This is a genomic window from Asticcacaulis excentricus (genome assembly GCF_003966695.1).
GTDB classification, from domain to species: domain Bacteria; phylum Pseudomonadota; class Alphaproteobacteria; order Caulobacterales; family Caulobacteraceae; genus Asticcacaulis; species Asticcacaulis excentricus_A.
Map to the genome: position 1 here is coordinate 338,209 of NZ_AP018827.1, position 112,866 is coordinate 451,074.

The 112,866-nt window shown below is 61.3% G+C and carries 109 protein-coding genes and 2 tRNA genes (2 of these 111 cut by a window edge); 55 read left to right on the plus strand and 56 right to left on the minus strand.

Translation table 11 applies throughout. The features are described 5' to 3' along the window. A protein-coding gene (locus EM6_RS01690) for an NAD-dependent deacylase (RefSeq protein WP_126419787.1) crosses the window boundary here: on the minus strand, positions 1 to 398 show its 5' portion. Its footprint begins 316 nt before the window's first position; 398 of the gene's 714 nt are visible here — the first part of the coding sequence; the start codon lies at positions 396 to 398; its stop codon lies off the left edge, out of view. Positions 399 to 402: 4 nt separating this feature from the next. Then, positions 403 to 2,103, minus strand: coding sequence for a gamma-glutamyltransferase (gene ggt, locus EM6_RS01695; protein WP_126419788.1), 1,701 nt, complete (start codon positions 2,101 to 2,103; stop codon positions 403 to 405). 307 nt (positions 2,104 to 2,410) lie between these two features. On the opposite strand from ggt, the gene EM6_RS01700 reads away from it, so the two are divergent. Both EM6_RS01700 and EM6_RS01705 read left to right on the plus strand, forming a co-directional pair. After that, positions 2,411 to 3,715, plus strand: a complete 1,305-nt coding sequence (locus EM6_RS01700) for a leucine-rich repeat-containing protein kinase family protein (protein WP_232037065.1) — start codon at positions 2,411 to 2,413, stop codon at positions 3,713 to 3,715. A gap of 166 nt (positions 3,716 to 3,881) precedes the next feature. Next, the gene (locus EM6_RS01705) at positions 3,882 to 5,567 is read left to right on the plus strand and encodes a methyl-accepting chemotaxis protein (protein ID WP_126419790.1); all 1,686 of its coding nucleotides are present in this window, start codon (positions 3,882 to 3,884) and stop codon (positions 5,565 to 5,567) included. A 117-nt stretch (positions 5,568 to 5,684) separates the two neighbouring features. On the opposite strand, the gene EM6_RS01710 is transcribed toward EM6_RS01705, so the two are convergent. After that, a tRNA-Arg gene (locus EM6_RS01710) sits at positions 5,685 to 5,761 on the minus strand. 197 nt (positions 5,762 to 5,958) lie between these two features. Between EM6_RS01710 and EM6_RS17635 the strand changes: the two genes are divergently transcribed. Beyond that, on the plus strand, positions 5,959 to 6,093 hold the full coding sequence (locus EM6_RS17635) for a hypothetical protein (protein WP_269471948.1): 135 nt from the start codon (positions 5,959 to 5,961) through the stop codon (positions 6,091 to 6,093). A 57-nt stretch (positions 6,094 to 6,150) separates the two neighbouring features. On the opposite strand, the gene EM6_RS01715 is transcribed toward EM6_RS17635, so the two are convergent. Beyond that, positions 6,151 to 7,449: an MFS transporter gene (locus tag EM6_RS01715; RefSeq protein ID WP_126419792.1), complete on the minus strand. Its 1,299-nt coding sequence runs from the start codon at positions 7,447 to 7,449 to the stop codon at positions 6,151 to 6,153. Positions 7,450 to 7,564: 115 nt separating this feature from the next. Here EM6_RS01715 and EM6_RS01720 point away from each other — a divergent pair, with 115 nt between their 5' ends. The 3 genes from EM6_RS01720 to EM6_RS01730 all read left to right on the plus strand — a co-directional run bounded on the left by EM6_RS01720 (position 7,565) and on the right by EM6_RS01730 (position 10,038). Continuing rightward, positions 7,565 to 8,842, plus strand: coding sequence for a Y-family DNA polymerase (locus EM6_RS01720; RefSeq protein WP_126419794.1), 1,278 nt, complete (start codon positions 7,565 to 7,567; stop codon positions 8,840 to 8,842). Positions 8,843 to 8,911: 69 nt separating this feature from the next. Beyond that, complete coding sequence (locus EM6_RS01725; RefSeq protein WP_126419796.1) at positions 8,912 to 9,178, plus strand: hypothetical protein; 267 nt, start codon at positions 8,912 to 8,914, stop codon at positions 9,176 to 9,178. A gap of 5 nt (positions 9,179 to 9,183) precedes the next feature. Continuing rightward, on the plus strand, positions 9,184 to 10,038 hold the full coding sequence (locus EM6_RS01730) for an SDR family NAD(P)-dependent oxidoreductase (protein WP_172961102.1): 855 nt from the start codon (positions 9,184 to 9,186) through the stop codon (positions 10,036 to 10,038). Here EM6_RS01730 and EM6_RS01735 read toward each other — a convergent pair. Together EM6_RS01735 and EM6_RS01740 are read right to left on the minus strand one after the other, a co-directional pair. Then, positions 10,021 to 11,763 carry a gamma-glutamyltransferase family protein gene (locus tag EM6_RS01735; protein ID WP_126419798.1) on the minus strand — a complete coding sequence of 581 codons (1,743 nt, stop codon included), beginning with the start codon at positions 11,761 to 11,763 and terminating at the stop codon, positions 10,021 to 10,023. The genes EM6_RS01730 and EM6_RS01735 overlap by 18 nt on opposite strands. Before the next feature lie 36 nt (positions 11,764 to 11,799). Further along, positions 11,800 to 12,558 carry an alpha/beta hydrolase gene (locus tag EM6_RS01740; protein ID WP_232037066.1) on the minus strand — a complete coding sequence of 253 codons (759 nt, stop codon included), beginning with the start codon at positions 12,556 to 12,558 and terminating at the stop codon, positions 11,800 to 11,802. Positions 12,559 to 12,643: 85 nt separating this feature from the next. Between EM6_RS01740 and EM6_RS01745 the strand changes: the two genes are divergently transcribed. The 4 genes from EM6_RS01745 to clpB all read left to right on the plus strand — a co-directional run bounded on the left by EM6_RS01745 (position 12,644) and on the right by clpB (position 17,582). Continuing rightward, positions 12,644 to 13,777, plus strand: a complete 1,134-nt coding sequence (locus tag EM6_RS01745) for a glycosyltransferase family 4 protein (protein ID WP_126422815.1) — start codon at positions 12,644 to 12,646, stop codon at positions 13,775 to 13,777. A 152-nt stretch (positions 13,778 to 13,929) separates the two neighbouring features. Further along, on the plus strand, positions 13,930 to 14,451 hold the full coding sequence (infC, locus tag EM6_RS01750) for a translation initiation factor IF-3 (protein WP_013479112.1): 522 nt from the start codon (positions 13,930 to 13,932) through the stop codon (positions 14,449 to 14,451). Between the two features lie 74 nt (positions 14,452 to 14,525). Beyond that, positions 14,526 to 14,873, plus strand: a complete 348-nt coding sequence (locus tag EM6_RS01755; RefSeq protein ID WP_126419801.1) for a cupin domain-containing protein — start codon at positions 14,526 to 14,528, stop codon at positions 14,871 to 14,873. 129 nt (positions 14,874 to 15,002) lie between these two features. Next, positions 15,003 to 17,582, plus strand: a complete 2,580-nt coding sequence (gene clpB, locus EM6_RS01760) for an ATP-dependent chaperone ClpB (protein WP_126419803.1) — start codon at positions 15,003 to 15,005, stop codon at positions 17,580 to 17,582. A 68-nt stretch (positions 17,583 to 17,650) separates the two neighbouring features. On the opposite strand, the gene EM6_RS01765 is transcribed toward clpB, so the two are convergent. Then, on the minus strand, positions 17,651 to 18,487 hold the full coding sequence (locus tag EM6_RS01765) for a tRNA1(Val) (adenine(37)-N6)-methyltransferase (protein WP_232037106.1): 837 nt from the start codon (positions 18,485 to 18,487) through the stop codon (positions 17,651 to 17,653). Positions 18,488 to 18,652: 165 nt separating this feature from the next. On the opposite strand from EM6_RS01765, the gene EM6_RS01770 reads away from it, so the two are divergent. Then, positions 18,653 to 19,684 (plus strand): polyprenyl synthetase family protein, encoded by a 1,032-nt coding sequence (locus EM6_RS01770; RefSeq protein WP_126419805.1) that lies wholly within the window; start codon positions 18,653 to 18,655, stop codon positions 19,682 to 19,684. 48 nt (positions 19,685 to 19,732) lie between these two features. On the opposite strand, the gene EM6_RS01775 is transcribed toward EM6_RS01770, so the two are convergent. Then, positions 19,733 to 20,494: an SDR family oxidoreductase gene (locus EM6_RS01775; RefSeq protein WP_126419807.1), complete on the minus strand. Its 762-nt coding sequence runs from the start codon at positions 20,492 to 20,494 to the stop codon at positions 19,733 to 19,735. A gap of 209 nt (positions 20,495 to 20,703) precedes the next feature. On the opposite strand from EM6_RS01775, the gene EM6_RS01780 reads away from it, so the two are divergent. Beyond that, on the plus strand, positions 20,704 to 21,177 hold the full coding sequence (locus EM6_RS01780; protein WP_126419809.1) for an NUDIX domain-containing protein: 474 nt from the start codon (positions 20,704 to 20,706) through the stop codon (positions 21,175 to 21,177). Here the strand turns inward: EM6_RS01780 and EM6_RS01785 are convergent. After that, entirely contained in the window at positions 21,110 to 22,309 is a 1,200-nt protein-coding gene (locus tag EM6_RS01785; protein ID WP_232037067.1) for an acyltransferase family protein, read from the minus strand. The genes EM6_RS01780 and EM6_RS01785 overlap by 68 nt on opposite strands. Before the next feature lie 157 nt (positions 22,310 to 22,466). Between EM6_RS01785 and uvrC the strand changes: the two genes are divergently transcribed. From uvrC to EM6_RS01805, 4 genes are all read left to right on the plus strand, one after another. Next, positions 22,467 to 24,383, plus strand: coding sequence for an excinuclease ABC subunit UvrC (gene uvrC, locus EM6_RS01790; RefSeq protein WP_126419813.1), 1,917 nt, complete (start codon positions 22,467 to 22,469; stop codon positions 24,381 to 24,383). 312 nt (positions 24,384 to 24,695) lie between these two features. Beyond that, the gene (locus EM6_RS01795) at positions 24,696 to 24,869 is read left to right on the plus strand and encodes a YezD family protein (RefSeq protein WP_126419815.1); all 174 of its coding nucleotides are present in this window, start codon (positions 24,696 to 24,698) and stop codon (positions 24,867 to 24,869) included. A gap of 88 nt (positions 24,870 to 24,957) precedes the next feature. Beyond that, positions 24,958 to 27,330 carry a TonB-dependent receptor gene (locus EM6_RS01800; protein ID WP_126419817.1) on the plus strand — a complete coding sequence of 791 codons (2,373 nt, stop codon included), beginning with the start codon at positions 24,958 to 24,960 and terminating at the stop codon, positions 27,328 to 27,330. A gap of 197 nt (positions 27,331 to 27,527) precedes the next feature. Then, positions 27,528 to 27,938: an EF-hand domain-containing protein gene (locus tag EM6_RS01805; RefSeq protein ID WP_126419819.1), complete on the plus strand. Its 411-nt coding sequence runs from the start codon at positions 27,528 to 27,530 to the stop codon at positions 27,936 to 27,938. A gap of 42 nt (positions 27,939 to 27,980) precedes the next feature. Here the strand turns inward: EM6_RS01805 and EM6_RS01810 are convergent, their stop codons facing one another. Further along, positions 27,981 to 28,292: a rhodanese-like domain-containing protein gene (locus EM6_RS01810; RefSeq protein ID WP_126419821.1), complete on the minus strand. Its 312-nt coding sequence runs from the start codon at positions 28,290 to 28,292 to the stop codon at positions 27,981 to 27,983. 214 nt (positions 28,293 to 28,506) lie between these two features. On the opposite strand from EM6_RS01810, the gene EM6_RS01815 reads away from it, so the two are divergent. The 7 genes from EM6_RS01815 (at position 28,507) to EM6_RS01845 (ending at position 35,549) form a co-directional block, all read left to right on the plus strand. After that, entirely contained in the window at positions 28,507 to 29,154 is a 648-nt protein-coding gene (locus tag EM6_RS01815; protein WP_126419823.1) for an OmpW/AlkL family protein, read from the plus strand. 398 nt (positions 29,155 to 29,552) lie between these two features. Beyond that, complete coding sequence (locus EM6_RS01820; RefSeq protein WP_126419826.1) at positions 29,553 to 31,937, plus strand: glycoside hydrolase family 3 N-terminal domain-containing protein; 2,385 nt, start codon at positions 29,553 to 29,555, stop codon at positions 31,935 to 31,937. Positions 31,938 to 32,096: 159 nt separating this feature from the next. Further along, on the plus strand, positions 32,097 to 32,333 hold the full coding sequence (locus tag EM6_RS01825) for a hypothetical protein (protein ID WP_126419828.1): 237 nt from the start codon (positions 32,097 to 32,099) through the stop codon (positions 32,331 to 32,333). A gap of 118 nt (positions 32,334 to 32,451) precedes the next feature. Further along, positions 32,452 to 32,637: a (2Fe-2S)-binding protein gene (locus EM6_RS01830; RefSeq protein WP_013479094.1), complete on the plus strand. Its 186-nt coding sequence runs from the start codon at positions 32,452 to 32,454 to the stop codon at positions 32,635 to 32,637. Positions 32,638 to 32,684: 47 nt separating this feature from the next. Beyond that, positions 32,685 to 33,170 (plus strand): bacterioferritin, encoded by a 486-nt coding sequence (gene bfr / locus EM6_RS01835; protein WP_126419830.1) that lies wholly within the window; start codon positions 32,685 to 32,687, stop codon positions 33,168 to 33,170. A gap of 127 nt (positions 33,171 to 33,297) precedes the next feature. Then, positions 33,298 to 34,182 carry a class I SAM-dependent methyltransferase gene (locus tag EM6_RS01840; RefSeq protein WP_232037068.1) on the plus strand — a complete coding sequence of 295 codons (885 nt, stop codon included), beginning with the start codon at positions 33,298 to 33,300 and terminating at the stop codon, positions 34,180 to 34,182. A 23-nt stretch (positions 34,183 to 34,205) separates the two neighbouring features. After that, positions 34,206 to 35,549 carry an alpha/beta hydrolase gene (locus EM6_RS01845; protein ID WP_126419832.1) on the plus strand — a complete coding sequence of 448 codons (1,344 nt, stop codon included), beginning with the start codon at positions 34,206 to 34,208 and terminating at the stop codon, positions 35,547 to 35,549. Here the strand turns inward: EM6_RS01845 and hisN are convergent, their stop codons facing one another. From hisN to ubiA, 8 genes are all read right to left on the minus strand, one after another. Beyond that, positions 35,550 to 36,377, minus strand: coding sequence for a histidinol-phosphatase (gene hisN, locus EM6_RS01850; RefSeq protein ID WP_126419834.1), 828 nt, complete (start codon positions 36,375 to 36,377; stop codon positions 35,550 to 35,552). It abuts the gene before it with no gap. Positions 36,378 to 36,450: 73 nt separating this feature from the next. Next, positions 36,451 to 36,843, minus strand: a complete 393-nt coding sequence (locus EM6_RS01855) for a helix-turn-helix domain-containing protein (RefSeq protein WP_085930442.1) — start codon at positions 36,841 to 36,843, stop codon at positions 36,451 to 36,453. Positions 36,844 to 36,924: 81 nt separating this feature from the next. Beyond that, on the minus strand, positions 36,925 to 39,789 hold the full coding sequence (locus EM6_RS01860) for a M16 family metallopeptidase (RefSeq protein WP_126419836.1): 2,865 nt from the start codon (positions 39,787 to 39,789) through the stop codon (positions 36,925 to 36,927). A 64-nt stretch (positions 39,790 to 39,853) separates the two neighbouring features. Next, positions 39,854 to 41,443 carry an ArnT family glycosyltransferase gene (locus tag EM6_RS01865; RefSeq protein ID WP_126419838.1) on the minus strand — a complete coding sequence of 530 codons (1,590 nt, stop codon included), beginning with the start codon at positions 41,441 to 41,443 and terminating at the stop codon, positions 39,854 to 39,856. Positions 41,444 to 41,503: 60 nt separating this feature from the next. Further along, positions 41,504 to 41,842, minus strand: coding sequence for a VOC family protein (locus EM6_RS01870; protein ID WP_126419840.1), 339 nt, complete (start codon positions 41,840 to 41,842; stop codon positions 41,504 to 41,506). Further along, the gene (locus EM6_RS01875) at positions 41,839 to 42,483 is read right to left on the minus strand and encodes a class I SAM-dependent methyltransferase (RefSeq protein WP_126419842.1); all 645 of its coding nucleotides are present in this window, start codon (positions 42,481 to 42,483) and stop codon (positions 41,839 to 41,841) included. The genes EM6_RS01870 and EM6_RS01875 overlap by 4 nt, the downstream gene beginning before the upstream one ends. Further along, positions 42,480 to 43,277 carry a DUF3298 and DUF4163 domain-containing protein gene (locus EM6_RS01880; protein WP_126419844.1) on the minus strand — a complete coding sequence of 266 codons (798 nt, stop codon included), beginning with the start codon at positions 43,275 to 43,277 and terminating at the stop codon, positions 42,480 to 42,482. Before EM6_RS01880 ends, EM6_RS01875 begins: the two co-directional genes overlap by 4 nt. A gap of 27 nt (positions 43,278 to 43,304) precedes the next feature. Next, complete coding sequence (gene ubiA, locus EM6_RS01885; protein WP_126419846.1) at positions 43,305 to 44,231, minus strand: 4-hydroxybenzoate octaprenyltransferase; 927 nt, start codon at positions 44,229 to 44,231, stop codon at positions 43,305 to 43,307. Between the two features lie 220 nt (positions 44,232 to 44,451). Between ubiA and EM6_RS01890 the strand changes: the two genes are divergently transcribed. The 3 genes from EM6_RS01890 to EM6_RS01900 are packed head-to-tail and all read left to right on the plus strand — an operon-like array spanning position 44,452 to position 46,195. Then, entirely contained in the window at positions 44,452 to 44,817 is a 366-nt protein-coding gene (locus EM6_RS01890; protein ID WP_126419848.1) for a PadR family transcriptional regulator, read from the plus strand. Positions 44,818 to 44,822: 5 nt separating this feature from the next. Further along, positions 44,823 to 45,389, plus strand: coding sequence for a DUF1700 domain-containing protein (locus EM6_RS01895; protein ID WP_126419849.1), 567 nt, complete (start codon positions 44,823 to 44,825; stop codon positions 45,387 to 45,389). Between the two features lie 17 nt (positions 45,390 to 45,406). After that, positions 45,407 to 46,195: a GIN domain-containing protein gene (locus tag EM6_RS01900; RefSeq protein ID WP_126419851.1), complete on the plus strand. Its 789-nt coding sequence runs from the start codon at positions 45,407 to 45,409 to the stop codon at positions 46,193 to 46,195. Between the two features lie 381 nt (positions 46,196 to 46,576). Here the strand turns inward: EM6_RS01900 and EM6_RS01905 are convergent, their stop codons facing one another. The 7 genes from EM6_RS01905 to EM6_RS01935 all read right to left on the minus strand — a co-directional run bounded on the left by EM6_RS01905 (position 46,577) and on the right by EM6_RS01935 (position 53,711). After that, entirely contained in the window at positions 46,577 to 47,623 is a 1,047-nt protein-coding gene (locus tag EM6_RS01905) for a hypothetical protein (protein WP_126419853.1), read from the minus strand. 149 nt (positions 47,624 to 47,772) lie between these two features. Further along, complete coding sequence (locus EM6_RS01910; protein WP_126419855.1) at positions 47,773 to 49,392, minus strand: secretion protein; 1,620 nt, start codon at positions 49,390 to 49,392, stop codon at positions 47,773 to 47,775. Positions 49,393 to 49,397: 5 nt separating this feature from the next. Continuing rightward, complete coding sequence (locus EM6_RS01915) at positions 49,398 to 50,039, minus strand: hypothetical protein (protein ID WP_126419857.1); 642 nt, start codon at positions 50,037 to 50,039, stop codon at positions 49,398 to 49,400. A 155-nt stretch (positions 50,040 to 50,194) separates the two neighbouring features. Continuing rightward, on the minus strand, positions 50,195 to 51,538 hold the full coding sequence (locus EM6_RS01920) for a tetratricopeptide repeat protein (protein ID WP_126419859.1): 1,344 nt from the start codon (positions 51,536 to 51,538) through the stop codon (positions 50,195 to 50,197). A gap of 153 nt (positions 51,539 to 51,691) precedes the next feature. Beyond that, the gene (locus EM6_RS01925; RefSeq protein WP_126419861.1) at positions 51,692 to 52,507 is read right to left on the minus strand and encodes an ion transporter; all 816 of its coding nucleotides are present in this window, start codon (positions 52,505 to 52,507) and stop codon (positions 51,692 to 51,694) included. Beyond that, on the minus strand, positions 52,504 to 53,484 hold the full coding sequence (locus tag EM6_RS01930; RefSeq protein ID WP_197723602.1) for a TerC family protein: 981 nt from the start codon (positions 53,482 to 53,484) through the stop codon (positions 52,504 to 52,506). Before EM6_RS01930 ends, EM6_RS01925 begins: the two co-directional genes overlap by 4 nt. After that, positions 53,484 to 53,711 (minus strand): zf-TFIIB domain-containing protein, encoded by a 228-nt coding sequence (locus tag EM6_RS01935; protein WP_126419865.1) that lies wholly within the window; start codon positions 53,709 to 53,711, stop codon positions 53,484 to 53,486. The genes EM6_RS01930 and EM6_RS01935 overlap by 1 nt, the downstream gene beginning before the upstream one ends. Before the next feature lie 253 nt (positions 53,712 to 53,964). Between EM6_RS01935 and EM6_RS01940 the strand changes: the two genes are divergently transcribed. From EM6_RS01940 to EM6_RS01970, 9 genes are all read left to right on the plus strand, one after another. Continuing rightward, positions 53,965 to 54,720 carry a Bax inhibitor-1/YccA family protein gene (locus EM6_RS01940; RefSeq protein WP_126419867.1) on the plus strand — a complete coding sequence of 252 codons (756 nt, stop codon included), beginning with the start codon at positions 53,965 to 53,967 and terminating at the stop codon, positions 54,718 to 54,720. A 15-nt stretch (positions 54,721 to 54,735) separates the two neighbouring features. Then, on the plus strand, positions 54,736 to 54,909 hold the full coding sequence (locus EM6_RS17270; protein WP_013478614.1) for a hypothetical protein: 174 nt from the start codon (positions 54,736 to 54,738) through the stop codon (positions 54,907 to 54,909). Positions 54,910 to 55,140: 231 nt separating this feature from the next. Next, positions 55,141 to 56,661, plus strand: a complete 1,521-nt coding sequence (locus EM6_RS01945) for a sensor histidine kinase (RefSeq protein WP_126419869.1) — start codon at positions 55,141 to 55,143, stop codon at positions 56,659 to 56,661. Beyond that, a complete protein-coding gene (locus EM6_RS01950) occupies positions 56,658 to 57,362 on the plus strand; it encodes a response regulator (RefSeq protein ID WP_126419871.1) in 705 nt (234 codons plus the stop codon). The genes EM6_RS01945 and EM6_RS01950 overlap by 4 nt, the downstream gene beginning before the upstream one ends. A 175-nt stretch (positions 57,363 to 57,537) precedes the next feature. After that, on the plus strand, positions 57,538 to 57,945 hold the full coding sequence (locus tag EM6_RS01955) for a hypothetical protein (protein ID WP_126419873.1): 408 nt from the start codon (positions 57,538 to 57,540) through the stop codon (positions 57,943 to 57,945). A 5-nt stretch (positions 57,946 to 57,950) separates the two neighbouring features. After that, positions 57,951 to 58,124: a hypothetical protein gene (locus EM6_RS17275; RefSeq protein WP_172961103.1), complete on the plus strand. Its 174-nt coding sequence runs from the start codon at positions 57,951 to 57,953 to the stop codon at positions 58,122 to 58,124. A 118-nt stretch (positions 58,125 to 58,242) separates the two neighbouring features. Continuing rightward, a tRNA-Leu gene (locus EM6_RS01960) sits at positions 58,243 to 58,327 on the plus strand. A 247-nt stretch (positions 58,328 to 58,574) separates the two neighbouring features. Further along, positions 58,575 to 59,999 (plus strand): magnesium transporter, encoded by a 1,425-nt coding sequence (gene mgtE / locus EM6_RS01965; RefSeq protein WP_410271583.1) that lies wholly within the window; start codon positions 58,575 to 58,577, stop codon positions 59,997 to 59,999. A gap of 178 nt (positions 60,000 to 60,177) precedes the next feature. Further along, positions 60,178 to 62,679 carry a lysozyme gene (locus EM6_RS01970; protein ID WP_126419878.1) on the plus strand — a complete coding sequence of 834 codons (2,502 nt, stop codon included), beginning with the start codon at positions 60,178 to 60,180 and terminating at the stop codon, positions 62,677 to 62,679. A gap of 94 nt (positions 62,680 to 62,773) precedes the next feature. Here EM6_RS01970 and EM6_RS01975 read toward each other — a convergent pair whose 3' ends face one another. The 6 genes from EM6_RS01975 to smc all read right to left on the minus strand — a co-directional run bounded on the left by EM6_RS01975 (position 62,774) and on the right by smc (position 69,171). Next, a complete protein-coding gene (locus EM6_RS01975) occupies positions 62,774 to 63,280 on the minus strand; it encodes an ATP F0F1 synthase subunit B (protein ID WP_126419880.1) in 507 nt (168 codons plus the stop codon). Positions 63,281 to 63,290: 10 nt separating this feature from the next. Then, positions 63,291 to 63,938, minus strand: coding sequence for a hypothetical protein (locus tag EM6_RS01980; RefSeq protein WP_126419882.1), 648 nt, complete (start codon positions 63,936 to 63,938; stop codon positions 63,291 to 63,293). Between the two features lie 123 nt (positions 63,939 to 64,061). Continuing rightward, on the minus strand, positions 64,062 to 64,289 hold the full coding sequence (locus EM6_RS01985) for a F0F1 ATP synthase subunit C (protein ID WP_126419884.1): 228 nt from the start codon (positions 64,287 to 64,289) through the stop codon (positions 64,062 to 64,064). A gap of 48 nt (positions 64,290 to 64,337) precedes the next feature. Continuing rightward, on the minus strand, positions 64,338 to 65,108 hold the full coding sequence (locus tag EM6_RS01990) for a F0F1 ATP synthase subunit A (RefSeq protein ID WP_126419886.1): 771 nt from the start codon (positions 65,106 to 65,108) through the stop codon (positions 64,338 to 64,340). 51 nt (positions 65,109 to 65,159) lie between these two features. Next, entirely contained in the window at positions 65,160 to 65,453 is a 294-nt protein-coding gene (locus tag EM6_RS01995) for an AtpZ/AtpI family protein (protein WP_126419888.1), read from the minus strand. Between the two features lie 253 nt (positions 65,454 to 65,706). Then, positions 65,707 to 69,171, minus strand: coding sequence for a chromosome segregation protein SMC (gene smc / locus EM6_RS02000; protein ID WP_126419889.1), 3,465 nt, complete (start codon positions 69,169 to 69,171; stop codon positions 65,707 to 65,709). Between the two features lie 184 nt (positions 69,172 to 69,355). Between smc and EM6_RS02005 the strand changes: the two genes are divergently transcribed. Beyond that, entirely contained in the window at positions 69,356 to 70,279 is a 924-nt protein-coding gene (locus EM6_RS02005; RefSeq protein WP_172961104.1) for a TraB/GumN family protein, read from the plus strand. Between the two features lie 6 nt (positions 70,280 to 70,285). Here EM6_RS02005 and EM6_RS02010 read toward each other — a convergent pair whose 3' ends face one another. The 3 genes from EM6_RS02010 to EM6_RS02020 form a co-directional block, all read right to left on the minus strand. Then, positions 70,286 to 70,981 (minus strand): thioredoxin domain-containing protein, encoded by a 696-nt coding sequence (locus tag EM6_RS02010; protein ID WP_126419892.1) that lies wholly within the window; start codon positions 70,979 to 70,981, stop codon positions 70,286 to 70,288. Between the two features lie 21 nt (positions 70,982 to 71,002). Next, on the minus strand, positions 71,003 to 71,638 hold the full coding sequence (locus EM6_RS02015; protein ID WP_126419894.1) for a DsbA family protein: 636 nt from the start codon (positions 71,636 to 71,638) through the stop codon (positions 71,003 to 71,005). 86 nt (positions 71,639 to 71,724) lie between these two features. After that, positions 71,725 to 72,285 carry a DUF721 domain-containing protein gene (locus EM6_RS02020; RefSeq protein ID WP_232037069.1) on the minus strand — a complete coding sequence of 187 codons (561 nt, stop codon included), beginning with the start codon at positions 72,283 to 72,285 and terminating at the stop codon, positions 71,725 to 71,727. On the opposite strand from EM6_RS02020, the gene mutY reads away from it, so the two are divergent. Further along, entirely contained in the window at positions 72,284 to 73,369 is a 1,086-nt protein-coding gene (gene mutY / locus EM6_RS02025; protein ID WP_126419896.1) for an A/G-specific adenine glycosylase, read from the plus strand. The two genes, EM6_RS02020 and mutY, sit on opposite strands and share 2 nt — an antisense overlap. Positions 73,370 to 73,438: 69 nt before the next feature. Here mutY and EM6_RS02030 read toward each other — a convergent pair whose 3' ends face one another. The 5 genes from EM6_RS02030 to EM6_RS02050 all read right to left on the minus strand — a co-directional run bounded on the left by EM6_RS02030 (position 73,439) and on the right by EM6_RS02050 (position 78,455). Next, on the minus strand, positions 73,439 to 74,857 hold the full coding sequence (locus EM6_RS02030; protein ID WP_126419898.1) for a hypothetical protein: 1,419 nt from the start codon (positions 74,855 to 74,857) through the stop codon (positions 73,439 to 73,441). A 198-nt stretch (positions 74,858 to 75,055) separates the two neighbouring features. After that, positions 75,056 to 76,171 carry a site-specific DNA-methyltransferase gene (locus EM6_RS02035; protein WP_126419899.1) on the minus strand — a complete coding sequence of 372 codons (1,116 nt, stop codon included), beginning with the start codon at positions 76,169 to 76,171 and terminating at the stop codon, positions 75,056 to 75,058. A 179-nt stretch (positions 76,172 to 76,350) separates the two neighbouring features. Continuing rightward, the gene (locus tag EM6_RS02040; protein ID WP_126419901.1) at positions 76,351 to 76,974 is read right to left on the minus strand and encodes a ribonuclease HII; all 624 of its coding nucleotides are present in this window, start codon (positions 76,972 to 76,974) and stop codon (positions 76,351 to 76,353) included. Positions 76,975 to 77,004: 30 nt separating this feature from the next. Then, on the minus strand, positions 77,005 to 77,574 hold the full coding sequence (locus EM6_RS02045) for a DUF805 domain-containing protein (protein WP_126419903.1): 570 nt from the start codon (positions 77,572 to 77,574) through the stop codon (positions 77,005 to 77,007). 71 nt (positions 77,575 to 77,645) lie between these two features. Further along, a complete protein-coding gene (locus EM6_RS02050; RefSeq protein ID WP_126419905.1) occupies positions 77,646 to 78,455 on the minus strand; it encodes a YgfZ/GcvT domain-containing protein in 810 nt (269 codons plus the stop codon). A gap of 39 nt (positions 78,456 to 78,494) precedes the next feature. On the opposite strand from EM6_RS02050, the gene EM6_RS02055 reads away from it, so the two are divergent. Next, the gene (locus EM6_RS02055; protein WP_126419907.1) at positions 78,495 to 79,484 is read left to right on the plus strand and encodes a glycosyltransferase family 9 protein; all 990 of its coding nucleotides are present in this window, start codon (positions 78,495 to 78,497) and stop codon (positions 79,482 to 79,484) included. A gap of 98 nt (positions 79,485 to 79,582) precedes the next feature. Further along, a complete protein-coding gene (locus tag EM6_RS02060; protein WP_126419908.1) occupies positions 79,583 to 80,908 on the plus strand; it encodes a dihydroorotase in 1,326 nt (441 codons plus the stop codon). A 193-nt stretch (positions 80,909 to 81,101) separates the two neighbouring features. On the opposite strand, the gene EM6_RS02065 is transcribed toward EM6_RS02060, so the two are convergent. Further along, entirely contained in the window at positions 81,102 to 82,487 is a 1,386-nt protein-coding gene (locus tag EM6_RS02065; protein WP_126419910.1) for a hypothetical protein, read from the minus strand. Positions 82,488 to 82,718: 231 nt separating this feature from the next. On the opposite strand from EM6_RS02065, the gene EM6_RS02070 reads away from it, so the two are divergent. The 6 genes from EM6_RS02070 (at position 82,719) to EM6_RS02095 (ending at position 86,973) form a co-directional block, all read left to right on the plus strand. Beyond that, the gene (locus EM6_RS02070; protein WP_126419911.1) at positions 82,719 to 83,447 is read left to right on the plus strand and encodes an enoyl-CoA hydratase-related protein; all 729 of its coding nucleotides are present in this window, start codon (positions 82,719 to 82,721) and stop codon (positions 83,445 to 83,447) included. 112 nt (positions 83,448 to 83,559) lie between these two features. After that, complete coding sequence (locus EM6_RS02075) at positions 83,560 to 84,093, plus strand: GNAT family N-acetyltransferase (RefSeq protein WP_232037070.1); 534 nt, start codon at positions 83,560 to 83,562, stop codon at positions 84,091 to 84,093. After that, positions 84,090 to 84,596: a DUF1285 domain-containing protein gene (locus tag EM6_RS02080; RefSeq protein WP_126419913.1), complete on the plus strand. Its 507-nt coding sequence runs from the start codon at positions 84,090 to 84,092 to the stop codon at positions 84,594 to 84,596. The genes EM6_RS02075 and EM6_RS02080 overlap by 4 nt, the downstream gene beginning before the upstream one ends. 35 nt (positions 84,597 to 84,631) lie before the next feature. After that, the gene (locus tag EM6_RS02085) at positions 84,632 to 85,861 is read left to right on the plus strand and encodes a CCA tRNA nucleotidyltransferase (protein ID WP_126419915.1); all 1,230 of its coding nucleotides are present in this window, start codon (positions 84,632 to 84,634) and stop codon (positions 85,859 to 85,861) included. A gap of 21 nt (positions 85,862 to 85,882) precedes the next feature. Next, positions 85,883 to 86,593 (plus strand): type 1 glutamine amidotransferase, encoded by a 711-nt coding sequence (locus tag EM6_RS02090; protein WP_126419917.1) that lies wholly within the window; start codon positions 85,883 to 85,885, stop codon positions 86,591 to 86,593. Further along, complete coding sequence (locus tag EM6_RS02095; protein ID WP_126419919.1) at positions 86,590 to 86,973, plus strand: hypothetical protein; 384 nt, start codon at positions 86,590 to 86,592, stop codon at positions 86,971 to 86,973. The genes EM6_RS02090 and EM6_RS02095 overlap by 4 nt, the downstream gene beginning before the upstream one ends. Before the next feature lie 29 nt (positions 86,974 to 87,002). On the opposite strand, the gene hemF is transcribed toward EM6_RS02095, so the two are convergent. Together hemF and EM6_RS02105 are read right to left on the minus strand one after the other, a co-directional pair. Further along, on the minus strand, positions 87,003 to 87,917 hold the full coding sequence (gene hemF, locus EM6_RS02100) for an oxygen-dependent coproporphyrinogen oxidase (RefSeq protein WP_126419921.1): 915 nt from the start codon (positions 87,915 to 87,917) through the stop codon (positions 87,003 to 87,005). Positions 87,918 to 87,926: 9 nt separating this feature from the next. After that, positions 87,927 to 88,406: a tRNA (cytidine(34)-2'-O)-methyltransferase gene (locus tag EM6_RS02105; protein WP_126419923.1), complete on the minus strand. Its 480-nt coding sequence runs from the start codon at positions 88,404 to 88,406 to the stop codon at positions 87,927 to 87,929. Between the two features lie 228 nt (positions 88,407 to 88,634). Here EM6_RS02105 and petA point away from each other — a divergent pair, with 228 nt between their 5' ends. The 5 genes from petA to EM6_RS02130 all read left to right on the plus strand — a co-directional run bounded on the left by petA (position 88,635) and on the right by EM6_RS02130 (position 92,740). Beyond that, entirely contained in the window at positions 88,635 to 89,174 is a 540-nt protein-coding gene (gene petA / locus EM6_RS02110) for a ubiquinol-cytochrome c reductase iron-sulfur subunit (protein WP_126419924.1), read from the plus strand. Positions 89,175 to 89,184: 10 nt separating this feature from the next. After that, entirely contained in the window at positions 89,185 to 90,480 is a 1,296-nt protein-coding gene (locus tag EM6_RS02115; RefSeq protein WP_126419926.1) for a cytochrome b, read from the plus strand. A 5-nt stretch (positions 90,481 to 90,485) separates the two neighbouring features. After that, positions 90,486 to 91,355 carry a cytochrome c1 gene (locus tag EM6_RS02120; RefSeq protein ID WP_126419928.1) on the plus strand — a complete coding sequence of 290 codons (870 nt, stop codon included), beginning with the start codon at positions 90,486 to 90,488 and terminating at the stop codon, positions 91,353 to 91,355. A 290-nt stretch (positions 91,356 to 91,645) separates the two neighbouring features. Next, positions 91,646 to 92,371 (plus strand): HD domain-containing protein, encoded by a 726-nt coding sequence (locus EM6_RS02125; RefSeq protein WP_126419930.1) that lies wholly within the window; start codon positions 91,646 to 91,648, stop codon positions 92,369 to 92,371. 9 nt (positions 92,372 to 92,380) lie between these two features. Next, the gene (locus tag EM6_RS02130) at positions 92,381 to 92,740 is read left to right on the plus strand and encodes a DUF2750 domain-containing protein (RefSeq protein WP_126419932.1); all 360 of its coding nucleotides are present in this window, start codon (positions 92,381 to 92,383) and stop codon (positions 92,738 to 92,740) included. Positions 92,741 to 92,761: 21 nt separating this feature from the next. On the opposite strand, the gene ychF is transcribed toward EM6_RS02130, so the two are convergent. After that, a complete protein-coding gene (gene ychF / locus EM6_RS02135) occupies positions 92,762 to 93,874 on the minus strand; it encodes a redox-regulated ATPase YchF (RefSeq protein WP_126419933.1) in 1,113 nt (370 codons plus the stop codon). A gap of 141 nt (positions 93,875 to 94,015) precedes the next feature. On the opposite strand from ychF, the gene EM6_RS02140 reads away from it, so the two are divergent. Then, a complete protein-coding gene (locus tag EM6_RS02140) occupies positions 94,016 to 95,587 on the plus strand; it encodes a serine hydrolase (protein WP_172961105.1) in 1,572 nt (523 codons plus the stop codon). A gap of 97 nt (positions 95,588 to 95,684) precedes the next feature. On the opposite strand, the gene EM6_RS02145 is transcribed toward EM6_RS02140, so the two are convergent. The 9 genes from EM6_RS02145 to lgt all read right to left on the minus strand — a co-directional run bounded on the left by EM6_RS02145 (position 95,685) and on the right by lgt (position 104,595). Then, a complete protein-coding gene (locus tag EM6_RS02145) occupies positions 95,685 to 96,974 on the minus strand; it encodes a glycosyltransferase (protein ID WP_126419937.1) in 1,290 nt (429 codons plus the stop codon). A gap of 18 nt (positions 96,975 to 96,992) precedes the next feature. Further along, a complete protein-coding gene (gene pth / locus EM6_RS02150) occupies positions 96,993 to 97,601 on the minus strand; it encodes an aminoacyl-tRNA hydrolase (RefSeq protein WP_126419939.1) in 609 nt (202 codons plus the stop codon). A gap of 189 nt (positions 97,602 to 97,790) precedes the next feature. Beyond that, positions 97,791 to 98,378 (minus strand): 50S ribosomal protein L25/general stress protein Ctc, encoded by a 588-nt coding sequence (locus EM6_RS02155; protein WP_126419941.1) that lies wholly within the window; start codon positions 98,376 to 98,378, stop codon positions 97,791 to 97,793. A 317-nt stretch (positions 98,379 to 98,695) separates the two neighbouring features. Next, positions 98,696 to 99,946, minus strand: a complete 1,251-nt coding sequence (locus tag EM6_RS02160; RefSeq protein WP_126419942.1) for a hypothetical protein — start codon at positions 99,944 to 99,946, stop codon at positions 98,696 to 98,698. Positions 99,947 to 100,346: 400 nt separating this feature from the next. Further along, the gene (locus EM6_RS02165) at positions 100,347 to 101,282 is read right to left on the minus strand and encodes a ribose-phosphate pyrophosphokinase (protein ID WP_126419944.1); all 936 of its coding nucleotides are present in this window, start codon (positions 101,280 to 101,282) and stop codon (positions 100,347 to 100,349) included. A 121-nt stretch (positions 101,283 to 101,403) separates the two neighbouring features. After that, positions 101,404 to 101,763: a nuclear transport factor 2 family protein gene (locus EM6_RS02170; protein ID WP_126419946.1), complete on the minus strand. Its 360-nt coding sequence runs from the start codon at positions 101,761 to 101,763 to the stop codon at positions 101,404 to 101,406. Further along, positions 101,760 to 102,536: a peptidoglycan editing factor PgeF gene (gene pgeF, locus EM6_RS02175; protein WP_126419948.1), complete on the minus strand. Its 777-nt coding sequence runs from the start codon at positions 102,534 to 102,536 to the stop codon at positions 101,760 to 101,762. The genes EM6_RS02170 and pgeF overlap by 4 nt, the downstream gene beginning before the upstream one ends. 102 nt (positions 102,537 to 102,638) lie before the next feature. Then, entirely contained in the window at positions 102,639 to 103,712 is a 1,074-nt protein-coding gene (locus EM6_RS02180) for a class I SAM-dependent methyltransferase (RefSeq protein WP_126419950.1), read from the minus strand. Beyond that, positions 103,699 to 104,595, minus strand: a complete 897-nt coding sequence (lgt, locus tag EM6_RS02185; RefSeq protein ID WP_126419952.1) for a prolipoprotein diacylglyceryl transferase — start codon at positions 104,593 to 104,595, stop codon at positions 103,699 to 103,701. Before lgt ends, EM6_RS02180 begins: the two co-directional genes overlap by 14 nt. A gap of 160 nt (positions 104,596 to 104,755) precedes the next feature. Here lgt and EM6_RS02190 point away from each other — a divergent pair, with 160 nt between their 5' ends. The 3 genes from EM6_RS02190 (at position 104,756) to proC (ending at position 106,507) form a co-directional block, all read left to right on the plus strand. Continuing rightward, positions 104,756 to 104,992 (plus strand): accessory factor UbiK family protein, encoded by a 237-nt coding sequence (locus EM6_RS02190; RefSeq protein ID WP_126419954.1) that lies wholly within the window; start codon positions 104,756 to 104,758, stop codon positions 104,990 to 104,992. 41 nt (positions 104,993 to 105,033) lie between these two features. Then, positions 105,034 to 105,567, plus strand: coding sequence for a YbjN domain-containing protein (locus EM6_RS02195; protein ID WP_126419956.1), 534 nt, complete (start codon positions 105,034 to 105,036; stop codon positions 105,565 to 105,567). A 139-nt stretch (positions 105,568 to 105,706) separates the two neighbouring features. Further along, positions 105,707 to 106,507 (plus strand): pyrroline-5-carboxylate reductase, encoded by an 801-nt coding sequence (gene proC / locus EM6_RS02200; RefSeq protein ID WP_126419958.1) that lies wholly within the window; start codon positions 105,707 to 105,709, stop codon positions 106,505 to 106,507. A gap of 113 nt (positions 106,508 to 106,620) precedes the next feature. On the opposite strand, the gene EM6_RS02205 is transcribed toward proC, so the two are convergent. Further along, positions 106,621 to 107,658, minus strand: a complete 1,038-nt coding sequence (locus EM6_RS02205) for a phytase (protein ID WP_232037071.1) — start codon at positions 107,656 to 107,658, stop codon at positions 106,621 to 106,623. A 313-nt stretch (positions 107,659 to 107,971) separates the two neighbouring features. On the opposite strand from EM6_RS02205, the gene EM6_RS02210 reads away from it, so the two are divergent. Next, complete coding sequence (locus EM6_RS02210) at positions 107,972 to 110,689, plus strand: TonB-dependent receptor (protein WP_126419962.1); 2,718 nt, start codon at positions 107,972 to 107,974, stop codon at positions 110,687 to 110,689. Between the two features lie 78 nt (positions 110,690 to 110,767). Here EM6_RS02210 and EM6_RS02215 read toward each other — a convergent pair whose 3' ends face one another. From EM6_RS02215 to EM6_RS02225, 3 genes are all read right to left on the minus strand, one after another. Next, positions 110,768 to 111,658 carry a DUF4349 domain-containing protein gene (locus tag EM6_RS02215; protein WP_172961106.1) on the minus strand — a complete coding sequence of 297 codons (891 nt, stop codon included), beginning with the start codon at positions 111,656 to 111,658 and terminating at the stop codon, positions 110,768 to 110,770. A 60-nt stretch (positions 111,659 to 111,718) separates the two neighbouring features. Beyond that, a complete protein-coding gene (locus tag EM6_RS02220; RefSeq protein ID WP_126419965.1) occupies positions 111,719 to 112,606 on the minus strand; it encodes a DUF4349 domain-containing protein in 888 nt (295 codons plus the stop codon). 205 nt (positions 112,607 to 112,811) lie between these two features. Next, positions 112,812 to 112,866: the final stretch of a MarR family winged helix-turn-helix transcriptional regulator gene (locus EM6_RS02225; RefSeq protein ID WP_126419967.1), read on the minus strand. 395 nt of this gene lie beyond the right edge of the window; only the last 55 of its 450 coding nucleotides appear in the window; its start codon lies beyond the right edge, outside the window — the gene reads right to left on this strand; its stop codon occupies positions 112,812 to 112,814.

Below are 112,866 nucleotides of genomic sequence, written 5' to 3' on the forward strand. Positions count from 1 at the left end.
CCGCTCCAGTCACACGTCTTGCCCGTTTCGACGCAGCGCGCCCGCAGCAGTTCACCGTGCATGTGGATCAGGCCAAAGCCCCGTTTCGGTGTGACGCCTCGGTGCGCCCGGTCGTGCAGGTCATCGACATTCTGCGTCACCAGAAGCACGTCGCCGTCATAGGCCGCCGAGAGCCGCGCCAAAGCCTGATGCGCCGCATTGGGAGCCACGTCCTTTAACTGCGCGCGGCGATGATTATAAAAGTCGTGGACCAACACCGGATTGGCTTCAAAGCCTTCGGGGGTGGCGACGGCTTCGACGCGGTGCCCGCACCACAGCCCGTCGGAGGCACGAAAGGTCGGCACGCCCGACTCTGCCGAAATGCCGGCACCGGTGAGGATGACGATTGAGGGCCGCACGGCCTTATTGCCCTTTCAGCACCACGCCTTCGCGGCGCGGATCGGCTCCGCCGTCGATGCCGCCGTTGCGGAACATGACGCCGTGCAGGCCGGAGTTTTCGCCCTGCACCTCCTGAATCGTATAGCCCATGTCTTTCAGCCCTTGCAGAACCTCCGGTTTGAGGCCCGCCTCGATGCGGATGGCCGTCGGGTTGGCCACGACGTTGGGCAGGGCGACGGCCTCCTGCACGCTGAGATTCCAGTCGAGCATCCCCACCAGCGCCTTGAGATTATAGGACAGGATGGACGAACCGCCGGGTGATCCGATCATGCCGATCAGGCGCTTGTCCTTATCGAAAATCAGCACCGGCGACATGGAGGAGCGCGGGCGCTTACCGCCTTCGACCGCATTGGCGACCTTCTGACCGGTCTTCGTCACCGGGGTGAAAGAGAAGTCGGTAAGTTGATTGTTCAGGAAAAACCCGCCGACCATACGACCCGTGCCGAAGAGGCTTTCGACCGTTGTGGTCATGGATACGGCATTGCCGTAGCGGTCACGGATGACGAAATGCGTGGTCCCGGCGGGCTCCTGCGTCGCGTCTTTCGCCCAGGCCACGGCGGTGGGCGGCGTGCCATAGGTGGGGGCGGGCGACGCCTTGCCGATGGTGATGGTGGCCGCACGGCTGCGCACATAGGCCGGGTCACGCAAGCCTTTTATCGGGACGCTGACGAAATCGCTGTCGGCCACATACTGATCGCGGTCGGCATACATCAGCCGCTCGGCCTCAATAATCACCTGCCAACCGCGCGCATCATTGACCCCGTAGTCGTTCATCGGGAAGGCTTCAACGATCTTCAGCGCCTGAAGCAGCGATACTCCCGACGAGGGCGGAGCCGGAACGCAGATAATATAAACCCGATAGGTGTCGCAGACCGGTGCCCCGGCCTTCGGGAAATACGTCTTGAAATCCAACGCTTGCAGATCGCCGGGCAGGGGGCCTTCGTGGGTTTTGGCGATCATGGCCTCGACCAGCGGCCCTTCGCGGAAGATGACCGCGCCCTTGTCGGCCAGGGTGCGCAGGGTCTGCGCATAGGCCGGGTTTTTCAGCACATCGCCGGTCTTTTTAATGCCACCCCTGCCGTCACCAAAATAGGCCTTCACGTCGGGCGTCTGGCTTTGCGGGAAGCGGCTGCTGGCCAGATAGTTCCCCAGACGCGGCGAAATGACAAAACCCTCCTCGGCCAGTTTTTTCGGCGTGTGGAACAGGTCCTTCCACGCCAGCTTGCCGTGCTGGGCATGAGCCATGTCGAGCATCAGCACCGCCCCCGGCACGCCGGTGGCGCGGCCCGACACCACCGCTTCGCCAAAGGGCAGGGGTGTCCCATCGGGCTTGAGGAACAGGGTGCCGTCGGCGGACTTCGGCGCGGTTTCGCGGCCATTATAGGCCGTGGTTTGACCCGTCTTATGGTCGTAATAGACCATGAAGGCCCCGCCGCCGAGGCCGGAGCTTTGCGGCTCGACCAGAGACAGGGTGGCCTGAACGGCGATGGCGGCATCGACCGCCGTGCCGCCGCGCTCCAGTATCTCCATGCCCGCCTTGGCTGCCAGCGGATTGGCCGCCGCCACAACCGGAGTGAAGCGCTCAGCAGGCCGGGGGGCAAAGGTGGCGCAACCGCTCAGACCAAAGGCCAGTGTGGCGGCGAGGACAAGGCGGCGTGACAGCATGGGGAGGCTTCCGCGAAATGAAACACACAGACCTGCACTATAGGAGGGCATTACCGCAGCCACCAGAGCTTTACAGACGCGCGCTCAATTTTTGCCTCTGATAGCGCGTGAAACAAAGGCAGCGAGTCAGCCTCAAAGATGCTTGAGCGGAATGATTTCTATTGGAATCATACCGCTCAAGCCGCCATTGAGGCGGCGGCCAAGGTGGCGGAGACCGCACCCGGCGAGGGGCTAAACAAAATCTAAATCATTATGTTTCTACCAGAAATCATAATGATTTAGGAGACCTCTCGGTTAGGGTTTCAGGATGACTTTTATGTACACGCTCGACGCTCTCCGTTCTGGCGCGCTTGCAGGCGCAAAACACGTAAGGCTCAGCGGGCTGACGGCCTTTCCCGAAGCGCTGTACGATCTGGCCGACACGCTGGAAGTGCTCGATCTGGGCGGCAGTCAGTTAACGCACCTGCCTGACGATTTTGCGCGTCTGAAACGCCTGAAAATCCTTTTCGGCTCGAACAATCCGTTTGAGACCTTGCCGCCGGTGCTGGGGCGTTGCGAGGCGCTGGAAATGGTCGGGTTTAAATCCTGCCGCATCCGTGAGGTGCCGTCCGAAGCCCTGCCGCCGCGCCTGCGCTGGCTCATCCTGACAGATAATCGCCTCGAAAGCCTGCCGCAGAGTCTGGGGGACTGCGTGGCTCTGCAAAAGCTGATGCTGGCCGGAAACCGGCTCACGGCTTTACCGGAAGCCATGCAAAACTGTCGCGCGCTCGAACTGGTGCGTCTGGCGGCCAATCAATTTGAAACCCTGCCGGTGTGGCTGAGCCAGTTGCCGCGCCTGTCCTGGCTGGCCTTGGCTGGCAATCCGTTCGCCGCGAGGGCTGAGGCGGCTCTTACCCATGTGCCGGTAGCGGACATCGCGTGGTCTGACCTGTCGCTGGGTGACGTGCTGGGCGAGGGGGCGTCGGGCACCACGCATCTGGCGCAATTGTCGGCTGGTGACCTCTCTCGCCCGGTCGCCGTCAAGATATTCAAGGGGGCCATGACCAGCGATGGCCTGCCCCAAAGCGAGATGGCCGCCTGTGTCGCCGCCGGGCGTCATGAGGGCCTGATACCCGTGTTGGGCAGGGTGCGCGGTCATCCGGACGGACGCGACGCGCTGGTGATGGAGCGCATTGATCCCGACTGGCGCGTGTTGGCGGGGCCGCCGAACTTTGAGACCTGCACGCGCGACGTCTATGCGGACGGGGTGCGATTTGATGTCGGAACGGCGTTAGGCATCGCTCAGCAGATCGCGAGCGCCGCCGCTCATCTGCACAGTCGGGGTATCCTGCACGGCGACCTTTACGCGCATAATATTCTCCATGACGGTCGCGGTCGTGCCTGTCTGGGGGATTTCGGCGCCGCGTCGGCCTATGACCCGGCGGACCGCACGCAGGCGGAGGCGCTTCAGCGTCTGGAGGTGCGCGCCTTCGGCTGCCTGCTGGACGAACTGACGCGGCTATGCGACGCACCTGAGGCCTTGAAACGCTTGACGGCGGCCTGTGTCGATGTGCCGCGAAACCGCCCTCTGTTCCCTGAAATTGTTGAAAGTCTGGCAGCGATTGCGGGCTGATCTAAGAGGGAGCCGGTCCTTTGAAATATGGTCGGCTTTCCAATTGATCGCATGAATTGAGTAGGCGTCTTTATGAGAAACGCTGCCACCTGTTACCACTTGTTAACCTTAATGGGTGACTCCTTGTAACGCTGTTTTATTAGCGTAACTATAACCGGGGTCACCAATGCTGAACAACTTATCCATGCAAATCAAGGTGATAGTGCTTCTGGCACTGATCGCCATCGTCGGTGTAGGGGCTGTGCTCTACACCGACGCCTCGCTGGGGGGCAATATTGACAAATACGACGAAGCCCTGACCGGGCCGGCGCCGGGTACGGTGGCGCTGGCGCGCTCCGGCCGTCACGCGGCGTGGACCTCGCGCTCGATCCTCAAGGCCGTTATCGCCTCTGACGCAGATAAATTGGAAAAGGCCCAGCACGATATCGAAGACGGTAAGACCAAGTTCAACGCCGAAATGGACAAGGCCGAAAAGTTCCTGCCCAGCAAGGTCTCCGAGTTCAAACCCCTGCGCGAAAAATACAATACGGTGATGAGCACGGCCTGCGCCGAGGTGGTCAGCCTGGCGCAAGCCGGTCAGAAAGACGCCGCGATCGCCTCTATGGATAATGGCTGTGGCCCTGAACTGCTGGAGGTCATGACCGGCGTTGCCGGAATCGTGGACCGCACGATTGAAGAGAATAACGCTCTGGCGGCCAGCCTTCAGAAAAGCGCCGATGATGCCGTGCGCAATGCCAATATCATCGGTCTTATCGGCCTGCTGGTGGCCGGCAGCTTCGCCGTATGGCTGACGCGCAGCGGCATTTCGGCCCCTGTGGTTCGCCTCGATGGCCTGATGGGGCAGATGGCCAAGGGCAAGCTCGACGTCGTTATCCCCGGACAGGAGCGTCGCGACGAGATCGGCTCGATGTCGCGCACCGCCGAAGCCTTCCGTCAGGGCCTGATGGAGGCTGAAACTCTGCGCGCCTCCGCCGAACAGCAAAAGGCCATAGCCGAGGCCGAACGCCGCACGGCCATGCTCAAGCTGGCTGATGATTTCGAAAAGTCGGTGGGCGGTATCGTGTCGCTGGTGTCCTCTGCGGCCACCGAGATGCAGGCCGCTGCCGCGCAACTGAGCGCCACGGCGCAGGAGGCTTCGGCGCAGTCGGTCGCCGTATCTGCCGCCGCTGAGGAGGCCGGGGCCAATGTGACCTCGGTGGCCGCTTCTACGGAGGAACTGGGGGCTTCGGTTGGTGAAATCGGCCGTCAGGTCGAAACCTCATCCTCGGTCGCTGCCAATGCTGTGCGGGAAGCCGAAGAAGCGCAGATCGTGGTCAGCGAACTGAACGAAACCGCTGCCTCTATCGGGGGCGTGGTCGATCTGATCGCCGGTCTGGCCAACCAGACCAACCTGCTGGCGCTCAACGCTACAATCGAGTCGGCCCGCGCCGGTGAAGCGGGTAAGGGCTTTGCGGTAGTGGCTGCTGAGGTTAAGGCGCTGGCCTCGCAAACCGCCAAGGCCACGACCGACATCTCCGAAAAGATCGCCAAGATTCAGGACGCCACCAACCGGGCGGCGACGACCATGCGCAACATCGCCGGGACGATCCAGAGCCTCAACCATTCCAGCACGGCCATCGCTTCGGCGGTCGAGCAACAGAGTGCGGCGACGCAGGAGATCATTCAGGCGGTTAATCAGGCCTCGGTCGGCACGCAGGAGGTCACCTCCAACATGTCCGGCGTCGCACAGGCTGCGGAACAGACCGGTGAGGCCGCCGTGCAGGTACAAAGCTCGTCCGCTGAACTGGCCACCCAGGCTGAACGCCTGCATCACGAGATGGACAAGTTCCTGCAAACGGTCCGCGCGGCCTGATTGCGGTCACACTGCCAACAGAGCAAGCCCCGTCAGAAATGGCGGGGCTTTGTTTTGTGGATTTGACAAATGCGCAAGAGAAAAGGCTCCCCGTGGGGAGCCTGTCTTTGAAACAAATGGCGCACTCGAAGAGATTCGAACTCCTGACCCTCAGATTCGTAGTCTGATGCTCTATCCAGCTGAGCTACGAGTGCGTGTCCATTTCGTGTTCCCGCCTCAGCGGCGAGGGCCGGACAATTAGTCTCTTGGAATTTTAAACGCAAGCGCTTTTAAAAAGTTTTCCCCTGATTTTGTGATTTTTTTGAAAAGAGCGGGTGTGTGCCTCTTTTCGAAACGCAGGCACGGCTCTTGCTGATCTCAGCGGGCCTTGACTCATTTCGGGACAATAACCGTGGCGATCAAACACAATTACGCCTTTCGGCGGGAGACCGCTGACAAGCCGCTCAAACCGTCTCTGGTGCGTCCGCTCGACATCATTGTGGGCCTGAGCATCGGTATGGCGCTGGCGGCGTTTCTGATTTTCTAAGCGCATTCCGAAAAGTGGGTACCGGTTTTCGGATCAAATGCGCGACCCGCTAAAAGCTTATCCGGCATTCAACCGGCGTTCGACCTGCGACACACGCAGGGCCAGCAGGGCGGCGGTAAAGCACATGAGAGCGCAGAACCACAGCGGGCCATCGGCCCCCATCTGACTGAACAGGAAGCCTGCCACCACCGGCCCGGCAATGCGCGCAATCGCCCCCGTCGATTGATTGAGGCCCAGCATGGCCCCCTGACGGTCGGTGGCCGTCGATTTTGAGATGATGGCCGAGATAGAGGCGAAGATGACCGCCTGCCCCAGAGCGGCCAGCATGACCAGCGGCGTAACCAGCCACGGGACCTGATTGATCCCCTGAAGGAAGAAGCCCATGCCGAACACCGTCAGGCCCAGCACCAGAATGCGCGCTTCGCCATAGCGGCGCACCAGCGGGCGGGTAAAGACCATCTGCATCAGGGCGGCGGTGACGCCGATAAACAGGAAGACCAGGCTGACTTCGCGCGGGCCCCAGTCGTAGCGCGCCTTAGCCCACAGGCCGAAGGTGGCCTCAAGCCCGGCCAGTGCGGCCATGTAGAACAAGGTCGAGAGGATCAGGCGGCTGATGATCGGATGGCGGCGGGCTTCGGCGAAGGTGGCGCGGAAATTTTGCGGAGCCGCATGGGTACGCACGCGGCTTTCGCGCACATAGAAGAGAATGCCCAGCGTCGCCACGGCGGAAAGGCCTGCGGCGAGGAACAGCGGCAGGCGGAATCCGGCGGCCCCGGCTTCTTCGTGAGCCAGAAACCCGCCCATGACCGGGCCGATCACGAATCCCAGCGAAAAGGCCGCGCCGATCAGGCTCATGCGGCCGGCCCGCTGATGCGGTTCGGACATGTCTGACACATAGGACTGGATGCACGACACATTGCCGGAGCCTATGCCGTTCAGGAAACGGATCGCGATGGCCCACCACACATTGGGCGCAAAGGCCAGCAGCACATAAAAGAGGATGTTGGAGGCGGTGGTGATCAGCAGAACCGGCTTGCGTCCCCACTTGTCCGACAGGCTGCCCCACAGGGGTTCGGCAAAAAACTGGCCCAGCGAATAGGCGGCAAACATCAGCGTCACCTGCCACGGCCCGGCATTCAACGTCTGAGCGAAAAAGGGCATCAGGGGCACCAGCAGGCCAAACCCGACGAGATTGATGAAGACGACAGCGAACATGACGCTGAGCGCGCCATTGTCCATGATGGCGCGTCTGAGCGTCGGCTTGCCGCCTTTTGTGTCGGGTGGGGTGGCGGTCTCGGCGTCGGGCCCTGAGACGGACGGTTCCGGTCGGGGCGGCTGGGGCTTCGTCACTGACATTGACCTTCTATAGGGCATTTGGGTGCAGGTGCGAAAGCCCCGCCTTTCGCCTTCGCACGGTTTTTGAAACAGGGGCGTCTTGACTCGCTCAATATGTTCTTGTTATGTTCTTTTTATGCAGGCGACGCAGACCAGACAGTGGGACGACGGGAGTGGGCTGAAATGGCTCTATCTCGACATGAACAGCTTCTTTGCCAGTTGCGAACAGCAGGCGCGGCCGCACATGCGCGGGCAGCCGGTAATCGTGGTGCCGGTGAAAAGCGATTATACCTGCGCCATCGCCGCCAGTCAGGAAGCCAAAAAGCTGGGGATCAAGACGGGGACTTCGGTCGCCGTGGCGCGGCAGCTCTGTCCCAACCTGCACGTCGTCGAAGCGCGTCCGGATGACTATGTACGGATTCATCATCGCATCCTTGAGGAGGTCGATCACGTCATCCCGGTCGAAAAGGTCTGTTCGATTGATGAGGTGGCCTGCCGCCTGATGGGGCCGGAGACGGTGGAGGCGGCGGCGCGCGCTTTGGGCCATCGTATCCAGAGACGCATCCTGTCCAATATCGGCGAGTGTCTGACGGCCTCGATCGGGCTGGCCCCCTCGCGGATGCTGGCCAAGACGGCGGCGGACATGCAAAAGCCGCTGGGGATGACGGTGCTGCGCCGCGATCAGTTGCCGGGGGCCTTGCTCGACATCGACATCGGCGATTTTCCCGGCATAGGTCCGGCGATGAAGGCGCGGCTGCATAAGGCCGGCATCAGCGATCCGCGTCAGCTCTGGCACCTCAGCGCCAGCCGGATGCGCCAGTTATGGGGCGGTATCGGCGGGGATCAGTTCTGGTACGCCCTGCACGGCATCGACCCGCCGGAGATCGAAACCGAGCGCGGCAGCATCAGCCATTCGCACGTTCTGGCGGCTGAGTTGCGCCCGGTGGACGCTGCGCGCGCCGTGGCCCGGCGACTGACGGCCAAGTGCGGGTCGCGGCTGCGGCGCATGGGCTATAAGTGCGGCGGCCTGCACCTGTCTATCCGCGGCACACAGGAGGGGCGGGCGCAGGCCGAGCGCCTGTTTATGGCCACGGCCGACAGTTTCCGTATGCTGGCGGCGGCGGATGCGTTGTGGGACGTCTGCGTGCGCACTCTCAACCAGACGCGCATCAAGAAGGTGTCGGTCACCTGTCTGCGCCTCATTCCCGCCGATACGGCTCCCGACCTGTTCGGCTACAGCCCGGCGGCGGCGGAAGACCCGCGTCATATGCGCCTGCTGGAGGCGATGGACGCCCTCAATCAGCGCTTCGGCAAGGATCGCATCAGCATCGGGCCAAAGCCCAAACTGCATGAGTTTGTAGGTGCCAAGATCGCCTTTAACCGGGTGCCTGAAACGCCAGAGTTCTGGGAGTGAGGTTGTGCGCTTACGCAGTGCAGCAATTTTGGGTTCTCAAACGCGCAAGGGAGGGGTATAGCTTAGGCCATGAATGACAAGGTCTTCTATACCAGCGCGGCCGTGGTCGCCCTTCTGATGATTGCGCTCAGCCTTGTCTGGCCGCAGGGGCTGGGGGCGCGCTCGCCGGCGCCATTCGGCCACGACATCGTGCTGCCCGATGTCGTGCGGGCTCAGCGTGAGAAGGCCGAGCGCGACGCCAAGCGCAAGGCCGAGCAGGCCGCTGAGCGTGCCGCCAAGGCACAGGCGGCCACTGAGGCCTCAGCCTCTTCGACCGCTTCGGCTTCGGCACAATAAAACCCATGACGCGCGTTCTGGTGTTCGGCTACGGCTTTATCGGCGCGGCCTTTGCCGATCTGTGCCGGGCGCGCGGCTACCGCGTGTCGGCTACGGCCCGTACGGCGGAAAAGCGAAAGTGGCTGGCCGGGCAGGGGATCGACGCCGTGGACCCACTGAGCCCGCAACTGAGCGATTTCGCGGCAGCCGCTGACCTTATCCTGATCACGCCCGCGCCGGATGACGCGGGCTGTCCGGCCTTTGCGGCGCTGGGGGCGGCCCTGCGGGATGTGCCGCGCAAATGGCTGGGCTATCTTTCGACCACCGGGGTCTATGGCGATCGGGGCGGCGGCTGGGCCTTTGAGGATCAGGCCCTCACGCCCCTGTCCACCGAAGGCCGCCGCCGCGTGCAGGCCGAAACCCAGTGGCAGTCCTTAAGCGGGCAGCACGATGTGGCGGTGTTTCGTCTGCCCGGCCTGTATGGCGTAGGACGCAGCGTCATCGAACGTCTGCGTGATGGGACGGCGCGACGCATCCACAAGCCGGGTCAGGTCTTTTCGCGCCTTTATGATACCGACTGCGCCGACGCCCTGATGCGTAGCGCCGAGCGTCGGCGCGCCGGGGCGGTCTATAATCTGTGCGACGATGAACCAGCCCCGGCAGATGCGGTGCTGGTGTGGGCGGCCCAGACCTTTGGTTTCGCGGTGCCACCCGAAATCCCGTTTGACGCACCGGATCTGAGCCCCGGCATGCGGCGCTTTTACGCCGAAAACAAGCGCGTTTCCAATGCCCTGGCCAAGGCCGAACTGGGCTGGCGACCGCAATTTCCGACCTATCGCGAAGGTCTCCGCGAAGTCGAGCGCTTAATAGGCCAGAGCTAGACCATCCTTACGCATTTCGGTCGCCGCCCCGTAGGCACGGCCCAAAGGATCGGCCTGCGTCACGATGGCCTGATAACCGCCATAATTGCCGGGCGACGGCTTGATCGACCAGCCAAGCTTTTCCAAACCAGCACGAGTTTCCGGCGGCACGCCGCTTTCCAGATTGAGCGTCCCGGTGCCTTGCGCCGCTTCGCCCGTGGGTTCCGAAGACCCCTCGTGGTGCCAGCGCGGCGCGTCGCCCGCCTCCTGTAAACCCAGACCGTAATCGATCAGGTTGACGAGAATCTGCGCCTGACCCTGCGGCTGCATATCGCCCCCCATGACGCCGAAGCTGAGCCACGGCTGACCGTCCTTGCAGGCAAAGCCGGGGATGATGGTGTGGAACGGTCGTTTGCCCGGCGCATAGACATTGGGCGAGCCGTCGCGCAGCGAGAACAGTTCGCCGCGGTCCTGAAGCATAAAGCCCAGACCGTCAGGAATCAGGCCTGACCCCATGCCGCGATAGTTTGACTGAATCCAGCTCACCATCATGCCGTTTTTGTCCGAGACGGTGAAGTAGGTGGTATCGCCGCGCGCCGGGGCCTCATACGGGACGATGCGCGGCAGGATGGCATCGGGACGGATTTTCGCCGCCTGTTCCTTCGCATAGGCTTTTGACAACAGGGCCTCGACCGGGATTTTCGAGAAGGCGGGATCGCCAAAGAATTTGGCCCGGTCCTCAAAGGCCAGACGCTTGGCCTCGATCTGGGTGTGCAGCGAGGCGGTGGTCTGAAACCCCATGCCTTTCAGATCAAACGTCTCCAGAATGTTCATCATCTGAAGCGTGGACAGGCCTTGCGTATTGGCCCCCAGCCCCAGCACCTCGACGCCGCGATAGGTGGTTTTCAGCGGTGTCGTGTCTTCACCGTGATGCGCCATCAGGTCTGATTTGCGCAGGTGCCCGCCGATGCGGCGGAAATAGGCGTCGATGGTGTCGGCGATCTGCCCCTCATAGAAGCTGCGCGCGCCGTTTTCGGCAATAGAGCGATAGGTGCGGCCAAGGTCCGGATTGCGGAAGATTTCGCCTTCGCGCGGGGTGCGCCCGTTCGGTGCGTAAACTTTCAGGAAGTTCTGCACCTCCTCAATGCCCGTGTCGGGGTTGGTAAAGCGCCGGTAGCTGGCGTTGAGATAAAAGGCGATGGTCTGGGCCACCGGCACACCGCGTTCACACAGGGCGATGGCCGGCGCCAGCACATCGGCGAATTTCAGCTTGCCATAGCGGGCGTGCATCTGCCCCCAGGTGTCCACCGCGCCGGGCACGGAGACCGAGACGCTGCCCCACGACGGGATGTGGCCGTTCTTCGCTTTTGAGCGGACATAGTCGAGGCTCATGCCCTTGGGCGAGCGGCCCGACCCGTTAAAGCCCACCACCGTCTTCTGCGCCGGGTCCCACAGCATCACGTAGGCATCCCCACCGATGCCGCAGGCAATGGGCTCAAGGAAGCCGAGCGCCGCATTGATGGCGATGGCGGCGTCGATGGCTGAGCCGCCCTGGCGCAGGATATCTATGCCAATCAGGCTGGCCAGCGGGTGTGCCGTGGCGGCGGCCCCTTGCGTGCCCCAGACGGTCGAACGCCCGGCGAATTTGGCGCCGGTGATGCGGTCGCCGCCGTGCAGCGGGTCCAGCGCCAGAGCCGGGCTGGCGGCGAGGGCGGGCAGGGCGGCAAAGAAGGATCGGCGGTGCATGGGCGAACTCCGGTTCGCCACATGTGGTATCAAATTTTACGGTTTGGCAAGGGGGCGCAGGGCACGCACCGTATCGATCAGCCGCCGCAGATCGGCCGGGCTGGACAGGCGGTGATCACCGCCCTTGATCAGTTCCAGCGTCACGTCTTTTGACGATATGTGCTTCGCCAGCCTCAGGCCGTGCGGCCACGGTACGACCTCGTCCTCAAGGCCGTGCAGGATACGCACCGGGCCGTCGAAGACGAGCGGCTGATCCAGCACCTTGTGGGCGCGTGCCTCATCGAAAAAGGCCTGCGACATGGGCACATCGTAATCGTAACCGCGCAGGTGGAAAAAGCCTGAGACCTCCAGCGCGCGCCGGTCTTCGGGCGATAGCGACGGCAGCATCAGTTCTGTGGCAAAATCGGGGGCGGGAGCGATCAGGACGGCGGCCTTCACCCGTTCAGGCCGGTCACGCATCAAAAGCGACGCCATCCAGCCGCCCATACTGGAGCCGATAACCAGCAGAGGCCCGGCGGTCAGGTGATCGACGACATCCCGCACATTCTGTCGCCACTGACCGATGCGGGCCTCTTCCCAGCGACCGGCGCTTTCGCCATGCGCCGCATAGTCAAAGCGCAGAAAATCCCAGCCTTCAGCTCGGGCTGTCTGCGCCAGCGCTTCGGCTTTTGAACCGGTCATGTCCGACTTGAAGCCGCCCAGCCACAGGACCGTTGGCCCAACGCCTCTGACGTGGCGGTAAGCGATCGTCTGGTTGAGAAACTGCGTGCTGTCTTGATTTGGCTCGGTGCTCATGCGCATAAGCCTTAATTGCCCGGAGCCTCTCGAACAAGCGCTTATGCCCCCAATATCCTCTCCTTTATCCTTCCCCTATACCGTGATCCAGGTCGTGCCAGAGCTGGATACCGGCGGCGTGGAACAGACCGTAGTGGATGTGGCGCGCGCGGTGATCGAGGCCGGGGGCCGCGCCATAGTGGTCTCGAAGGGTGGACGGCTTGAGGCCTATCTGAAGCAGATCGGCGCGGTGGTCGTGCTGCTGCCTGTGCATTCCAAAAACCCCTATGTGCAGTTCAAGAACTACTACGCGCTGCGGGCGCTGATCCGCAAAGAGAAGCCGGACATCGTGCACGTGCGTTCGCGCGCCCCGGCCCTGTCGGCCCTGCCCGCCGCGAAGGCCGAGGGGGTAAAGACCGTCACCACCTATCACGGCATCTATAAGGCCGGGTCGGCGCTCAAGCGCTGGTACAACGGGCGTATGACCACGGCGGACGTGGTAATCGCCAATTCTGATTATACTCGCGACCACGTGCTGCGCGAATACGACCTAAACCCGGCAAAGGTGGTCGCCGTGCCGCGCGGCGTGGACCTCAAAAAGTTTGATCCGGGGGCGGTGGATGAGGCGCGCAAGGATAAGCTGGCGCAAGCCTGGGGTGTTGACCGCAGCGATGGACGCACGCGCTTTCTGCTGGCCGGACGCCTGACGCGGTGGAAGGGGCAGACGCTCGTCATTGAGGCGCTTTGGGCCAAAAGGGATGAATTGGTCGATACGGCTAATGTCGAAGTCATTATGGCGGGAGACGATCAAGGACGTACTGAATATCGGCGAGAATTGGAAAATCTGATATCCCTTTATGCGCTTGAAGATACAGTAAAACTGGTCGGGCACTGTTCCGACATGCCCGCCGCCTACAGCCTGTGCGATTTCGCTCTGGCCCCGTCGCTGGAACCGGAGGCCTTCGGGCGCACGGCGGTCGAGCCGCAGGCCATGGGCCGTCCGGTGCTGGCGGCTAAGCATGGCGCCACAGCGGAAACGGTCGAAGACGCGGTGAGCGGCTGGCTGGTGACGTCCGGCGATGTCACGGCCTGGGCTGACGCCATGCGGGTGGCGGCCCTGACCTCCGCCCCGGCGCGCGCCGTCATGGGGGCTGCCGGTCGGGCGCGGGTGCATGAGCGTTTCAGCCTGGAAACCATGTGCGCGGCAACCCTTGATATCTACCGCTCTCTGCTTACATGAGGCGACGCGACAACGGGCTGAAAAATTAACCCCTTGTGCGCCATAAAGGGGATTGATCACCCCTAGGCCCTTCCTATAATTAGGCCCCGATCCCGGACAGGTGAGTCCGATCCGTTTAAACAGTCCATGGAGACATCCCTATTCGTCGCCCAATGCAAGCTCCGCCCGCGAAAGACGGCCCCCGTATCAATCAGGACATCAAGGTTCCGCGCGTCCTTTTGATCGACCAGAACGGTGAGAAACAGGGCATCATGCCAACTTCCGCCGCGCTCGAAGCCGCCGAGGAAGCTGGTCTTGATCTGGTCGAAGTCTCCCCGACCGCCGATCCCCCCGTCTGCAAAATTCTCGATTACGGCAAGTACCGCTTCCAGGAGCAGAAGAAGAAGGCCGAAGCCCGCAAGAAGCAGAAGGTCGTCGAAATCAAGGAAATCAAGCTTCGCCCCAATATCGACAAGCACGATTATGAGGTGAAGGCCAAGGCCATGACGCGCTTCTTCGAAGAAGGCGATAAGGTTAAGGTGACGCTGCGCTTCCGTGGCCGCGAAATGGCCCACCCGGAACTGGGCATGAAGCTGCTCAATCAGGTCAAGGCCGATTTCGAGGCGACCACCAAGGTGGAATATGAGCCCAAGATGGAAGGCCGCCAGATGATTATGATTCTGGCCCCGAAATAGGCTTTCGGCTTATTCGATGGAATTGAAACTGGCTCCGATGTTTAATCGGGGCCGGTTTTGCTTCTGAGGTGTGTATGTCCTTAATTCTGTTCGATCGCAACGCCCTGCCTGAGCCCGAAGCGGGCGCGCCAGCTCCGGAGCGTATCGTATCGGGTGATCCGCGCTTTCTGACGTGGAACCTCGACACCTCTGAGGATGAAAAGACATATGCCGGTTTCTGGCAGGCGACGCCGGGCGCGTGGCGCGTCGTCTATGACGAATGGGAATATTGTGAAATCCTCGAAGGCGTCTCGATCCTGCACGAGGACGGCAAGGCCCCGCTACGGCTGGAGGCCGGGACACGCTTCGTCATCCCGCCGGGCTTCACCGGCGTGTGGGAGGTGGTCGAGACCACGTTGAAGACCTATGTCATCCGGCTTTAGCTGCGACAATAATTCCCCTGTGAATCCCCCTTGTGTGGCGCGAAGATCACACCATATCGGAGAGCATGAGCGGTTGCTTCCGTCGAAGGGCCGATCACATCCATCCGCCTCTAAAGGGGAAGCCAGACGATGAATATCGAAAAATACTCTGAGAAAACTCAGAAGCTTATACAAAGCGCGCAGGCCATTGCCCAAAGCCGCAACCATCAGTATTTCACCCCGCTGCATCTGCTTAAGGCGCTGACCGAGGACCGCGAGTCCGTGGCGCGGCCTTTGATCGAGCGCGCAGGCGGACGCCCGGAAGCCTTTGTCGGTGCGGTCGATACGGCGCTGAACAAGCTGCCGTCCGTTACCGGTGGCACGCAGCAGCTTTACATGCACAATGATACCGCCAAGGCCTTCACCGAAGCGGAAAACGATGCCAACAAGGCGGGCGATGCCTTCGTCACCGCCGACCGCCTGTTGGTCGCTGCGCTGAACAACAGCGACGGGGCGGCCCTGCTCAAGGCGACCGGCACGTCGCTGGGGGCGTTGAAAGACGCGCAGAAAGAGTTTCGCAAGGGCAAGCCCGCCAACTCCGCCAATGCCGAGGCCGGGTTCGACGCGCTGAACAAATATGCGCGCGACCTCACGCAGGCCGCGCTGGATGGCAAGATCGACCCGGTCATCGGCCGCGACGAGGAAATTCGCCGCACCATTCAGGTGCTGGCCCGCCGCACCAAAAACAACCCCGTCCTGATCGGTGAGCCGGGCGTGGGTAAGACCGCCATTGTCGAAGGGCTGGCGCAACGCATCATTAATGGTGACGTGCCGGAGTCACTGAAAGACAAAAAACTGTTGTCGCTCGACATGGGCGCGCTGATCGCCGGGGCCAAGTACCGCGGTGAGTTCGAGGAGCGGCTGAAGGCGGTGCTCAACGAAGTCACGCAGGCCGAAGGTCAGATCGTCCTGTTTATCGACGAGATGCACACCCTAGTTGGTGCGGGCAAGTCAGACGGGGCGATGGATGCGTCGAACCTGCTGAAACCGGCTCTGGCGCGCGGTGAATTGCACTGCGTCGGTGCGACGACTCTCGATGAATACCAGAAGCACGTCGAAAAGGACCCGGCTCTGGCCCGGCGCTTTCAGCCGGTCTTTGTGCAGGAACCGACGGTCGAAGACACCATCTCGATCCTGCGCGGCCTGAAGGAAAAGTACGAGGTCCACCACGGCGTCAAGATTTCCGACAGCGCCATCGTGGCGGCGGCCACCCTGTCGAACCGCTACATTGCCGACCGCTTCCTGCCGGACAAGGCCATCGACCTGATCGACGAGGCCGGTTCGCGCGTGCGCATGGCCGTCGATTCCAAGCCGGAAGAACTGGATGAACTGGACCGCCGCATCGTCCAGCTCAAGATCGAGCGCGAGGCTTTGCAGAAGGAAAGCGATCAGGGCTCAAAAACACGCCTTGAAAAGCTCAATGAGGAGCTGGGTGATCTGGAGGGCAAGTCGGCGCAACTGACCGCCCGCTGGCAGTCGGAAAAGGACAAGGTCGGGGCCGCCTCACGCGCCCGCGAAGCGCTCGACCGCGCGCGTATTGAGCTTCAGTCGGCGCAGCGTTCGGGTGATTTGCAACGGGCGTCGGAAATCCTCTATGGCCAGATTCCGCAACTGGAAAAAAGGGTTTCCGAAGCCGAAACCAAGTCGGAAGAAGCGCCGCTGACGCCGGAGGTGGTCGATTCAGCGCAGATCGCTCAGGTGGTGTCGCGCTGGACCGGTATTCCGGTGGACAAGATGCTGGAAGGTGAGCGTGACAAGCTGCTGCGCATGGAGGATGAACTGCGCAAGCGCGTAGTCGGTCAGGACGAGGCCCTTGAGGCCGTATCCGATGCCGTGCGCCGGGCGCGGGCGGGGCTCAAAGACCCCAACCGTCCGATCGGCTCCTTCCTGTTTCTGGGGCCGACGGGGGTTGGCAAGACCGAGCTGAACAAGGCTTTGGCCGAGTTCCTGTTCGATGACGAGACCGCCATTACGCGCCTCGACATGTCCGAATATATGGAAAAGCACGCGGTTTCGCGCATGATCGGCGCGCCTCCGGGCTATGTCGGCTATGACGAGGGCGGGGCGCTGACCGAAGCCGTGCGGCGTCGGCCCTATCAGGTCGTGCTGTTTGACGAAGTCGAAAAGGCACATCCGGACGTATTCAATGTCCTGCTTCAGGTGCTGGACGACGGACGGCTGACGGACGGGCAGGGGCGTGTGGTCGATTTCCGCAACACCCTGATCGTCATGACCTCCAATCTGGGGTCGCAGTATCTCGTGAATATGACTGATGACGCGGATATCGAGCAGGTCCGCCCGCTTGTCATGGATGAGGTCAAACGCCACTTCCGGCCGGAATTCCTCAACCGCATCGACGAAACTATCCTCTTCCACCGACTCGGCCGGGCGCAGATGGGCAATATCGTGCGTATCCAGCTCAAGGGTCTGGAAAAGCTGCTGAAGGATCGTCAGATGACCCTCGCCATTGACGACGCAGCGCTCAACCATCTCGCCGAACTGGGCTACGAACCGGCCTATGGCGCTAGGCCTTTGAAGCGGGTGATCCAGAAGCAACTGGTCGATGCCATCGCCAAACGCATCCTTGTGGGTGAGTTCGCCGATGGCGACGTGATCAGCGTCAGCTTTGATGGCGATCATCTGGTGATCGGCAAACCGACGGTGAACTGAGCAGGGGCTCGCCCCTGCACCCGTTATTTGGAGCAGAAGGTCCCGCCGCGGTTCACGCGGTGGGGTCTTTACCACCCCAATTCCGCCTCGCCTCTCAGTATCGCTTCGACCTCTGGTGTGTGTTTGCGCTCGCCTTCGTCGTGCAGGATCAGCGGCGGCAGGAGGCGCAACGGGGCCTTGCCCAGCCGTTTGGCGCGCACCAGTACGCGCTTGGCCGCCTTATCGGCAAAGGGCTGGATCGGGCGGATGACGAACGACCCGCACTTGGGCAGGCCGCTTAAGATATCCCCCAGCCGGTCGGCGCGGTGGATGAACACAATCTCCCCGCCATCGACCACGGCGGCCTGCGCGAAGTCGAGCCACGCCTGAAGCCCGTCATCGGCGATCCACGCCGGGCGCTTTAACTCATGCGGGGCGCGCAGCGTTTCCGGGTCGTCGAAATAGGGCGGATTACTCAGGACAAGGTCAAATCGCGGCAGGTCGAAAGCGCGATACCCGGCACCAATATCGCCGTGAATCGCACGATGGTCACCGCCCGCTTGCACCAGATTGACCTCCGTCAGGGCAAAAGTCGCCGTGTCACGCTCGATACCCACGGCGCGCACCTGAGGGCAGCGCGCCGCCAGCGACAAAATGACGCCCCCCACACCGCAGCCTAACTCTAAAGCGCTTACGGCTACTTCGCTGCGCTCAGGCCCCAGATTTTTAAACTCTGAGAGCGGCGGAGGGTCGCCGGGGCCCGCTTGGGCCCTGTTGGAGGGCTGGGCTACGGAGGATGAGCGAGGCTTCTTTTCGTGAATGATACCCGCCGCGCCCGCCGCCAGCAGGGCGCCGTCCATACCGATTCGATAGCCCTTCGCCGGTTGCCACAGCCGCACCCGCCCCCCCAATAGGGTGGTGGGCATCGCATCGGCAGGGAGGGGTAAGGCGGTCTCTGGCAAGGGGTGTGTATCCGGGACTGTAGCAATTTTATCGGGATATAGCACAAACTCGCCGCGCGGGGCATGGACTAAGCCGTAAAGGAAGTTTAAGGGGTTTAACACTTTCCAAGTGTGCCGGAGTAGTGGGTTTTGGATACGGCCAATATCGAGAAAACGCACACATCCGCCCCCGCTGAGACGGCGGGTAAGGCGGATGTCGAGGCGCTGGTGCGTCTGTGCGCCGACGACATGGCGGCGGTCAACGCCATCATCACCGAGCGTATGCAAAGTGATGTCGCGGTGATTCCGGCCCTGGCCGAACACCTGATCAGCGCCGGCGGCAAACGTTTGCGTCCCTTGTTGTGCGTGGCGGCGGCGCGTCTGGCCGGGACGACGAATGTTCACCATCAGAAGCTGTCGGCGGCCGTCGAATTCATCCACACAGCGACCCTGCTGCACGACGACGTGGTCGATTCCAGCCAGTTGCGCCGGGGCAAGGTGGCGGCGCATCTGATTTGGGGCGCGCCGTCTTCGGTGCTGGTCGGGGATTTTCTGTTTGCGCGGGCGTTTGAGCTGATGGTCGAAACCGACTCGCTTCAGGCGCTGGGCATCCTGTCCAAGGCATCGGGGGTCATCGCCGAAGGCGAGGTCCTGCAACTGATGAAGGCCTATGACGTCAATCTGACCGAAGAGACCTATATCGACATCATCTCGGCCAAGACCGCAGCTCTGTTTGCCGCAGCGTCGGAAAGCGGTGCCGTGGCGGCGGGGGCGTCCCCGGCCCGTCAGCAGGCCTTGCGTGACTATGGTCTGAACCTCGGTCTGGCCTTTCAGATTCAGGACGATGCGCTCGACTACGGCGGCACGGCCCAGAGCCTTGGCAAGAATGCCGGTGACGACTTCGCCGAAGGTAAGGCGACCTTGCCATTGATTTTGGCCGTCAAGGCGACGCCGCAAGCGGCTGATTTCTGGCACCGCACGGTCTCGATGCGCGAGCAGACTGACGGCGATCTGGCGCAGGCTCAGGCCCTGATCGTCGAATCGGGGGCGATGGCCAAGACGATCGAGACGGCTCGCCATTATGCGCAAAAGGCCAAGGATGCGTTGAAAGGCTTTGAAGTCTCGGACTGGCGCACAGCACTGGAAGCGCTGGCCGATTACAGCGTCGAACGCACGAAGTAAGCACACACATTACACCTCCCTACCCATGTAGAGGAGGTGTAAGGAGAGCTACAACCCTTCCATATCCGGTGTCTTCCAGCCCAGATGCTGGCCCGAATCGACGCAGATCATCTGACCGGTCACAGAAGGGGCTTCGGCCAGAAACACCACGGTCTCGGCGATCTCTTCGGGCGTGACCCGCTTTTGCAGCAGGGTCGAGGCGGCCTCGGCCTCGAAATCGGCCTCGGTCTGGTGAATGGAGGGCAGGGTGGGGCCCGGCCCGACGGCATTGACGCGGATACGCGGGGCCAGTCCCTGCGCCAGAGTGCGCGTGGCGTGCCACAGCCCGGCCTTTGACAAACCGTAGGAGAAGAAGGGCGGGGAGGGTTTCAGCACCCGCTGGTCGATCAGATTGACGATAGCCGCCCCATCAGGCAGAGCGCCTTGCGCCGCAAACCCCTGCGCCAACAGGACGGGGGCCAGCAGATTGGTGTTCATGTGGGCGTGCCAGCGGTCCACCGTCAGCGTCCCGGCGCGGTCATCGAAAAAGACAGACGCATTGTTGATCAGCAGGCTGAGAGGGCCCAGAGCGGCCACGGCCGCGGGGATGAGCGCCTTGACGCTGTCGGCGTCCGACAGGTCGGCCTGAAGCGCTTCGGCCCGCACACCTGAGGCGCGCAGTTGCTCGACCAAACCCTGCGCATCGGCAGCGGAAGTGCCGTAATGGACGCCGATATCGTAGCCCCGTTTTGCCAGCGCGAAGGCTACGGCCCTGCCGATGCGTTTGGCCGCACCGGTGACCAGAGCGATTTTGGGAGCCGGTTTAGTCAATACGGCCAAAGTCGATATAGTTGACGATGAAATAGAAGGCGATGAAGCCCGCAAAAATGCCGATGGCCAGCATGTGAGATCTCCCGGTCAGTCCTGTTTTTATCTGATTAAGCGCCTCTTACGGCGAACTCAAGCCTTGTTGCGCGGCGCAGCGAGAAAAACCCGGCGCAAGGCTTGCGCACAGCGTTATTTATCTTATTTTTATGAACATGGAAGACTGGAAGCGCCTCGTCGAGCCGTACACCCGGCCGTTGTTCTTTGCTCATTCGCGCATGACGCGGGGCAAGACTCTGGGTGTGCGCGGCCTTGTGGTCGAGGATGAGCGTCGCGTTCTGCTGATCGAGCACACCTATCTCGAAGGTTGGTGGCTGCCCGGTGGCGGCGTCGATGCCTTTGAGGCGGCGGGCGACGCCGTGGTGCGCGAACTGCGCGAAGAGGCGGGGATTATTGCTCGGGAAACACCGCGCCTTCTGTCGATCCATTCCAATGAACGCTTCTTCCCCGGCGATCACGTGCTGCTCTATCGCATTGACCGCTTCGAGCGCGGCGAGCTGACCTCGCAAGGGGAAATCAAGAATGTCGATTTCTTCGATATTGATGCCCTGCCGGACAATATCAACGGCGGCTCTTTGCGGCGGATACAGGAAGCTCTGCAAGGTCTGCCGCCGGACCCGCTGTGGTAGGAGAAGGTTCAGCCGGCAGGTCACCGGCGACGGCGTGCAGCTCCGGTTTGCGGGCCGTCCAGCGGCTGATCAGGCGGCGCAGCCCGTCGCGTGAAGGCTTCTCAAAGCCGTAATGGGCCAGTGCGGACAGCACGACCGTGATGGCAATCGCTGCCATCAGCCAGTGGACGCGCTCCCCCGGCAGGCTCAGGTCAAATTTTGGCAGGGTGCGGAAGGTGCCAAACAGCACAACATCGTGGATCAGATAGATGGCATAGGACCACACGCCGATCAGATAGACCGGTCGCCACGACAACATTCTGGCCACCGGGCCTTCGTCGTCGGACAGGGCCATGATCAGGCCGGTAAACAGACCGACCAGAATGAGGTCCGACGGCCGCCACGCGATCAGCAGGAGCGACGCCACCAGAAACAGAACCGCCGCGCGTGCCGGCACTAAAGCGCGGAAACGATAGGCCACCATACCGATGAAGAAGCTCAACAGGCAGCGCAGCAGGGTGCCGCTGGCGTAGGAGGCGGCGATGTCCAGCGGGCCTGAGCGGCGAATCGTCTGCCCGAACCACAGAGGGCCATAGGCGACAAAGGCCAGCAGACCAGCGGCCAGCCCGGTCCACAGAAGTGCGCGTTGCCACGAACCTTTTAAGGCTGCAATCACCAGCAGCGGAAAAACCAGATAGGCCGCCCATTCGGTCGAAATCGACCACGACGGGCGGACAATGGAATTGGCCAGCCCCCAGGCCTGAGTCATGGTCAGATTGGGGAGAAGGCCGTGCCAGACGTCTTCGGCATAGTAGCGTGTGCCCAGAACGGTCGGGATCAGGGCGGCGGTGATCAGCGTCATCAGGGCAAACAGCGGCCAGACGCGCGCCACGCGCATCAGGATGAACTTGCGGAAGTTCGGCCACTGAAAACCTGTGTCGAACAGCTTGCCATAGGTCATGGCCATGACGAAGCCGGACAGGACGAAGAACAGATCGACCGAAATATAGCCATGCCGCACATAGTGCTGCCACGGATCGGGAAAGCGAAAATAGCCGGTGGCGTGATAAAGCACAACGAACAGGGCCGCGACGCCGCGCAAGCCCGTGAGGGCGCGGATTTCGGACGATCGGGCGGCGGGTGTGGCGGTCATGCGATCACGATTTTGTGTGCGGTGTCCCTCCATGACGCCATGCCCCGACGAAGGCAAGTCAATTCCTGTGGCGCACCTTTGCAATTGTGTCATTTAAGCGGGGAAGGTAGGTGCGGATGTTCTTGCCCCGTTCCGGCCCTTCGCCTATATCGGGAGCATGTCCGACCTGCCGACCGACGCCTTATCCGAAACCCTCCCGACCGATGCGCCCCTGACGGGGGCGGCTCTGATCCTGCGTGAAGCGCGGCTGGCGGAAGACAAGCCCGGCGTCTATCGCATGATCGGCGAAAACGACGAGGTGCTCTATGTGGGCAAGGCCAAGTCGTTGAAAAAGCGCATCCTTCAGTACGCGCAGGGGCGCGTCCATGCCCAGCGTATCGCGCGCATGGTCTATCTGACGCGATCCATGGTCATTGTGCGCACCCAGACCGAGGGCGAGGCCCTGCTGCTGGAGGCGCGCCTGATCAAGGCGCTGAAGCCGCGCTACAATGTGCTGCTGCGCGACGATAAGTCCTTTGCGGAGATTCTGGTGCGCAAGGATCACGCGGCAGCTCAGATCACCAAGCACCGTGGAGCCCACGCCATTCAGGGCGAATATTTCGGTCCCTTCGCCTCGACCCAGGCGGTGAACCGTACCCTCGATACGCTGCAACGCGCCTTCCTGCTGCGTACCTGCACCGACAGCGTCTATGCCTCGCGCACGCGGCCGTGCATGTTGCATCAGATTCGTCGCTGTTCGGCACCCTGCACTGGTGAGATCAGCCTTGAGGATTACGGCGCATTGGTGGGACAGGCCGAGGCCTTTTTGAAGGGGCGTTCGCGCGTCGTCATCGACGACCTGACCAAACGCATGATGAAGGCCTCCGACGATATGGACTTCGAGAAGGCGGCGCATCTGCGTGACCGCGTGCGAGCGCTCAACCACGTGTCCATGACGTCTTCCATCGGCATCGGTGAGGCCGAGGCGGACGTGTTTGCCGTGGTCAGCGAAGGCGGAGCGGCCTGCGTGCAGACCATCTTCTTCCGGGCGGGGCAGAACTGGGGCGACCGCGCCTACTTCCCGCGCGTGCCCGACAGCGGTGAAGAGACGGACAACGCTGAGGGCGAAATCCTCGATGCCTTTCTGGGGCAGTTCTATCAGGACCGCCCGGTGCCGAAGCTCATCCTTGTCTCGCACCCCCTGAGTGAACCGGACCTGATGATGGAAGCCCTGTCGCTGCGCGCCGGTCGTAAGGTCGATATCCATTGCCCGCGCCGGGGCGAAAAGGCCGACGCCGTGGCCCATGCCCTCAACAACGCCAAGGCGGCGCTGGGCCGGCGCATGGCCGAACAGTCGGCGCAGACGCGCCTGCTGAAAGGCGTGGCGGAGGTGTTTGAGCTGCCCGTCCCGCCCAACCGCATCGAGGTCTATGACAACTCTCACCTCGGTGGCACGCACGCGGTGGGGGGCATGGTGGTGGCTGGCCCCGAAGGCTTTATGAAGGGGCAGTATCGCAAATTTACCATTCGCGACCTTGATAAGGTGACCGCCGGTGACGACTACGCCATGATGCGCGAAGTGTTCCGCCGACGGTTTTTACGTCTGAAGAACCGTGCGGAAGATGCGACGGAAGAGGAGGGCTTTGGCCGTCCCGATCTGGTGCTGGTCGATGGCGGGCAGGGGCAACTGGAGGCCGTTCTGGACGTGATGCGCGAACTTGGCATGGAAGACATCCGCATTGTCGGCGTGGCCAAGGGGCCGGACCGCGACGCGGGTATGGAGCGCTTCTTCATGCCGGGACGTGCCCCCTTCATGATGGAGCCCAAATCGCCGGTCCTCTACTATCTTCAGCGCCTGCGCGACGAAGCGCACCGCTATGCCATCGGAGCCAACCGCCAGAAGCGCGACGCGGCGATTACCAAAAACCCGCTGGATGAGATCGAAGGCATCGGTCCCCGCAAAAAGCGCGCCCTGCTGGCCGCCTTCGGGTCGGGCCGTGAGGTGGGCAAGGCGCGTATCGAAGACCTGCGCAAGGTGGAGGGCATCAACGAGGCCCTAGCCCAGCGTATCTACGATTTTTTCCACGGCGCGTGATCTAATTAAAACTGAACCATTTTGATTTTGAATTAGAATGGCTAAAGTAGGGCGGCATTACGGCGCTCCTGCGTTTCGTGCTTTTAGCGGGCGTAGGGGCGTGTACTTACCGTGGCGATTTTGTGAAATTTAACAATAGGAATTTAATATCAATGCTTTAATTTGGCCCTTTCTGAGGTGATCGCTTCCGAAGCCTCCGGGTTGGTGGGCCGACACACAGGATGATTTCTAAACTCTGCCAGAATTCATTTGACGGAAACGGGCTTATAGACGACTTATTTGATAGTAATTAACGCCGCTGAGGAATACACCATGAGCCCTCTGCATCACCTGACCGCGCCGCGCGCCCTGTCCGAGGCGGAGCAGCACATCCTGAACGCCATCAGCCAGATCCGGTATGGATCGGTTGAAGTGGTCATCCATGACTCGCGTATCGTTCAGATCGAAAAGAGCGAAAAGGTCCGTTTCGAGACCCGCCGCGATTAGTTTTAGCGCATTTGCGCACACAAAAAAACACACGCGCCCTGACCGGACCGACCGGAAGCGACGCCTCTCACACACGAAGGTATCCTCCATGTCCCATTCTCGCTCCGCTTTGCGGGCGGGGAAGATTTCGCTCGCCCTTCTGGCTGGTGTCTCTTCGCTCGCCCTTGCCGCTCCTGTGTTTGCCGCTGATGCGCCTGCCGCCGATGACGCGGCCTCTGGCGATAACGCCATCACTGACGTCTATGTCACCGCCCGCCGTAAGAGCGAAAACCTGCAAAAGGTGCCGATCGCCGTCTCGGCTATCTCTGGTGAACAACTGGAATCCGCCGGCATATACAATGTCGAGACCCTGCAAAAGGTGCAGCCCAGCCTGCAATTCATCTCGTCCAACCCGCGCAATACGGCCACGACCATTCGCGGTCTGGGGTCGGGTATCGGCCTGACCAATGACGGGCTTGAACAGGGTGTCGGCATCTATGTCGATGAAGTCTTTTATGCCCGCCCCGGCTCGGCCGTTGTTGATCTGATCGACATTGAGCGCGTCGAAATCCTCCGTGGCCCGCAAGGCACCCTGTTTGGCAAGAACACGACGGCCGGTGCGCTCAACATCACCACCCGCGCCCCGATCTTCACGCCGGAAGGCCGCATCGAGGCCAGCGTCGGTGACTATGGCTTCCTGCAAACCAAGATCAGCCTGTCGGGCCCGCTCAGCGACACGGTGGCGGTGCGCGTCGCCTTTGGCGGCACCAGGCGCGATGGCCTGTTCAAGAACACCTATCTGAACGTCAAGCAGAACGATCTGAACAGTCAGGTCCTGCGCGCCCAACTGCTGTGGAAGCCATCGGATAAGCTCAATGTGCGTCTGTCCTACGACTTCGCCTATCAGGACCCGGAGGCCAATACCCAGACCTTCGTGCGCTATGGGGCGTCGCTGCGGGCCGCCAATCGTCAGTTCCCGGCCCTGGCTGCGGCGCTCAACTATGCACCGCCCTCGACCAACCCCTATGACCGTCTGGTCGATGTCAATTCGCCGCTGGAAGCCAAGCAGGTGATCAATGGCCTGTCGGGTACGGTCAACTGGGACCTGGGCGATGTCACCCTGACCTCGATCACAGCCTATCGCGACTGGGACTGGACGCCGCAGAACGACCGCGACTACACCTCTCTGTCGATCCGTACCAAGTCGAACAATCCTTCCGAACAGCAGCAAATCTCTCAGGAATTCCGACTGGCTTCGAACGGCGAACGCAAGGTCAACTGGGTGGTCGGGGCCTATGGCTTCAATCAGCGCGTCGAAACCAATGGCGTGGAACAGTGGGGCAAGGACGGCGCCTTCTGGCTGATCGGTACCAATGTGCCCTCCAACCTGATCGATGGCCTGACCTCCAGAACCCACGTGGTGACCAAGGTGCGCTCCTATGCCCTGTTTGGGCAACTGACCTGGAATGTGACGGATCGTTTCCGCATCACGCCGGGCCTGCGCTACACCTATGAGGAAAAGGACGGCAGCTTCCGCCAGATCGTTACCGGCGGGCTGGCGACGACGGTCGCGTCCCAGATCACGGCCAAGAACAATATCGCCCCGACCTATGCCTATACGGCCGATTATCAGGACGACAGCCCGTCGGGTCAGATCAACTTCGCCTATGACCTGACGCCCACCGTGCTGGGCTATGTCAACCTGTCGAAGGGCTATAAGTCGGGCGGTATCAATGCTGCCGGTGTGCCGGTCGATGCCAACTTCCAGCCCTTCACCGCCTCCATCGTCGTCAAGCCGGAAGAGGTGGAGACCATCGAAGCGGGCCTGAAGACGCAGTTCTGGGACAAGCGCGGCACGGTCAATGTCGCGATCTACAGCACGAACGTCAAAGACTATCAGGCGACCGTGGTGGACGGTAATCTGGGGGCCATTCGTCCTTATCTCGCCAATATCGAAAAGGTCGAGGTCCGCGGCGTCGAACTGGATGGCAAGTTCCGTGCGACGGATAACCTGCTGATCTATGGCTCGGTGAGCTATACCGACGGCAAGTACGCCTCGTTCAAGAACGGTCCGGCCCCTCTGGAGCTTCAGACCTCCAGTTCCTCGGTGGCCGACCTCAGCGGTAAGGATCTGCCCGGTGTGTCGAAGTGGGCGGGCTCGATCGGTTGGGAATATAACCATCCGGCGACCATCGGCAAGCTGAGCGGCGACGCCTATTTCAGCGGTGACGTCTCCTACCGCTCGGACTGGAACTCCGATCCGTCGGTGTCGAAATATACGGTCGTCGAAGCCTCGACCATCGCCAACTTCCGCGTCGGCTACCGCGCCAGCGGCGGCACAGAGGTCTTCCTGTGGGCCAAAAACGCTTTCAACGAAGAGTATCTTCAGTTCCTCAGCCTTCAGGCCGGGAACTCCGGTGCCATCTACGGCCAGCCCGGCGACCCGCGCAGCTTCGGCGTCACCGTGCGTAAAGCGTTTTAAATCTTGGGGTCCGGATCGCGCCACCTTTGCGGGTCACGCGATCCGGTTCGCTGGATGCAGCGTCATTGACACAGAGGCCCGTTAACCGCGCAAAATTGATCGAAATAAATAGACATTGATCAAAAATTCGATCACATTCGCGCGGCTGCCCCGCCGCTGGCGAGGAATGCAGCGCATAATTCAGACGGGGAAAACATATGATCAAACGTCCGCATTTTATCGTGTTTGCGTGCTCTGCGCTGTTGACGACCATGGTGATGGGCACGACCGTATCGGCTCAGGCCTTGCCTGACCATCTGGCCAAGATGGACAAGGATGGCGATGGCAAGCTGAGCCCCGAAGAATGGGTGCGTGACAAGCCGTCCCTGTTCAAACGCATCGACGCCAATGGCGACAAGGCCCTGAGCAAGGATGAGATCGAAAAATTTTACGTGGCCATAGCGCCGGCCGACGACCCCAAGACGATCAAGCGTATCGCTGATGTCTTGTCAGCAGATGCCAATGCGGACGGCAAGGTGACACTTGAGGAACTCACCGCCTATAATCTGGCGGGGTTCAAGAAGCGCGACAAAAACGCCGACGGGTTTATTACCGGCGCTGATCTGTAATTTTAAGGGGCCTTTTCCGACAAAATCGGAAAAGGCCTTGCTTTATGCCACAACCGGAAGGCCCGCGGCGATCCAGCCATTGATGCCGGGGGCCAGATGCGCGTCGGCAGTGAGACCGAACGCCTGCGCGGCTTCGATGGCGCGCAGCGACCGCACACCCCCGGCGCACATGAAGATGATCTCCTTGCCGTCCTGGGGCAGTTCGGCCGGATGAAAGGTGGACAGCGGCAGGTTGAGACTGCCGGGCACGCGCACGCGCTCATACTCATACACTTCGCGTACATCGATCAGGTGGATCGCACCGCTGTCGAGGGCGGCCTGAACTTCGGCGGGCGTAAGATTGCGAACGGACATGCGTGTGCCTTTAATGCGTTGCGGGTGTGAAGGTCATACAATCCCGGCACGATCGTCGCAATCGCCAAATATCCATAAAAAAAATGTGGTTATTTGTCGCGCGGCGTCTGGTCCCTGAGGCAGGCTGACGCGCGGCGGAATGCGCAGGTCACAGACGCGCGGCGGGCGGCTAAACCCACCTTCGAAGCGAAACGCACGAAGAGGAGTATTCGCCATGAAAATCGCTTATCTGATCGGTGCCAGCCTGCTGGTTATGGGCCTTGCCAACGGCGCTTCGGCGCAGGAGTTCAAGCCCAAGGCCAAGGGGCAGTTCATCGTCGCCACCCGCATCACCAGCGTCGCCCCGGACGAAAAGGGCGACATCAAGACAGCCGCCGGCGTCGATAGCGGTCTGGATGTCAAGGTTAAGGACGACACCATCCCCAGCCTCGGCTTCACCTATTTCTTCACTGACCATATCGCCGTTGAGGCTATTCTGGGCACGTCCAAGCACGAAGTGCGCGCCGTGGGCGGCACGACCGATGTGAAGGTGCATACGACGCACGTCCTGCCGCCGGTCATTGCGGCTCAGTATCACTTCAACCCCAAGGGCCGCGTCAGCCCCTATGTGGGTGCGGGCGTCAACGCCATGATCTTCTACAACAGCAAGGACTATAACGGCTTCAAGGTGAAGCTGGATGATGGTCTGGGCTATGCGCTTCAGGGTGGTGTCGATATCGCCCTGAAAGGCAACTGGTCGCTGAACGCCGACGTGAAAAAGGTATGGTTCAACACCGATGCCAAGATCAATGACGGCGCGCTGAAGTCCAAGGTCGATCTCGACCCGGTCGTCGCCTCGGTCGGTCTGGCCTACCGTTTTTAGAATCTGGGACGCGGGGCTCGGTCTCCTCGGAGCGCACCCCGTGCTCAGGTAGCGGCGGACAGCCTTGCGGGTTGTGCTGTCCGCCGTTATTTTTCGTATGCGTAATTTAAGAGGCGACGTCGTTCCCTGTGAATGGCGTCGTTTTTTTATGGGCCGCGTCGGAGGCGCCGGCTGCAATCGATACCGCGCGCAAACTATCTGGTAGCGCTATCATTACCCCCTTTCCAAGCCCCGGTATATCGGTTATGCAAGTCGTCAATAAAGAGCGGCCGGCGGGGCGGAATCCTTGTGCGACGCAATAAATATAGCCGTGGTGTGGAACGTGTGCGGTCACACAAAACGGTCAATCAGAAATGTGAAACGGGATGCGTCCCGTGACGACCACAGGGAGACAAGTCATGACCTTGCAACTGAACCGACGCCATTTTGCTGCCGGTGTGAGCGCTACCGCTCTGGCGGTTTCGGCCGCTTCGCACGCCGCGACGGACAAGCCGCTGTATAAGGACGCCTCGGCCCCGGTCGAAGCCCGCACCACGGACCTGCTCAAGCGCATGACGCTGGAGGAAAAGGTCGCCCAGATGATGTGCATCTGGCTGCAGAAGGGTAAGATCCAGACCGAAAAGGGCGACTTCGACCCCAAAAAGGCCAGCGAAGCCTTCCCCAACGGCCTGGGCATGATTGCGCGCCCAAGCGACCGCCGCGGTGTTGAGGTGAAACAAACCAATGCCGGTGCCGATGTCGGCGTCATCAACCGCAATCCGCTGGAAACCGCCACCTATGTCAATGCCGCTCAGAAGTGGGCCGTGGAAAAGACCCGTCTCGGCATCCCGATGTTCATGCACGAGGAAAGCCTGCACGGCTATGTGGCGCGTGACTCCACCTCCTTCCCGCAGGCCATTGGTCTGGCGTCGAGCTTCGATCCGCAACTGGTTGAGAAGGTGTTCTCCGTCTGCGCTAAGGAAATGCGCGCGCGCGGAGCCAATCTGGCGCTGGCACCGGTGGTCGATGTCTGCCGCGAACCGCGCTGGGGGCGTGTTGAAGAAACCTATGGCGAAGACACGCACCTGATGGGTGTGATGGGTAAGGCGGCGGTGCTGGGCTTCTCCGGTACGGACCGCAAGCTGGCCAAGGACAAGGTGTTTGCCACGCTCAAGCACATGACCGGCCACGGTCAGCCGGAAAACGGCACCAATGTCGGCCCGGCGCCGATTTCCGAGCGCACCCTGCGCGAAGTCTTCTTCCCGCCGTTTGAAAAGATCGTCAAGGAAACCCCCATCGCGGCGGTCATGCCGTCTTATAACGAAATCGATGGCGTGCCGTCGCACGCCAACAAGTGGCTGCTCGACACCGTATTGCGCGGTGAGTGGGGCTTCAAGGGCGTGCTGGTGTCCGACTATTTCGCCATCAAGGAAATGATCAGCCGTCACCATCTGGTGCCGGACATGACCGAGGCCGCCTATCGCGCCGTCAAGGCCGGGGTGGATATCGAGACGCCGGACGGCGAAGCCTATCCGAACCTGATCAAGCTGGTGCAATCCGGTCGCGTCTCGGAAGCCGAGATCGACGCCATCGTCCACCGTATTCTGGAGCTGAAATTCCTCGGTGGCCTGTTCGAAAACCCCTATGTCGATGCCAAGCAGGCCGACAAGCTGACGGCGACGCCCGATGCCATCGCTCTGGCCCGCGAAGCCGCTGTGCGTTCGGCGGTGCTACTGAAGAACAACGGCGTACTGCCGCTTGACGGCAAAAAGGTCGGCAAGCTGTTGCTGCTCGGCACGCACGCCAAGGACACGCCCATCGGCGGCTATTCGGAAGTCCCGCGTCACGTCGTCTCCATCCACGAAGGGCTGGAGAAAGAAGCCAGGGCGCAGGGCTTCACGCTGGAATATCGTGAGGCCATCCGTCTGACCGAAAAGCGCGACTGGGCGGCGGATGAGGTGAAGTTCGTCGATAAGGCGGTCAATGCGAAGCTAATCGCCGAGGCGGTTGAGGCAGCCAAATCTGCCGACACCATCGTCATGGTGCTGGGCGACAATGAGCAGACCTCGCGCGAAGCCTGGGCCGATAACCACCTCGGTGACCGCGAATCGCTGGACCTGATCGGACAGCAGAACGATCTGGCGGCCGCCATTTTTGCGCTGAAAAAACCGACCGTGGTCTTCCTGCTCAATGGCCGTCCGCTGTCGATCAACCTGCTTCAGGATAAGGCCGACGCCATTATCGAAGGCTGGTATCTGGGGCAGGAGACGGGCCACGCGGCCGCCGACCTGCTGTTCGGGCGCGCCAATCCGGGCGGCAAGCTGCCCATCACCTTCGCGCGTAGCGTCGGTCAGTTGCCGGTCTTCTATAACCACAAGCCGACGGCACGTCGCGGCTATCTGGATGGTGACGTCACGCCTCTCTATCCGTTCGGTTTCGGCCTCAGCTACACCACCTTCGACATCTCGGCCCCGCGCCTGTCGAAGGCTACCATTGCCGCCAGCGAAAGCCTGACCGTTTCGGTCGATGTGACCAATACGGGCAAGCTGAAGGGCGACGAAGTGGTGCAACTCTATATCCGCGACGACTATTCGTCGGTCACGCGCCCGATCAAGGAGCTTAAGGGCTTCAAGCGCGTGACCCTGGAACCGGGCGCGAAGACGACGGTAACGCTGGAGATCACCCCGGCCGATCTCGCCTTCTTCGACACCGATATGAAGCGCGTGGTCGAAGCCGGTACCTTCACCATCATGGTCGGGCCCAACAGCCGTGACCTGAAAACGACTACCCTGACCGTGGCGTGACGGTCGGGTCTGGCGGATGCCGCCCGGTTGCGGTATCCGCCATTTTCCTGTTTTGACCTGCGGCTTGATAGGGCCGGGGCCTTCTGCTAGAGCGGCTTTCGGATGAAGGTCGCTCTGACTGCTTTTAAGCAGACGAGCGGCGAATAATGGAGTTTCCTCTTGACCACCCTGACCGTCGCTGAAGCGCTCGAAAACGTCTACACCTCGCTGATCGACGACAATGCGCAACTGGACACGCATATTGCGGCGCTGAAGGCCGCTCTGGCGGCTGAGGGTCAAAAAGAGGCGGTCGTGGAGCCGTCGCGACTGGCGCAGAACAACCGCGCGGGTCGCAAGCTGATGCAGTCCTATTTCAAGAAGCGCGGTGTCACCGTGACCTTTAAGGAACAGGCCTAAGTTTTTGAGAAGCATTCGCGGGCCCCGCATTGCGAGTGACTTGCAATTGAATGTGAGTGATGCTATCTGAGACGCATTCTCAGATTTGGCTCGGTATGCCGGACTCACAGGTTCCCTCGTGTACGTTTGCAATTGTAACGCTATCCGCGAAAGAGACGCGCAAAAGGCCATTTTATCGGGGGCAACCACGGTAAAAGCCGTCTTCAACCATTGCCAGACCCGCCCGCAATGCGCCAAATGCGTCTGCGACATCCGGCAGATGATCGAAGACGTCAGCGCCACCGTGCGACTGGCGGCTGAATAGACGGCGCTTTCGGTCCTGCCGCCACCGTCAACCTCAGGAGTGCGGCCATGCAGGGCAACCCGGCGATTATCAAGCTTCTCAACACCGTCCTCACCAATGAGCTGACGGCCATCAACCAGTACTTTCTCCATTCGCGTATGCTGGAAAACTGGGGCCTGACGCATCTGGGCCGCATCGTCTACCAGGAATCCATCGAGGAGATGAAGCACGCTGATCTGCTGATCAAGCGCATCTTCTTTCTGGAGGGGCTGCCCAATCTTCAGGACCTGCACAAGCTGAAGATCGGTGAAACCATCACCGAGTGTCTGACCGCGGATCTGTCGGTGGAAACGCGCGGTCACGGCGTGCTGGTTGCCGGGATCAAGCAGTGCGAAGACGTACAGGACTACGTCAGCCGTGATCTGCTGCGTCAGATTTTGGCGGATACCGAACACCATATCGACTGGCTGGAAACGCAGATTGGTCTGATCCGTCTGATGGGTGAACCCAACTACCTGCAAAGCGCCATGAAGGAAATCGAAGGCGAAGCCTGATCAGCCCTTTGTCTCTTGTTGGGCTTTTGTCCTGCAAGAGGCTTCACAGGGCGGGGAAACCGCTTTAGGTTTTCTCAGACTGAAACGAGTTCATCCGGGTAGCCTATTGGCGCGTGACCATTCCAAAATGAGTTTCGACCGGCGCGGTATGATGCGTCTGGGGTTGGGTGCGTCGGCTCTGGCCGTCACGGGGCTTACCGCCTGTGGCCGCAAGAGCGAGTCCGCAGCGACCAATGGCGCGGCGCAGGAGGGCACTCTGCCGTGGGCCGTGGGGGGCAAGTGGCGCAACGACATCGACCGTCAACGGGACAAGTTCCGCCACCCCATTGAAACGCTGGAATTTTTCGAGATCAAACCGCGCGATACGGTCATCGATATGTGGCCCGGTGCTGGCTATATGACCGACATTCTGGCACCGTGGCTGGCGCGCGGCAAAGGACGCTATGTCGCCGCCCTGATCGAGAACGAGGCGACGGCCCCCGAAGCGGCCACCCTGACCGCCGAATATCGCCGCCGCTTTACCGCCGATCCCAAGCTCTATGGCGAACTGGGCTTTTCGGCCTTCGGGCCGCAGACCGGGGCGCTGGCCGATGCGGAAAGCGTCGATTCGGTTCTGTTCCTGCTGGTGCTGCACGACTGGATGGCGGCAGGCCTGGCCGAAAAGGCCTTCGCCGATGCCTTTGCGGCGCTCAAACCCGGCGGTCTGCTGGGCATTGAGCAGCATCGCGCCGATGTCGGCAATGCGCAGGACCCGGCAGCGACCAATGGCTATGTGCAGGAACCCTTCGTCAAGCAACTGGCGGCTGAGGCCGGTTTTGAGTTCCTTGAGGCGTCGGAAATCAACGCCAACCCCAAGGATAATAAGGCGCATCCGTTCGGTGTGTGGACCCTGCCGCCCTATCGTTTGACGGCCCCCAGAGGAGAGCCGCCAAATCCGGATTTTGATGGTACACTGTATGAATCCATCGGCGAAAGCGACCGGATGACGTTGAAATTCCGCAAGCCTGCCTGATAACCCTGTTTGAGACTGCACCCGTGACACGCATCGCTTCCCTGTCCACCGCGGCCCCGCTGATGGCGATACCGGAATACCGGCCGCCCGAAGGGGGCGTGGGTGAATGGTTTCGCGGAGCGGGGGGGCTGCGTCTGCGACTGGGCTTCTGGCATCCGAAGGGACCGGCGCGCGGCACCGTCTTCGTCAGCCCCGGTCGGGCCGAACCGATCGAGAAATATTACGAGGTCGTCGCCGATCTGCTGGAACGCCGTTTCTGCGTTGTCGTACACGACTGGCGCGGGCAGGGCCTGTCGGCGCGTTTGCTGCCGGATCGTCTGAAGGGGCACGCGCGTTCCGAAGACGAGTTTCTTGATGATTATCAACGCCTGCTCGACGGCTTTGAGGACCGGGCGCCCAAGCCGTGGGTGATGCTGGGCCATTCGATGGGGGCAGCGCTCAATCTGGCGACCCTGACGCGCGGTGAGGAGCGTTTCAGCGCCGCCGTCTTCATCAATCCGATGCTGCGCATCAAGACGGGCAAGCATTCCCTGTGGTCGGTGATGTTCCAGACCGACTGGAAGGTCAAACACGGTCAGGCCAGCGAGTACGTGCCGGAACTGTTTGACGATCCGTTTGAGCACACCTTCGAAGACGACGCCCTGACCCACGATGCGGCGCGCTATAATCTGTGGCGCGAGCAACTGTTTGCCTGCCCGCATCTGGCGGTGGGGACGCCGACCTGGGGCTGGCTTTTGTTTGCGCTGCGCATCGGGGACACCCTGCTCAAGGACAAGGGCAAGGTGCTGAAAAAGGTGCGCACGCCGGTGTCGGTGGTGATCTCCAGCGACGATAGCCTGATGATGAAGCAGCCGACCAAGGCCTTCGTCAAGAAACTGGCCAAGGGGCGCTGCGTCGAAATCGCCGGTGCCGATCATGAAATCCTGATGGAGATGGACGAATATCGCCGTGTCTTCTGGGCCGAGTTCGACGAGCAGATCAGCTTCAACCTGCCGGCGGAGGCCCTGCCGAGCGCGCCGGTCGAGTCATCCCTGGCGCAGGTGACGGTAGCCGAGATCGAGGTCAGCGAACCCGTCGTGCCCGCCGCTACCGAGGTGTTCGATTCGCACGTCCCTGCTGAGGCGGTGGAGACGGTGGTTGTCGCGGAGCCAGCGGAGACGGAAGTGCGTCCGGCAACGGGGCAGCCGATCTTCTTTTCTTATGAATTGAACGACATCCCCGTCTATGCGCCGCAACCGCCGCCGGAACGTCTGTCGGTGCCGGAAGGCCTGCGCGCGAAACGGGATGAGGTCGAGGTCGCGGACTGGGAAGAGACCCCAGCAGAAACCGCCGAAGGAACGTCAGCCGACGTTAGCGCCAAACCGTAATCAGTGCGCCTCGGCGGCCTTTGCGGCGGGGGACAGGAGGCCGACGGCGGCTTCAAGCACGGCGCGTGAACCGGCGGCCATGACCTGACCACCATAAGGACCAACGGGCGCACCCGCCCAGTCGGTCACCACGCCCCCGGCGTTTTCGATCACCGGAATGATGGCGTCGATGTCCCAGGCCTTGAGCCCGGTTTCCAGCGCACCGTCCATCGTGCCCTGCGCCACCATGGCAAAGGCATAGGCGTCGCAGCCATAGCGCATCAGCTTGGCCGCCTTACGCAGAGCGGTAAAGGCGGGGTCTTCGGCGTTCGAATACAGGTGTGGGTCGGTGGTGGCCAGCACGGCCTGACTCAGTGACGCGCAGTCGCGCACCCGCAGCGGCGTCGATCCCGAGGGGGTGATCAGGCGCGAACCGAGGGGCGAACCGAGGAAGATTTCCTTAAGGAAAGGCTGGGCGATGACGCCCATAATCGGGCGACCCTTGTGGCGCAGACCGATCAGGGTGGTCCACAGCGGCAGACCGGAGATAAAGGCGCGCGTGCCGTCGATGGGGTCCAGCACCCACACATAGTCGGCTTCGGCGCGCACCGTGCCGTATTCTTCGCCAATAATGCCGTGATCGGGATATTCGGCCTCGATCAGGGCGCGGATGGCGCGTTCGGCCCCCTTGTCGGCTTCGGTGACCGGGTCAAAGCCGCTTGAATGGCCGGGCTTGCTCACCTCACCCAGTTCGACGGAACGGAACAGCGGCAGGGCTACGCCCGCCGCTGCCTCCGCCAGACGAAGGATAAAGGCTTCCAGAGTTTCGAGTTCGGCTGAGGACGCCATAGACCACCTTGCGCAGATTCAATCGGTCGCATGTGTAGGCGTCCGCCGGGCGGAACTCAAGACGGAAGACGGATCAGGCCGCGGTTTCGGTTTCGGTGTTCAGCGACTTGGCCAGATCGAGCAGACGGCGGCGCGGACGCTCCGACAGGCGGTAATAGGCCTGAATGAGGTCCAGCGTTTCCTTGCGCGAAAACACCTCGATGCCTTCGTTCTGCACGGCGGCCACTTCGGTCGTGTTGTCTTCGAGGCCGTCGTAGAAATAGGTGACCGGGGTTTCCAGCGCCTTGGCGAGCTGGAACAGGCGGGCGGCGGAGATGCGGTTGGCCCCGCACTCATACTTCTGGATTTGCTGGAAGCGGATGCCGACGGCCAGGGCCAGTTGCTGCTGGGTCAGGCCCAGCAGGCGGCGGCGGCGGCGCAGTCGCTTGCCCAGGTGCAGGTCGATATCGTTAGCCATGTGAGTTATCCCTCGTTCTATCTGTAAGCGTGCCGTTCCGGGACGGTTCGCCTGTGAGGGTTCAAATGGCGTGCCAGCGTTATGGGCGCGTTACGAGGCTTTTGAGTCGCCTTTCGGCACAGGTAACACCACCGTCTTCAAGGCCTTTGCGGGATCGAGATAGCGTTTGGCGAGGTCCTGAAGGTCGGCGGGGGTGAGGTTGTTCAGCAGCGCCTGGCGTTTCAGCACATAGTCGCGCTGACCGGCATTGGTGTCGATGCCGGACAGGGCCGCCAGCCAGTAGCCGTTATTGCGATCCTCTTCGGCCATGCGGCGCAGCAGCGACTGACGCCCGCGCAGCAGTTCATCGTCGGTCACCGGCGCGCTTTTCAACCCGTCGATCAGGCTGAGGAAGCCGGTATAGAAGCTGCTTTCAGCCCCCGGATAGAGTTGCACCGTGGCCGACAGATAGCCGAAGCCTTTAAATCCTGTGGAGGGTACATGCCGCGCCAGTGGCACATAGGTGGTGCCGGTTTCGGCGCGCCCGGCCTCATAATGGCGCAGGCTCAGGACCTCAGCCAGCAGGTCGAGACCCAGACCGGTCTTCGGGTCGCTGTAGCGGTCAGTGGTGGGGAAGGCGATCATCATCAGTGCCTGTTCAGGGCTGCCCTGATGATAGAGGGTCTTGTAGAGGCTTGCGGTCGGGAAGCGGGCCGTCTCGCCGCCATCGGGGGCTGGGGTGTAGCGGGCGGGCAGGGGCGGCAGGACACCAAAGGTGGCATCCAGTGCCGGGCGCGCCTGTTCCGGCGTGATGTCGCCGACGATGACGATTTCCAGCGGCGTGTCGCGCAGCGAATTGCGGATCAGCGCGGCGATACGGTCATTGCTGAGGCTCAGCATGTCGGCCTGAGACAGCGGCGTCAGGCGGGCATCGCCATCATAGACCAAACGCGGCAGGTGCATGGCCATGACCCCGGACGGGTTCGTCGAGGCGAAGGTATAGTAGGCGGGCATGGAATGGCGCAGACGCTCCAGATAGGCCGGATCGAAGGCGGCATCGGAATAGAAGGCGCGCAGCAACTGCATTTCGCGCGCAAAATCGTGCGGCGTGCTTTGCCCCATCAGAACGGCCGCGTCTTCGGTCAGGCGATAGGCGAGGTCGAAATTCATGCCCGCCAGTGATTCTTCGATCTCGCTGGCCGACATGTTTTTCAGGCCACCCTGAAAAATATCGTAGAAGTTCAGAGCGAAGGCCGCATCCGGTGTTTTGGGTGACAAACGTTTCAACCCGCCCAGAGCGCGCACGCTGACCATCACCGACCCGGCTTGTAGCTTCGACGGCTTGATCGTCACCTTCACGCCGTTCGCATAGGTCAGGCGCGTCGTGCCCAGCGCCGCGTCCTGTTCGGTGCGGACCGGCGCGACCGGTGCGCCGAAATCGGCATAGGCCCAGACCTTGGCCGTTTCGGACGCCGGCGCGGCGACGGGCGCCTTTTCTAGCGCCGCATAGGTCTTTTCGAGGGCTGAGGCATCCAGCCCGGCCACCGGGGCGGGGCCGCTGACCGATATCAGCGGACCATCGCGCTGCATCAGGGCCTTCATGTAGCTGTTGACCGCTTCTCGCGACAGTTCGGGCTTGAGGTCCAGATAGAATTGCAGGTCCTGCGCCGGGGAATTGATCACGTAGCGGTCGTCTATGGACCCTGCGATCATGTCGGCGATCCACTCGTTCGAGCGCGTGGCGGCGCTATCGGCGCGCTGACGCAGCCCGGCTTCATAATCGGCGGCGGCACGCGCAAATTCAGCGTCGCTGAAGCCGTATTCGCCGACCTGCCGCGCCAAAGTCAGGGCCTCGTTAAGGGCCTTTTGCGTTTCACCGGGCTTGGGCATGACCATCAGGCTGAGGCTTTCGCCGGTGCGCTGAAAGGACTGACGGTTGAGACCTGCGCGGGCAAAGGCACTGTCCGGGCGGGCGGCGACGCGCTCCAGCCGGTTATCGAGCGCCGCCAGCGCCAGATGCTCACGCATCATATCACGCACCGCCTCGCGGTTCTGAAAGCGCGTTTCGGCGGGTTTGAGCCAGGCGATGTCAATGATCTCCGGCAGGCCGGGCTCAAAATAGGTCGTGCCGCGCGGCCCTTTGGGTGTGTAGGCGCCGGCATCGCGCACCGCGGGGACCGGAGTCCTGGCTTTCCACGCACCGAACGTCTTTTCGATACGCTTTTCCAGCGCGGCGGCGTCGATGTCGCCCACAATGATCAGGGTGGCGCGCTCAGGGCGGTAATAGGTGTCGTAGAAGCGGCGGACCTGTTCACGAGGCGTATAGAGTACGATGTCGCGCAGACCTTTTTGTGGTCGTTCCGGCAGGAGCTGACCGGCAAAGGCGGTGCGCAGCCACTCGTCATAGCGACGCTGCACCGGCTGATCGGTATTATTAAGTTGCGTGACCACCAGCGCGCGGTCGCGCTGATCGGCCGTTTCGGGGAAGGTCAAACCGAAGGCCATGTCCGACATCACATTGAAACCGGTATCCAGCGTCGCCCCATCATTGCGCGGCAGGGCGATCTGATAGCTGGTTTCGCCTTCCTCGGTCAGGGTCTGCTGACCCGCCCCCATCTGGATACCCTGACGCTCAAGCTGCCGGAACAGGTCGCCGTCGGGATAGTGGGTCGAGCCGGAAAAGGCCATGAAGGTGATGAGGTAGGAAATGCCACTTTCTTCGTCGGCTTCGTCCAGCGGCCCGGCCCCGATGCGCAGACGCATCACCACCTTGCCCGGCTGAGCGGCGTTGGGATAGAGGACATAGGTCATGCCGTTGGACAGGCGGCCAAAGCGCGCCTGCGGATCGACGGGCAGGTCGGAATAGAGATGGGCGAACTGTGCACCCGGCGCTCCGGCTTTCAGAGGCTCGGCCATCGCCGCGCCGCTCAGTCCAACCGCCAGCATTACGCTTAATGCCAAAGCCTTCAGTGTCATCCGTCGCTCCTCTATACGCGGATGACCTTATCAGGCTTTGGGGCCTTTTGAAGACGGTACGCGCTTAAGATGAGGGAGAAGGGGTCGGTTTTAGCCGGGGTTGGCAGGGCACCATTTTGAAAGGGACATTGCGCGCTTCGCAGGCGGCGCGAGTCAAGGGTTGATGGTAGGTCAGCGGGGCGATCCACATAAAGCCCGCTGCGGCCCCGATACAGACAACCCCCAGCACGTAGTCTTTATGCTTTTCGATCCAGGCAAAGCGGCTTTTCAGCACCTGATAAAGCAGGGGCAAAAGCATGAAGCTGAGCAGCAGGCCCGCAAAATAGTGGTAGATATACATGACCCGCTGCGTGCCAAGCCAGATGTGGATCAGCATAAACACGACCCACATGCCGACAATGGCGGCCGCCATATCCATATCGTGCGTATCAAGCCATGGCTTTTTCTGGAAGGCGCGCTGGGCCAGAAGCACCAGCGTGCCCAACAGCGCCAGCCCGCCCAGCGTCCAGTTGAACAGGTTGCCTGCCATCTGCACATAGCTGGTGCGGCCATTATGGGCGTCCCAGCGATAGGTGATGTTCTTGTGCATCAGCGGCCACAGGGCCGGATTGGACCCGTTCTTTTCCGTTTTGACAATGCCGGTGAAGTCATTGTTCATGAAGCGGAAATAGCCATTGGTGGCATCGTATAACACCTGCGGTGTCAGGGGGCCGCGCTGTTCAAGCCACGCCTTGTAAGGCTCGGTGATGAAGGGGGCGTCCTTACGCCCGGCATCGCTTTTGAAATCCGGTGCCACCGGGTTGAGCACGGTGTGCAGCACAAAGATCGACACCATGATGGCGGTAAAGCTGGCGGAAACGGCCACGGCCTTGGCGGCGATATGGCCGATCGTGCGGTCCATCGGCCAGCGGCTGCGCATCAGGTCGCGCAGGGCGGTAAAGGCCGGAAGCGCCAGCAGCACGATCGTATTGACCTTGACCATAAAGCTCAGGCCGATCAGCGCGCCGAACAGGGCGGCGTGCTTCCAACTGTCCTTTTGCGGGTCACAGAAGGCGCGCAACCACACCAGTATGCCCCCCAGCGCAAAGGTAATCTGGAACGGATCGAGATGCCCGGCGCGGAAATGCACAATCAGCGCGTTTTCAAACACGTAGAGCAGGCTGAATATGGCGGCGGAAAAGGCTTCGCGCGTTATGGTCAGGCAGATCAGATAGAACAGAACCGCCCCGGCCGCCCCGAACAGGCCCCCCATCAGGCGCACGCCGGTAAAGCTGTAGCCTTTGGGGATTTTGCGGGTGTCGGTCTTTTTGACCTCGGCCAGAAAACGGCTATCGGCCTTTTTGGCGTCTCCGACAAGGTCGCGGCCGACCTTCATCAGCATGAAGCCCAGAGGCGGGTGCGAGGCGTAGGAGGCAATATGGCCTTCGTAGCGTTCCAGCGCCGTGACGTAGTAGCTTTCGTCCCAGAAGGCACTGGGCGGATCATTGAGATCGCGCGCAAAGTTGAAGCAGGCCAGACAGAGGACGGCAAACCCCAGAAGCCAGCGCAGTACAGGTTCGCGCCCCAGAACCTGCATCAGCGAGTCGTCGCCCCATTTGCCGCGGCGGAGTTGCGTCCAGCGGGTTTTGACATCGGCAAGCAGGGTGTCGGTCATTTCAATACGCGCGAGTGGGGCCCCGGCCCTTATGGCAAGCCGGGGCAGGGGCGGCAACCCCTATTTGTCGCTCCATACGCCCAGTTCATTGCCCGACGGGTCGGTGAAATGAAAACGCCTGCCACCGGGGAAGCTGAAGATGTCCTGCGTCAGGTGCCCGCCTGCCGCCACGACCGTGTCGCGTGACGCTTCGAGATTTTCAGAATAGAGGATAACCAGAGGTTTGGCCGGCCCGTTATCGGCGTCGAAACCGCCGTCGAGACCGGCTTCGGACAGGGCGGCATAGGTTGGGCCGTAGTCAATGAAGCGCCAGCCAAAGGCTGTTTCATAAAAGGCTTTGGTTTCGGGCAGGGCGGTGGCCTGCCATTCGACGTAGTCGATCTTGTGATGTTCGCTCATATCAGGCTCCAGACGCTGGCGGGTTTCACCGCGCGGTCTTCGATTTGGGTGTCGGTGTGGATGTCGAAGGTCGCCAGGCGCGCCAGCCCTTCGCCGGGCAAGTAGCTGCGGTGCGGGTCGCCGACATAGACGGCGATACCCTGCGCCCGGCCCTTGCGCAGAAATGTCAGCATGGCGGCGGTCATCGACTTTTCGTAGCAGATGTCCCCAGCCAGAATAACATCGACGGCGGGAGGCGCTTCCGCCAGCCGGTCGGTCCCGTCATAGATGAGGTCCACGCCGTTCAGAGCCGCATTGAGCGCTACGGCGGCCCCGGCGAACGGGTCGATATCATTGGCGATGACCTGCGCCGCCCCCAGCTTCGCCGCCACTATGCCGACCAGCCCGGAGCCACAGGCCAGATCGAGTACCCGCTTGCCCTTGACGACGTGCGGGTTTTGCCTGAGCCACAGGCCAAGCGCCTGACCGCCGGCCCACGGAAAGGCCCAGAAGGGCGGGGCCAGACCGTTTTGCGCCAGTTCGGCTTCGGTCATCTCCCACAGGCTCGTCACCTCCGCCGCTTGGTAGAGGCTCAGATCGGGCAGGGAGGGGACCGGCAGAGGGGTGGTGTGGGCGCGGATAAACGCCGCCGGTTCGCTCATTGAGTGGCCGCGGGGGGCGGCACGGGTTCCCCTGCAAAATCCGCCGCATAGGCCGGACTGATCAGGCCGCGCAACACCGCCTGTGGCACGCGGATCTGATAGGCGCCTTCGGCATAGGGGCCGACCTCATAGGGCGCGAAGAGGGCCTCGATCGCGCCGATCTTGCCAGAGGTGGTCGAAGCCACCAACGCCAGATGGCTGTCGATCAGCTTGGGGCAGGTGAAGCCGGTGGCGGTCTGCGTCGTCGGGGTTTGATTGCGGCGCGACCGTTCGGCCTCGATCTGACGGCAAAGAAATGCGTCGGCCGCAGCGAGGTCGGCATTGGGCGCGAACAACAGGCGCGCGTCGATGGCCTGTTTGGCCGTCTTGTCCCACAGCACGCTCTGATAATTGGCGTTCGGGTGGGCGCCGCCGGTAAATTCCGACTGCTCGGCATAGAGCGAGGCCAGATGCTCGGACTGCGCCGGCAGGGTCCAGGTTATCGAACGGAAATAGGGCGGCGGTTCGGAACCCGCAGCGCTCAGTTCCTTGCGGTCCTTGGCCGCCTGATCGCCAAAGGCCTTAAGCTCGCTCTGGCCTTCGGAATACAGGCGATTGTGCAGGTCCGGGAAGGCTTTGATCGCTTCGGGGAAGGTCAGCTTGACCTCGGCATCCGGGGTCGTTTGCGCAAACTCAAGCGGTGCGGCGGCCACGGGCGGGGCGTCATCCTTATGCGCCTCGTCCTTGCGCGAGCACGACGCCAGAGTCAGCGCGCAAAACGCGACCGTGATCAGCAGGTGCGGTCTCATCCGCATGTCTAACTCCTTAAGGTCGCCCATTGATTAAACCGACCAGTGCCCGATCAGGATGGCTGCGACCCACAACAGGCCGGTTTCGCGATTCGCTTTGAACAGCTTCAGAAGACGCGCGTTGTCATCGATTCGCAAGGTGTTGACCTGCCAGAACAGGTGCAGACACACGGCCGCAAGCCCGGCATAGAGCGGCCAGCTCAGGCCGCCGAGTATGGCCCCTGTGCCGGTCAGGGCCACGGCGGCGGCGTAAAACAGTGAAACGCCGCTTTTGCCTTGGCTGCCTAAGGCGCGGGCCGAGGATTTGACCCCGATCATAGCGTCGTCCTCTATGTCCTGATAGGCGTAGATGGTGTCGTACCCCAGGGTCCAGAAGATCAGACCCGCATAGAAGATGACCGCGGCAAGGCTCAGAGTTCCGGTCATGGTGGCGACGCCCATCAGAAAGCCCCAATTGAAGGTCAGGCCCAGCCACGCCTGCGGCCACCAGGTGATGCGCTTCATAAAGGGATAGGCGGCGACCAGCCCCAAGGACGCTACCCCCAGCCAGATGGCGGTCGGGCTCAGTTGCAACAGGACAAGGAGGCTGATCAGCGAGCACAGGGCGACGAACAACAGGGCCTGTTTGGGGCTGATTTGCCCGGACGGGATGGGACGCAGGCGCGTGCGTTCGACCTGTGCATCGAAATCGCGGTCCACGAAGTCGTTATAGGCGCAGCCCGCCCCACGCATCAAAGCGGAGCCCAGCGCAAACAGGACCAGCCTATAGGCCACCTCCAGCGACCACGGATTCGCCGCCCCGAAAACCAGTCCCATCGCCCCCGGCAGGAACAGCAGCCAGATACCGATGGGCCGGTCGAAACGCCCGAGCCTCAGCCACGGGCGCAGGGGGGCAGGGGCATAGAGATCGACCCAGTTGGCTTTGGGGGCGTCGGGGAGGGCAAGGGGATCGTGAGTCATGGGCCCTCATTTGCGCCTTTCGCGGGCAGGTGTCGAGGCCCAAGGCGCGCGCCTGTTCGTTTCATCGCTAGGCACGAGGTTTGGCAAGCTACCTGTTGGTGATGGCTACTACATTACAAATGGTACATGTTTTAAAATGGTATCTTGCAATAAATAGTAGCTTGTCATATACACCTCTTCATCACGGGGCGCACACGGCTCCGTCGAAAGGAAACCGGAGATGGCTGAAACCATTGACATTCAACTGAAGAAAGGCGTGCTCGGCCTGTGCGTGCTGGCGCTTCTGGCCCGCAACGAGAGCTACGCCTATGAAATCGCTTCCACCCTGTCCGATGCGATCGGAATGGGCGAAGGCACCATCTATCCGCTGATGCGGCGGATGCAGAGCGACGGGCTGGTCGATACGCGACTGGTCGAATCCTCATCGGGACCGTCGCGCAAATATTACCGCCTGACCGAGGCCGGTCACGCGGCACTGGCGGCGCAGGCCGCTGAATGGCGCGGCTTTGCCCGCAGCGTCGATGCGCTGCTGGATGCCGCACCGCCTGAGCCGCAACCGGCTCCTACCGAAACGCAAGAGGGGTAAGGGACATGACCCGCAACGAATTTATCAATCGGCTTAAGCAAGGCCTGACGGGCCTGCCCGCCGCTTCCATCGCCGATGTGGTCGCCGACTACGAAGCCCATTTCACGGACGGCGTCGCCGCCGGTCGCAGCGAGGCCGAAGTGGCTGCTGCCCTGGGTGATCCGGCACGTCTGGCGCGCGAACTGCGGGCCGAAATCGGCCTGAAACAGTGGGAAGACACCAAGTCGCCCTCTTCGGCGGTCAGCGCGGTGTTTGCCGTTCTGGGGCTTGGGGCCATCGACATCCTGATCCTGCTGCCGCTGCTGATGGGCGTCATCGGCACCCTGTTTGGCTTCTTCATGAGCGCTATCGGTATCTTTATCGCCAGCGGCGTCGTCTTCGCGACCGGGGCCTTCTGGATGCCGGGCGGTGTGTTTGCCGCGCTTCTGGGCGGTGTCGGCGGGATGGCTCTGGCCGTTACCATTGCCGGCCTTACCGCTATCGTCAGCGTGTGGCTGGTCAACGGTCTCGTCTGGTACGCCCGTCTGCACTATCGCCTGCTGAAACCCGCGCTTGATGCGCAGAACGCCTGATCGGAGGAGGGAAGACCATGATGATCCGTAAACTTGCCATTATTTCCGGCTCCGCCTTCGTCCTGTCGGTCGCGTGCCTCGCCGGTGCCGCCGGTCTGGCCAGCCATGACATCGCCAAAAACGGCGGGGTGTGGACCCTGTCGGATGTGGGAGATGGAAACAATAACATCCACTTCATGAAGACCACCAAGGCCGATATCGCGCCCACCGTGACGCGCACCCTTGTGTGGAGCGGTAGTGAACAGCTCAAGATCGACGTCCCGGCTGAGGTGGTCTATACTCAGGGGGCCACGCCTTCGGTGACCGTCAACGGGCCTAAGGCCCTGACCGATCGGGTGCGCCTCGAAAACGGACGTCTCTATCTGGCCGATGGGCCGGATGTCGAAAAGGTGGTGCAGTTCCGCTTCGGGCCGGGCCATATCGAAGCCCACGCCAGTGACGAGCTGAAAATCGTCATCACGGCGCCTTCGGTGAAGGATTTCGAGATTTCCGGCGCTGGCGATCTCCGGGTCAGCGCCTACGACCAGCCGACGATTGATCTGCGTATCAGTGGCTCCGGCTCGGCCGAAGTGACGGGTAAGGCCAAGGCGCTGAAGCTCGACATCACCGGTGCGGGCGAAGCCGACCTGTCGGGTCTCAGCGTCGAAGACGCCGATGTCAGCATCTCCGGCTCAGGGGATGCCACCATCGCTCCGACCGGCAAGGTCAAGGTCGATGTGTCCGGATCGGGCAATGTCGATCTGCAAACCCGCCCGGCGCAACTCGATACCCGCATCAGCGGTGCGGGCAGCGTCGAGCAGGACTAAGCTGAGATAAGGCCTCTTCGCTTGCGCGGAGAGGCCTTTTGCTGATCACAGGAATCCGAAATGTGGCTGCGCCACCTTGGCCGCCGCCTCAATGGCGGCTTCAGCGGAATGATTTCAGTAGAAAACATTCCGCTCTCATTGATCAATTATAAAACAATCAGTTGCTAGAAAAACGGGCGGAGATCGACTGTACGACCCCCGCCCTTGGCTGATGCTCCGTTTTGGCGTTATCGGAGACTATTTAAAAAGAATGACTTATACCATGGGTCATTGGAAATGACTCTTGGTATTCCGTTCGAGAATTTCTCATGTTTCCAATACATATGAGACATTCTCGAGTTCACAACGGCCGGATGCGGTCAGCATCTTCGGCCGTTGGTATTATCGTGACTCGGTGACGAGCGTTCCGCGCAGCTTTTTGATGCGCGCTTCACCGGAGGCGCCGCCGATGTTCAGCGCAGTGAGGATGTATGTCCGGGTCTGCGCCGTCAGCGCGTAGGTCCCTGGTCGGGTAAATCGGGCGTTCAAACGGACATTTAACAGCTCACATTCCTCGTTGGCCACCCAGAGCGCAGGTGCAAAGGCCGTACACGACACACCATCGCCATCGCCCGGTTGTGACTCGCTGCCTACGATGCGGGCCGAGACACTGCTCGTGCTCGCGGCGGAGCCGAAAATACCTACGGCCTGCGCCCTGGCGGTCATGTCCACAGTCATGGTCGCGTCTACCGTTTCGTTCGACCGGATCCGAAACTCGTGAAGGTACTCGCCTTCGTTCTCGCAGCCGCCCGTGGAAATCGCGACGGCCTTATTGGTCATATAGCCGCCAGAGACGTTGATTTCACCGCCGGCGATCTGACCGCAGCCCACATCCTTACTGATTGTGTAGTCTTCCGTGACCAGATTTTTGACCTTACGTGACGGCGTCGGTGCGGGCAATGACTCGCTGGCCGGCGCGCTTTTGCGGCTGGCAGCCTGCATTTTCGGGGCGGCCACGATGCTGAGGTTGTCGGTCACCCGGAAGTCCATGTCCGGTGCGGCGACGGCCATTTCGCGGGCCATGGCGTTGAGATCGACATTGCTTTCGCGCAGGGCCGCCTGATAGGCCGCCTTGTTCTTGGCTTGATAGGCCTTCATCAGGCCCTCGCGCTTGTCTTCGTCGGATTCCTGCTGAATGACGCGCAGTTCAGCTTCCATGCTGGCTTTCAGGGCTTCCTTGCCACGGAAGGCCTGAAGCAGGCGCTGGTCCTGACGCTGGGCGATGAGCTTGAGTTGGCTTAACTGGGCCGGCTGAATCTTGGCAAGGGCGGTCGTGTTCAGTTCAGCACGTTTCAGGGCTGGCTGAGCGACGGCGGTGAGGGGGGACAGGGCGAGCGGCATCAGAGCCAGAGCCGCGCATACTGTCGTAGTCAGAGATGATTTACGCATAGATGTCTCCTTTTCAGGGTGAAATATCTGTTGTCTTTAGGTCGGGAAGATAAGTTTTAAGCTTTACTGGTACTGCAACGTGCACCGGAAAGGGCTCATCCATTCAGAGATTGCTCTTTGGATTCAGTCTCAACGATGCGGCGTTACTCTCAGGGCGCGATAAGCTCCCTCAGAATGTCTTCGTTGTCGTGCGGCAGGTTGGGCCACGACAGCGGCGCATCGGATTTGCGCGCCCGACTAAACAGGCGCGAACGCGACAGGGTTTCGGTGACGGTGTCGAGGTCGGAGCCGGGGGCGATGGTCTTGTCCCAAAGCGTCATCAGGCGTTCGACGTCGGTCGGCCGGCTCCATGGGCGGCTGTTGAATGCCTGAACTGGCGACGGCGTGACCAGCACCAGCACGGCGTCGCGGCGTTCATTGGTGACGCGGCGGTTGAAGCCGGACCCGATCAGCGGGGCGTCCCCCAGAATCGGGGTCTTGGTCACCGAAGAATCGCGCACGCTTTCAGACAGGCCCGACAGAATGAGCGTCGTGCCAAAGCGGACTTCGACCGTGGTCGAGACGGTTTGCCGCCACGTGTTGAGCGCCTCGTTGAACGTGCCCGCCGGTTCGCCGGACAGAAACGAGCGGGTCACCTCGATCTTCAGCCGCGTGCCTTGGGCGGTGATGTCCAGCGGCGTGACCTTGACCTGCGTGCCGATGTCGATGTTTTCGAGCTGCGAGAAATTGATCCCCTTCACCGCCACCTTGGTCGAGCGGCCCACGAAAAAGTCCGAAGGTTCTCCGCGATAGGCGGTCAGCATGGGGCGGGCGACCACCTGGTAGTACTGGCCAAAACGATTGAAAAGATTTAGATTATAGGTGAGCTGAGGCAGGGTGATGGTGTCGGTGATGGTGCGCGCCACGCCCGTGTCGCTGCCCGAATGCGTCTGCTGATCCTGACGGCCATACTGCAACTGAAGGCCATCCAGCAGGTTCAGGCCGATGGAGTCGCGCTGGGCATTTTGCGACAGGATAATGGCGACATCGACCGAGACCTGATCCGGTGAACCGGACCCATCGGGTGTGGGCACAGCCTCCGTATCCGCGTTCTGAGCGCGGGCCAGTTCCTGCATCCGCGTTCTGATGGCGGGGGCCCCCGCTGGGGCCAACAGGGCCAGTTGCTGATAGGCGATTTCGGCGGCCTGCGTCTGACCGGTCGCGGTATGGGCAAGGCTGAGCAAACGCAGCGCATGGGCTTTGAGGTCAGGGCTTGCCGCTAAACTGGCGGCACGACTGGCCGCTCTGGCGGACAGGTGCGGATCACCGGCCATGTAGGCACTGCTCGCCAGTCCCGTCAGGGCGCGCGCATCCTCCGGGCGCAGGATGACGGCCCGCGCATAGTAGGCCTGCGCCTGCCCGTAGCGTCCGCGATCGAACGCAGCCTTTCCGGCCAGTGCGGCCGCCCAGAAGCTGTCCTGCCCGCTACGCAGGGCCAGATCATAACCCGCCAGTGCCAGATCCAGATGCCCGGGGTCGCTGGACGCCGCAGACTGATAGGTCAGAGCCAGAAGCGTCTGAAGCGCCGGGTCAGATGGTGAGCGGGCGGCCGCATCGCCAAAGCCCTTGCGCGCTGTGGCAAGATCACCGTGGCGCAGGGCGTCCGCCGCATCAGCAGGCGTTACGATGTGTGCCACAGGCGACGGACTGACGGGAGCTGTAGCGCAGGCGCAGACGCTGCACATTAGCAGTGAGGTCAGGGTGGCGCGGAGAAGGGGCGTGGCTTTCATGCGTTTCAGGCCTCCAAAGCCCAGATGGCCCGTACCCCCGGCAGGGTGAGGGCGAGGAAATGACCCTGAGCATCGCGTTCAAACGCCCAGGCGGTGAAAAAGGGGTCGTCGGAAAAGGGCAGGCGCACGGTTTGCGTGTCTTCGACAAAGCAGGGGAGGTAGCGGCTGTTGTCCGGGGCCCTTAGCGCTTGCCGGATGACAGAGCGTTCGGCGGCTGAGCGCTGATCAAAGTCCGCAGGACAGGGATCGGGGGCCTGCGGCACCGGTGGCAAGGCGGCATAAAGGGCGTTGAACTCTGGCGCGCGCGCGGTGCCGCCTACAGGCCGGTCAATGCCGCCAGCCGCTGTGATCAGACGGTTGAAATTGACCGGGGCGATGGCCTTGCCGGATTGGGTGAGGCGCGACAGCTTGCGTTGGTAAAGCCCCCGGCGACGGGCATGGGCCTCGACCGGCGTGCCGTTGATGAGCAGGAGCAACACCTGCGTGCCGCCAAACTCCGCCAACTGGCAGATGGCGCTCTGGTGCGCGGCCATCAAAGCCTTGACGCTCGCCGAAGACGTGAACGCCGTCGCGGCTATGGTCAACGGCGCGGCCATCACCGTGGCGGCGGTCGATCCGAGTGCGGCTCTGCGCGTCCATAAACCCATCTGCATCCCCTTGGCCAGCGGTCAGGAGGCGATGAGCGCCTGTGCCGCTAAGATGAGGAAAGCATGAAGGTTTTTTGAAGTTTGGCCATGTCGCAACTTGTTGCACGACGTGAGAAAACGCCGCGCTCAGGTGTCGCAATCTGTTGCAGTGTGGGTCAGGCGGCGCGGCGGGCGCGCAGCGACTGGAGCAGGGTGTTGATTTCGGCGTCGTCGGGCCACAGCCGCGCGATGCGCGCACTGAGCCCCGCTTCGCCCCACGATTCCCCGCGCTCCGTGGCGGTTTTCAGGAATCTTAGGACGTCCGCCCGGTTTTGAGCCACAGAGGCCAGAAACACGGGCCAGACGTGTGTGCGGCGCGGGTTGGCGGCAACCTCCTCAAGCGCCTTTTTCATCAAAAGCGCCTGAACGGCCGGGGCGCCGGATTTCAGGGATGCGCGCAATTGCGCGGCATAGGCTTCGAGGTCGCTTTCATCCCGAAGGCGCGCAAATTCGCTGAAGTCCTGCACGTAACCGACATAATCGCCGTCCGCCAGCTTGATAAGACTTGTGCAATCAAACAACACCGGTGAGCTGGCATTCTGCTGCCTGAGTTGCCCAAAGGCCGCCTTGGCAGCGGCGTCATCGCCTGCGGCCCATTGCGCCCAGGCCAGATCGATCTGAATAGAAATGGAGCCGGGTTCAATCAGCCGGGCCGTATTCAGCTCTTTCAGCGCGGCGCTGTGTTGGCCGTTGTCTGACAGGACGTTTCCGTACCAGAAATGGGTCTGGGCTTCACCGGGCTTCAGCGACAGGGCGCGGCGGAAGGCATCCCCCGCCTTGGCCGGATCGTTTTCCCACCAGTAGGAAATAAAGCCAAGGGCCCGATGCGGAGAGGACAGGTTGGCATCGAGCTGTGAGGCCTTCAGAGCCGCGGCGCGGGCCTTGGTGAAGGCGTCTTCGTCGGTCATTTCGCCGAATTCACGCGAGAGCAGATAGGCGTCTGCCAGTCCCGCCCATGCAAGGGCCGAATCCGGCTGCTTCTCGATAAGGGTGGTAAACAGTGTGATCGCGCGCTTGAGGGATTGCGGTGTCCTCTGCGCCCAGGCGTCGCGCGCTTCGAGATAAAGAGAGGCCAGGGCGGGGTCAGCCGGCAGGCCTTGCGAGGCTGGTACGGGTTGCGGCCTTGGCCAGACATTACCCAAAGCAAAGATCAACGCCGTACCCATCAGGCTGATAACCGCCAGCCGACGCCAGTTGCGCTGCCAGAAGCCGGGTGCAGGGGCGGGTTGCGTATCGGGTTCTGCGTTGGTGTTTTCCGGGGTCTCTGCCGTCAGGTCCGTCTGATTGGCGGCCCATTTCTCCAACTCATCGACGAAGGCATAGACCGTTCCCGTCTTGCCGCCGGGCAGACGGCGCACGGGCAGACCACGGCTTTGGGCCCAGCGCATGACGGTCGTGCGGTCACGTCCGAAATGACCACCAATCGCCTTCCAGCCATCGAGCCGTCTGGATGACGCCATGCCCGTATACCCTCCCCAAGTCCTTGCCCGTTTGTTTTCTACCGTTTGGGGAATGGTGTGGCAACGCCAAACACGTGATATGGCAAAGTCTTGGTGTTAAGAGAAATCTGACAAACGTTCTCCGTGGAGCAGATTGTGTTTTACAGATTGGACCTACCGCTCGGGGCGCGTAAGTATCCAGGTGAGCGCTTCGATCTGTTCCTTCAGAGCGGCGACCTCCGTCGTCAGCTCGCCAATGGCTTCGGCTTCCGTGGCAGGGGGCGACGGCGTGCCTTTGTCCGCCTGAACCCGCTGCATGGCTTCCAGCATCACCCCGATAAACAGGTTCAGCACGGTAAAGGTCGCCACCAGAATGAAGACGATCATGAAGGGAATGGCGGCGGCATGGGTAGCCGCCAGACTGCGCGCCATGTCCGCCCAGCCTTCGAGCGTCATGATCTGAAACAGGCTGAACAGGGACGCATCCAGCGTGCCGAACCACTGCGGGTGCGTGGCCCCAAATAGCTGGCTGGCCATCACCGCTGAGACGTAATAGATGATCACCAGTATCGCGCCGATGGACCCGATACCGGGCAGTGCCGCCACTATGCCGCCGATGACGCGCCTCAGGCTGGGGAAAACGGAGATCAGACGCAAGACCCGCAGCACCCTGAGGGCGCGCAGAACACTGAAGGCGCCTGCGGCCGGAAGAAGAGACACGATGATGATGCTCGCATCAAACAGGTTCCACGGGTCACGAAAGAACCGCCAGCCCTGAGCAAACAGGCGCAGACCCAATTCCAGCACAAAGACGGACAGCAGGATCTGATCGATGGAGGACAGTAACGCGCCTGCCGAAGCCATGATCGCGGGATAGGTCTCCAGCCCCAGAACAATCGCGTTGAGAATAATCAGCGTGACGACTGTTGCGGTAAAGGCGGGGTGTTCGATGATCGTCAGGACCTGACGCCGTGCGGACCTGAACGTCATGGCCTGTGGCCTCCCGGTTTGTGGGTCTTGATAAGGGAAACAATCACACCGGCGGCAATCAGGCCCAGCGTCACCCCCAGCGAGATATTGGCAGGAAACTTCTCCAGGCCCATGGCATCGGCGATAAAGGTCTTCGAGCCAATGAAGATCAGCACGATGGCCAGAGCGGGTTTCAGATAGCGGAAGCGATGGATGATCGCCGCCAGCGCAAAGTACAGCGCGCGCAGTCCCAGAATGGCGAAGATATTGCTGGTGAAGACGATGAACGGGTCCAGCGTGATGGTGAAGATGGCCGGCACGCTATCGACCGCAAAGATCAGATCGACAAATTCGATCAGGGCCAGCGCGACCAGAAGCGGCGTGGCATAGGTGCGCCATTTGCCGGTTTTGGGATCAGGCTGACGGGTCAGGAACTTCTGCCCGTCAAGGCCGGCGCTGATCGGAAAGACGCGCCGCATAAGCTTCAGCAGCGGATTGTTGCCGATGTCCGGGTGCTTGTCGCCGACAAACAGCATCTTGATGCCGGTGAAAATCAGGAAGACGGCGAAGACATACAGCACCCAGCTGTATTGCGACACCAGCGTGGCTCCCAGCGCGATCATGATGCCGCGCAGGACTATAACGCCCAGTATCCCCCAGAACAGCACGCGATGCTGATAGAGGGGCGGGATGGCAAAATAGGTGAAGATCAGCGAGATAACGAAGACATTATCGAGCGCCAGTGTCTTTTCGACGATAAAGCCCGTCAGATATTCCTTACCGGCCTGATCGCCCAGCGACCACCACACCCAGCCCCCAAAGGCCAATGCGATGGCAATATAGAAGGCCGACATCCACAGGCTTTCGCGAATGCTGACCTCATGCGTCTTGCGATGCAGAACGCCGAGGTCGAAGGCCAGAAGCGCGATAACAATGCCGATGAAACCTGCCCACATCCACAGGGGCTTGTCCATCACCGGCGTGACAAGAAACTCCATCATACGGATCGATCCTGTTCATCAGAAAAGCGGGCGGTGTGGGGGCGCGCCGGACGCTGACGGGCATAGATGGGCATCAGTCCGTCGAGATTGAGCGCCACGATCTGGTTCATTTCGCCCTTATCGAGCCAGACGCCGCGGCATTGCGGGCATTTGTCGATCCGGACGGGTCCGTGAGTCTTTTCCTTGAGCGGTATCTGGCAGTCGGGACAGCAGCGCAGGGGCATGGGGTCGCCTGTTTGGAATGAATATCAACCTGTCATGTCTAGCGCGACCCTATGCTGCATTTCCGTTGGGAAGTCAGGCCGATGGCGCTGTTTTTCCGTGGCGTCATTTTTACGGCGCGTTTACAGCCCGGCGGCGCGAAAACAGCGAACTGAGGCCCCGTTCGATACAGCGCCTTGGCGTATCGGCACGCTAGGGTGAAGGGGCTCAGAACGAGAGCGAGCCTTTCAAGCGAACCCCTCAAAGGAGATGACAATGCAGCCCCGCGGCCACTCCCGCGACCTGTTCAATGGGAGCGGAGCCACCACCAGAACCCTGGCCATGGACGGCGATCTGCGCCGCTACATGATGGGCATATATAACCGTATGGGTCTGGCCTTGCTGATCTCAGGCGGTGTCGCCTTTCTGGCGGCGCAATCCCCCGGCTTCATCAATGCGGTTTACGTCATGTCGGGCGACCGCATCAGCGGCCTGACGGGCCTCGGATGGGGTCTGGCCTTTGCGCCCCTGGTGATGGCCATGGTGTTAGGCTTCGGCGTGATGCGCATGAGCCTCGCGACAGCGCAATTCAGCTTCTGGGTCTTTGCCGCCATTATGGGCCTGTCGCTGACCTCGATCGTGCTGGCCTACACCGGTGCCTCCATTGCGCAGGCCTTTCTGATCACGGCGATCACCTTCGGCCTGACCAGCTTCTGGGGCTACACCACCAAACAGGACCTGACGCGTTTCGGCGGGTTTCTCATGATGGCCGTTATCGGCCTGATCGTCGCCAGTCTGGTCAACCTGTTACTCCAGAGTTCGTGGCTGCAACTGGCCTTGTCGGCTCTCGGCGTGCTGATCTTCACCGCGCTGACGGCCTATGACACCCAACGCCTGAAGGGTCTCTATTACGACCTGTCCGATCAGGGGGAGACCCGCGGCAAGATCATGATCCTGGGGGCCCTGTCGCTCTACATCAACGTCATCAACATCTTCACCAGCCTGCTGCACCTTACCGGTGAGCGGCGATAACCGGGAGAGACGACCATGGACTACGATGATTTTTACTTCGACGAAACCGGCAATCCCTACCGCGAGCGCCGCTCCCGCCGGGCCGCCGAACGTGAAGAAGACATCCTGATCGACACTCTGAGTTTCCGCTCTTCGCGCCGCGAGGCCCGCAAGCGCACCGAGCGCATGAATAACAGATTGTTGCGGTAAAGGGATCGGTTCCCGCGCCATCGCCCCCCCCCCCCAGCGCAGGGAACCGTTTTCGCCCGGATCGGCTGAATAAAGTCGGATCACGGGCCGTCCAGCGGTAGGAGAGACCGCTGCGGGAAGCCGCCGGGCTGGTGCACCGGCGGCTTCCATTTTTTTGATGGAGCGCCTCTCACGGGTTTCGACCGAAAGTTCCGCTATCCTTTCGCCCCAAACGGATTTAGGCTCGGCCTCATGCGTCTGCCGCCCTTTCTGGATCCTCCTCCCTTGCCGGTGCTGCGCGGCCAGCGCGCCCTGTGGCAGGAAGCGCTGCTGAGCCTTGTCATGGTGTTTGCGGCCGCCTGCGTCAGTTATGTTCTGATGCAGTCCGGCTTTCCCTCGCCTGAAGCCTTGAGCATCCTGTTTGTCCTGCCCGTTCTGGCGGCGGCGATCTTCCTTGATCTGCGGCTGGCGCTGGTGACCGTGGCGCTCAGCGTCATCACCTACAATCTGGTCCTGCTGCCGCCCTTCTGGACTTTCGACCTGACCAACCCGCAGGCGGTGGCCAAGATCGTGGTGCTGCTCATCGTCACGCTTGTGGTAAGCGCCCTGACGACGCGCCTGCGCCGCATCACGGGCGAAAGTCAGGCGCGCGAAAACGTCCTGGGGGGACTTTATCAACTCAATCAGGACCTTGTCGGCAAAACCACAGTGGCGCAGGTGCAGGCGGCCAGCGAAACCTGCCTGAGCGCCCTGACCAGCGTGCCTTGCCAGATCTGGTATAAGGATGTGCCCGTTGATGACCCGCTGTTATCCGAAGCGGCGCAGGAAGGCGCGTCAGCCGGGGCCGGTCAGGTGCTGGCGCCGCACGACCCGCGCCTGATCCTGCCCCTGATCGACGGCGAAAAGACGCTGGGGGTGCTGGTCTTTACGCCGCAAGACCATGCGCCGTTTCCGGTCGAACTCTTCCCCCCAAGCCTGTTGCCGACCCTGGCTGCACAGGTCGCCAGTGCCCTCAGTCGCGCCGCTTTGGCCGAAGCGCACGAACAGCAGGCGCGTCAGGCCGACCGCGAGCGCTTCATGAGCGCCATGCTGTCTTCGCTGTCGCATGACTTCAAGACGCCGCTGGTCGGCATAGTCGGCGCGCTGGAAGCGCTGGAAGGCCGCGTGGATAGCGAGGCGCGGGACATCGTCGCGGATGGTCTGGCCGAAGCCCTGAGGCTGAACCGCTATGTGGTCAATCTGGTCGAAATCAGCCGGCTTGAGGCCGGTGTGCGACCACGCAGCGAGCCCTTGCATATCCGCGACGCCGTTTCCGGGGTTCTGCGTACTCTGCGCCCCCTGATCGGCCGCCAGAAGTTCCGCATTACGGTCGAAGCGGGGTTTCCGCTTCTCAACCTCAATGCCTCGCTGTTTGACCTTGTCCTGCTGAACCTGATTGAAAACGCCCTCAAATACGGCCCGCCCGAAGGCGAGATCACCATTGATGCCCGCGTCATTTCGGACGGTGTTGAAATTGATGTCGATGATGAGGGGGCAGGTATTCCGCCGCCTTTGCGAGAGCCGGTTTTCACCAAGTTTTATCGGGCCGTAGAGGGCGATCGCAAGATAGCCGGCACCGGGCTGGGGCTTTACATCTGCCGCGAGATCGTGGCCTCCTATGGCGGGCGTATCGAGGCCATAGATCCACCCGATGGCACAGGGGCCTGTATGCGCGTCTGGCTGCCGGAAGCGGCGACGCTGCGTCTGGCGACCCTTGAGGAGGAGATGGAATGAGCGGTTTGCAGCCCAAGGTACTGGTCATCGAAGACGATCCGCAGGTGCGCAAATTTTTGACCATCACCCTGACCTCTCACGACTATACGGTCATTCCGGCCGAGACAGGACGCGAAGGCATTCGTCTGGCGACCTCGGTCAAGCCGGACGCGGTGCTGCTGGACCTCGGTCTGCCCGATATCGACGGCACGGAGGTCATAGGCTCTATCCGCAGTTGGTCCAAAATGCCGATTCTGGTCGTGTCGGTGCGCGATCAGGAAGAGGAAAAGGTCAAGGCCTTTGATCTGGGGGCCAATGACTACGTCACCAAACCCTTTGGCACGGCGGAGTTGATGGCGCGCCTGCGGGCCTCTTTACGCGACTCCATCGTCGCATCCGTCGAAGATACGCGGGTCGAGGTCGGCGATCTCTGTATCGATCTGGCGGCGCACAAGGTGTCCGTCCGCGACACCCCCATCAAGCTGTCGCCCAAGGAGTTCGCCCTGCTGAAGGTTCTGGCCACCCACGCTGGAAAACTGCTCACCCACAAATACCTGATGCAGAAGGTATGGGGCGAGGCTCAGGCCGACGACAACCAGTATCTGCGCATCTATATCGCCCAGTTGCGTCAGAAGCTCGAAATCGACCCGGCGCGCGATCAGTTCATCGTCAATGAGCCCGGCATTGGCTACCGGCTGGAAACGCCTGCCAGATCGCACTGAACCTTTGAGCGGGTTCCGTTATCTCGGCGCGGGCATGGGCAGCGGTGATGTTAACAGGCTAAGGGCCGTATCCAAACGGTCACGCGCCCTATAAATTTACGGGTTGTCCAGTAAATCCGTTTAACTTTTCAAGGCTCGCCCTGTAAGCCGGGGAGATCAACCTGACCCTATAGCCATGATTACCTCTGTCTCTTCACCTTTTCATCATGAACTGCCCTACCTGACGGTTTGTGGTGCGGCGGTGATCGTCTTCGCGCTGGGGACGGTCGAGAAGGTGATGCGCCTGCGCAAGGCGACGCGGGGTACGGACGACTTTTTCGCGCGCTATGAGCGTCTGGGGTTGGGCATGGCCTTTCTGACCGAAGGTCTCGCCGTGGCGGCGATTATCACCGGATGGGCCCTGTTGCCGGCGGTTGTGGGGCTGGTTGGATATATTGTGGTTGTGGCGGCCTATAGTCTGAACGATGAGGGTGAGGACCGCGTTTCGCTGTTTTCGGTGGAGACGCTGCGGACGGATCTGGCGCTGGTCGGCTTGCTGGTCGTTCTGCTGACCATCGCCTATTCGCTGCGACTGGCGCATTGAAGCGCATGAATCTTCGGCAATCCCAGTCTGTGATCCTGCTGCACCGGCTGCGGCTGCGTGCGCGCCGCCTGAGGGACGTCAATCAAAAGGCCGGAAATGCGTCGGTTGCGCAGATTTACGCGAAGATTGACCGCTGGCTGGAAGGGCAGATGGCGCACGCCATGGCTGCGAAGCGATAGGCGATACGCCGCCGTGTGGATTGCCATGCACGCTTTTTTGGCAAAATCCGGGGATAATGCGCATTTGCCGCTTCACAAAGCCGCCAAGGCTTGCTAAGTGGCGCGCCTCCTGATGCGTGCGGTCGTGGCGGAATTGGTAGACGCGCAGCGTTGAGGTCGCTGTGCCGCAAGGCGTGGAAGTTCGAGTCTTCTCGACCGCACCATCCGGATCAAAAAAGGTTTTGAGGCGCAATCCTCAAGACCTTTTTTTGTGTCTGATTGCCGGCGAAACCGGTTGCAATCCCTAGGGATTCGGCCCAGTGTCTGGCTCCGTGAAAAGATGTATGCCCAAGGGGATATCGCGATGAACAGGGAGGGGGAGAGTTGTCACAAAAGCCCGAACCTGAACTCGATACCCTGGCGACGCCGCCCGATGAGTTACGCGGGTCGCTGAAGGCGCTGGCCGACGCCGTGGCGCGCGAAACGGCGGAGGCGGATGAACGTCCCGAACTGATCACGCCGGAACAGATCGAAGACTTCGCGCTTCAGGACGATTACGCCCTTAATCCGGAATATATTCAGCTCGTTATCGACGCTGCCGATCGCAATGACGGTCTGCGTCTGCGTGATCTTCTGGACGCCTTGCATCCGGCCGATGTCGCCGATCTGCTGGGCTTTCTGTCCGAAGATTACCGCGAACAGGTCATTCCGTGGATTCCGGCGGATGCCCTGCCGGAGGTGTTGCCGGAACTGGATGACGGTATCCGTGAGGAGATCGTCGAAAACCTGCGTCCGGTCGATCTGGCCGAAGTCCTTCAGGAACTAGATTCCGACGATGCGGCCGCCGTGTTCGAGGACATGGAGGCCGAGCAGCAGCAGGCGGTTCTGGCGGCCATGGACCCCGAAGACCGTGAGGCCATGGTCACCTCTCTGGCCTTCGAGGAAGAGACCGCCGGTCGCCTGATGCAGCGTGAAGTCGTGGCGGCGCCCGACTTCTGGAATGTCGGTGATGCCATTGATCATATGCGCGCGCACGGGGCGGACCTGCCGGAACTCTTCTTCGACGTCTATGTGATTTCGCCGACGCATAAGCCTATCGGCGCGCTGCCCGTGTCGCTGCTGATGCGCACGCCGCGCGAAGTCCGCCTGTCGGCCATTATGGAACCGATCACCGAGATCGAGGTCCATATGGATCAGGAAGAGGTGGCCTATATCTTTGAAAAATATCACCTGATTTCGGCCCCGGTCGTCGATCAGGGCGGGCGGCTGGTCGGTCAGATCACCGTCGACGACATCGTGAACATCATTCAGGAAGAAAACCGCGAAGACATCCTGGCTCTGGCCGGTGTGTCCGATGAGGAGGGGCGTGACTCCACGGTGTTTGAGGTGGTGCGTTCACGCCTGCCGTGGCTATGCGTCAACCTGTTGACGGCCTTCGTCGCCTCGTCATTGATCGGCATGTTCCAGAGCGAAATCGAAAAGCTGGTGGCGCTGGCCGTGCTGATGCCCATGGTGGCCTCTATCGGCGGCAATTCCGGCACTCAGGCCTTGACCGTCTCCGTGCGGGCCCTGTCGGCGCGGGAACTGACCACGGCCAACGCCTTACGCACGGTCTGGCGTGAGGTGCGGGTGGGGTGGTTCAATGGCGCGGTGATCGCCTGCATTCTGGGCTGTGTCGCCGGAACGGTGTGGCAGAACCCCATGCTGGGGGTAACCATCGCTCTGGCGGTGCTGATCAACCTCACCGCGGCGGCGTTGGCCGGGACGCTGGTGCCGCTCACCTTATCGAGGCTGGACCGTGATCCGGCGGTGGCGTCGCCCATTTTTGTGACCATGGTCACCGACTGCATCGGATTTTTTAGTTTCCTGGGGCTGGCGGCGATAATTCTGTTGTAAAAACGTAAGAGCCTATGGATAGCTACTCAGGCGGAATTAACCTTTTTTCTTAATCCTGTCGGGGGCGCAAGCGTCCGAATCGGTTGAAAAAATGGTTCGGGGGTGTTCGCAGCGGCGCGATGCTTGCTGGGCCCTTTACCTACCTGCGTAAGTGTACCGTTTTGGTTCAGGAAAAGTGATGAGAGCGCGCCACAAAATCTCCCGCGCCGGAGTCGAGCTGATCAAGAGTTTCGAAGGTCTGCGCCAGCAGGCTTCACAGTTGCCCGACGGGCGCTGGATGATCGGCTATGGCCATACCTTTTCTGCCCGCGAAGGGGCGCGCGTCACCGCCGAAGACGCCGACGCTCTGCTGCGCTTTGACCTTTTGCCGATCGTCGAGGCGGTCAATAATCTTGTCCACACGCCGCTGACGCAGAATCAGTTCGATGCGCTTGTGTCGTTCTGCTTCAACATCGGTATCGAGGCGTTTGGCCAATCGGACGTGCTGCGTCGCGTCAACGAAGGCCGCGTCACCGAAGCTGCGCAGGCGATGGACAACTGGACCAGCGCCGAATTCAACGGCCAAACCTATGTGCTGGCCCCGCTGATCCGCCGTCGTGCCTCCGAAAAGAGCCTGTTCCTGACCCCCGATATGGAGGGGATGGAGCTTGATCCGCAACTGATGACGCCGGGCATGGTCATCCGCCCCGCCGAAGCGCCGACGGCACCGCAACCCGCGCCCGCCGCACCGGCCCCCAAGCCCGTCATCACGCGCGTCGCCGATATCGCTGAAACACCGACGGCTCCAGCCCCGACGTCGCCGTCGATGGATGTTCAGGCCGCCTTGCTCAAGGCCGAGCAGGAGGCGCGGATTCAGGCCGAATTCCGTCGTCTGGAGCAGGTGCGCCTCGAAGAGACGCAGCGCCGGGAGGCTGAGCGCGCTGCCGCCGAGGAGGCCCGTCAGCGCGAAGCCGAACGCGCCGAAGACGCGCGTCGCGCTGAAGCGGCGCGTCAGGCCGAAGCCCGCCGTCTGGCCGACGAAGCGCGTGCCCGTGAAGACGAGCGCCTGCGCGAGGAAGCCCGTCGTCTGGAGGCCATTCGTCTGGCTGAAGAAACCCGCGTTCGTGAGGAAGCGCGCCTGCGCGAAGAGGCGCGGTTACGCGAAGAAGCGCGTCTGCGTGAGGAATTGCGTCAGCGCGAGGAAGCGCGTCTGCGCGAAGAGGCCAAGCTGCGTGAGGAAATCCGCCTGCGTGAAGAGGCGCGCTTCCGCGAAGACACCCTGCGTCAGGAGGCCATGCGTCAGGCCCAGGCTCTGGCGGCGGCCCGCGTCGCCGAAGAGGCCCGTCTGAGCGAACTGCGCCGTCTGGAGGACGCGCGCCTTGAGCAGCAACGGCTGGAACGCCAGCGGCTTGAGGAAGAGGCGCGCCTGCGTGAAGAGGCAGCGCGTCTGGAGCGCGAGCGTCTGGAACAGATGCGCCTCGAACAGGCCAGACTTGAGCAGGCCCGTTTGGAACAAGAACGTTTGGAGCGCGAACGCCTCGAGCGCGAGCGTCTGGAGCGTGAACGCGCCGAACGTGAGGCGCAGGCCAAACTTGAGCAAGCTCGTCTTGAACAAGACAGACTCGAACAAGAGCGACTGGAACAGGAACGCCTTGAGCGGGAGCGTCTGGAACGCGAACGTCTGGAGCGTGAACAGGCGGAAGCTGCTGCCCGCGCCGAACGTGAACGCGCGGCTGAGGCGCAGAAAAGCGCGGATCAAACCCCCAAGCCCACCGTCGATCCCGATGCTGAGGCGGTGCGTAAGGCGGAAGCGGCGGCGGCCCTGATGCGCCTCTATTCGCCGTATGCCACCATGGCCGGGCCTCTGGCCAAGCCGAAAGCGACACCTGCTACACCTTCGACACCTGCGCCGGCACCGGTTCAGGCCCCGCCGCACAATCCGCCGCCTGCGGTTGCCGCACCGACGTCTGCCCAGGTCGCGTTTGAGATATCTTCGCGCCGTGACCCGGAACCTGCGCCTGTTACAGCTCAGGAAGCGGAAGACGATGCAGAGGATGCGCCGCTGGTGATGCGGCTGCACAGCAAGGTTGAACCGGGTGTGCGTCCCAACCCGTCGCTGATTGCGCCGCCCACGGTTGTGGCGTCTCCGGTCAGTGTGCAAACCGATGCGGCCGCCGCTTCGGCTCCTGCTCCGGCTCCGGTAGCCCCGCAGCCTCAACTCGTGCCTGAGCCACCCAGAGAGACACCCAAAGAAACGCCGCTCCATTGGCGCGAGCAGTTGCAACACCCGGCAACGGGCGTGGCGACGGCTGCGGCGGCCGTGCAAAGCGACGCCCTGAGCTTCAATAGCCACGCGGCCCCGCAGACCTATGTCCATGCCGAAGAGGTGGTGGAAGACGACGAATGGCTGGACGAAGATGGCCGCATCGCGGTTTCGACCGAAGAGGCAGAGGCCAATGAGCGTAGCCTGTGGCAGATGATCGCCTCAACCCTGCAATGGATCTTCATTTCGGTGATCGGTCTGGCCGCACTCGGTGGCGCGGCGGGGGCCTATCAGAAGGCCATCAATCTCGAAATGACCGAACCAGGCAATGCCGACGTCTTCACCACCATGTCGATTACGCTGGCGGTCGTGGGTATTGTCTGCGTCTGTGTCTCGGTGTGGCTGATTTTCCGCCGTCTGGGTGGGTTAAAGGACTAAAGCCGCAGACGGCCTGATAGATTTGATCAAAGGGGAAACAGAAAAGGCCCTGCCGGTTTCGGCAGGGCCTTTATTTTTGCGTGATCGCCGTGTTTTACGACAGGCGGGCCGCCACCTGCGTGATGGCCTGATCGACCAGCGGATCGCTCTTCAGGCCGTCAACGCGGCTGATGAGGATGTTTTCCGCAATCTGCGTCGCCAGATCGGCGGCCGCGGCCTTGACCTCAGACGCGGCCTTGGCCTCGGCCTGAGCGATCTTGGCTTCGGCTTGCGCCTGACGGCGCTTGATCGACTCGTCGAGCTTCGTCTTGGCCTCGGCGGTGAGGCGCTGGGCCTCTTCCTCGGCAAAGGCGATCAGTTCCTTGGCCTTTTGCTCGGCCTCAAGGCGCTCGGCCTTGATCTGGTTGAGCAGGGCCTGCGCTTCCTGACGGATACGCACGGCCTCATCCAGTTCGGCGCGCACGGCATTGCCGGTGTCGGCCAGAGAGGCCCACAGCTTTTGCGGCACCTTCATGACGATCAAAAGCAGGAAGAAGCAACCCAGACCGATACGGACCCAGGTTTCCGGATTGGCCCAGAAGGACGGTTCAGCGTGTTCCATCGGGTGCTCCTCAGCTCTTCTTCAGGGCGGCGGTCAGGGCCGTCTTGGTCGGGGCCTTGCCCGTCAGCTTTTCGACCAGCGCCGACGCGGTGTCGGTGGCGATCTCGGTGACGTGGGCTAGGGCTTCGTCGCGCTTGGCGCGGATCGAGGCCTCGGCTTCGGCCAGAATGCCGTTCAGACGGGCGTCTTCCTTGGCCTGAGCCGCCGCCATTTCGGCCGTCGCTTTCGCCTTGGCATCGGCGGCCAGCTTGCGTGCAGCGGCATGAGCCGCCGCGGTTTCAGCGGCCGCGTCCTTGGCCTGAGCTTCGGCCTCGTCGCGGATGGCGCGGGCATTGGCCAGATCTTCGGCGATCGTCGCGCCGCGCGTGTCGATGACATTGCGCAGGCGAGGGGCGAACACCTTGGCGATCAGGATGAACAGGACGGTGAAGATAAGCAGAAGCCAGACAATTTGCCCTGCCCAGTTCTCGAACTTCATCTGCGGAAGCCCGCCGCCGTGCTCTGCATCACCGTGACCAACGGTTTCGGTATGCGCTGACGCATGGGCGACCGCGTTCGCTTCAGCCGGGGCTACCGGTTCAAGCGTGGCGACGGTCGTGATCGGCTCACCAGTAGCCGAGACGGTAGCTGACGACGCAATGTCGGTAGCAGCGGTCATTACTCACATCCTTTGAACCGTCCCTGATGGGCGGTTCTGTGTAGTGTCGGTCAAAACAGATGCGGACCAGACACGCTCTTTGGCGGCTGGTCCGCGATCAGGGCTAACCTGCGTGCGCTCCGATTAGGAAGCGTACAGGATCAGAACCGCGACAACGAACGCGAAGATGCCGAGGGCTTCGGTCAGGGCCATACCGATGAAGAGGTTGGTTTGTTGCGACTTGGCCGCCGACGGGTTGCGCAGAGCACCTTGGAAGAAGTTACCGAACAGGATACCCAGACCAACGCCTGCGCCGATCATGCCGAGCATGGCCAGACCCGCACCGATGTACTTGTAAGCAGTAGCGTCCATTGACTTTAGACTCCGATAGAGAAGGAAAGAAGAGATAGAAAGTTATGATTAGTGGTGATGCAGGTTCACCACGTCATTGAGATACACGCAAGCCAGAACTGCGAAGACGAAGGCTTGCAGATAGGCCACGAGAAATTCCAGTGTGGTTAGAGCCACTACTGACACCAGCGAAATCGCTGCGCCAGCGAGCGCCAAACCACCAGCCGCCACCATCCACACGACGAACTGAGCGAAAACTTTGAGCACGATGTGGCCGCCGACCATGTTTCCGAACAAACGCAGCGTCAGCGTGATCGGGCGCATCAGGAAGGATACAACTTCGATGATAACGATCATCGGCAGCAGCCACCAAGGCACACCTGAGGGTACGAATAACTTGAAAAAACCGAGACCGTTCTTGGCGAAGCCAACTACGATGACCGTACCAATGGTCAGAACTGCCAGCGTGAGCGTGACGGCTATCTGCGATGTAGCCGTGAAGTATGTGGTCATGCCGATCAGATTGCAGCTCAGTATGAACAGAAAGAGCGTGAACACAAACGGAAAGAATGCACGCCCCTCATGGCCGATAATCGACTCTGCAAGGTTGTCAACCAGACCAAAAAGGCTTTCAGCCATCACCTGAAAGCGACCCGGAATGATCGAGGCGCGTGCGGTGGTCAGGCCGAAGAATACGATCACGAGGCCCACACCGATAAGCATGGCCAACACCGAATTTGTGATCGAAAGGTCGATGGTTACCCCAGCAATCGTGACGGGCTCGATTTCCCAGACGGGCACGACCTGAAACTGGTGCAACGGATCGAATGGACCGGCCATAAGCCTCTACCTCATCAATTCAAATAGCGATGGGCCAGAGGCCCTGAAATTTCAGCGTTGTCCACTGCGGACGACGGCATATACCCCTGTAATTAGACCCACAATTGCACCTACTATCATACCGAAGGGGCGCGTATGCAGGTGTTCGTCACTGAGCCAGCCTAGTCCCAGTCCAATGAAAATTCCCCCGAGAAGTTCGCCCAGAGCCTGATAGCCCTTTCCGGCGCCCGCTTCGCTTTCGGCGTGGTCGGTCTCTTTGCGGCGCTTTTTCTGCTCAATGGCATTAAGCCGCCGTTCGAGGTCGTCCAGCTTCGACGAAGTCTCATGATCGGGGTCATTATTCATATTCGGACCTTTCGGAAGGACATTCGCACACAGACAAATATCCCCCTTCGGACGGCGCGGAACCTAATCGGACAGACCGCAAAGGTCAAGCAAGCCGATGACATAAAGTTGATCTAATTGCCCCGTGCAAACACTACAGGGCATCACTATTTGCGAAAGTTCGTTTCCCGTGCGGGGCTTTATCGCGGCAAACCCTTGTAACAATGGTTTGCAAGCCCCATTCCGGCGGGGCTTAAGACTTTGGTCGGTTGCCTCAGGCGACCAGCGCCTCGGCGGCCTTCAGATCGACGCTGACCAGTTGCGAGACGCCGCGTTCGGCCATGGTCACGCCAAACAGGCGATCCATGCGCGCCATGGTTACCGGATTGTGGGTGATGGCGATAAAGCGCGTCTGGGTGCGGGTGCGCATTTCATCAAGCAGCCGGCAATAGCGATCGACATTGGCGTCATCGAGCGGCGCATCCACTTCGTCCAGCACGCAAACCGGGGCTGGATTGGCCAGAAACACGCCAAAAATCAACGCCGTCGCCGTCAGGGCCTGCTCGCCGCCTGACATCAGGCTCATGGTCGAAAGGCGCTTGCCCGGCGGGCAGGCATAGATTTCCAGTCCGGCCTCCAGCGGATCGTCTGATTCGACCAGCCGCAACTCCGCCGAGCCGCCCCCAAACAGGGCGACAAACAGCGTCTTGAAGTGTTCATTGATCACGTCAAACGCCGCCAGCAGGCGTTCGCGGCCTTCGGCGTTCAGTTCGTCGATCCCGTCGCGCAGCTTGCCAATGGCTGTGGTCAGGTCGAGCCGTTCACGGCTGATGCCTTCCAGCCGCTCCTGATACTCGGTTGCCTCTTCTTCGGCGCGCAGATTGACCGCGCCCAGCAGATCACGCTCTTTCTCCAGCCCTGACAGCAGGGCTTCGGCCCCGGCCGCGTCCGATGGCGTGGCAATGGCCTCTTCTTTCAGGCGCTGGCCCAGCGCTTCCGGTGTGTCCTGCGTCTGATCGAGGATTTGCGCTTCGATTTCCGCCTTGCGTGCGGTGGCGGCTTCAAGCCGAGCCAGCGCCCCGGCGCGGTGTTCGCGCGCCTGCGCCGCCGTGTGTTCGCGCGCCTTTTCCTCGGCATCGGCCTCGCGTTTAGCGGTTTCGGCAAGAGCCAGCGCGTCGCGCGCCTCGGACAGGCGCTTTTCGGCGGCAGTGAGCGAATCGAGCAGGCTCAGGCGGCGGGTTTCAAACGTCGCGGGCGCGGCCTCGGCGATAGCCAGCGCCGCCAGAGTCATTTCCTGTTCGCGCGTCAGCTTTTCGACGCGGCTGCCCGATTCGCCGTGGCGTCGCGTCCAGTCGCTGAGGTCGCGGCTCAGATTGCGTTCGCGCGATTCGCGTTGCTGCCGGTTGCGCGCGTCTTCGTCCAGCGCCGACCGCGCCGCCAGCACGGCCTGACGCCGGCTATTGGCGAGATTGCGTGCTTCGACCAGTGCGTCGTTCAGGGCGTCCAGCGTTTCCGGCGTCGATTGCGCGTCAGCCAGCGCCTCATAGGCGGTCTTGGCCTCGCTCAGATCACCGCGCAAGCGTTTGATACTGCCATCCAGCGCCTCCATCCGCGTTTCGTACTGCGTCTGGCGGCGGCCCAGTTCATCGGCCTGCGCCGTCTTCGTGCGCAGATCGCGTTCCAGTTCCGGCAGGCGGGTGCGCGCCTGACGCAGACGGTCTTCGAAGCGGCGTTGCGCGTCGGCGGCGCTTTTCAGCGCGGTTTGCGCGGCCTCAAGCTCCGGCTTGAGCGCGTCAATTTCGGCCTCCAGCTCATCGAAGCGGGTGCGTTGGGCCAGACGCACAGCGGCAGGCTTCGGGGCCTTGGCGCGCACGATCAGCCCATCCCAACGCCACAGATCGCCTTCTTTCGACACCAGCCGCGCGCCCACGGGCAGGTGTGTCTGAAGGCGGTCGCCCTCGGCCTGATCGACCACGCCGATGGCTGAAAGGCGCAAGGACAGGGCGGGTGGGGCACTGACGTATTGCGTCAGCGGCGTGACCCCCAGCGTCGACAGATCGCTCAGCACGGCCTGCGAATCGAAATCCTCAGCCCAGAAGGCCAGCGCATCGAGTGCCCCGCGCTTCGACAGGCTGAGATTGAGATCGTCGCCCAGGGCCGCCGCCAGCGCCAGTTCATAGCCTTTTTCGGCGCGCACGGCGTCGAGAACCGGGCTTTTGCCCTTGGCGGTATTGGCGTTCAGAATCTGCGCCAGACCGCGCGATTCGGCCGTCAGCCGCCCCAGCCGGTCTTCGAGGTCGCGCGCACTTTTGCGTGCCTGCGCCTCGGCATTGACCACCGCCACCCGCTCGCCTTCCAGCGCTTCGGCCTCAGCACGCGCGGCGTCCAGCGTCTGTTGCGCGGTGTCGGCTGCCTGTCGCGCCGTCTCCAGCGCCGCGTGATCAAACACGCCCATCGCCTGTTTTTCGCGCTCGGCCTGATTGGTCTGGGCCAGCAGGCGCTCAAAGCGGGTCTGCGCCTCCTTCAGGCGCGTGGCCTCCAGCCTTTGCCGCTCGGTCAAGGCGGCCAGTTCGGCCGCCAGTTCCTCAATGCGCTGATCGGCCTCGACGCGCTCGCCTTCGGCCATCAGCACGGCGGCCTTCAGTTCCGGTTCGCGCGACGGGGCGTCTTTGATCTCATCGCGCACGCGCGCCAGCATTTCGGTCAGGCGTTCAATCTGGGCCTGACCGTCACACGCCAATTCCAGCTCGCGCGCATGGTCGGCCTGCTGACGGCGCAAATCGTTTTTCAGCCGCTCTATCTCGGCTTGCGCCTGCTGGGCTTCGAGGTCGAGGCGTTCTTTCTCGATGCTCAGACGGTGGTTGACGGTCGCCGCGATGGCTTCTTCTTCGCGCAGCGGCGGAATGGCTTCGGCGGCTTTCAGGGCCTGAACCTGTGCGGCGGCGGCTTCGCGAGTCGTCTCTTCGACGGCCTGCGACAGGGTGTGCATTTCGCCCGTCGTGGACTGAAACACAGCCAGCGCCTCCAGCCATCGGGCGTGCAGAATGGCCTTTTGCAAGGCGCGGATTTCGGCGGAAATCTTCTTGTACTTGTCGGCCTGCCGCGCCTCGCGCTTCAGTCGCGACAGGGCGCTGTCCAGTTCGCGCGAAATATCGTCCAGCCGCGCCAGATTGGCCTCGGCGGCGCGCAGACGCAGTTCGGCCTCATGACGGCGGGTGTGCAGGCCCGACACGCCCCCGGCTTCTTCGAGGACGCGGCGGCGGTTTTGCGGTTTTGCGGCGATCAGCTCGGAAATCTGCCCCTGACGCACCAGGGCCGGGGAGTTGGCGCCGGTCGAGGCATCGGCAAACAAAAGCTGCACATCGCGCGCACGCACCTCCTTGCCATTGACCTTGTAGGTCGAGCCCTGACCGCGATCAATGCGCCGGGCGATGTCGAGCACGGGCTGATCGGTGAAGGGCTGAGGGGCGAGGCGGGCCGAATTGTCGATGGTGAGCGTGACTTCGGCCCAGTTGCGCGCCGGGCGTTTGTCCGACCCGGCAAAGATCACGTCTTCCATGCCTGCGCCGCGCATGGCCTTGGCCGAGGTCGCCCCCATCACCCAGCGGAGCGCTTCCAGCAGGTTCGACTTGCCGCAGCCATTGGGGCCAACAATGCCCGTCAGTCCGGGTTCGATGCGAAATTCAGACGCATCGACGAAGGACTTGAAGCCGGAAAGTTTCAGCCGTTGGAATTGCAAGCAGGGACCAAAGGAATAGCGAATCAGACGAGACGCAAAGGTTAACGGGCTTTAACGCTTTTGCCTAAAGGCTTCTTATTAAAGCGAGGGTGGGGAGGCCCGCAAGGGGCGCAATCCCTCTCTCCCTTGCCCTATTTTCGCCCTTCCGCCAACCTACCACCGATAGATGCAAGGGATTGAGGGGATGATGAAGACGAAAATCCTGTTGACGCTGGCTTTTGTGGTTCTCGCTCCGATCACGGCGTGGGCACAAGACGATGCTATCTGGAGCACGACCGATGTCACGGTGGTCAAACGCCTGCCCGGACCCGCCCTGTGGAAGGTGGTGCGCGACGATAAGGTGGTTTGGATCATCGGCTCTGCCCAAATTGAGGGTAAGGCGGGTTGGGATAGCACGCGCATCGAGAACATACTGACCGGGGCCGAAACCCTGTACACGCCGCCGACGGCGAGCGGAGGCTTGTCACTTATTTTTCGTCTGATGAAGGACAAGGATTTACCGGGGCGCACGACGCTGAAAGACGTGCTGCCCGAGGCTGAATATACGCGGTTTCAGGCTACGGCCCGGCGTTATGGCATCAAAACGAACGATATAGAGAAGGACAAGCCGCTGTGGGCCGGGATGCGTCTGTCCATGAAGATCAACCAGAAATACGGCTATTCATCTTCGGCGGTGGTGGACCGCCTGAGCAAGGTGGCCAAAAAGAAGAAGGTGAAGGTGCGCGCGGTGGCCAGCTATGAAGCCAAGCCACTGCTGAACCAGATTGCAGCCATTGATGCCGAGGAAAGCCGTCGCTGTCTGACGATGACGCTCGATTCCCTCGATTACGATATTCCCAATGTGCCGATGGTCACCAAGGCCTGGGCCTCTGGCGATGTGGCGCGGCTCAAACCGATCTGGCGCAATGGCCCGAAGGGCGACTGCCTTCAGGGACTGGGCGCGGACCTGTCGGCGCGGGTCAGTGGCGACACGATCGCGGTGATCGAAAAGGCGATGAGCGGTTCGAAGCGGAGCGTGCTGATCCTGCCTATGGGTATGTTTATCAATGACGACCGGCTCGTGTCCGGCTTGCGGGCCCGCGGCTATCAGGTGCGCGAGCCCCTCTGAGCCGGTTTACTTCACGGCCTTGATGGCGGCTTCGATGGCGGCATAGTCGCTTTCGACGCGCTTGCCATTGACGAAGAAGGTCGGGGTGCCCTCGACGCCGTCCTTGGCCATATTGGTTTCCATGCGAGCGGAGATCGCCTTGAACAGGTCCTCGTTTTTCAGGCAGTTGTCGGCTTCGCTCTGGTTCAGGCCCGCCTTGGCCGCCAGCGAACGGAAGACCGGTTCGGCTTCACCCGTCTCGTAGATTTTCGACTGAGCGGCGAAGAAGCCGTCGATGATGGTGAAATAGGCCTTTGTGCCGCCCTTCTGACCCAGCCAGTTGGACTTATCCGCCGCGCAATGGCCCAGCATATAGACGCCGAAGGCCATCTGAGCCGGGTTGGTGGCGACTTCGCGATAGACGTACTTCACCTTGCCCGTCTTGATGTAGTTGCGCTCGAATTTGGGCCAGTTGGTGGTGTACCATTGGGCGCAGTGGGTGCAGGTGACCGAGCCATATTCGACCACGGTCACACGGGCATTGGCCGCGCCCTTGGTCATCTCTTTCAGAGGGGCGACCTTGGCTTTTCCCGTGCTCTGGGCGTCGGCGGCCACGCTGAACAGGGCGGTGGTGAGCACCGCCAGCAGAAAGACCGCCACGGCCTGCTGCCAGAAGGGCGCGCGGCGGGCACGATCATAAAGGCGACGAACAGTGGCGGTCATGATGGCAATTCTCTGAAAAAGTTACTTCTTGGCGGCAGGCGCTTTGTCGAGCGCTGCCGTGAAGGCTTCGACGCTGGTGTAGTCGCCTTCGAACTTCTGACCATTGATGATCAGGGTCGGCGTGCCGGTGATATTGTCGGCCTTGGCGTATTTTTCCATATTGGTCTGGATGCGTTCCAGACCCTTCGGATCGTTGACGCACTTGGCAAAGGCCTCGTCGGACAGGCCGGCCGAATTGGCCACGCGCTTGAGGATGCCCTTGGCGTCGCCCGTGGTGAACAGTTCCTGCTGCGAACGCATGATGGCGTCGATCACCTCGAAATACTTGTCCTTACCGGCGCAGCGCGCCACCAGAACGCCCGCCGCCGAGACGTCCGCCGGAGGGGTGAGGAATTCGCGGTAGATGTACTTCACCTTGCCGGTGTCGATATATTTGGCCTTCACCGTCGGGAAGACCTTTTCGTTGAAGGCGGCGCAGTGGGTGCAGGTCACCGAGGCGTATTCGACGAGGGTGATAGGGGCGTCGGCCTTACCCAGAACCATGTCGTCGGCTCCGGCATCCGTTTTGTTGCCACCACAGGCGGCGAGGGCGAATGTGCCGAAAGCAGCGGCGGCCATAAGCGCGCCGCGAACGAGGGTGTGACGGGTCAGGTGCATGGATCGGGCCCTTATGTGAGAATCTGGATCAGGCGTCTGTTGGCCTTATCCCGACTTCCTACGGCGAGAGCGTGGCCTTTGGCAAGTTACTTCCGTCGGGCACGGTCCTTGAGCAGCACCGAACGGCCCAGTCGCAGCAGTTCGCGCCGCAGCTTTTCATCCGCTACGGCCTTCACGCTTTCCTGCAAGGCCAGTTCTTCGGCGGCGCTCAGGGGCTTGGGGGCAGGAGGCGCCACCGGACGCGCGACCTTCTGCACCGGCCCCTGAATGAGGCGCAGGCGTTCGACCGTACCCGCCCCCAGGAACAGATTAACGCGATCGAGAATGACGCGGCTCTGATGCTGGATAACCGAGGCAAACGACCCTTCGACGCGCAGATCGAGCGTGCCGCCCGCCTTGGCGCCGGGACGGGCGCGGATGACCTTTATCGGCTCGGTCACGCGCGCCACCGTATCGCCGACAATCTCAGGCCAGCGGCTTTTGAGGCGACCGGCCCCGGTGTCGTAGGCTTCAAATCGCTCATTGAGCGCCTTCATCATCGGCGCTATCTGTCGGTTGACGGGCGGCGAAGGTTGCGGCGCGCGGCGCGTCCGCGTGGTCCGCAGGATGCGCACGGCTTCTTCATAGGACGGCAGGTCACGTTTCATGAGATTGAGTATAGAGCTTATGGGCGAGGATGTCTCGTCTGCGCGTCAGAGAGTGCTGGACTGGTATGACTGCAATGCGCGCGTTTTGCCGTGGCGCGAGGGGCCGGGGGCCGCGCTCAAGGCCGATCCGTACCGGGTGTGGATGTCGGAGGTGATGCTTCAGCAGACCACTGTGCCGCACGCCACGCCCTATTTTGAAAAATTCACCACCCTGTGGCCAAGCGTGAGTGCGCTGGCCGCCGCACCCGATGAGCGGGTGATGGCCGAATGGGCGGGACTGGGCTACTATTCGCGGGCGCGCAACCTGCTCAAATGCGCGCGGGCCGTGGTCAGCGAACATGGCGGCGTCTTTCCGGCGGATGAGGGGGCCTTGCTGAAGCTGCCGGGGTTCGGTCCCTACACGGCGGCAGCGGTGATAGCCTTTGCGTTTGGAAAGGCCGCCAATGTGGTCGATGGCAATATCGAGCGGGTGATGAGCCGCCTCTATGCCGTCAAAACACCTGTGCCGCAGGCGCGGCCTCTGTTGCGCGAACTGGCGGCGCGTTGGGTGCGCGAAGACCGCGCGCGCGACTGGCCGCAGGCGCTGATGGACCTGTCGGCCAGTGTCTGTCGTCCCAAATCGCCGTCCTGCCTGATCTGCCCGTTGCGTGAGGATTGCGCGGCTTTTGCCGAAGGCCAGCCGGAGGCCTATCCGCTGAAGGCGGCCAAGGCCCCGAAACCCGTGCGGCACGGCGTGGCCTTTCTGATCATGTCAGAAGACGGGTTTGTGGTCGAGCGTCGTCCGGACAAGGGCTTGCTGGGCGGGATGCTGGGCCTGCCGCATCTGGAGTGGCGTTCAGAGGTGTGGAGTGAGGGGGAAATCGTCTTCCCATCCGTCCACCACGGAAATGAGGCTTGGGAAAATCTCGGCACCTACGCGCACGTTTTTACGCACTTTGCCTTGAAGCAACAGGTCTGGCGGGTGGTGCTGAGCACAAAAGATATGACGGCGTTTTTGCGTCAGCACAATGCTTATCAGGGTTTGAGTTGGGGTGAGGCGAAATCGCTGCCGACTGCATTTGCAAAGGCGTTGAGGCCCAAATAAAAAATGCCCCGCCAGTGAAGGCGGGGCAAGGGGAGGGTTCACGAGGTACGCTTACTGAAACCGGAGTGGTTATCCCGCGGTGTTGCTGCCATTGCCGGCGATCGTGCACTTTTCAGGCACGCCGGGATTGGTGGCGGCGACATGGCAGGGCACGGCGGGATTGAGGGCCGTGCGGGCCTTGTTGAGGACGGCAATGTAGCCGCGCTTGTTGGTACAGGCGATTTCCAGCACCACCTGCCCATTGTTTTCAAAGGCGTAGCGGGCCTCGCCGATCACGCAGTCAGGCTTGATCGACTTATGATTGGTGCTGAGGGTTTGCAGGTATGCCTTGAGCTGATCACGGCTCATATAGGCGCACTCGGTCTTTTGCACGGCGGCCCCGAAGCAGTCGAAGGTTTCGAGCTTACCTTCTTTACCCGCATCGGGGATCAGGGCGATCAGCCCGGTCTTGGCTTCCGGGCATTTGAATTCGGCCAGGTCGCGGTTGGTGGCGGTGTCGCGGCCGATACGGCGGAAGTCTTCGATGGTGCAGGCAATACCGGCTGCGCTCAGGGCCTGCGCATAGGCGTCCTTGTATTTGGCCTTGGCCTCGTCCTGTTTGGCCTTACCCGCAGCGGCCAGAGCGGCGGCGTCGGTAAACTTGCAACCGCCGATATTGGCCGCCTTGTCGCAGCCGACCTTACCCTTGAACTGGGTGTCGAGATCGGTGACCAGCACGAAGCCCGGCTTACCTTCGCAGCCCACTTCGTAATACTCGGCGTCCTTGGTCGCGCCGATAAACCGCGCATTGTTCAGCGTGCAGTCCGGGGCATTCTTGCGCACCAGCGCGCCGACGGTTTGCGGCAACAACTCCGGCGTCGTCAGTTCGCATTTCAGAGCCGTGTCGGCGGTTTTCAGACAGTTGAGGAAGCCAACCGTCTGGTCGCTGGCCTTCCAGGTCGGCACTGTGAAGATGCCACCCGCCGTATTTTTACAGCCAATTTCATAGGTTTCGCTGTTTTTCGCGGCGTCGGCACGGATAAAGCGCGCCCCTGCGATCTGACAGGCCGGGATCTTCGACTTGGCAGTGTCGGTCAGCCAGTAATGGGCCGCGCGGTTGCCGCGTAACTTGCACACCGGGCTGCCGGGTGCGGCCTTGGCAATAGCTGCGGCCTGAAGGCAGCCCATCGGATCGCCAAACGGCGCCTTTTTGGCCATGTAAAGAAGATAACCCCGCTGGTCCTTACAGGCGACTTCAAAGCTTTCGATGGCGACTTTCTTGCCATCGACCGTGGCTTCGGCGGCCGCGGGAACCGTGGCTTCGGTCACTTCGCAGGGCAGGCCAAAGGTCTGCACCAGCTTGCTGACGGTCTTGACGTTTTCAGCGGCGGCTTCGGCGGCCAGCATTTCTTTGCGGCTTTGCTGCGCACTGGCCGATGAGGCGATCAGCCCCAGACCGGTAAAGATAGTCAAGGCCACCGCCCAGCGGCGAAGAGTGTGCGTAATCATCCTGACGTTCCCGTGGTTACGGCTTTGCGCCGTTTATTTGTCAGATGATTAAGCGCGCAGATTATTTCAAAATCAAGCGGAAACGATCAATATTGCGATTTTAGTCGTAAAGTAGACAAAACCCGGCCTTTCGACCGGGCTTTGTTGTTCATTGAAAATGGACGATGCCGCCTGCCGCGGTACGTTCCGGGTGCAGGGTCAATGACCCTGCTGCCGGATGCGGGCGCGCAGATCGTCGATGGGTTTGAACCCGGCATCGGTCTTGAAGCGCCAGTAGGTCCAGCCATTGCAGGAGGGCGCCTGTTCCAGCATGGCCCCGACCTTATGGATCGAGCCGGTCAGTTCGCCGTGCACCAGTGAGCCGTCGGCGCGGACGCGGGCGGTGCGCTGACCCTTGGGGCAGTAGAGGGTGTCGCCGGGTTGCAGCAGGCCGGCCTCGACCAGCGCGCCGAAGGGGACGCGCGGTTCTGCCTTTTTGGAGCCCATGGTGGCGAGGTCGGACTCATTGGCACGCTGCACGCGGGCGATGCGTTCACGCGCGTGTCTGGCATAGGTTTCATCGCGCTCGATGCCGATGAAGTGGCGGCCCAGACGCTTGGCCGCCGCGCCAGTGGTGCCGGTGCCAAAGAAGGGATCAAGCACCACATGGCCGGGCTTGGAGCAGGCCAGCAGGACGCGATAGAGCAGGCTTTCGGGCTTCTGAGTCGGATGGACCTTGTTGCCGTCCGCGTCCTTCAGGCGTTCTTCACCGGTGCACAGCGGTATGGCCCAGTCCGAGCGCATCTGCGTATCTTCGTTGAAGGCCTTGAGGGCGTCATAGTTAAACGTATAGCGTTTCTGGCCCTTGGCCTTGGTGGCCCAGATCAGGGTTTCGTGGGCATTGGTGAAGCGTGTGCCCTTGAAATTGGGCATGGGATTGGCCTTGCGCCAGATGACATCATTCATCACCCAGAAGCCCAGGTCCTGAAGCGCGACGCCGAGACGGAAGACGTTGTGATAGGAGCCGATGACCCAGATGGCCCCGTCATCCTTAAGCACGCGCTGGCATTCGCGCATCCATTCGCGGGTGAAGCGGTCATAGGCTTCGAAGCTGGCGAACTGATCCCACTCATCGTCCACCGCATCGACTTTGGAATTGTCCGGGCGGTGCAGGTCACCGCCGAGTTGAAGGTTGTAGGGCGGATCGGCGAAGACCAGATCAACGGACTTGTCCGGCAGGGATTTCAGGATGTCCACGCACTCACCGACATGGATGGTGTCCAACTCCAGCGCGGTGCGCTGCATGATGGCTTTTTGCGGCATGTGGCGTGTCATGGCTTAACCCCGGATCGTGGCGGCCCGCTTCTGTGGGCCGGTAAGAAAAGACAGGTTAGAATCCTGTGGGGTTAATAAAAAGTTACAACTTGACTCGCGGCGAATCGGGCGAGTCTCATTTGACTCAATTTTCTGGGGGTGAGTCTTTTGGGACTCAGTTTTGGATTCGTTTTGTTCTCTCAGGCGTCCACAACGGCCGTTTCAGACGCGGCAGACAGAACCGAGCGTACCGTGGCCCAACTCAGGCGATGGATGGGCGAGGGGCCGTGCAGGCGGATGGCGGCTATGTGGGCTTCGGCCTGATAGCCCTTGTGCGATTTGAAGCCATAGGCGGGATAGAGGGCATCCATCTCGATCATGATGCGGTCGCGCGCCGTCTTGGCGAGGATCGAAGCGGCCGCGATGGACAGGGATTTGTCGTCGCCCTTGACCACCGCCGTGGAAGATATGGCCAGCGGCGGGCAGCGATTGCCGTCGATCAGGGCATGGATGGGCTGCGGGCGGAGGGCTTCGACGGCTTGCGTCATGCCCATCATCGTCGCCTGAAGGATGTTGTGGCAGTCGATATCGGCGGCAGAAATCTCGATTACCGACCACGCCAGAGCGGCCGCCTTGATGTCTGGCTCCAGCGCGAAGCGCTGTTTTTCGCTGAGCTTTTTGGAGTCGGCTATGCCGGGTGGAATGCGCGCCGGATCAAGGATAACGGCGGCCACGCATAAGGGCCCGGCGCAGGGGCCGCGTCCGGCCTCATCGACCCCACAGACCAGACCGTCAAACTGAGACTCAAAAGTGAAATCGGGCATGGATGGCTCCATACCCGATTCCGCTGAGGCTTAGAAGGTGGCGGCCACGCTTTCGGTAACGCCCCGCCCCTTGGGGTCCGGGCCAAAGCGGTTGGCGTTGGGTGTGCCATCCTGCACATGGAACCACAGGGTCACCAGACTGGCCAGCCAGGTGGGCAGCAGCACATAGAGCGCGATGGGGGCCATGGCGCTGTAAACAGCCATATTGGCCTGCGCGTCGCCCGATTCGAGGCTTGAAGGATCAAGGTTCTGGAAGTTCTGCCCCATCTGGGCCACGGCATCCGCAGCAAACACAAGGGTGAGGATCAGCGACACGATCATGACTGCCGGGTAGAACAGAATCCACAGGCCGGTACGGTTGGTATCGTGGAAGCGGCGTACACCCACGGCGATGGAGGGGATGAGAACACCCAGTCCGAAAATCAGGGCCACACCGGCGGCAAGGCCTGCGACCAGCCCGCCCGTCATCTGCACGATGTTCAGGAAGAGGCTGACCACAACCTGAAACAGATAAAACAACCAGTATTCCGAACGACGGGCGCGGCCCTGAAAATCGAAATAGCGCTTCAGCGGTTGAAACATCAGATCGAAACTGAACATGGGCGTCCCTTTGGCCGTGAGTGGTGTTTGACGATAACCGCAGCCGAACGGACTGGCAAATGAAACCCGTGTCAGGTTTCAGACGCATTGAGGTGCGGGGTCAACCAGTCGGGGACGGCGAGGGTGACCGTGTCGTTTTCGCAGGTCAGATCACCGTCCAGCCGGTCGAGCCGCATCAGGGCCAGCGACTTGCCATTGGCGGAGGCCAGAATCTCCCCGGCGCGACGCTCGCCCAACAGGACTTCGCTGCCGAAAGCGAAGGCACCGGTATGGCTCAGGGGGATCAGGCGGTTCTTGATCGTACCGCGCCGCTTCATGCGTGACGTCGTTTCCTGACCGACAAAGCAGCCTTTTTTGAAGTCGATGGCCTTGATCAGGTCCATATTGATGTCGATGGGGTAGAGATAGTCTTTGGGGAAGTCGAGCCCCGGTTCGGCCACGCCCTGCGTCAAACGAAACTCCGTGTAGGTCGTGAGGTCTCCCGTCGCCTCAAACGTCCCGTAGGCGCGATAAAGCCCCGGTGCGCGGGGGTCGGGCAATCCCTCAGACAGGGAGGCATAAACCTGCGCCTCGGGTTTGGACAGGGTGACTTTCGCCCGCAGCTTGAACATATTCAGACGGGTGAACAGTTCGTCGCGCACTCGCGCATCGACATCTATCCATACGGTATCCGAATCCCGTGGACAGATGAACACATCGGTGCTCAGCTTGCCTTGCGGGGTCAGGAACGCGCCATAATATAAGGGTTTGTTCTCTCCGGCGGCGACGGCGTCGAAGATGGTTTCCACGTCAATGGTTGTCTGGCCATTGAGGAACTTTCCCCAATCGGGGCCGCTCAGGGCGATCAGGGCACGGTGCGGCAGGGCAATAAGGTCGGTCATGTTTGCTGTGAGCCATAGATTCGGGATAGGGTATGTAGCATGAGCCGTTCGTTTCCGATCCTGATCGTCGCGCTTGAGGAACCGAAAAGGGCTCTGGCTCTAGGTGGGGTTCTGGCGCGCCTGCTGCAAGAAGTGCCGAACGCGGCCGTGACCCTGATCACGCGCAGCGACAGTGCCGCCCTGTTTGCCGATTTCAGCCATATCGAGGCGATCATCCCTTTTGATGGCGAGGTCGTGTCGGTGGCCGGTCTGAAACTGTGGTGGCAACTGCGGCAGCGCCAATGGGGCCTGCTGCTCGATACAGGGCCGACCCTGTGGTCGCGTTTTCTTAATGCAAAGACCCGTGCCATAGCGCCGGATCACCACACAGACGAACACCCGGTGATCACCGCGTCGCGCCTGCTCAGGCTCGAAAAGCCCGAACTGCCGTGGCTGCATGTGGCCGAAGCGCGGGCCGTGGGGGCGGAATTTTTTCTCGATGACACACCCGGTGAGGAGGGGCCTTTGCTGGCCATCGCCCCTGGTGCGCGCTGGCAGGGGGCGCAGTGGCCGGCGGAGCGCTTTTCGGTGCTGGCGACGCGCCTGATGAACGAAGACGGCCCGCTGAAAGGGGCGCGTCTGCTGATACTGGGGCACGAAAGCGACCGCGAAGCCGCAACGGCCCTGCGCATGGCCGCCCCCAAGGCCCGTGTGATTGAACTGACGGGTAAGCTCGACCCGCTGACCGCCTATGCCTGCCTGCGTCAGGCCGATGTGTTTATTGGCAATGATGATATCTGGCTGCATCTGGCGGCGGCCGCCAATGTCCTGAGTTTCGGGCTCTACGGCCCCTCAGATGATCGGGTTGAGGCCCCGCTGGGCCATAATGTGCATATTCTGCGCACGCCGCGGCATTTTGAAGAAATTCGCGCTCAGGACCCGAATCTCGATCAGGCGCTGTGTCATATGCTCGACCTCAGCGTCAACCGGGTGTATGAGGCCGTTCAGACCACATTGACGGTATCTCACCAGGCTCCCCGTCTCCCCTGAGGGAGAGGGCTGGGGTTAAGGTGGGGCCGTTGTTTCCCCCTCATCCGGCCTTTCAGGCCACCTTCGCCCGCAAGGGAGAAGGGAAACGGAGACGCCTCATGCCGACCTATGATCTGATCATCCGCAACGCTGACATCATCAACCACGCCGGGCGCGGGCAGGGCGATATCGGCATCACCGCCGGTAAGTTCGTGGCCTTTGGCGACCTGTCTCAGGCTTCGGCAGGCGAAGTGTTCGACGCCACAGGCCTTCTGGCCATGCCGGGCGTCATCGACACGCAGGTGCACTTCCGCGAGCCGGGACTGGAGTGGAAGGAGGACCTCGAAACCGGTTCTCAGGCTGCGGTCATGGGCGGGGTCGTGGCCGTGTTCGAAATGCCGAACACCAATCCCAACACCACCGATCCGGTGACCTTTGAGGACAAGCTGAAGCGCGCGCATCACCGTATGCACTGCGACCACGCCTTCTATGTCGGCGGCACGCACGAAAACGCCGCCCATCTGGGCGAGCTTGAGCGCATGAAGGGCTGCTGCGGTGTCAAGGTCTTCATGGGGGCTTCGACCGGCACCTTGCTGATCGCCGATGACGAGGGCGTGGCCAAGGTGCTGGCCAGCGTCAACCGCCGCGCCACCTTCCATTCCGAGGACGAATACCGTCTGGCCGAGCGCCGCGCCCTAGCCCGCGAAGGCGACTGGACCAGCCATGACTTCGTGCGGGATGCCCAGTCGGCCATTCAGTCCACCCACCGTCTGGTGCGTCTGGCGCGTGAAGCGGGCAAGCGTATTCACGTCCTGCACGTCACCACCGCCGAAGAGATCGAGTTCCTGTCGCACAATAAGGACATAGCCACGGTCGAGATCACGCCGCAGCACCTGACGCTGGTGGCGCCCGAAGCCTATCAGCGCCTGAAAGGTTATGCCCAGATGAACCCGCCGATTCGCGATCAATACCACGTCGACGGCCTGTGGCGCGGCATCAGCGACGGCGTCGCCGACGTGCTGGGCTCTGACCACGCGCCGCACACTATCGAAGAGAAGCAAAAGCCCTATCCGGCCTCGCCGTCGGGTATGCCCGGCGTGCAGACCCTGTTGCCGGTTATGCTGACGCATGTCGCCAATGGCAAGCTGTCGCTGGAGCGGCTGGTGGACCTGACCTCGGCCGGGGCGCAGCGTGTCTTCGGCGTGGCAGGCAAGGGACGGATGGCCGAAGGCTATGATGCCGACGTGACGCTGGTCGATCTGAACCACAAGCGGGTCATCACCCACGATCAGATGCGGTCGCGCTGTGGCTGGACGCCGTTTGATGGCTTCGAAGCCCACGGCTGGCCCAAGGCCACCATCATCCGCGGCAAGGTGGTCATGCGTGATGACGAGATCGTCCGGCCGTCGCAGGGGGAAGCCTGCCGCTTCATGGAGATATTGTAGTTTAAGCCACGAAAAACACGAAAAGCCAGATGGGTATGGCTTTGCCCGAAGGGCCAGCTTTTTTGCTATCCTATGGTGGCCAATGCGCGCCGAATATCCATCTCAATATTTTCGTGATTTTTCGGGGCCAATATTCAAAAAAAAGCCCCGCCGAGTGATCGGCGGGGCTTTTCGTTGGGCGTTAAAACACCGATCAGTCGTTGGAACCACCCGCCGGTGGCACGTAGGTGCCGTTGCCGGGGATTTCACACTGGATCGGGTATTTGCGGCTCTTGGCGATGTTACAGGAGACGACTTCATCGAACCCCGTGCGGGCCTTCACCACGGCACCCACATAGCCACGCTTGTTGGTGCAGGCGATTTCGACCAGAGCGGCGTCATCGTCGCCACGGCCCAGATAGGTAACCTGCTGAACGTCGCAATCCTTCTTGGCCGCCTTGATCAGGACGTCCAGATGCTTGTCCAGCGTGGCGCGCGGCACGAAACCGCATTCCTTACGGCGTGAGATCATGGTGAAGCAGTCCATGGCTTCGAACTTGGCCGTCGAGCCGGTGTTCGGGACAAAGGCCGCCAGACCAAACTTCTGCTCAGGGCATTTGAATTCGATCAGATCGCGCTTGGTGGCGGTTTCCGTGCCGATCAGGTTGTATTCAGCGACGGTGCAGGTGATACCCGCCGCCTTCAGCTTTTCACCATAGGCGGTGCGCGTTTCGGCGGTCAGGCTGGCGGCGTCCGTGTATTGGCAGGGGCCAAGCGTACCGGCGCGGTCACAGCCGACACTGGCGATGTACTTCATCGTCGTCGTCGTCTGCAAAACGAAGCCGGGCTTGCCGGCGCAGCCGATTTCATAGAAGTCCTGACCTTCGCTGTTGACGCGACCGATCCAGCGGGCTTTTTCCACTGTGCACGACGGCTGCGCTTGTTTGACGGGCGCTTGCAGGGACTGCATGGCCTGCGCCTCAGTGGTGTACTGACAGGCTGAGTTGCCCTTGGTCATCAGACAGCTGGAAAAGCTCAGCTTGGCGCTGGTGGCTGTAAAGGGCACGTCCATCACGAAGCCGGGGCGACCGTCGCAGGCCACTTCGTAGCGGTCAAAGCCATGGTCCGTGACCGCGCCCATCCAGCGGGCATTGCTAACGGTACAGGCCTGGTCATATTGCTGCGCCAGAGGCGTCATCCACGCATAGTGCTTTTCGTTGGCCGGCAAAATGCACTTGGACTGCTTGTTGTTGGCAGCGTTTTGCGAAAAGGCTTGGGTACAGTTGAACTTATCGACCTTGTTCGTCGTGGTGTCCTTGCTGAGCAGGTAGCCCCCTCCGGCCTTACAGGACACTTCGGTGACCTGAAGCTTGACCGGTTTGCCATCGGCTCCTTTGCTGCTGGACTCGCCGACATAATAGGCATCCGCCGGTTCACAGGGCACGCCCGCCGCCTGGATCAGGGCCGGGGCATCCGCCACGCCCTTGGCGCGTTGCTTATCGTTGAGCTTGACCGCTTCGGCAGCCGAGGCCGCGCTGCACCCCAGCGCGAGGGCGGCTACGGCCATAGCCGCGCCTCTGAGGAAGGTGGAAAGAGACATCGGTTGCGTTTTCCTTGAATGCGAACCTGTGAATGAGACGACGGCCGGATTTTAGCGGCTCTTTATAACAGGATTGTCTCTACAGGATGTGGCGGCTTGAAGGCAATGCCGGGAACGCGCGGCAAATGGCACTCGGCATAAAAAAACGCTCCGATTTTGAGGCTTGCCTGACCCAGCGGCAGACGTGCCATATAGAGGTGGGATTATAACACAATAAGGGAACGAAACGGCATGTCGGTAAAGGTGACAGACGCGGCGGGCATCAGGCGCATCAGGCTCGATCGGGCCGCCAAGAAAAACGCTCTCGATCACCCGATGTACACCACGCTGTCCGAGGCGATCGAGACTTCCCCGGGCGTTGCCCTGCTCGAAGCCGAGGGCGCTGACTTTTGCGCCGGTAATGACATTGTCGATTTCATTTCACTGGCCTCGCACGAGGGCGCAGTCGAAGCCCTGCCGGTCTTTCGTTTCCTCAAAGCCCTGACCTATGCGCGGATGCCGATTGTGGCGGCGGTGCAGGGGCAGGCCGTGGGGGTGGGGACGACCCTGCTGCTGCATTGCGATCAGGTGCTATTGTCCGAAGACGCGCGCCTCAGCCTGCCGTTCCTCAAGCTGGGCCTGACACCCGAAGGCGGTTCCAGCCTACTGCTGACCCAGCGAATCGGCCATGCGCGGGCCTTTGAGTGGCTTAGCTCCGGGCGGGTCATCCCGGCGGCCGAAGCGCTGAGCACCGGTGTCGCCAATCGCGTGGTGGCCCGTGAGGCTTTGGAACCGGAATCTCTGAGCGTTGCTGAAAAACTGGCCGCCCTGCCTCTGGAGGCGCTCATTCAGGCCAAGGCCCTTATGCGTCAGCCTGACGTCATCTGGGACCAGATCGTGCGCGAGGGTGATATTTTTCTGGCGCGTCTGAGGAGTCCGGAAGCGGCGGCGGCCTTTGCGGCGTTTCTCAAAAAAGGCTGAGTTGTAACAATCGCCTAACCTTGTTTATTTGACGGGGCATGGGTTTAGGACTAAAGGGTGCGACCGTTTTTGCCGCATTGTGGCATGTGTTGCATATAAGTCAGGTCTGGCCGTGGATAGCTATGCCTTTGATCGTCTGATTTCCGTGGAGGCGCTGGCTGAGCGTGAGGCCGCTGATGCGCTGGTCAACCGCGTGTTCGGACCCGGCCGCTACGCCAAGACGGCGGAACGCCTGCGCGAAGGCAATCAGCCCATCCCCGGCCTGTCGTTCGTTATGCACCGGATCGAACAGGGCGGGCGCAGCGAAACCGCCATTATCGGTTCGGTGCGTCTGTGGCCGGTCAAGGTGCGCGATGACAATCAGGCGCTCAAAGGCGACATGGCCTTTCTGGGGCCGATCGCCGTTGACGAAGATCACCAAAGCCTGGGTATCGGACGTGCCCTGATCCGTACCGCTATCAAGGCGGCCTTTGACGCGGGCGTGACCGCCATTCTGCTGGTCGGTACGCCGGCCTATTTTCAGAGCTTTGGCTTTGCGAAAGCCGAGGGGCTGAGCCTGCCGGGGCCGGTCGATTTGCGCCGCCTGATGGTCCTCTATAACCCCGCCTATAAGGGCGAACCTCTGATGGGTGCGGTGGACAAATGAACGGCTGGCTGACCGAAGCCGCGCGTTTTCCTGATAAAGACTATCCTGTTGAGTCGTGGCAGCCGTCCCTGTGCGGGGCCATGGATATTCTCATCCGCCGCGATGGCGTCTGGCTGCACGAAGGCCGGCCTATTGCCCGCCCGGCGCTCGTGCGGCTGTTTTCAAAACTGCTGCGCCGTGACGCAGACGGCTATGTGCTGGTCACGCCCGTTGAGAAGCTGACCATCCGGGTTGAGGATTTGCCGTTTCGCATTGTCGATTTCGAAGGCAGGGTCTTCCGCAGCGATCAGGACGACCCGCTGCCCCTGTCGGACGCGCATCCACTGGTCATTGAGGTGCAGGGCGAAGAGTGGCAGCCGCGGATGCGGGTGCGCGGCGATTTGTGGGGGCGCCTGACGCGCGCCTGCGCGGCCCGTCTGTTCGAGACGGCGGAGTTGGACGGCGATAGTGTACGGCTGGAGCTGGACGGACAGAGATTTGAAATCCCGGTGGTTTCAGCATAGGTTCCGGAGTCTGTAACAGAAATAAGGCTGTCCTGGTGCCTATCGCGCTTCCTCTGGAAATGACCGCGCCAGCGGTTCAGCAGGTCTTTGCCGCGCTCGAAGCGGCAGGGGGGGCAGCCTGTGTGCGTTTTGTCGGCGGCTGTGTGCGTGACGTGGTCATGGGCCGCACGCCGGGCGATCTCGATCTTTCGACGCAACTGACGCCGGACGCCACCGAGGCGGCGCTGTCGGCGGCGGGTATCCGCCATGTGCCGACCGGCAAGGCCTTTGGCACCATTACCGCAGTGATCGAGGGCCGGCTGTTCGAAATCACCTCCCTGCGCGAAGACGTCGAAACCGATGGCCGCCGCGCCGTAGTCAGCTATACGACGGACTGGAGCCGTGACGCGCAACGCCGTGATTTCTACCTCAACGCCCTCTATGCCGATATTCGCGGCGAGGTGTTCGATCCGACGGGGCAGGGGCTTGACGACGTGCAGGCCGGGCGGGTGCGCCTTATCGGAGACGCTGAGACAAGACTTCGCGAAGACTATCTGAGAATATTGCGTTTTTTCCGTTTTAGCGCCAGTCATGGGCGGGGCTTGGATGAGGCGTCCTTGAGCGCCTGCGTGGCCTTGCGGGAAGGGATAGACAGCCTGTCGGGTGAGCGTATCCAGCAGGAATTGTTCAAGTTGCTCGCTATTGCTGACCCGGTAAATGTCGTACAGCGCATGATCGAAACCGGGGTCATGGCGTACGTTGTGCCGGGTGCCCCCGTGAATCCCGAGCGCGTGGCGGCAGGTTTCCCCCTGACCTCAGACGTTATTCAACGATTGATTATACTGATCGGAGGCCACGGATGGGCTGAGGCGCTTGCCGCCTTAACCCAGCGTCTGCGCCTGTCCAATCGCGTAGCCAACCGTCTGAGCGCGGCCGCTGCCGCCTATGCGGAGGCCGATGTCAGGGCGTCACTGGCGGCTCTGAGGCGCGGGCTCTATCGCCATGGCCCGCAGGCGCTGAGCGATGCGCTTGTGCTGCGGGGGGCCGAAGCGCGGGTGAGTCCAGAGACGTGGCAAGCCCTCGATCAGAACCTCAAACAGATCGACGTGCCGGTTTTTCCGCTGAAGTCTGCCCGCCTGATCTCTGCCGGCCTCGCGCCCGGCCCGGAACTGGGGCAAACGCTGCGCCGTATTGAGGCCAACTGGATCGCACACGATTTCTCACCAATCGTGATTGAGGACGCCATTGACGCCATAGCCAAACAGGCAAACATAAGAGGCCAGTAAAACCCCGTTGCTGTTTGCCTTATGTCCTACGTTGCTATCCTTGAAACCGGTGTGCCGCCTGAAAATCTCAGCGAAACATACGGCACCTATGCCGACATGTTTCGCACGCATCTGGCCGCGCCGGAGCGCCAGTTTCGCGTGTTCCGCACCATGGAAGGCGAATTGCCGGGACCCGATGACAAACTCGCCGGCGTGGTGATCACCGGCTCGCCCGCCGGGGTCTATGAAGATCATGCGTGGATTTCGGACCTCATCGGCTGGCTTAGGGGGCTGGATGCGCAGGTGCCGGTGGTCGGAATTTGCTTCGGTCATCAGGTGATGGCGCAGGCCTGGGGCGGCCACGTTGAAAAATCAGATAAGGGCTGGGGCGTCGGCCTGCACGAATATACCATCCATGACAATATCTTATGGCGCGAACTGGCCACAACAGACCTGTCGTCGATCCGGGTCGCGGTCAGCCATCAGGATCAGGTGGTCAGAAAGCCCGACACGGCGGTGGTGCTGGCCGGGTCGGACTTCACGCCCTATGGCGCGCTGGCCTATACCGACCGCAAGGCGATTTCGTTCCAGTGCCATCCGGAATTTTGTGAAAACTTCGCCGGTGATCTGTGGATGAGCCGCCGCGGCTGGCGCATTTCCGAGCATCTGGTCGATCAGGCGATGGACAGCCTCAAGGCCGGTACGACGCGCGACCATGTGCTGGCAGCGATTTCCCGGTTTCTGGCGGCGTGAAACCATATTTTGAAGCCTGTGCAGCTCTGCAAGACATTTATCTGGAAGACAGCTATGTCTTGGGAATTGCTGAGCAGGACCCCGATCTGATCTTCCTGCTGGATGCGGTCCTGACCGAAAACCATCCGGCCTATCAGGTGCCGCCTTCTGAAATATACTACTGCTTCAAGCGTTTAGCCCTTAGATTTGAAAATGTTTCGCATGTAGATTGGAAGGCTTTGCGCTTGAAAAATGCCCTCTCTACGGATGCCGATGGTGAAGTCGATTACGGTAATATCGACACGCTTCTTTTAACAGGCAACAGGGCTCATATCGAAGGCTGTTGGGGACAGGTTGAACTTACCTTTTCCCGGATTACGGTCGATTATCTGGAGCCGTAAGACTTTTCAGTCGTTTGCCATTGAGCCAATTACGGCCACTTTACCGCCGGTGGCATGGACGACAGGATGGACTCCACATTGCCGCCGGTTTTCAGGCCGAACAGCGTCCCGCGATCATAGAGCAGGTTGAATTCGACATAGCGGCCGCGCTGTATCAACTGTTGATCGCGCTCCTCTTCTGTCCATGTCTGTTCTAAACGTTCGTGCACGAGCCGCGGATAGATATCGAGAAACGTCTCGCCCACTGCACGGGTGAAGGCAAAATCGGCCTCATGATCGCCGGTGTTGAGGTGGTCATAGAAGATACCGCCAATGCCGCGCGGTTCGTTGCGGTGAGGCAGGAAGAAGTATTCATCACACCACTTTTTGAAACGCGCATAATAGTCCGGCGCGAAATGATCGCAGGTCGCTTCGAAGGCCGCGTGGAAGGCTTTGGTCTGCGGGGCGTCTTCGCGACGATCAGCGGCCAGAAGCGGCGTCAGGTCGGCGCCGCCGCCGAACCAGCTCTGCGTCGTGGTGATAAAGCGCGTATTCATATGCACCGCCGGGACGTGCGGGTTCCACATGTGCGCGATCAGGCTGATGCCGGTGGCGAAAAAGCGCGGGTCTTCGGCGGCCCCCGGTATGGTTTTGGCGAAGTCCGGGCTGAAGGTGCCGTGCACGGTTGAGATGTGCACGCCGACCTTTTCGAACAGCCGCCCGTGCATCATCGACATTTCGCCGCCACCACCATCGCCGTGTTCTGAGTCAGAGCGTGTCCAGGGCTTACGCACAAAGCGGCCGGGCGTCGGTCCGTACAACGTCTCAGGGGCCGCGTCCTCCAGCGCCTCAAACGCGGCGCAGATGCGGTCGCGCAAGGCGCGGAACCAGACGGCGGCGGCCTGCTGGCGCGTGCTCAGGGTATCGGCTGAAAGCGGGGCGGAGAGGGGGGCGGTGGCGGTCATGATGGTCTTTTAGGCTATTGGCGGGGTTGGGGCAAACCCTTGCGTCTGGCGAAGCGCCTCGCCCAGCGCCATGGCGGCAGCATTGATGACATTGATCGAGCGCATACCGGGTCGCATGGGGATCAGCAGACGGGCATCGGCGGCGTTGTGAACGTCGTCCGGCACACCCGCGCTTTCACGCCCCATCAGCAGGATGTCGTGCGGCCCAAACTGAAAGTTATGATAGGGCTCCGCTCCCTTTGTGGTGAAGAGGACAAGACGGGCCGCCTGCGGCCAATCGTCGCGCCCGTTCAGGAAGGCCGCCCACGAATCATGCCGCGTCACATCGGCCTGACCGCCATAGTCCATGGCCGCGCGACGGATGGCGCGGTCGCTGAGGGGGAAGCCGCAGGGTTCGATGACGTCCAGTGCGACATCAAGGCACGCGCATAAACGTAACGCACTGCCTAGATTCTGTGGAATATCCGGTTGAAAAAGGGCCAGACGCATTTTATGCCATATTTTGGACAGAGGATTTTTTCGGCGCGCAAATGCCGCTATAGACGGAAAGACCTCTGACAGGTAAGAGGAGCTATCTGCGTCTTGTCGGGGAAAACCACCGGCGGGGTCGCAGGTCAATAAGAATTATGGCCGCCCTGTGGCGGCGAGCATTGAGGTAAGCGTCCCGCCCGTTCAGGTCGGGTCGGCGCATTGAGCGCAAGACGAAGAGGTGTCAAGGTGAGCGAACCTGCTACGGATCATGGCGGTCATGGGGACCCGAACCGCCGCGATTTCATTTACATAGCCGCGGGTGCGGCCGCCGTAGGCGCAGTGGCGATGGTTATTCCGCCGCTGGTCGATCAGATGAACCCCGCGGCAGACACCCTGGCTCTGGCTTCGACGGAATTCGACCTGTCTAAGGTACAGGAAGGTATGCAGGTGGTGATCAAGTGGCGCGGTAAGCCCTTGTTCGTTCGCTATCGCACGCCCAAGGAAATCAAAGAAGCGCAGGACGTCAAGCTGTCGGATCTCAAGGATCCGCAGGTTGACGCCGACCGCGTGAAAAAAGGGAAGGAACAGTATCTGATCCTCGTGGGCTCGTGCACGCACCTGGGGTGTGTGCCGACGTTCGGGGCTGGCGATTACGGCGGGTGGTTCTGCCCCTGCCACGGTTCGCACTATGATACATCGGGTCGTATCCGTAAGGGGCCGGCACCGCTGAATCTGGCCGTGCCGGACTTCCAGTTCCTGTCCGACACCAAAGTGAAGATCGGTTAAGAGGGGCATCATGAGCGACCATCCGTCAACCTATGAGCCGAAGACCGGCGTCGAGAAGTGGCTCGACCAGCGACTGCCGATCGTTCGACTCGCCTATGATTCGTTTGTCGATTATCCGACGCCGCGCAACCTGAACTACTGGTGGACTTTCGGCGGCATCCTGTCCGTTTGTCTGATGATCCAGATCGTGACCGGCATCATTCTGGCCATGCACTACACGGCGCATATCGATCTGGCCTTCAATTCCGTTGAGCGCATCATGCGCGACGTGAATTACGGCTGGCTGATCCGTTATGTGCACGCCAACGGCGCGTCGATGTTCTTCTTCGCCGTCTTCGTTCACATGTTCCGCGGTCTTTACTACGGGTCGTACAAGGCCCCGCGCGAAGTCCTGTGGATTTTGGGCTGCCTGATCTTCTTCCTGATGATCGCCACGGCCTTTATGGGCTACGTCCTCCCTTGGGGGCAGATGTCCTTCCACGGCGCCGTCGTTATCACCAACCTGATCGGTTCGATCCCCGTCATCGGCGGCCCGATCCTCACCTGGCTGCAAGGCGGCTTCGCGGTGGATCAGGCGACGCTCAACCGCTTCTTCTCGCTGCATTATCTGCTGCCCTTCGTGATCGCCGGTGTGGTTATCCTGCACATCTGGGCGCTGCACGTCGTCGGTCAAAACAACCCGGCGGGCGTCGATATCAAGTCGAAGGAAGACACCGTGCCCTTCACGCCGTATGCGACGGTGAAGGACGGTCTGGGGATCATCTTCTTCCTGATCCTGTTCTCGATCTTCGTCTTCTTCATGCCGAACGCCCTGGGCCACGCCGATAACTACATCCCGGCCAACCCGCTGGTGACCCCGGCGCACATCGTGCCGGAATGGTATCTGCTGCCCTTCTACGCCATCCTGCGCGCCATCCCGGATAAGTTCGGCGGCGTGATCGCGATGTTCGGTGCCATTGCCGTGCTGTTCGTCCTGCCGTGGCTTGACACGTCGAAGGTGCGTTCCATGCGTTACCGCCCGGTGATGCGCTGGTTCTTCGTCATCTTCGTCGTGGTCTGCCTTGGCCTCGGCTGGTGCGGGGCTCAGCTTCCGGACGCCCCTGTGGTGCCGGGTCTGCCCAGCTTTACCCTGTTCGACGGTGAGTTTAATTCTTACCTGTGGCTGACGCGCGCCCTGACGCTCTACTACTTCGCCTTCTTCCTGCTCATCATGCCCTGGGTCGGCCTGAAGGAAGATCCGTTGCCGGTTCCGGCATCCATCAGCGAGGCCATCCTCGCCGAACACGCGAAGAAGAAGGGGGCTTAGGTCACATGTCCGCTATCATGACAAAAGGTCTTAAGGCTCTGGGACTGGCCGCCATCACCGCCACCCTAGCCCTGTCGGCACCGGCCTTTGCGGCCGGTGGGGCCAAGCATCCGCACGCGCCCAAGGAAGGCTTCAGCTTCGAAGGGCCGTTCGGCACCTTCGATCAGGGCCAGCTCCAGCGCGGCTATAAGGTGTTCCGCGAAGTCTGCTCCAACTGCCACTCGGCGACCCTGATGTCGTTCCGTAACCTCGGTCAGAAGGGCGGCCCCTTCTACGATCCGAAGTACAAGAACCCGAACGACAACCCGATCGTCAAGCAGATCGCCTCAGAGTTCGAAGTGCCGGATGTTGACACAGACACAGGTGACGCCATCACCCGTCCGGCGACACCGTCCGATCACTTCCCGGCCAAGTTCGCCAACACCTATGCCGCAGCGGCGTCTAATGGTGGGGCTATCCCGCCCGATCTGTCGGTGATCACCAAGGCGCGCCACGGCGGTGCCCGTTACGTCTATTCGCTGCTGACGGGATACGTTGGGACTCCGAAGGGGCTGACCGTAAATGAGGGGCAGCACTACAACCCCTATATGGCAGGTGATCTGCACAGCGCCTGGAAGGGGGATCCAAAGCATGTTCCTCCCGGTGGCGTGCTGGCCATGGCTCCGCCGCTGAAGGACGATCTGGTCACCTATGACGATGGCACCAAGGCCACGACGCATCAGATGGCTGCCGACGTCGCGGCCTTCTTGGAATGGGCCGGTGACCCGCACGCCACGCTTCGCAAGAAGACCGGTGTGGGCGTGCTGATCTATCTGCTGCTGTTCGCCGGTGTGACCTATGCGGCGTACCGCAAGCTCTGGCACGGCAAACACTAATCGCCAGCCTGGCTCTACGGCGAGGGGCTGCGAAGCCCCGTCTTTCAAGCTTCCGGTGCTCACGTACTGGTGTACGCTGCGCTCCGGGTCTTGAAAGTCAGGTCTTCTTGCCGCCTCGCAGCGAGCCATGCAAGACGATTAGTCGCGCATTTTCAAAGCCCTCGGTTCGCCGGGGGCTTTTTCTGTTGGGGGATTCAAAAAGTGATCGCTCATCCGGTGTAAAAGGGCACATCCCTTCGTGATCACGTGCTACAGATCAGGCCGAGGCAGGGGACAGTATCGAGTCGTCCATGGATTGTCAGACCCAACCCGTTTCCAAAGGCACCAGCCGGTTTCCTGATGCGCAGGCCCTGCAAAAGATGATGGCCGCCCGTCTGGCACCGTCCTTTGCGCCGCATGAAGCTCTGGCCGAGGCCTTGCTGCCGCACGTTCTGGGCAGCAGTGACGACGGTTCGCACGACGTGTCGCACCTCCAGCGTGTGTTCAAGGTCGCCATGACCCTCTGTGCCGCCGAAAATGGTGAGGCCGAAATCGTGGCGGCGGCGGTCCTGCTGCACGATTGCGTTCAGGTCGAGAAAAATTCCCCCCTGCGCGCCGAAGCCTCGCGCCTGTCTGCGGAAAAAGCGAGCGACATACTGGCGGCGATGGGCTGGGAACCCGCGCGCAGAAAGGCCGCTGCTCACGCCATACTGACCCATTCGTTCAGTGCCAATGTCGCGCCGGAAACGCTGGAAGCGAAGATCGTGCAGGACGCCGACCGTCTGGACGCCATCGGCTTTGTCGGCATCGCACGCTGTTTCTACACGGCCGGGCGCATGAACAGCGCCCTCTACGACCCGTTCGACCCAAAGGCCGAAGAACGCGAACTGGATGACCTCAGCTTCGCGCTGGACCACTTTGAAACCAAGCTGTTCAAGCTGAAATCCGGTTTTCAGACCGCCGCCGGCCGCGATATGGCCGATCTACGCCACGCCCGCATGAAGGCGTTTATAGAATATCTTCACGAAGAAATATAGCAAACGACTATGAGCGTATCCGCAGCTCAAATGACCGCTTTCTTCAACGAAGTTATAACTTCGCAAGTGGTTTGGACGATCTGTGATGAACAGGGGTTTCCGGCACCAATGACCTCAGCCGGGCAAAGAAGCATGCCTTTTTGGTCTCAACAGAGCCGCGCTCAGCGTATAATAGAGACAGTGTCAGCCTATCAGGGTTTTGCTGTCTACCGGTTATCATTGCAGGTATTTGTGGAAAAATGGCTGCCGGGTCTGAAAGCAGATGATACCCTGGTAGGCATTAACTGGTCTGGGATAGCAGCCACTGGTTATGATCTAACACCTGACGAGGTTATGGCTCGTATGGAAAGTAAGCAAATAAAAGGCTGACCATAAGGCCAGCCTTCAGGATTAAACATTGAACCGGAAGTTCATCACATCGCCGTCCTTGACGATGTATTCCTTGCCTTCTTGACGGAACTTGCCGTTTTCCTTGGCACCCGCTTCACCGTTGAACTTCACAAAGTCCTCATAGGCGATGGTTTCGGCGCGGATGAAGCCCTTTTCAAAGTCCGTATGGATGACGCCGGCGGCCTGCGGCGCGGTATCGCCAACATGGATGGTCCAGGCGCGCGCTTCCTTGGGGCCGACGGTGAAGTAGGATTGCAGGCCCAGCAGGGCGTAGGCTTCGCGGATCAGGCGGTTGAGGCCCGGTTCTTCGAGGCCAAGCGTTTCCAGAAACTCCTGACGCTCATCGGCATCGAGCAGCGCGATTTCCGATTCGATCTGCGCCGAAATGACCACCGACTTGGCGTGATCGGCGGCGGCGCGCTTCGAGACGATCTCCGACAGGTCGTTGCCGGTCGAAGCCGAGGCCTCATCGACGTTACAGACATACAGAGCGGGCTTTGAGGTCAGCAGTTGCAGCATCTCCCACGCCTTGGTGTCTTCCTTGCTGATCTTGCCTTTCTCATAGGCGACGCGGGCCGGGCGGCCATCGCGCAGTTCGGCCAGAGCGGCATGGATCAGAGATACGGTGAGGGCCGCGTCCTTGTCGCCGCCCGACTTGGCGCGCTTTTCAAGCTGCGGCAGGCGCTTTTCCAGCGATTCCAGATCGGCGATCATCAACTCGGTTTCGATTATTTCCAGATCAGCCAGCGGGTCAATGCGGCCTTCGACGTGGGTGATGTCCGTATCGACGAAGCAGCGCGCCACAAAGGCAATGGCGTCGCAGTCGCGGATATTGGCAAGGAACTGGTTGCCGAGCCCTTCGCCCTTCGACGCGCCGCGCACCAGACCGGCAATATCGACGAAGTTGATGCGGGCGGGGATGATTTCCTTCGAGCCGACGATCTTGGCCAGCACCTCAAGGCGCGGCTCCGGCACGGCCACTTCGCCGGTGTTCGGCTCGATGGTGCAGAAGGGGTAGTTGGCAGCCTGGGCCGAGGCGGTCTGGGTCAGGGCGTTGAACAGGGTGGACTTGCCGACATTGGGCAGACCGACGATTGCGACTTTCAGGGCCATGGGATTCCAAGCGGAGAAGAGAGAAATTGGCCCGCTGCCTAACGCATTTTCCCCGGCAAGGCCAGTGCTTTAAAGACAGAGGTGCTTGCGTAATCGAAATGACGCGGAGTAGGCTGTGGTATCTATTGCAAGGATATGACTATGTTGCGCACCGACCGCCGTTCGTTCCTCACCCTGACTGCGGGCCTTGCCGCGGCGACGGCCCTGCCTGCCGTTGCGCAAACCTCGGACACGGCGCAGATTGACGCTATTGTCGAAGCCTTTATGGAGAAGTTGGCCTTGCCGGGCGTGGCTGTCGCCGTCATCCGGCCCGGTCAGCCCGACTATGTGAAGGGCTATGGCGTCCGCACCCTGGGCAAGCCGGACAAGGTCGATGTGCATACGCAGTTCGGCGTCGCGTCGAACACCAAGGCCTTTACGGCGGCGGCTCTGGCCCTGCTGGTCGAAGAGAAAAAGGTCGAATGGGACGCGCCGGTCGTGCGCTATATCCCCGAATTTAAAATGTACGACTCGGCCCTGACACCGCTGGTGACGGTGCGGGACCTGCTGTCGCACCGGGCCGGTCTGGGGCTGGGGCAGGGCGATCTGATGCTGTTCCCGGCGTCAGACCACACGCGGGAGGATCAGCTCAAGGGGGTACAGTTTCTCAAGCCGCAATACCCCTTCCGTTCGGGCTATGCCTATAACAATGTCATGTTCACCATCGCCGGTCTGGTCATCGAGCGGGTGTCGGGTCAGACCTATGAGCGCTTTGTGACCGAGCGTCTGCTGACGCCCTTGGGCATGGCCGATACGGTGCTGGGTTGGCCCAATGTGACCGGGAGCAATGTGGCGGGGCGGCACGCGCGCCTGACCGGACCGCTGCGCGGCATGGGGGATTATAAGGTGGTGCTGCCGGAAGAGACCCTGTCCTTTTCACCGGCGGCGGGGCTGGTCACCAGCGTGACGGGCATATTGCCGTGGCTGCATACCCAACTGAAAAAGGGCGTGATGCCAAATGGTCAACGGCTGTTTTCCGAGGCCTCGTCGCGCGAAATGTGGAAGCCCAACACGATGGTCGGGGCCGGGATGGGGCCGACGTCAGAGATGCCGACGGCAGCGCTGTTCCGTACCTATGGTCTGGGCTGGTTCATTCAGGATTATCGCGGCCTGCGTCTGGTGTCGCACTCTGGCGGGCTGGTCGGGCAGGTGACGCAGCAGGCCCTGTTGCCGGAAAAGGGCATAGCGGTCGCCGTCTATACCAATGTCGAAGATGGGGCGAGCGGGCAGATTCGCAACGCCATTCTCGACCTGCTGATCGGGGCGCCGACCTATGACTGGCTGAAGGCGGCCGTTGAAGGCACGGCCAAGGCGGCGGATAAGGCGCTGGCCGATGCGCCTAAGGCGCAGCCGGGCGGCCCGTCCCTGCCGCTGTCGGCCTATGCCGGCACCTATCGCGATGCCTGGTATGGCGATGTGACGGTGGCGGTGAGCGGCAAGGGCAAGACGGCGCGCCTGACGCTGGATTTCACCCGCACGCCGCGCCTGAAAGGACCGCTGGAGGTGTTTGGACCGGACGTTTTTCGAACACGCTTCCCGGTCGGCTGGGGCGAGGACGCCGTGGTGACGTTCGAAGTCAAGGACGGCAAGGTTGCGGGTATGAAGCTGGTGGCCTATTCGCCGCTGGCGGATTTCAGCTTCGACTATCAGGACCTTGATCTGCGGAAGATATGAGCAGGTGGGTGACACGTCATTGACTTAAAAACCCCCACCACCGCATCTCAGCTTCGCTTCCTACGGTCCCCCTCCCCAACAAGTTGGGGAGGTATAATTAAACCGTCACCGGCAGGCTTTGCATCAGGCGCTCGGCGGCGCGTTCGGCGCCGTCTTCCTGCGCCACGATGGAGGAGGCGGCTTGGGCCTTATGGGTAAAGGCAAGGTCAGACAGCAGACGGTCGAGCAGACGAATGGCTGAATGCTTATGCCAGCGGTCGAAGGTGATCGACAGGCCAGCCCCCAGACGCTCGATACGGCGGCCATTGTCGAACTGATCGCCGAAAACTGGCGTGACCAGTTGTGGCCGCCCGGCGCGCAGGGCCTGAGCGGTGGAGCCGATGCCGCCGTGGTGGATATTGACGCGGGCGCGCGGCATCAGCAGCGAGTGCGGCGCATAGGGGACGCAGAGAATATCCGGTCCGAAGTCGTCATTGAGCAGCGGGCTTTGGCCGCCGACCAGCAGCACCGCGCGCTGACGCAGTGCCTTCGCCGCCTTGACCGCGGTACGGTAGAAGTCTTCGCCGTCATAGACGGCGGTAGAGCCCAGACTGAAAGCCAGTGGCGCCTGACCGGCGGACAGGAAGGCCTCCAACTGCGGAGGCAGTTCGCTGCGGCGGCCGTCTTCGGAATCGAAGAAGGGGAAGCCGACGATCTCGGTATGCGGCGGGAAGTCCGGGGCCACGTCGCCGATCAGGGGTGAATAGAGGCCCAGCGTCATCTGATCCGACTGCACGCCGCCCAGGCTGATTTCCATATTGACGCCGTACTTGGCATAGATGGCACGGATGGGGGCGAGGCAGCCCGACAGCTTTTTTTCACCGATCCAGAAGATGGCGCGGTTATATTGCCGGCCCAACTCGGTGCGTGGCGACAGCACCAGAGGCGCGTCTTTCAGCTTGGGCGGATCATAGGCCGACAGCATAACAGCCGGTTGTAAGGCGACGGTGGAGAAGGGGCGGCCTTCGAGACGTGCCGCCAGATGCGCCGTATAGGCATAGGAGGAGGAGACGACCAGATCGGCCTGCCGCACAATGGGGCGCAGCTCAGACAGGCCCTGCTCGATATAGGGGGCCACGAGGTGCTTCAGCATGAAGCCGTGGTCCTGCGAGAAGTGGCGGATGATCTGCGCGGCGTCGATACCCAGATTCTGGCGATAGGTTTCCATGCTGGGGCCGCAGGCGAGGAATTTCAGCCCGGCGGCCTCGACCTTACCCTCATAGTCGGGGTGAGAGGCCAAGACGACGCTGACCCCACGGCGTTTCAGCGCAAGGCCCAACGCCATGAAGGGATGCAGATCCCCCAGCGAACCAAAGGTCGTCAGAACGATTTGAGGCGCGGTCGGCATCGTCTAACCTTCTAAGTCCTACTGAACGACTTTTTTAGGATCGAATTTCGGAGCCGGGCTCAAACGCATCACTTCGGTCATGTATTTTTCACTTTCCCCCAAGATCGCCAGAGGTAGCGCCGTGACGCAGGCGTCACACAAACGCTCAACCCAGTCCTCGGCCTTGTAGAAGTCCGACAAGACCCAGCTATGTACCAGTTCCTTTTGTCCGGGGTGCCCGATCCCCATGCGCCCGCGCACAAAGTTCGGCCCCAGATGTCCCATAATGGAGCGTAAACCATTATGGCCCGCATGGCCACCGCCCATTTTCAGCCGGAAACGCCCCGGAGCCAGATCCAGTTCATCATGAAATACAAGGATATGGTCGGGCTTGATCTTGTAGAAGGTCGCCGCTTCCAGAACGGCATTGCCGGACAGGTTCATGAAGGTTTGCGGCTTCATGGCCAGTATTTTCGCCGGGCCCTTGGGCGTATCGACGGTCCCTTCGGCGACTTCGGACTGAAATTTTTTGCGCACCGGGCCGAAGTTAGCCCTATCGATCAGGCGATCAATAAACATGAAGCCGATATTGTGCCGGTTCTTCGCATATTGCGTACCTGGATTGCCAAGACCAACGACAAGAAACAAGGCGGGCTCCGATCAGCTCAAATCGATTCCGTACTCAATGAACGGTGATCTAATCAAAAAAATGGCAGAACGAACATGCCGAAATGCACAGACCCGGAGCGGATTTGTCGGGTTGCACACAGAAATAAGCCCTGTCCTTGGGGTAAGGACAGGGCTTTATCCTATTCCGTGTAAAAGCCGTTATCAGGCTTAGGCGGAAGCTTCTTCGCTCTTTTCAGCGGCTGAGGCGGTGATCGAGGCGATCACGACGTCCTTGGCCGGAACGGCGGTGACGTCTGACGGCAAGCTCAGATCGCCAACGTGGACCGAAGCGCCGATGTCGAGGCCCGACAGGTCAACCACAACGTCTTCCGGGATGTGACCGGCCGGAACCTGAATTTCCAGTTCGTGGAAGGCCACGGTCAGGGCGCCGCCCTTTTTCAGGCCCGGCGAGGCTTCGTGGTTCTTGAAGTGAACCGGCACGTTGATCTTGATGGTCTGGGTTTCATCGACGCGATACAGGTCGAAGTGAACCGGCACATCGGTGACCGGATGGAAGTCGATCGCCTTGGCGATGACCTTCTGGGTCTCTTCGCCGTACTTCAGCGTGACGAGGTGACCGGCCAGCTTGCCCGTATAGAGCGCCTTGCGGAATTCATTGAGCTTCACGGCGATAGCCACCGGAGCTTTGTCACCACCGTACAGGATGCCCGGAACCTTGCCTTCATTGCGGGTGGCGCGGGCGCCGCCGGTGCCGGTGCGCTCACGGATTTCAACGTCTAGTACGATATCGGCCATTAGCCTGTTCCTCAAACAAAATGCGCCGCGTCAGTTTCAATGCCCGCCCTCTGAAACCTCCGTAAGGGAGGCGCGGGCAACACAATGGACACGGCGTGGGGAAACCCCGAAAATCTCAAGAGGGCGCGTAGATACACGCTAACGTCCCAATACGCAACGGGTCAGAAAGCGGAAAAATCGGCTTTTTCCCGCTCAAGGCCGGGTTTTTCAGACGACAAGCCTCATAAAGCCGAAAATCCCACACGGGCGTAGAGGTAAGCCCTTGGGGGATTTTCAATATATCAGCAGATGGTACAGGGGGGCTTCCCCCTGTCCGGTCAGGACGACTTCTTCTTGGCCGGTGTGGTGGTCTTTTTAGTCGACGTCTTCTTGGTAGACGGCTTCTTGACCGGTTCCGGCTTGATGTACGGCTTAGCGTTGGCGTACCTCAACTCTTCGGTGCCGTCGGCCCGCAGCTTGACCTCACGGTCAGGGGACAGGTTGAGCGCGTTCGAAGACAGTTCGCCGATGCAGTTGCCCGTATCCATCATGATGTGCTGACCGACGCAGAACACATCATCGAAGTGGAAGCGCGACGCCGCCAGACACTGATTGAGGTTCAGCTTTGATTCGCCAAGGCAGCGCGGCGATTGCTGCTCGTTCAGCAGGGCCACGACGGCGGCTTCGTTGGGGCCGGTTCCTTCACCCAAGATCGAGATGGCAGCGATGGCCAGCGCCCGATTTACGCCATAGGTATAGGGCGCGTTGAACAGGGCTTCCTGATCGAAGGACACCGGGGCCGTGCCGGTCGTGCTGAGCGGCTGAGCCGGGCTGCTGGTCGCTGCGGTGGCATTGTAGGCGGCGGCATCGGCGGTCGCCGTGCCCGTGCTGGCGCGCGTGGTCAGGCCCTTACCGGTGAGGGCGGCTGTTAGCAGTCGGGCGCTTTCGTCGCTCGCCACGCCGCGGCCGGTCGAAGACGACAGCTTGGTGGCGGCCAGACGGCCCGCCGGATCGCTGAGGACGCCCTTGGACCACGCCTGTTTCTGAATCGAATAGGCGGCCTGCTTCATCGCCGTCCCCTTGGCGTAGAGCATTTCACCGTCCGAAGACAGGGCCAGAATAACGCGACGGGCTGCGATATTGGCACCGGGGATGCCCGCAGCATAGGCCGGGTTGCTGAACAGCTTGTTCACCAGTTCCTGACGCGCGGCGTCGTCGGAGGCATAGGCGCGCAGTTGCGAGCGGAAGGCCGGCTCCTGCATGGCGACGATGGCGGCATAGGCGATAGCCCCACGCGCCAGTTGTTTCGGCTCATAGGAAGCGCCCTGGCTCAGCTTGGCCTGCACCATGGAGGCGTCGTTGAAATCTGGGCTCATGCCGCGTGCCTGTTCGACGTAGGTCACATAGACCGAGGCGGCATCCGAAATGGCAGGCGCCAGCGACACGGGCGGGCCAGCGGGCGCGGGCGGCGGCGGGGGAGGTGCGGGCGGTGGCGCGTCGGTCTGACAGGCGGCCAGGCTGAGGGCCATAATCGACGCGGTGACGGCCAAGAAGAGCGGCCTGCGGCCGGTTCCGGTCGTGAATTTCATACTAAACTCCCCAATACGGATGCCCGGAACGGCGGGCAATATACGAGACGTCGGTTGACGGGGCGCAAACCCCAGGGCGCAGACAAACAGAAGGGCGCGCGGACAAACGTCCGCATCTGTTTCTTATGTCAGATACTCTGAGCGGGCCGCAGTTCCCACCGGACGGCGAGGGCATGATACCGGCAAAACGGCCGACCACAAGGCTGTCAGGAATAATTCAACTGCCAGCAGAAGTCCTCATAAAAGCGCCAAAAATATGGCTTTTTCGCTCGCGACGGCCTCTGAGTCGCGGCGAAACGAAAATAACATTTCCGTGAGAAGGGTGCCTCTCGTCACGGTTAATATTGGCCTAATGAAAAGTAAAAAAGGCATCCGGAAGGACGCCTTTTGGGCCGGGCGCTTAGTCAAAGAGTTTGGAGACAGACTCTTCGTTGGCGATGCGGCGGATCGCTTCGCCGATCAGCGGAGCGACGCCGACGATACGGACCTTGGGGTGGTTGCGGACATGCTCCGGCGCCTCGATGGAGTCGGTGATGACCAGTTCCTTGAGCACTGAGTTTTCTACGCGCTCCATCGCCTTGCCCGACAAAACGCCGTGGCTGATATAGGCCGAAACCGAGGTCGCGCCGCGGTCGATCAGCGCCTTGGCCGCATTGACCAGCGTGCCGCCGGAATCGACGATGTCGTCGAACAGGATACAGTTGCGCCCCGTAACGTCCCCGATGATGTTCATGACTTCGGATTCGCCGGCGCGCGGACGACGCTTGTCCACGATAGCCAGATCGCCGCCCAGACGGTCGGCCAGAGCGCGGGCGCGCACCACGCCGCCGACGTCCGGCGACACCACCATGATTTCATGGGCGTTGGGATAGTTGGCCTTGATGTCCTTGGCCATGAAGGGAATGGCGACCAGATTATCGGTCGGGATGTCGAAAAAGCCCTGAATCTGACCGGCGTGCAGGTCCATGGTCAGGACGCGGTGCGCCCCGGCACGTACGATCAGATTGGCCACCAGTTTGGCCGAAATGGGGGTGCGACCACCGGTCTTGCGGTCCTGACGGGCGTAGCCGAAATAGGGGATGACGGCGGTGATGCGCTTGGCCGAAGCCCGCGTCAGAGCGTCGATGCAGATCAGCAGCTCCATCAGGTTGTCATTGGCTGGATAGCTGGTGGACTGGATGACAAACACATCCTCACCGCGCACGTTTTCGTCGATGGTGACGAAGATTTCCTTGTCGGCGAAGCGTTCGATGCGCGCCTTGGTCAGGGGCATGTCGAGATAGTCGCCGATGGCCTGAGCCAGCAGTCGGTTGGAATTGGCCGATAGCAATTTCATGGGGAACCTGTGGGGCGGCAGGGTGGGAAACACGTACGTGTTTTACATGCGGCGGCTTTTAACAGGTGCGACCTGTGGGGCAAGCCCGATTCGTCGCAAATCCTTAAAATTTTGACTGGATTTACGGCTCTTTTGGCGTGCCCGTGATGAACCACGCCCGCTTAATCGTTTCATCCTCGATCTCGTAGATGCCGACCACATCGACCAGCCGCACACCCTCCGGGAAATTGCGGGTGACGGACTCCGTGTCGATGACGGTGTTGCCGATCACGCTGCGGCTGATCAGGCGGGCGTAAAGATCTGGCTCCTGAAAGCGGATCAGGTGGCGTTCCCGAATAGCCCTATGTCCCTTGGCCAGCAGGGTCTGCGGATGGGAGTAGATTTCCGCATCCTCGGCCCAGAAGGACAGAAACCTGTCCACATCCCTGGCATTATAGGCGTTAAGTTGCCCTTTGACGATGTCTTCCGCTGAGCGTGTCATGGACGCAGCATGATGGCGCTGATTAGACGGCCATAGTCCGGCTCCTGCCGCAGGAAGCCCCGGCGGTTGGAATGGAACAGGGCCTCTTCGGCGCAGGTGTCGTGGCCTGTGGTCGCAACCTGCGTCAGCCCCAGCCGCTTCAGTCGCATCAGGCAGAAGCCGGGCAGGTCGAAATAGCGCTTGTCGGCGGTCTTCCCGGGAATAAAGAAGGCGGCACTGTCGGCATCCTGAGCGCGGAAGGTGTCTTCGTAATCGGTGGACACCTCGTAGGAGGCCTGCGCGATGCACGGGCCGATGACGGCGCGCAGGTGCCGGGCTTCGGCGCCCTTGGCCAGAAGCGCCGCGTATTCGGCTTCGATCATGCCGCCCAGTGCGCCCTTCCAGCCCGCGTGGCAGGCCCCGACAACGCCATTGACCGGATCGGCCCACAGGATGGGGGCGCAATCGGCCGACAAGGCCCCCAAAATCAGGCCGGGGGTGGTGGTGACCAGACCATCGGCCTCCGGACGGTCTTCCGTGGGCCACGGGCCATCGACCGTCACGGCGATTTTGGAATGCACCTGATAACAGTTGAGCAGACGCGCCTCCGGCTGGCCAAAGCTGGCGGCGACGCGGCGGCGGTTTTCGAGGATATTGTCGAGCGAGTCCTTGGAGCCTTGCCCGACATTCAGCGACTCGTAGGGGAAGGGCGAGACGCCGCCCAGCCGCGTGAAAAAGCCGTGCTGGACGTTCGGCAGGTCGAGGAGCGGGTGCAGGATACGGGGCAGGGTCATTATAGTGCCTGTGAAATTAAGAGCCCCCACCACCGCATCTCAGCTTGGCTTCGTGCGGTCCCCCTCCCCAGTAAACGGGTGAGGTATGAAGGCTAAGCTGTACTAGGGCTCGGCGTGAATGGGCGCAAGGCCTGCCAGCGGCAGGTCGCGAGGGTAATGGATGGCCAGCACCTTGAACAGTTCGCCCATCTCCTCCGCCGCGATCAGGCGATGGACCTGCCGCGCCAGCCGGTCGGTGTCTTCCGGGTTTTTGGCGCGCAGTTCGTCAAAGCGCTCGATAATACCGAGTCGTTGCAGGAAAACGCCCTGCGGCGTGATCTGGCTGACGCCCAGCCCCATGTTCAGCGCCGTAACCGCCAGCGACGGAAAGTCCGCCCACTGGGTCAGGTCGTGCGCGCCGGGTTCGGCCAGCGGATCGGTCTTTTCATGGCGATAGAGGGCCTGAAGCGTGTCGCCGGGTTCGGGGCGGTCGCGGCCATAGTCGATAAACAGCGCCGCCCCGGTCGCCTCGTGGATCAGCGCGCCCACCGCCTCGATCAGTCGGTTTTGCGCTACGGAGACTTCGCAGACCTGACCCCCTTCGGCGGCGAAGGGGGCTTTGAAATCCTGCGGTGCGGGGACAAGGCCGATGACCAGTTCGCCCTCGTGCAGGCCAACGCAGCGCTCATACCAGCCGTCGGGGGTCAGTTGAAACTGCCGCGCCGGCAGACAGTCGAGTACCTCATTGGCGATGATGAGCAGAGGCGCATCGGTCGGCACGTGGTCGAGGCTGTCGTAATGGCGCACCTCACCCAGTCTGGCCGTCTGTACCGCGCGAAGCGGCTGCGAAGGCTCGATCAGACCGATCTCCACGGCCTGCGCGAAGGCGGGCAGGGCGCGAAAAGTTCTCAGCAGGTCGCTCATCAGCGTGCCGTCACCGGGGCCGATTTCAAGGACGCGAATCTTTGCGGGCGCGCCCATATCCTGCCAGGCCTGCATGGCCCACAGGGCGAGACGTTCACCGAACATCTGCGACACCAGAGGGGCCGTGATAAAGTCGCCCTCTTCGCCCAGAGCCGGGCGCGTGGCGTAATAGCCTTCCTGCGGATCGAACAGGCAGGCCCACATATAGTCGGCGATGGTCAGCGGGCCTTCGAGCCTAATCTGCTCGATCAGGCGGGTCTTAAGCGAGGCCATCAGGCGCTTTCGTCTCATTTGTCGCCGTAAATCCGGCGGGCAGGGTCTTGCCGCGCAGGGCCAGCCAGATGGCGATGCCGCCGCCAATGATCATCAGCAGCGACAGGGTCTGCCCCATGGTGATAACGTGCTTGAAGAAGGGCAGCATCTGGGCGTCGGGTTCGCGCACAAACTCGACCAGCACGCGGGCAAGGCCGTAACCAGCAACAAACACGCCCATGATCAGGCCGGGCTGACGCAGTTTGCGCCAGACGTGCACCAGCAGATAGCCGACGACAAACAGCACGATCCCTTCCAGCACGGCCTCGTAAAGCTGACTGGGGTGACGCGGCAGATAGCCAGCAACGCAACGCCCATATATATCAACGGGCGTGTAGCGATTACAAAAGACCATGCCCCACGGCGCGTCTGTGGTACGGCCCCACAGTTCGCCATTGATAAAATTGGCGATGCGGCCAAAGAACAGCCCGATTGGCGCAGCGCAGGCCAGAAGATCGCCCAGGGTCCACGGGTTGATGCGGTGACGCCGACTATAAAGCACACCCGCGATACAGACCCCGATAAAGCCACCATGGAAGGACATGCCGCCTTCCCACACCTTGAAGAATTGCAGCGGGTTTTTCAGGATGGGCGCCAGATCGTAGAACAGCACATAGCCAATGCGTCCGCCCAGAATGATGCCGAGCGCCATCCAGATAATCAGGTCTTCGAGGTTTTCACGCGACAGGGGGGCGGGGTAGGGCGCCCACAAAGACTCCTTGCGGATCAGTCGCGTCAGATACCACCAGCCCAGCGCGATACCGGCGACATAGGCCAGCGCGTACCAGCGCAGGGCCAGCGGGCCTATGTGCAAAAGGACGGGATCAATGTCGGGCAGGGTCATGCTCAGAAACCTGTGAACTGTATTCAATGACCTAAAGGAATCATCGAAGGGGGGCAAGAATCGTGAAAAACTTTCTTTCAGTCGCCATTCGCACTATATGCGCACAGTGTGACAACTCATTTGAGGCTCTTTCCGGGCCTTTATCCGCAAGGATTTTCCCATGCAGTCGAAAAACCCCTTCCTCGACGAATTCGCCAAGCTCTCGACCAGCGCCATGTCTCTGGCTCAGGCCGCCGGTGACGAGGCCAAGGCAGCCTTTCGCGCCCAGGGCGACCGCTTCGTCGCCGATATGGACCTTATCCGCCGCGATGAATTCGAGGCGATGAAGGAGGTCATGCTGGCCGAAATCGCCGCCTTGAAGCTGGAAATCCAGAGCCTCAAATCCAGGGCTGAGTAAACCTCACCCTTCGGACCTCTCTCAGGACACCCGTATCTCTCATGGACCTGCCTCAGGCTGATTATACCGACACGACTTCCGACCCGCTCGAACTGGTCGAAGCCATCCTCACTGACGAAGGCCTGACCTTTGAGCGGACACCTGATGGCGAGGTGCTGTTCTCGCTGGCCGGGTTATGGAAGTCGCACGACATGTGGTTCTCCTGCCGCCCGGAAGGGGAGTGCCTGCAACTGTGTTCGTCGCTCGACCTGCGCTTCGATCCGGCAAAGGTGGCGCCGATCCATCAGTTGCTGTCACTGGTCAATCAGCGCGTCTGGTTCGGTCACTTTGAAATCTATGAAGACGAAGAAGGGATGCGCGAAGCGGGGCGTCTGCCCGCCGATATCGTCTTCCGCCACACCCTGTTGTCGAGCCCGATGGAACGCCCCGGTCAGGTGCAGACGGCGCATATGATTAATGTTGCCGCCGAAGCTGTGGATCGCTTTTATCCGGCCTTCGACTTTCTGTTCAAGGGCGCGCCTACGGCCGAAGCGGCGCTGGAAGCCTGCCTGTTTGAGACAATCGGAGAGGCCTAAACCCTTTCTCCGCCCCTGCGAAGCGGGGGAGGGGGACCACGAAGTGGTGGAGGGGGCATCTCCGGGTGGCCCCTCCGTCAGTTCGCTCATGCTCACTGACACCTCCCCCGCTGGGCAGGGGAGGAGAGAGGAAAGTCCAATGCTGGCGAAACCTATACTTCTCATTGGCGCGGGGGCGCTGGGGTCGGCCATGCTCAAGGGGATGCGCGCCGCAGGCCATATCGCGCCGCCCGACCTGATTATTCTCGATCTCAATCCCGGCGAAGAGGCGCAAGCCTATGCCGGGATGGGGGCGCGGCTTAACCCGTCGCCGGAGGTGTGGCGCGACGCCTTCACAGTCATCATCGCCGTCAAGCCGCAGAGCTGGCGCGGGGCGGCGCAGATTCTGGACGGCAATCTTAACCCGGAGGCGACGCTGATTTCGGTGATGGCCGGGGTGCGGACCGAAGACCTCAGCAGCGTGTTTGCGCCGCTGAAAGTTGCGCGCGTTATGCCGACCACCGGTGTCGCGACCGGTAAGGGCGTGGCCAGCCTCTATGCGTCCGAGGGCCTGGCCTTGCAGGCGGCTTCCGATCTCTTCTCGCCCATGGCGGCGACGGTGGTGCTGGACAACGAAGACCTGATCGACGCGGCGACCGCCGTGTCCGGGTCGGGACCGGCCTATGTCTATGCCTTTGTGGCGGCGCTGGAGCAGGCGGCGCTGGAAACCGGATTGACGGCGGCGGATGCCAAAACGCTGGCGCGCGCCACCCTGATTTCGGCGGCCAATCTGCTGGATCAGACGGGCGAAGACCCCGAAGACCTGATCCGTAAGGTCGCCTCGCCCGGCGGCACCACCGAAGCGGCGCTGAAGGTGCTGCGACAGGAGGGGCAGGGGCTCACCGAACTTGTAACGGCGGCGGTACTGGCGGCGCAGAAACGCTCCAAAGAACTCGGATAATACCAAGGTCATTGAAAATGACTCTTGGTATCGTTTCTTCAACGGCCGGAGGCGGTCAGCCTCTTCGGCCGTTGGTATAAGAAAAGCCCCGCCGGTTGGCGGGGCTTCGTATCTTATTTCAGGCTGAGTTTCGCTTCGATCTCTTTCCAATCTACGATCTTGAAATTTTGCCGGGCACGGGTGGTCGAAAGCGCTTCGCCTTCGGTGTCCATGTCGTCCTGCATGACGACGATACCCTTGGCATAGGGACCGACCTGCCCGCCCAGGGCCGCGACTCCATCCGTCCCCGTCACCGCATCGATGCCGTTGCCGGGGAAGACCGAGAAACGGCCCTGATAGACGGGTGTACCCTCGACGCGCCAGACGGCAAAGGCCGAGTCGCCTTGCGACGAGGCGATCAGATAGGTCTTTTGGCCGTCCCGCAGCAGGGTCAGGCCTTCGACATCAGCTTTGAGCACGTCCGACGGCAGACTAACCAGCGCCTTGCGCTGCGACCCCGTGGCCGGATCGAGGCTGTACACCCAGATTCCGGCGTTTTCTTCGGCGATATAAAGCGTCTGCGTTACGTCATCGACCACGCAGCCTTCGGATTGCGTGCCGACAGTGAAGCGGCGCGTTTCGGTCAGGACCGGCTTGCCCGCAGCGACGCTGACCGTGGCCTGAGCCACATCGCCGTTCTTGCCCACCATAATGGCGACCAGATCGCCCGCCGTCGTCTTACCAAGGCAGAAACCATAGGCCTCAGAGGTGGCCAGCGGCGCAAAGCCCCAGTCGCTGGTTTTCAGCGTCGCCGGATCGAGCTTGAAGAAACGCACGCCATTGCCGACGCGGTCAGAGGCGGCAACCACCACCGGCAGTTCCAGCGCGTCGTTACGCAGATCGACATTGTTCATCGGACCGACGGTGAGGAAGTCGATCAACTTCCCATTCAGATCATAGCTGTAAAGGCCCGCCTTCTTGTCAGTGCCATAGATGACGACGCGGTTGGAGTCGGACGGATCGACCCAGATTTCGGGATCGTCAGCGGAGTCCAGATTGAGCGTGCCGACCGCCGTGGTTTCCGTCACCGCCAGAACCGGCGTGCCCGTGCCCTGCGTCATCTTGGCCGAGTCGGAGATCAGTTCCGGGTGCACGCAGGCGGACAAAGCCACTGAAGCGACACACAAAAGAGTTGATGTCATAAAAAGTTTAAATGTCTGGCTGGTAAGCATTTGCGTACACCCCTATGTGCTGATTTTCGCGCTCTTAGCACGGAGAATAAAAAAGCACACTCAATTTGAGTAGTGCGTACGTAGGTTCATGCAATGTGCTGAACTGTGCATCTAATGTCACAGTGTATCTCGTTTGTGACGCTGTCATAAAAGCTTCACGGAACTGTAGTCGAACCGTCGCCCAGCCTGACTAGACGGACCTCAGGGGCTTTGACGCAAAGATTTTGCCGGGCCAGATCACTGGGGATTTGAGATGAAAACCGTGAAGTTTCTCGCGATGACGGCGGCTATGGCGCCGCTCGCCGCTGTGGCTGTTCCGGCTGTGGTTCAGGCTGCTGACGCGGAAGAGGTCACCGAAGTTGTTGTGACGGCGCGCCGTCCGTTGGCCGAATCTGATGCGGCCGCCCTGAAGGCGCAGCGTCAGTCGGACTCGCTGGTCAGCGTTTTGTCGGCCGATGATGCCGGCAACCTGCCAGATCAGAACATCGCCTTTGCCATCGGCCGTCTGCCGGGCGTCGGTCTGGAGCGCGATCAGGGGCAGGCCCGCTACGTCAACCTGCGTGGTATGCCGCGTAAGTGGGCGACCATCTCGTTCGATGGCCTGTCGGTCGTTTCCGCCGAAGGCCGCGACTCGCGTTTCGACAACATCCCGTCGGCTATTGCCTCGCAGGTGATGGTTCAGAAGGCCATCGTTCCGTCCATGCCCGGTGACACCGTTGCCGGCAATATCGACATCCGCACGCGCCGTGCTTTCGACTATAAGGGTCAGAAGATCACGGGCAAGCTGGGTCTCGGCCACGTCACCCTGGGTGGTGGTGAAGAAGTGGATGCCAACCTCGTCTATTCCAACATCTTCATGGGCGGTAAACTGGGCATCGTCGCTCAGGCCTCCTACTATCGCCGCAATATGGCGACGGAAAACTGGGAAACCGATCCCTACCTCGTTCAGCGTGCCGCCGCTCCAGGCAAGACCTTCGCCCGTGAGTTTGAATACAAGAACTACCGTCTGACGCGTTACAACTCTTCGGCCTCTCTGCGCGCCGACTACAAGATTGACGACAACAACACCCTGTTCGCCTCGTCGATCTGGACGATTTTCAAGGACGACGAGCTGCGCGACAACTGGATCGTGCGCCTTGATCAGGGCACCAACGCCGCCGGTGTCGCCTATAATTCGGATGCCAATTTCACCGCCGCCGATCCCAAGTTCGGTACGGTTTATGGCGCGCGCCTGAACGGTCGTATCGACTATCGCGACTCCGAAGAAATCCTTGCCACCAACACCTTCGGCGGCGAGCACCATAACTGGTACGGCTATGACGTGTCGTGGCGCCTGAACTATACGGTGGGTCTGAACGGTGGGGATACGCCGGTTACCGCCGCCTTCCAAAGCCCGTCGTCTTTTCTTGAGCGTCCGACCGCCGTTTATGATTTCCGCAATGGCGATCAGAACATTGTGCGTCTGTACCGCACCGGTGGCACGACCTCGGCGCGTACCCAGGGCGACCGCGTTTTCTCGGCCGAAGAATTCAACACGCCGCTGACCTCGATCGGTCGCGTCGCCGGTGGTGAAACCACTCAGGCCTACACCGCCAAGATCGACTTTGACCGTCAAACCGAGCTGTTCGGTCTGCCGACCAAGGTGGAGTTCGGTGCCCTTTACACGGCGCGTAACAAGAAGAACGAAAACGAGACCTACACGGCGACGCCGGCGAGCCTGACCGCCAAGGGCTTTACGGTGCCGACCTGGGGCACGCTGGCCATTGACGATCCGTACAAGGGTAAGCAGGCGCTGGGTTACACCTTCCGATACACCAACCAAGCCCTGACGAACGATCTTGTCAATCAGTATATCAATGCCGGTGCCGCCGTGCGCGATATGTCGGCCACGACGTCTAACTACTGGAAGATCAACGAAAAGCAGGCGGCCGCCTACCTGATGGCCACCACGACGTTCGATTGGGGTAACATCGTTTACGGTACGCGCGTCGAAAACATCAAAAACGACGGTCGCGCCTATTCGACGGCTCTGGCAAAGTATCTTGAGACCTCCAGCGATGAAACCCTGTTCTACCCCAGCGTTCACCTGAACTGGAACGTGACGGACAAGCTGAAGGCGCGCTTCTCGCTGAACCGCACGGCTTCGCGTCCGGACTATGACGATCTGCGTCCGAACTTCACCTATTCCGACTCGAACCAGACGGTTTCGGGCGGTAACCCGGACGCCAAGCCCGAAAAGCAGACCGGCTTTGACGCCTATCTGGAATACTATGGCGACTCCGCTTTTGTGTCGGCGGGCTTCTTCTACAAGGACATTCAGGACGTTCTGTTCAACCAGTCGGCCACGTTTGGCTCTGACATCCTGAATTCGGGCACCACCAACCGTTCGGACTATATCCTGACCACCCTGCGTAACGGCGGTGATGGCAAGCTGTCGGGTGTGGAACTGTTCACCTCCTACAGCGCGGAAAAGCTGGTCGAAGACCTCGGCTGGTCGGAATGGCTGGGCGGTTTCGGTGTGAAGGCTTCGGCCACGCTGGCGGACTCGGAAGTCACCCTCCCGGCCTATAATGTCGGCACCAAGGCTTCGCCAATCATCGTTCCGGCGCGTAAGGCTGACCTGCCGGGCACGTCCGAAGGCGTCTATAATCTTCAGATGATCTATGAAAAGTACGGCCTGACCGTGCGGCTCGCCTATCAGTACCGCACGGCTTGGATTCAGGAGATTGGCGGCTACACCATGGTCGGCGGCGTGGCTGTGCCCTCCGATAACGGCGACATCTACTGGGACGACGATGAAGAAGTCGATCTGTCGGTGCGCTATCAGATCAACAAGAACCTGGAGTGGTTCTTTGACGGCTCCAACCTGCGCAATCAGGGCGCGCGTCGTTACGGCACGGTTTCGACCAATCCGATCGAGTTTGAACGCTTTGGCCCGCGCTACGTCGCCGGCGTGAGTTTCAACTTCTAAAATCCTCAAGGGTGGGGGAGGCCGAAAGGCCTTGATCCCGGGAAGGAAGCGCCGCATCGGTTTCGGTGCGGTGCTTCCTTATTTTTCATGTGCGGGCGTCCTGGCAAGTTTGCGTTTGCGCCACAGTGTGAAACCCCACCAGCCGAGCGGGCAGAGGACCACCGCGAACGGCAAAGCCGCTGCGACACAAATGACAAGGAAGCCTAGCGACGCCATAAGGGTATAAACTACCTGTCCCAAGGCTTCGGTCAGAGGAGCAAAGGCCGAAGGGGCCGCGCTTTGCACGTGGCTGTCGTAGGTCAGGGTCAGATGTGAGGTGGCGACCCGCTTGCGCATAACGGCCAGCGAAGACGACAGGGAATCTATATCCGCTTGTACCTGAGAGAGTTGCGTTTCAGCTTCGATCAGTTCCGCGATCTTGCCAGGGCTTTGGCGGATGATGGCCTGAAGCCGGTCGCGCAGCGCCATTTTATTTTTCAGGCGGGCCTCGGAGTCGATGATCTCAAGGCTGAGATCCTCTGACGTCACGGTCTGTTGCGTGATGCGTGCCTTATAGGATTTGAGGTCACCCTTCAGGCTGTTTTCAAACTTTTTGAGCCATTGGGGTGTGGCCCTGAGATTGACCTCCACGCGCACCGATCCGGCTTCTGGGTTGGCGTTGGTGCTGGCGTTCAGAACCTGACACTGCGCCACACCTGCGCCCTCACACATGGCCTGATGGTGTTTGGCCATGCGCTCGGTATCTGATGCGGGTAGCAGAAAGCCATAGGTATAGTCGTAGGCCAGTTGTGGGGTACTGGCGGAAACGACGGCGGGTTCACGGACTTGCACCGGTGCGTTTGGCTCCTTGGGAAGGACGACCATCGGCGAGGATATGGCTTCCTCCGTATAGGGTTCACCGGACGAGTCAGCGGGTCGGGCACATCCGGCAATTAGAGCTACAGGCAGCAGGATCAGGGCGTTACGCATGATTTCCCCCGTTGGAATGGACAACAAACTTAGCATTGTTAAGTTTGTTGTCCATCCTCTTTAGAGCGCGGTCGGGTTTTCACCGGAGCGAGTCGGTTTGGACGACTTGCGCGGGCGACGGACCCACCAGATGACGGGCGCGGCGATCAGCCCCAAAGGCAGCAGGTAGCCCGCCACGGCGACCATCACGGTCAGCACCGAGATCATATTCGGACCGACATCCGACAGCGCGGATTTCAGAGGTGCCCAGGTGCCATCGACGGCCACCGCCGAGGCCGGGCGATAGGTTAGCGTCATCTTCGACATGGCCACGCGCTTTTTCATCGTGGCGACGGCGGTTTGCGCGCTATCGATATCCGCCTGAATCGTGGCCAGTTGCTGCTTTAACTCGATGACTTCGCTCATCTTTCCCTTATGACTGCGCAGCGTCGCCTGCAGATTGTCGCGTAAGGCCGTCTGGTTTTTGATGTGGGCCTCAGCGTCGATGAGGCTCAGGCTGACGTCTTCGGTGGCGATGCTCTGGCTCTCGATTTTCGCACCGGTGGCCTTCAGCTCGTTATTGAGATTTTTGCGGAAGAGGCCGATCCATTGCGGCGTGGCGCGCAGGGTCAGGGTGTGAAACTGCCCCTCTTTACCCGTATTCTGACTGTTCAGGGACAGAACCTGACAGGTGGCGAGGCCGGCCACGGTGCAGGCCTCTCGATGACCTTCCATCATGCTGCCGACCGTTTTGTCGGGTGCGCTGAGGTCAAAGCGATAATCATAGGCCAGTTGTGGAACCGAGGCCGGATCGACGCGCGTTGATTTGGCTATATCGCCACCGGCATCAGCGGGGGAGGCCTCTTCGGTGAGAGGGGGTTCCTCCGCGGGTTTGGAACAGGCCGACAAGGTGAGCAGGGACGCAGACAACAAAACGACGGCCAGACGGCCGGAACAACGCGATGACATGAGGGGCTCCCCAAACGAAGGTTGACGCCGCACTCGAGGGCGGCGGCCTTCATGTCGCGCTGAAATCACGTCATTTTCACGGCGTAATCACGTTTACGTGATATTTGCGTGATTATAGCGTGATGATGTTGATCTGTTTCGGATTTGCCGAAAAGGGCGGCGGGCCCACAGGTCGCATTGTGTCGTCAATGCGGCCAAATCTCTGTCAGGCGGCGCGCAGGGTCTGTCCCAAGGCCTTAACCTGATCACGCAGGGCGATC

Excerpts from the sequence above, each read along its gene's own strand:
- ggt (WP_126419788.1), bottom strand. The coding sequence starts at position 2,103 with ATGCTGTCACGCCGCCTTGTCCTCGCCGCCACACTGGCCTTTGGTCTG.
- EM6_RS01700 (WP_232037065.1), top strand. The coding sequence starts at position 2,411 with ATGACTTTTATGTACACGCTCGACGCTCTCCGTTCTGGCGCGCTTGCA.
- EM6_RS01705 (WP_126419790.1), top strand. The coding sequence starts at position 3,882 with ATGCTGAACAACTTATCCATGCAAATCAAGGTGATAGTGCTTCTGGCA.
- EM6_RS01715 (WP_126419792.1), bottom strand. The coding sequence starts at position 7,449 with ATGTCAGTGACGAAGCCCCAGCCGCCCCGACCGGAACCGTCCGTCTCA.
- EM6_RS01720 (WP_126419794.1), top strand. The coding sequence starts at position 7,565 with ATGCAGGCGACGCAGACCAGACAGTGGGACGACGGGAGTGGGCTGAAA.
- EM6_RS01725 (WP_126419796.1), top strand. The coding sequence starts at position 8,912 with ATGAATGACAAGGTCTTCTATACCAGCGCGGCCGTGGTCGCCCTTCTG.
- EM6_RS01730 (WP_172961102.1), top strand. The coding sequence starts at position 9,184 with ATGACGCGCGTTCTGGTGTTCGGCTACGGCTTTATCGGCGCGGCCTTT.
- EM6_RS01735 (WP_126419798.1), bottom strand. The coding sequence starts at position 11,763 with ATGCACCGCCGATCCTTCTTTGCCGCCCTGCCCGCCCTCGCCGCCAGC.
- EM6_RS01740 (WP_232037066.1), bottom strand. The coding sequence starts at position 12,558 with ATGAGCACCGAGCCAAATCAAGACAGCACGCAGTTTCTCAACCAGACG.
- infC (WP_013479112.1), top strand. The coding sequence starts at position 13,930 with ATGCAAGCTCCGCCCGCGAAAGACGGCCCCCGTATCAATCAGGACATC.
- EM6_RS01755 (WP_126419801.1), top strand. The coding sequence starts at position 14,526 with ATGTCCTTAATTCTGTTCGATCGCAACGCCCTGCCTGAGCCCGAAGCG.
- clpB (WP_126419803.1), top strand. The coding sequence starts at position 15,003 with ATGAATATCGAAAAATACTCTGAGAAAACTCAGAAGCTTATACAAAGC.
- EM6_RS01765 (WP_232037106.1), bottom strand. The coding sequence starts at position 18,487 with ATGCCCACCACCCTATTGGGGGGGCGGGTGCGGCTGTGGCAACCGGCG.
- EM6_RS01780 (WP_126419809.1), top strand. The coding sequence starts at position 20,704 with ATGGAAGACTGGAAGCGCCTCGTCGAGCCGTACACCCGGCCGTTGTTC.
- EM6_RS01785 (WP_232037067.1), bottom strand. The coding sequence starts at position 22,309 with ATGACCGCCACACCCGCCGCCCGATCGTCCGAAATCCGCGCCCTCACG.
- uvrC (WP_126419813.1), top strand. The coding sequence starts at position 22,467 with ATGTCCGACCTGCCGACCGACGCCTTATCCGAAACCCTCCCGACCGAT.
- EM6_RS01795 (WP_126419815.1), top strand. The coding sequence starts at position 24,696 with ATGAGCCCTCTGCATCACCTGACCGCGCCGCGCGCCCTGTCCGAGGCG.
- EM6_RS01800 (WP_126419817.1), top strand. The coding sequence starts at position 24,958 with ATGTCCCATTCTCGCTCCGCTTTGCGGGCGGGGAAGATTTCGCTCGCC.
- EM6_RS01805 (WP_126419819.1), top strand. The coding sequence starts at position 27,528 with ATGATCAAACGTCCGCATTTTATCGTGTTTGCGTGCTCTGCGCTGTTG.
- EM6_RS01810 (WP_126419821.1), bottom strand. The coding sequence starts at position 28,292 with ATGTCCGTTCGCAATCTTACGCCCGCCGAAGTTCAGGCCGCCCTCGAC.
- EM6_RS01815 (WP_126419823.1), top strand. The coding sequence starts at position 28,507 with ATGAAAATCGCTTATCTGATCGGTGCCAGCCTGCTGGTTATGGGCCTT.
- EM6_RS01820 (WP_126419826.1), top strand. The coding sequence starts at position 29,553 with ATGACCTTGCAACTGAACCGACGCCATTTTGCTGCCGGTGTGAGCGCT.
- bfr (WP_126419830.1), top strand. The coding sequence starts at position 32,685 with ATGCAGGGCAACCCGGCGATTATCAAGCTTCTCAACACCGTCCTCACC.
- EM6_RS01840 (WP_232037068.1), top strand. The coding sequence starts at position 33,298 with ATGAGTTTCGACCGGCGCGGTATGATGCGTCTGGGGTTGGGTGCGTCG.
- hisN (WP_126419834.1), bottom strand. The coding sequence starts at position 36,377 with ATGGCGTCCTCAGCCGAACTCGAAACTCTGGAAGCCTTTATCCTTCGT.
- EM6_RS01860 (WP_126419836.1), bottom strand. The coding sequence starts at position 39,789 with ATGACACTGAAGGCTTTGGCATTAAGCGTAATGCTGGCGGTTGGACTG.
- EM6_RS01865 (WP_126419838.1), bottom strand. The coding sequence starts at position 41,443 with ATGACCGACACCCTGCTTGCCGATGTCAAAACCCGCTGGACGCAACTC.
- EM6_RS01870 (WP_126419840.1), bottom strand. The coding sequence starts at position 41,842 with ATGAGCGAACATCACAAGATCGACTACGTCGAATGGCAGGCCACCGCC.
- EM6_RS01875 (WP_126419842.1), bottom strand. The coding sequence starts at position 42,483 with ATGAGCGAACCGGCGGCGTTTATCCGCGCCCACACCACCCCTCTGCCG.
- EM6_RS01880 (WP_126419844.1), bottom strand. The coding sequence starts at position 43,277 with ATGCGGATGAGACCGCACCTGCTGATCACGGTCGCGTTTTGCGCGCTG.
- ubiA (WP_126419846.1), bottom strand. The coding sequence starts at position 44,231 with ATGACTCACGATCCCCTTGCCCTCCCCGACGCCCCCAAAGCCAACTGG.
- EM6_RS01890 (WP_126419848.1), top strand. The coding sequence starts at position 44,452 with ATGGCTGAAACCATTGACATTCAACTGAAGAAAGGCGTGCTCGGCCTG.
- EM6_RS01895 (WP_126419849.1), top strand. The coding sequence starts at position 44,823 with ATGACCCGCAACGAATTTATCAATCGGCTTAAGCAAGGCCTGACGGGC.
- EM6_RS01900 (WP_126419851.1), top strand. The coding sequence starts at position 45,407 with ATGATGATCCGTAAACTTGCCATTATTTCCGGCTCCGCCTTCGTCCTG.
- EM6_RS01905 (WP_126419853.1), bottom strand. The coding sequence starts at position 47,623 with ATGCGTAAATCATCTCTGACTACGACAGTATGCGCGGCTCTGGCTCTG.
- EM6_RS01910 (WP_126419855.1), bottom strand. The coding sequence starts at position 49,392 with ATGAAAGCCACGCCCCTTCTCCGCGCCACCCTGACCTCACTGCTAATG.
- EM6_RS01915 (WP_126419857.1), bottom strand. The coding sequence starts at position 50,039 with ATGGGTTTATGGACGCGCAGAGCCGCACTCGGATCGACCGCCGCCACG.
- EM6_RS01920 (WP_126419859.1), bottom strand. The coding sequence starts at position 51,538 with ATGGCGTCATCCAGACGGCTCGATGGCTGGAAGGCGATTGGTGGTCAT.
- EM6_RS01925 (WP_126419861.1), bottom strand. The coding sequence starts at position 52,507 with ATGACGTTCAGGTCCGCACGGCGTCAGGTCCTGACGATCATCGAACAC.
- EM6_RS01930 (WP_197723602.1), bottom strand. The coding sequence starts at position 53,484 with ATGGAGTTTCTTGTCACGCCGGTGATGGACAAGCCCCTGTGGATGTGG.
- EM6_RS01935 (WP_126419865.1), bottom strand. The coding sequence starts at position 53,711 with ATGCCCCTGCGCTGCTGTCCCGACTGCCAGATACCGCTCAAGGAAAAG.
- EM6_RS01940 (WP_126419867.1), top strand. The coding sequence starts at position 53,965 with ATGCAGCCCCGCGGCCACTCCCGCGACCTGTTCAATGGGAGCGGAGCC.
- EM6_RS17270 (WP_013478614.1), top strand. The coding sequence starts at position 54,736 with ATGGACTACGATGATTTTTACTTCGACGAAACCGGCAATCCCTACCGC.
- EM6_RS01945 (WP_126419869.1), top strand. The coding sequence starts at position 55,141 with ATGCGTCTGCCGCCCTTTCTGGATCCTCCTCCCTTGCCGGTGCTGCGC.
- EM6_RS01950 (WP_126419871.1), top strand. The coding sequence starts at position 56,658 with ATGAGCGGTTTGCAGCCCAAGGTACTGGTCATCGAAGACGATCCGCAG.
- EM6_RS01955 (WP_126419873.1), top strand. The coding sequence starts at position 57,538 with ATGATTACCTCTGTCTCTTCACCTTTTCATCATGAACTGCCCTACCTG.
- EM6_RS17275 (WP_172961103.1), top strand. The coding sequence starts at position 57,951 with ATGAATCTTCGGCAATCCCAGTCTGTGATCCTGCTGCACCGGCTGCGG.
- EM6_RS01970 (WP_126419878.1), top strand. The coding sequence starts at position 60,178 with ATGAGAGCGCGCCACAAAATCTCCCGCGCCGGAGTCGAGCTGATCAAG.
- EM6_RS01975 (WP_126419880.1), bottom strand. The coding sequence starts at position 63,280 with ATGGAACACGCTGAACCGTCCTTCTGGGCCAATCCGGAAACCTGGGTC.
- EM6_RS01980 (WP_126419882.1), bottom strand. The coding sequence starts at position 63,938 with ATGACCGCTGCTACCGACATTGCGTCGTCAGCTACCGTCTCGGCTACT.
- EM6_RS01985 (WP_126419884.1), bottom strand. The coding sequence starts at position 64,289 with ATGGACGCTACTGCTTACAAGTACATCGGTGCGGGTCTGGCCATGCTC.
- EM6_RS01990 (WP_126419886.1), bottom strand. The coding sequence starts at position 65,108 with ATGGCCGGTCCATTCGATCCGTTGCACCAGTTTCAGGTCGTGCCCGTC.
- EM6_RS01995 (WP_126419888.1), bottom strand. The coding sequence starts at position 65,453 with ATGAATAATGACCCCGATCATGAGACTTCGTCGAAGCTGGACGACCTC.
- EM6_RS02005 (WP_172961104.1), top strand. The coding sequence starts at position 69,356 with ATGATGAAGACGAAAATCCTGTTGACGCTGGCTTTTGTGGTTCTCGCT.
- EM6_RS02010 (WP_126419892.1), bottom strand. The coding sequence starts at position 70,981 with ATGACCGCCACTGTTCGTCGCCTTTATGATCGTGCCCGCCGCGCGCCC.
- EM6_RS02015 (WP_126419894.1), bottom strand. The coding sequence starts at position 71,638 with ATGCACCTGACCCGTCACACCCTCGTTCGCGGCGCGCTTATGGCCGCC.
- mutY (WP_126419896.1), top strand. The coding sequence starts at position 72,284 with ATGAGATTGAGTATAGAGCTTATGGGCGAGGATGTCTCGTCTGCGCGT.
- EM6_RS02020 (WP_232037069.1), bottom strand. The coding sequence starts at position 72,285 with ATGAAACGTGACCTGCCGTCCTATGAAGAAGCCGTGCGCATCCTGCGG.
- EM6_RS02030 (WP_126419898.1), bottom strand. The coding sequence starts at position 74,857 with ATGATTACGCACACTCTTCGCCGCTGGGCGGTGGCCTTGACTATCTTT.
- EM6_RS02035 (WP_126419899.1), bottom strand. The coding sequence starts at position 76,171 with ATGACACGCCACATGCCGCAAAAAGCCATCATGCAGCGCACCGCGCTG.
- EM6_RS02040 (WP_126419901.1), bottom strand. The coding sequence starts at position 76,974 with ATGCCCGATTTCACTTTTGAGTCTCAGTTTGACGGTCTGGTCTGTGGG.
- EM6_RS02045 (WP_126419903.1), bottom strand. The coding sequence starts at position 77,574 with ATGTTCAGTTTCGATCTGATGTTTCAACCGCTGAAGCGCTATTTCGAT.
- EM6_RS02050 (WP_126419905.1), bottom strand. The coding sequence starts at position 78,455 with ATGACCGACCTTATTGCCCTGCCGCACCGTGCCCTGATCGCCCTGAGC.
- EM6_RS02055 (WP_126419907.1), top strand. The coding sequence starts at position 78,495 with ATGAGCCGTTCGTTTCCGATCCTGATCGTCGCGCTTGAGGAACCGAAA.
- EM6_RS02060 (WP_126419908.1), top strand. The coding sequence starts at position 79,583 with ATGCCGACCTATGATCTGATCATCCGCAACGCTGACATCATCAACCAC.
- EM6_RS02065 (WP_126419910.1), bottom strand. The coding sequence starts at position 82,487 with ATGTCTCTTTCCACCTTCCTCAGAGGCGCGGCTATGGCCGTAGCCGCC.
- EM6_RS02070 (WP_126419911.1), top strand. The coding sequence starts at position 82,719 with ATGTCGGTAAAGGTGACAGACGCGGCGGGCATCAGGCGCATCAGGCTC.
- EM6_RS02080 (WP_126419913.1), top strand. The coding sequence starts at position 84,090 with ATGAACGGCTGGCTGACCGAAGCCGCGCGTTTTCCTGATAAAGACTAT.
- EM6_RS02090 (WP_126419917.1), top strand. The coding sequence starts at position 85,883 with ATGTCCTACGTTGCTATCCTTGAAACCGGTGTGCCGCCTGAAAATCTC.
- hemF (WP_126419921.1), bottom strand. The coding sequence starts at position 87,917 with ATGACCGCCACCGCCCCCCTCTCCGCCCCGCTTTCAGCCGATACCCTG.
- EM6_RS02105 (WP_126419923.1), bottom strand. The coding sequence starts at position 88,406 with ATGCGTCTGGCCCTTTTTCAACCGGATATTCCACAGAATCTAGGCAGT.
- EM6_RS02115 (WP_126419926.1), top strand. The coding sequence starts at position 89,185 with ATGAGCGACCATCCGTCAACCTATGAGCCGAAGACCGGCGTCGAGAAG.
- EM6_RS02120 (WP_126419928.1), top strand. The coding sequence starts at position 90,486 with ATGTCCGCTATCATGACAAAAGGTCTTAAGGCTCTGGGACTGGCCGCC.
- EM6_RS02125 (WP_126419930.1), top strand. The coding sequence starts at position 91,646 with ATGGATTGTCAGACCCAACCCGTTTCCAAAGGCACCAGCCGGTTTCCT.
- EM6_RS02130 (WP_126419932.1), top strand. The coding sequence starts at position 92,381 with ATGAGCGTATCCGCAGCTCAAATGACCGCTTTCTTCAACGAAGTTATA.
- ychF (WP_126419933.1), bottom strand. The coding sequence starts at position 93,874 with ATGGCCCTGAAAGTCGCAATCGTCGGTCTGCCCAATGTCGGCAAGTCC.
- EM6_RS02140 (WP_172961105.1), top strand. The coding sequence starts at position 94,016 with ATGTTGCGCACCGACCGCCGTTCGTTCCTCACCCTGACTGCGGGCCTT.
- EM6_RS02145 (WP_126419937.1), bottom strand. The coding sequence starts at position 96,974 with ATGCCGACCGCGCCTCAAATCGTTCTGACGACCTTTGGTTCGCTGGGG.
- EM6_RS02155 (WP_126419941.1), bottom strand. The coding sequence starts at position 98,378 with ATGGCCGATATCGTACTAGACGTTGAAATCCGTGAGCGCACCGGCACC.
- EM6_RS02160 (WP_126419942.1), bottom strand. The coding sequence starts at position 99,946 with ATGAAATTCACGACCGGAACCGGCCGCAGGCCGCTCTTCTTGGCCGTC.
- EM6_RS02165 (WP_126419944.1), bottom strand. The coding sequence starts at position 101,282 with ATGAAATTGCTATCGGCCAATTCCAACCGACTGCTGGCTCAGGCCATC.
- EM6_RS02170 (WP_126419946.1), bottom strand. The coding sequence starts at position 101,763 with ATGACACGCTCAGCGGAAGACATCGTCAAAGGGCAACTTAACGCCTAT.
- pgeF (WP_126419948.1), bottom strand. The coding sequence starts at position 102,536 with ATGACCCTGCCCCGTATCCTGCACCCGCTCCTCGACCTGCCGAACGTC.
- EM6_RS02180 (WP_126419950.1), bottom strand. The coding sequence starts at position 103,712 with ATGGCCTCGCTTAAGACCCGCCTGATCGAGCAGATTAGGCTCGAAGGC.
- lgt (WP_126419952.1), bottom strand. The coding sequence starts at position 104,595 with ATGACCCTGCCCGACATTGATCCCGTCCTTTTGCACATAGGCCCGCTG.
- EM6_RS02190 (WP_126419954.1), top strand. The coding sequence starts at position 104,756 with ATGCAGTCGAAAAACCCCTTCCTCGACGAATTCGCCAAGCTCTCGACC.
- EM6_RS02195 (WP_126419956.1), top strand. The coding sequence starts at position 105,034 with ATGGACCTGCCTCAGGCTGATTATACCGACACGACTTCCGACCCGCTC.
- proC (WP_126419958.1), top strand. The coding sequence starts at position 105,707 with ATGCTGGCGAAACCTATACTTCTCATTGGCGCGGGGGCGCTGGGGTCG.
- EM6_RS02210 (WP_126419962.1), top strand. The coding sequence starts at position 107,972 with ATGAAAACCGTGAAGTTTCTCGCGATGACGGCGGCTATGGCGCCGCTC.
- EM6_RS02215 (WP_172961106.1), bottom strand. The coding sequence starts at position 111,658 with ATGCGTAACGCCCTGATCCTGCTGCCTGTAGCTCTAATTGCCGGATGT.
- EM6_RS02220 (WP_126419965.1), bottom strand. The coding sequence starts at position 112,606 with ATGTCATCGCGTTGTTCCGGCCGTCTGGCCGTCGTTTTGTTGTCTGCG.